Annotated in this window: 122 protein-coding genes and 3 pseudogenes (2 of these 125 cut by a window edge); 64 read left to right on the forward strand and 61 right to left on the reverse strand. The window is 63.5% G+C overall.

The window, feature by feature from the left end; genetic code table 11:
* The 5 genes and pseudogenes from SG26_RS09435 to SG26_RS09455 all read left to right on the forward strand — a co-directional run.
* A pseudogene (locus tag SG26_RS09435) lies at positions 1-341 on the forward strand (transglutaminaseTgpA domain-containing protein); it begins 2,445 nt to the left of the window's first position.
* Positions 341-940 (forward strand): hypothetical protein, encoded by a 600-nt coding sequence (locus SG26_RS09440; RefSeq protein ID WP_050037449.1) that lies wholly within the window; start codon positions 341-343, stop codon positions 938-940. The pseudogene SG26_RS09435 and the gene SG26_RS09440 overlap by 1 nt, the downstream one beginning before the upstream one ends.
* Positions 941-942: 2 nt before the next feature.
* Positions 943-2,331 (forward strand): DUF58 domain-containing protein, encoded by a 1,389-nt coding sequence (locus SG26_RS09445; RefSeq protein ID WP_050037450.1) that lies wholly within the window; start codon positions 943-945, stop codon positions 2,329-2,331.
* A gap of 2 nt (positions 2,332-2,333) precedes the next feature.
* Positions 2,334-3,947: a hypothetical protein gene (locus SG26_RS09450; protein ID WP_050037451.1), complete on the forward strand. Its 1,614-nt coding sequence runs from the start codon at positions 2,334-2,336 to the stop codon at positions 3,945-3,947.
* Between the two features lie 44 nt (positions 3,948-3,991).
* Entirely contained in the window at positions 3,992-4,387 is a 396-nt protein-coding gene (locus SG26_RS09455) for a hypothetical protein (protein ID WP_014039314.1), read from the forward strand.
* Positions 4,388-4,483: 96 nt separating this feature from the next.
* On the opposite strand, the gene SG26_RS09460 is transcribed toward SG26_RS09455, so the two are convergent.
* Positions 4,484-4,816: a multidrug efflux SMR transporter gene (locus SG26_RS09460; RefSeq protein WP_050037452.1), complete on the reverse strand. Its 333-nt coding sequence runs from the start codon at positions 4,814-4,816 to the stop codon at positions 4,484-4,486.
* 196 nt (positions 4,817-5,012) lie between these two features.
* Between SG26_RS09460 and SG26_RS09465 the strand changes: the two genes are divergently transcribed.
* On the forward strand, positions 5,013-5,798 hold the full coding sequence (locus SG26_RS09465; RefSeq protein ID WP_050037453.1) for a TrmB family transcriptional regulator: 786 nt from the start codon (positions 5,013-5,015) through the stop codon (positions 5,796-5,798).
* A gap of 27 nt (positions 5,799-5,825) precedes the next feature.
* Here SG26_RS09465 and SG26_RS09470 read toward each other — a convergent pair whose 3' ends face one another.
* A complete protein-coding gene (locus tag SG26_RS09470; RefSeq protein ID WP_050037454.1) occupies positions 5,826-6,785 on the reverse strand; it encodes a MoxR family ATPase in 960 nt (319 codons plus the stop codon).
* Between the two features lie 143 nt (positions 6,786-6,928).
* On the opposite strand from SG26_RS09470, the gene SG26_RS09475 reads away from it, so the two are divergent.
* The 3 genes from SG26_RS09475 to SG26_RS09485 all read left to right on the forward strand — a co-directional run bounded on the left by SG26_RS09475 (position 6,929) and on the right by SG26_RS09485 (position 9,839).
* Positions 6,929-8,215 carry an O-acetylhomoserine aminocarboxypropyltransferase/cysteine synthase family protein gene (locus SG26_RS09475; protein ID WP_050037455.1) on the forward strand — a complete coding sequence of 429 codons (1,287 nt, stop codon included), beginning with the start codon at positions 6,929-6,931 and terminating at the stop codon, positions 8,213-8,215.
* Positions 8,212-9,420: a homoserine O-acetyltransferase gene (metX, locus tag SG26_RS09480; protein ID WP_050037456.1), complete on the forward strand. Its 1,209-nt coding sequence runs from the start codon at positions 8,212-8,214 to the stop codon at positions 9,418-9,420. Before SG26_RS09475 ends, metX begins: the two co-directional genes overlap by 4 nt.
* A gap of 116 nt (positions 9,421-9,536) precedes the next feature.
* On the forward strand, positions 9,537-9,839 hold the full coding sequence (locus SG26_RS09485) for a rubredoxin-like domain-containing protein (RefSeq protein ID WP_008311270.1): 303 nt from the start codon (positions 9,537-9,539) through the stop codon (positions 9,837-9,839).
* Between the two features lie 26 nt (positions 9,840-9,865).
* Here SG26_RS09485 and SG26_RS09490 read toward each other — a convergent pair whose 3' ends face one another.
* A complete protein-coding gene (locus SG26_RS09490; protein WP_014039320.1) occupies positions 9,866-10,423 on the reverse strand; it encodes a hypothetical protein in 558 nt (185 codons plus the stop codon).
* A gap of 88 nt (positions 10,424-10,511) precedes the next feature.
* Between SG26_RS09490 and SG26_RS09495 the strand changes: the two genes are divergently transcribed.
* From SG26_RS09495 to SG26_RS09505, 3 genes are all read left to right on the forward strand, one after another.
* A complete protein-coding gene (locus SG26_RS09495) occupies positions 10,512-11,396 on the forward strand; it encodes a ketopantoate reductase family protein (protein ID WP_050037457.1) in 885 nt (294 codons plus the stop codon).
* Between the two features lie 142 nt (positions 11,397-11,538).
* Positions 11,539-12,714 carry a galactonate dehydratase gene (dgoD, locus tag SG26_RS09500; protein WP_050037458.1) on the forward strand — a complete coding sequence of 392 codons (1,176 nt, stop codon included), beginning with the start codon at positions 11,539-11,541 and terminating at the stop codon, positions 12,712-12,714.
* A gap of 124 nt (positions 12,715-12,838) precedes the next feature.
* The gene (locus tag SG26_RS09505) at positions 12,839-13,498 is read left to right on the forward strand and encodes a DUF502 domain-containing protein (protein WP_014039323.1); all 660 of its coding nucleotides are present in this window, start codon (positions 12,839-12,841) and stop codon (positions 13,496-13,498) included.
* Between the two features lie 20 nt (positions 13,499-13,518).
* On the opposite strand, the gene SG26_RS09510 is transcribed toward SG26_RS09505, so the two are convergent.
* Positions 13,519-14,451, reverse strand: coding sequence for a branched-chain amino acid transaminase (locus SG26_RS09510; RefSeq protein WP_175055153.1), 933 nt, complete (start codon positions 14,449-14,451; stop codon positions 13,519-13,521).
* Positions 14,452-14,665: 214 nt separating this feature from the next.
* Here SG26_RS09510 and SG26_RS09515 point away from each other — a divergent pair, with 214 nt between their 5' ends.
* On the forward strand, positions 14,666-14,896 hold the full coding sequence (locus tag SG26_RS09515) for a hypothetical protein (protein ID WP_008311264.1): 231 nt from the start codon (positions 14,666-14,668) through the stop codon (positions 14,894-14,896).
* 136 nt (positions 14,897-15,032) lie between these two features.
* Here the strand turns inward: SG26_RS09515 and ribB are convergent.
* From ribB to SG26_RS21595, 5 genes and pseudogenes are all read right to left on the reverse strand, one after another.
* Positions 15,033-15,706 (reverse strand): annotated as a pseudogene (gene ribB / locus SG26_RS09520) (3,4-dihydroxy-2-butanone-4-phosphate synthase).
* The gene (locus SG26_RS09525; protein WP_008311261.1) at positions 15,693-16,391 is read right to left on the reverse strand and encodes a DUF120 domain-containing protein; all 699 of its coding nucleotides are present in this window, start codon (positions 16,389-16,391) and stop codon (positions 15,693-15,695) included. The pseudogene ribB and the gene SG26_RS09525 overlap by 14 nt, the downstream one beginning before the upstream one ends.
* 265 nt (positions 16,392-16,656) lie before the next feature.
* Entirely contained in the window at positions 16,657-17,061 is a 405-nt protein-coding gene (locus tag SG26_RS09530) for a hypothetical protein (protein ID WP_023843095.1), read from the reverse strand.
* 314 nt (positions 17,062-17,375) lie between these two features.
* Complete coding sequence (gene twy1, locus SG26_RS09535; protein ID WP_044951627.1) at positions 17,376-18,356, reverse strand: 4-demethylwyosine synthase TYW1; 981 nt, start codon at positions 18,354-18,356, stop codon at positions 17,376-17,378.
* Between the two features lie 82 nt (positions 18,357-18,438).
* Positions 18,439-18,576 carry a hypothetical protein gene (locus tag SG26_RS21595; RefSeq protein ID WP_004964745.1) on the reverse strand — a complete coding sequence of 46 codons (138 nt, stop codon included), beginning with the start codon at positions 18,574-18,576 and terminating at the stop codon, positions 18,439-18,441.
* A gap of 144 nt (positions 18,577-18,720) precedes the next feature.
* Between SG26_RS21595 and SG26_RS09540 the strand changes: the two genes are divergently transcribed.
* Positions 18,721-18,888 (forward strand): zinc ribbon domain-containing protein, encoded by a 168-nt coding sequence (locus SG26_RS09540; protein ID WP_014039328.1) that lies wholly within the window; start codon positions 18,721-18,723, stop codon positions 18,886-18,888.
* A gap of 25 nt (positions 18,889-18,913) precedes the next feature.
* Here SG26_RS09540 and SG26_RS09545 read toward each other — a convergent pair whose 3' ends face one another.
* Entirely contained in the window at positions 18,914-19,486 is a 573-nt protein-coding gene (locus SG26_RS09545) for a peroxidase-related enzyme (protein WP_014039329.1), read from the reverse strand.
* A 148-nt stretch (positions 19,487-19,634) separates the two neighbouring features.
* Here SG26_RS09545 and SG26_RS09550 point away from each other — a divergent pair, with 148 nt between their 5' ends.
* Positions 19,635-20,108, forward strand: a complete 474-nt coding sequence (locus SG26_RS09550) for a DUF6789 family protein (protein WP_050037459.1) — start codon at positions 19,635-19,637, stop codon at positions 20,106-20,108.
* Positions 20,109-20,140: 32 nt separating this feature from the next.
* On the opposite strand, the gene SG26_RS09555 is transcribed toward SG26_RS09550, so the two are convergent.
* Positions 20,141-20,665, reverse strand: coding sequence for a helix-turn-helix domain-containing protein (locus SG26_RS09555; RefSeq protein ID WP_014039331.1), 525 nt, complete (start codon positions 20,663-20,665; stop codon positions 20,141-20,143).
* 145 nt (positions 20,666-20,810) lie between these two features.
* Between SG26_RS09555 and SG26_RS09560 the strand changes: the two genes are divergently transcribed.
* From SG26_RS09560 to SG26_RS09585, 6 genes are all read left to right on the forward strand, one after another.
* Positions 20,811-21,185, forward strand: coding sequence for a NifU family protein (locus SG26_RS09560; protein ID WP_014039332.1), 375 nt, complete (start codon positions 20,811-20,813; stop codon positions 21,183-21,185).
* A gap of 160 nt (positions 21,186-21,345) precedes the next feature.
* The gene (locus SG26_RS09565; protein WP_050037460.1) at positions 21,346-21,891 is read left to right on the forward strand and encodes a CDP-2,3-bis-(O-geranylgeranyl)-sn-glycerol synthase; all 546 of its coding nucleotides are present in this window, start codon (positions 21,346-21,348) and stop codon (positions 21,889-21,891) included.
* A gap of 52 nt (positions 21,892-21,943) precedes the next feature.
* On the forward strand, positions 21,944-22,216 hold the full coding sequence (locus tag SG26_RS09570) for a hypothetical protein (RefSeq protein WP_050037461.1): 273 nt from the start codon (positions 21,944-21,946) through the stop codon (positions 22,214-22,216).
* A gap of 75 nt (positions 22,217-22,291) precedes the next feature.
* A complete protein-coding gene (gene hemC, locus SG26_RS09575; RefSeq protein ID WP_050037462.1) occupies positions 22,292-23,446 on the forward strand; it encodes a hydroxymethylbilane synthase in 1,155 nt (384 codons plus the stop codon).
* Complete coding sequence (gene cobA, locus SG26_RS09580) at positions 23,443-24,204, forward strand: uroporphyrinogen-III C-methyltransferase (protein ID WP_014039336.1); 762 nt, start codon at positions 23,443-23,445, stop codon at positions 24,202-24,204. Before hemC ends, cobA begins: the two co-directional genes overlap by 4 nt.
* A complete protein-coding gene (locus SG26_RS09585) occupies positions 24,204-24,992 on the forward strand; it encodes a uroporphyrinogen-III synthase (protein WP_014039337.1) in 789 nt (262 codons plus the stop codon). Before cobA ends, SG26_RS09585 begins: the two co-directional genes overlap by 1 nt.
* A 36-nt stretch (positions 24,993-25,028) precedes the next feature.
* Here the strand turns inward: SG26_RS09585 and SG26_RS09590 are convergent, their stop codons facing one another.
* Positions 25,029-25,754 (reverse strand): PspA/IM30 family protein, encoded by a 726-nt coding sequence (locus SG26_RS09590; protein ID WP_050037463.1) that lies wholly within the window; start codon positions 25,752-25,754, stop codon positions 25,029-25,031.
* A gap of 216 nt (positions 25,755-25,970) precedes the next feature.
* On the opposite strand from SG26_RS09590, the gene SG26_RS09595 reads away from it, so the two are divergent.
* The 5 genes from SG26_RS09595 (at position 25,971) to SG26_RS09615 (ending at position 29,084) form a co-directional block, all read left to right on the forward strand.
* Positions 25,971-26,225 (forward strand): hypothetical protein, encoded by a 255-nt coding sequence (locus SG26_RS09595; protein WP_050037464.1) that lies wholly within the window; start codon positions 25,971-25,973, stop codon positions 26,223-26,225.
* A 4-nt stretch (positions 26,226-26,229) separates the two neighbouring features.
* Positions 26,230-26,775, forward strand: a complete 546-nt coding sequence (locus SG26_RS09600; protein WP_014039340.1) for a hypothetical protein — start codon at positions 26,230-26,232, stop codon at positions 26,773-26,775.
* 75 nt (positions 26,776-26,850) lie between these two features.
* A complete protein-coding gene (locus SG26_RS09605) occupies positions 26,851-28,314 on the forward strand; it encodes a DHH family phosphoesterase (protein ID WP_014039341.1) in 1,464 nt (487 codons plus the stop codon).
* A 95-nt stretch (positions 28,315-28,409) separates the two neighbouring features.
* Entirely contained in the window at positions 28,410-28,643 is a 234-nt protein-coding gene (locus SG26_RS09610; RefSeq protein ID WP_014039342.1) for a hypothetical protein, read from the forward strand.
* A 123-nt stretch (positions 28,644-28,766) separates the two neighbouring features.
* Entirely contained in the window at positions 28,767-29,084 is a 318-nt protein-coding gene (locus tag SG26_RS09615) for a DUF5783 family protein (RefSeq protein ID WP_014039343.1), read from the forward strand.
* A 78-nt stretch (positions 29,085-29,162) separates the two neighbouring features.
* Here the strand turns inward: SG26_RS09615 and SG26_RS09620 are convergent, their stop codons facing one another.
* Together SG26_RS09620 and SG26_RS09625 are read right to left on the reverse strand one after the other, a co-directional pair.
* A complete protein-coding gene (locus SG26_RS09620; protein ID WP_050037465.1) occupies positions 29,163-30,239 on the reverse strand; it encodes a DUF4350 domain-containing protein in 1,077 nt (358 codons plus the stop codon).
* A 1-nt stretch (position 30,240) separates the two neighbouring features.
* Positions 30,241-31,167, reverse strand: coding sequence for a S49 family peptidase (locus tag SG26_RS09625; RefSeq protein WP_014039345.1), 927 nt, complete (start codon positions 31,165-31,167; stop codon positions 30,241-30,243).
* A gap of 123 nt (positions 31,168-31,290) precedes the next feature.
* On the opposite strand from SG26_RS09625, the gene SG26_RS09630 reads away from it, so the two are divergent.
* A complete protein-coding gene (locus SG26_RS09630; RefSeq protein WP_050037466.1) occupies positions 31,291-33,300 on the forward strand; it encodes a heme-binding protein in 2,010 nt (669 codons plus the stop codon).
* Positions 33,301-33,319: 19 nt separating this feature from the next.
* Here the strand turns inward: SG26_RS09630 and SG26_RS09635 are convergent, their stop codons facing one another.
* Both SG26_RS09635 and SG26_RS09640 read right to left on the reverse strand, forming a co-directional pair.
* Positions 33,320-34,081 carry a trans-aconitate 2-methyltransferase gene (locus tag SG26_RS09635; RefSeq protein WP_050037467.1) on the reverse strand — a complete coding sequence of 254 codons (762 nt, stop codon included), beginning with the start codon at positions 34,079-34,081 and terminating at the stop codon, positions 33,320-33,322.
* A 57-nt stretch (positions 34,082-34,138) separates the two neighbouring features.
* A complete protein-coding gene (locus tag SG26_RS09640) occupies positions 34,139-34,567 on the reverse strand; it encodes an iron-sulfur cluster assembly scaffold protein (RefSeq protein ID WP_014039348.1) in 429 nt (142 codons plus the stop codon).
* A gap of 159 nt (positions 34,568-34,726) precedes the next feature.
* On the opposite strand from SG26_RS09640, the gene SG26_RS09645 reads away from it, so the two are divergent.
* A complete protein-coding gene (locus SG26_RS09645; RefSeq protein ID WP_023843100.1) occupies positions 34,727-35,203 on the forward strand; it encodes a dual specificity protein phosphatase family protein in 477 nt (158 codons plus the stop codon).
* A 24-nt stretch (positions 35,204-35,227) separates the two neighbouring features.
* Here the strand turns inward: SG26_RS09645 and SG26_RS09650 are convergent, their stop codons facing one another.
* The 14 genes and pseudogenes from SG26_RS09650 to SG26_RS09710 form a co-directional block, all read right to left on the reverse strand.
* Positions 35,228-35,767 (reverse strand): cupin domain-containing protein, encoded by a 540-nt coding sequence (locus SG26_RS09650; RefSeq protein WP_050037468.1) that lies wholly within the window; start codon positions 35,765-35,767, stop codon positions 35,228-35,230.
* A 110-nt stretch (positions 35,768-35,877) separates the two neighbouring features.
* Positions 35,878-37,125, reverse strand: a complete 1,248-nt coding sequence (locus SG26_RS09655; RefSeq protein WP_050037469.1) for an aminotransferase class V-fold PLP-dependent enzyme — start codon at positions 37,123-37,125, stop codon at positions 35,878-35,880.
* A gap of 216 nt (positions 37,126-37,341) precedes the next feature.
* A complete protein-coding gene (locus SG26_RS09660) occupies positions 37,342-38,721 on the reverse strand; it encodes a nucleotide sugar dehydrogenase (RefSeq protein WP_050037470.1) in 1,380 nt (459 codons plus the stop codon).
* Positions 38,705-39,697, reverse strand: coding sequence for a Gfo/Idh/MocA family protein (locus SG26_RS09665; RefSeq protein ID WP_014039353.1), 993 nt, complete (start codon positions 39,695-39,697; stop codon positions 38,705-38,707). The genes SG26_RS09660 and SG26_RS09665 overlap by 17 nt, the downstream gene beginning before the upstream one ends.
* Positions 39,690-40,763, reverse strand: a complete 1,074-nt coding sequence (locus tag SG26_RS09670; RefSeq protein WP_014039354.1) for a DegT/DnrJ/EryC1/StrS aminotransferase family protein — start codon at positions 40,761-40,763, stop codon at positions 39,690-39,692. Before SG26_RS09670 ends, SG26_RS09665 begins: the two co-directional genes overlap by 8 nt.
* Entirely contained in the window at positions 40,760-41,344 is a 585-nt protein-coding gene (locus SG26_RS09675) for an acyltransferase (RefSeq protein ID WP_014039355.1), read from the reverse strand. The genes SG26_RS09670 and SG26_RS09675 overlap by 4 nt, the downstream gene beginning before the upstream one ends.
* Before the next feature lie 246 nt (positions 41,345-41,590).
* Complete coding sequence (locus SG26_RS09680; protein WP_014039356.1) at positions 41,591-42,616, reverse strand: GNAT family N-acetyltransferase; 1,026 nt, start codon at positions 42,614-42,616, stop codon at positions 41,591-41,593.
* Positions 42,617-42,643: 27 nt separating this feature from the next.
* Positions 42,644-43,723: a GNAT family N-acetyltransferase gene (locus SG26_RS09685; protein WP_014039357.1), complete on the reverse strand. Its 1,080-nt coding sequence runs from the start codon at positions 43,721-43,723 to the stop codon at positions 42,644-42,646.
* Positions 43,720-44,643 carry a glycosyltransferase gene (locus tag SG26_RS09690; protein WP_050037471.1) on the reverse strand — a complete coding sequence of 308 codons (924 nt, stop codon included), beginning with the start codon at positions 44,641-44,643 and terminating at the stop codon, positions 43,720-43,722. The genes SG26_RS09685 and SG26_RS09690 overlap by 4 nt, the downstream gene beginning before the upstream one ends.
* Positions 44,644-44,698: 55 nt before the next feature.
* Positions 44,699-45,691: a glycosyltransferase family 2 protein gene (locus SG26_RS09695; RefSeq protein ID WP_044951633.1), complete on the reverse strand. Its 993-nt coding sequence runs from the start codon at positions 45,689-45,691 to the stop codon at positions 44,699-44,701.
* Between the two features lie 161 nt (positions 45,692-45,852).
* Positions 45,853-46,242 carry a hypothetical protein gene (locus SG26_RS21945; RefSeq protein WP_014039360.1) on the reverse strand — a complete coding sequence of 130 codons (390 nt, stop codon included), beginning with the start codon at positions 46,240-46,242 and terminating at the stop codon, positions 45,853-45,855.
* Between the two features lie 102 nt (positions 46,243-46,344).
* A pseudogene (locus SG26_RS22200) lies at positions 46,345-46,860 on the reverse strand (polysaccharide deacetylase family protein); the annotation flags it as partial.
* Positions 46,838-48,340: a right-handed parallel beta-helix repeat-containing protein gene (locus SG26_RS09705; protein ID WP_228841582.1), complete on the reverse strand. Its 1,503-nt coding sequence runs from the start codon at positions 48,338-48,340 to the stop codon at positions 46,838-46,840. The pseudogene SG26_RS22200 and the gene SG26_RS09705, both read right to left, overlap by 23 nt.
* Positions 48,341-48,663: 323 nt before the next feature.
* Positions 48,664-49,986, reverse strand: coding sequence for a twin-arginine translocation signal domain-containing protein (locus SG26_RS09710; protein WP_050037473.1), 1,323 nt, complete (start codon positions 49,984-49,986; stop codon positions 48,664-48,666).
* A gap of 609 nt (positions 49,987-50,595) precedes the next feature.
* Between SG26_RS09710 and SG26_RS09715 the strand changes: the two genes are divergently transcribed.
* Complete coding sequence (locus tag SG26_RS09715; RefSeq protein ID WP_369802616.1) at positions 50,596-51,408, forward strand: glycosyltransferase family 4 protein; 813 nt, start codon at positions 50,596-50,598, stop codon at positions 51,406-51,408.
* Here SG26_RS09715 and SG26_RS09720 read toward each other — a convergent pair.
* From SG26_RS09720 to SG26_RS09750, 7 genes are all read right to left on the reverse strand, one after another.
* Complete coding sequence (locus SG26_RS09720; RefSeq protein ID WP_023843105.1) at positions 51,383-52,801, reverse strand: oligosaccharide flippase family protein; 1,419 nt, start codon at positions 52,799-52,801, stop codon at positions 51,383-51,385. The genes SG26_RS09715 and SG26_RS09720 overlap by 26 nt on opposite strands.
* A 128-nt stretch (positions 52,802-52,929) precedes the next feature.
* The gene (locus SG26_RS09725; protein ID WP_014039365.1) at positions 52,930-53,985 is read right to left on the reverse strand and encodes a DUF354 domain-containing protein; all 1,056 of its coding nucleotides are present in this window, start codon (positions 53,983-53,985) and stop codon (positions 52,930-52,932) included.
* Positions 53,986-54,136: 151 nt separating this feature from the next.
* Positions 54,137-55,117 (reverse strand): DUF1616 domain-containing protein, encoded by a 981-nt coding sequence (locus SG26_RS09730; RefSeq protein WP_225308064.1) that lies wholly within the window; start codon positions 55,115-55,117, stop codon positions 54,137-54,139.
* A gap of 6 nt (positions 55,118-55,123) precedes the next feature.
* Entirely contained in the window at positions 55,124-56,860 is a 1,737-nt protein-coding gene (locus SG26_RS09735) for a hypothetical protein (protein WP_228841583.1), read from the reverse strand.
* 546 nt (positions 56,861-57,406) lie between these two features.
* Positions 57,407-57,853: a hypothetical protein gene (locus SG26_RS09740; RefSeq protein ID WP_014039368.1), complete on the reverse strand. Its 447-nt coding sequence runs from the start codon at positions 57,851-57,853 to the stop codon at positions 57,407-57,409.
* Positions 57,854-57,917: 64 nt separating this feature from the next.
* A complete protein-coding gene (locus SG26_RS09745) occupies positions 57,918-58,208 on the reverse strand; it encodes a DUF424 domain-containing protein (protein WP_004594041.1) in 291 nt (96 codons plus the stop codon).
* A complete protein-coding gene (locus SG26_RS09750) occupies positions 58,205-58,933 on the reverse strand; it encodes a tetratricopeptide repeat protein (RefSeq protein ID WP_014039369.1) in 729 nt (242 codons plus the stop codon). The genes SG26_RS09745 and SG26_RS09750 overlap by 4 nt, the downstream gene beginning before the upstream one ends.
* Positions 58,934-59,017: 84 nt before the next feature.
* Here SG26_RS09750 and SG26_RS09755 point away from each other — a divergent pair, with 84 nt between their 5' ends.
* From SG26_RS09755 to SG26_RS09765, 3 genes are all read left to right on the forward strand, one after another.
* Positions 59,018-59,416 (forward strand): hypothetical protein, encoded by a 399-nt coding sequence (locus SG26_RS09755; protein WP_023843107.1) that lies wholly within the window; start codon positions 59,018-59,020, stop codon positions 59,414-59,416.
* 43 nt (positions 59,417-59,459) lie between these two features.
* A complete protein-coding gene (thpR, locus tag SG26_RS09760) occupies positions 59,460-60,023 on the forward strand; it encodes an RNA 2',3'-cyclic phosphodiesterase (RefSeq protein WP_050037475.1) in 564 nt (187 codons plus the stop codon).
* Between the two features lie 258 nt (positions 60,024-60,281).
* On the forward strand, positions 60,282-61,094 hold the full coding sequence (locus tag SG26_RS09765) for a ZIP family metal transporter (RefSeq protein ID WP_014039371.1): 813 nt from the start codon (positions 60,282-60,284) through the stop codon (positions 61,092-61,094).
* Here the strand turns inward: SG26_RS09765 and SG26_RS09770 are convergent.
* Positions 61,091-61,543 (reverse strand): hypothetical protein, encoded by a 453-nt coding sequence (locus tag SG26_RS09770; protein WP_050037476.1) that lies wholly within the window; start codon positions 61,541-61,543, stop codon positions 61,091-61,093. The genes SG26_RS09765 and SG26_RS09770 overlap by 4 nt on opposite strands.
* A gap of 186 nt (positions 61,544-61,729) precedes the next feature.
* Between SG26_RS09770 and SG26_RS09775 the strand changes: the two genes are divergently transcribed.
* Genes SG26_RS09775 through SG26_RS09785 form a run of 3 tightly spaced genes read left to right on the forward strand, consistent with a single transcriptional unit; the run spans position 61,730 to position 62,828 of the window.
* Positions 61,730-61,882 carry a 50S ribosomal protein L39e gene (locus SG26_RS09775; RefSeq protein WP_004518346.1) on the forward strand — a complete coding sequence of 51 codons (153 nt, stop codon included), beginning with the start codon at positions 61,730-61,732 and terminating at the stop codon, positions 61,880-61,882.
* Complete coding sequence (locus tag SG26_RS09780) at positions 61,882-62,160, forward strand: 50S ribosomal protein L31e (RefSeq protein ID WP_004518347.1); 279 nt, start codon at positions 61,882-61,884, stop codon at positions 62,158-62,160. Before SG26_RS09775 ends, SG26_RS09780 begins: the two co-directional genes overlap by 1 nt.
* A 2-nt stretch (positions 62,161-62,162) precedes the next feature.
* Positions 62,163-62,828, forward strand: coding sequence for a translation initiation factor IF-6 (locus SG26_RS09785; protein WP_050037477.1), 666 nt, complete (start codon positions 62,163-62,165; stop codon positions 62,826-62,828).
* A gap of 24 nt (positions 62,829-62,852) precedes the next feature.
* On the opposite strand, the gene SG26_RS21600 is transcribed toward SG26_RS09785, so the two are convergent.
* A complete protein-coding gene (locus SG26_RS21600) occupies positions 62,853-63,017 on the reverse strand; it encodes a hypothetical protein (RefSeq protein WP_023843110.1) in 165 nt (54 codons plus the stop codon).
* 96 nt (positions 63,018-63,113) lie between these two features.
* On the opposite strand from SG26_RS21600, the gene SG26_RS21605 reads away from it, so the two are divergent.
* The 6 genes from SG26_RS21605 to SG26_RS09805 all read left to right on the forward strand — a co-directional run bounded on the left by SG26_RS21605 (position 63,114) and on the right by SG26_RS09805 (position 66,744).
* Complete coding sequence (locus SG26_RS21605) at positions 63,114-63,251, forward strand: hypothetical protein (RefSeq protein WP_014039374.1); 138 nt, start codon at positions 63,114-63,116, stop codon at positions 63,249-63,251.
* A 122-nt stretch (positions 63,252-63,373) separates the two neighbouring features.
* Positions 63,374-63,547, forward strand: coding sequence for a 50S ribosomal protein L18Ae (gene rpl18a, locus SG26_RS09790; protein ID WP_004594032.1), 174 nt, complete (start codon positions 63,374-63,376; stop codon positions 63,545-63,547).
* Positions 63,544-64,005, forward strand: a complete 462-nt coding sequence (pfdA, locus tag SG26_RS09795; protein WP_014039375.1) for a prefoldin subunit alpha — start codon at positions 63,544-63,546, stop codon at positions 64,003-64,005. The genes rpl18a and pfdA overlap by 4 nt, the downstream gene beginning before the upstream one ends.
* A 7-nt stretch (positions 64,006-64,012) precedes the next feature.
* On the forward strand, positions 64,013-65,299 hold the full coding sequence (gene ftsY, locus SG26_RS09800; protein WP_014039376.1) for a signal recognition particle-docking protein FtsY: 1,287 nt from the start codon (positions 64,013-64,015) through the stop codon (positions 65,297-65,299).
* Positions 65,300-65,608: 309 nt separating this feature from the next.
* Entirely contained in the window at positions 65,609-65,848 is a 240-nt protein-coding gene (locus SG26_RS20745; RefSeq protein WP_079980820.1) for a hypothetical protein, read from the forward strand.
* A 350-nt stretch (positions 65,849-66,198) separates the two neighbouring features.
* On the forward strand, positions 66,199-66,744 hold the full coding sequence (locus tag SG26_RS09805) for a hypothetical protein (protein WP_044951645.1): 546 nt from the start codon (positions 66,199-66,201) through the stop codon (positions 66,742-66,744).
* Positions 66,745-66,795: 51 nt separating this feature from the next.
* Here SG26_RS09805 and SG26_RS09810 read toward each other — a convergent pair whose 3' ends face one another.
* Genes SG26_RS09810 through SG26_RS09820 form a run of 3 tightly spaced genes read right to left on the reverse strand, consistent with a single transcriptional unit; the run spans position 66,796 to position 68,834 of the window.
* Positions 66,796-67,446, reverse strand: coding sequence for a bifunctional 4-hydroxy-2-oxoglutarate aldolase/2-dehydro-3-deoxy-phosphogluconate aldolase (locus SG26_RS09810; protein ID WP_004964639.1), 651 nt, complete (start codon positions 67,444-67,446; stop codon positions 66,796-66,798).
* 56 nt (positions 67,447-67,502) lie between these two features.
* Positions 67,503-67,877: a cupin domain-containing protein gene (locus SG26_RS09815; RefSeq protein WP_050037478.1), complete on the reverse strand. Its 375-nt coding sequence runs from the start codon at positions 67,875-67,877 to the stop codon at positions 67,503-67,505.
* A 48-nt stretch (positions 67,878-67,925) separates the two neighbouring features.
* Positions 67,926-68,834 (reverse strand): AEC family transporter, encoded by a 909-nt coding sequence (locus SG26_RS09820; protein WP_050038267.1) that lies wholly within the window; start codon positions 68,832-68,834, stop codon positions 67,926-67,928.
* A gap of 262 nt (positions 68,835-69,096) precedes the next feature.
* Between SG26_RS09820 and SG26_RS09825 the strand changes: the two genes are divergently transcribed.
* Positions 69,097-70,500, forward strand: coding sequence for a signal recognition particle protein Srp54 (locus SG26_RS09825; protein WP_050037479.1), 1,404 nt, complete (start codon positions 69,097-69,099; stop codon positions 70,498-70,500).
* A gap of 109 nt (positions 70,501-70,609) precedes the next feature.
* Positions 70,610-71,008 (forward strand): universal stress protein, encoded by a 399-nt coding sequence (locus tag SG26_RS09830; protein WP_014039383.1) that lies wholly within the window; start codon positions 70,610-70,612, stop codon positions 71,006-71,008.
* Positions 71,009-71,016: 8 nt separating this feature from the next.
* Here SG26_RS09830 and SG26_RS09835 read toward each other — a convergent pair whose 3' ends face one another.
* The 6 genes from SG26_RS09835 to SG26_RS09860 all read right to left on the reverse strand — a co-directional run bounded on the left by SG26_RS09835 (position 71,017) and on the right by SG26_RS09860 (position 76,746).
* A complete protein-coding gene (locus SG26_RS09835; RefSeq protein ID WP_050037480.1) occupies positions 71,017-71,700 on the reverse strand; it encodes a co-chaperone YbbN in 684 nt (227 codons plus the stop codon).
* Positions 71,701-72,444 (reverse strand): ABC transporter ATP-binding protein, encoded by a 744-nt coding sequence (locus SG26_RS09840; protein WP_014039385.1) that lies wholly within the window; start codon positions 72,442-72,444, stop codon positions 71,701-71,703.
* Positions 72,441-73,199, reverse strand: coding sequence for an ABC transporter ATP-binding protein (locus tag SG26_RS09845; protein ID WP_014039386.1), 759 nt, complete (start codon positions 73,197-73,199; stop codon positions 72,441-72,443). Before SG26_RS09845 ends, SG26_RS09840 begins: the two co-directional genes overlap by 4 nt.
* Complete coding sequence (locus SG26_RS09850; RefSeq protein WP_014039387.1) at positions 73,196-74,287, reverse strand: branched-chain amino acid ABC transporter permease; 1,092 nt, start codon at positions 74,285-74,287, stop codon at positions 73,196-73,198. Before SG26_RS09850 ends, SG26_RS09845 begins: the two co-directional genes overlap by 4 nt.
* A complete protein-coding gene (locus SG26_RS09855) occupies positions 74,284-75,222 on the reverse strand; it encodes a branched-chain amino acid ABC transporter permease (RefSeq protein ID WP_014039388.1) in 939 nt (312 codons plus the stop codon). Before SG26_RS09855 ends, SG26_RS09850 begins: the two co-directional genes overlap by 4 nt.
* A gap of 132 nt (positions 75,223-75,354) precedes the next feature.
* The gene (locus SG26_RS09860) at positions 75,355-76,746 is read right to left on the reverse strand and encodes a substrate-binding protein (protein ID WP_014039389.1); all 1,392 of its coding nucleotides are present in this window, start codon (positions 76,744-76,746) and stop codon (positions 75,355-75,357) included.
* A 131-nt stretch (positions 76,747-76,877) separates the two neighbouring features.
* Between SG26_RS09860 and SG26_RS09865 the strand changes: the two genes are divergently transcribed.
* From SG26_RS09865 to SG26_RS09880, 4 genes are all read left to right on the forward strand, one after another.
* On the forward strand, positions 76,878-77,726 hold the full coding sequence (locus SG26_RS09865) for a hypothetical protein (protein ID WP_050037481.1): 849 nt from the start codon (positions 76,878-76,880) through the stop codon (positions 77,724-77,726).
* 55 nt (positions 77,727-77,781) lie between these two features.
* On the forward strand, positions 77,782-78,360 hold the full coding sequence (locus tag SG26_RS09870; RefSeq protein WP_050037482.1) for a magnesium transporter: 579 nt from the start codon (positions 77,782-77,784) through the stop codon (positions 78,358-78,360).
* The gene (locus tag SG26_RS09875; protein ID WP_008311141.1) at positions 78,361-78,927 is read left to right on the forward strand and encodes a magnesium transporter; all 567 of its coding nucleotides are present in this window, start codon (positions 78,361-78,363) and stop codon (positions 78,925-78,927) included.
* A 100-nt stretch (positions 78,928-79,027) separates the two neighbouring features.
* Positions 79,028-80,074 (forward strand): nucleoside recognition protein, encoded by a 1,047-nt coding sequence (locus SG26_RS09880; protein ID WP_050037483.1) that lies wholly within the window; start codon positions 79,028-79,030, stop codon positions 80,072-80,074.
* A 21-nt stretch (positions 80,075-80,095) separates the two neighbouring features.
* Here the strand turns inward: SG26_RS09880 and SG26_RS09885 are convergent, their stop codons facing one another.
* On the reverse strand, positions 80,096-80,830 hold the full coding sequence (locus SG26_RS09885) for a GNAT family N-acetyltransferase (RefSeq protein WP_050037484.1): 735 nt from the start codon (positions 80,828-80,830) through the stop codon (positions 80,096-80,098).
* A 123-nt stretch (positions 80,831-80,953) separates the two neighbouring features.
* Positions 80,954-81,847 carry a CBS domain-containing protein gene (locus SG26_RS09890; protein ID WP_014039395.1) on the reverse strand — a complete coding sequence of 298 codons (894 nt, stop codon included), beginning with the start codon at positions 81,845-81,847 and terminating at the stop codon, positions 80,954-80,956.
* 87 nt (positions 81,848-81,934) lie between these two features.
* Here SG26_RS09890 and SG26_RS09895 point away from each other — a divergent pair, with 87 nt between their 5' ends.
* The 3 genes from SG26_RS09895 to SG26_RS09905 all read left to right on the forward strand — a co-directional run bounded on the left by SG26_RS09895 (position 81,935) and on the right by SG26_RS09905 (position 84,585).
* Positions 81,935-82,891: a lamin tail domain-containing protein gene (locus SG26_RS09895; RefSeq protein WP_050038268.1), complete on the forward strand. Its 957-nt coding sequence runs from the start codon at positions 81,935-81,937 to the stop codon at positions 82,889-82,891.
* A gap of 51 nt (positions 82,892-82,942) precedes the next feature.
* Entirely contained in the window at positions 82,943-83,998 is a 1,056-nt protein-coding gene (locus SG26_RS09900; RefSeq protein WP_050037485.1) for a molybdopterin-dependent oxidoreductase, read from the forward strand.
* Between the two features lie 242 nt (positions 83,999-84,240).
* A complete protein-coding gene (locus SG26_RS09905) occupies positions 84,241-84,585 on the forward strand; it encodes a hypothetical protein (RefSeq protein ID WP_014039398.1) in 345 nt (114 codons plus the stop codon).
* A gap of 57 nt (positions 84,586-84,642) precedes the next feature.
* On the opposite strand, the gene SG26_RS09910 is transcribed toward SG26_RS09905, so the two are convergent.
* The 7 genes from SG26_RS09910 to SG26_RS09940 all read right to left on the reverse strand — a co-directional run bounded on the left by SG26_RS09910 (position 84,643) and on the right by SG26_RS09940 (position 90,125).
* The gene (locus tag SG26_RS09910; RefSeq protein ID WP_014039399.1) at positions 84,643-85,266 is read right to left on the reverse strand and encodes an HAD family hydrolase; all 624 of its coding nucleotides are present in this window, start codon (positions 85,264-85,266) and stop codon (positions 84,643-84,645) included.
* Positions 85,263-85,685, reverse strand: a complete 423-nt coding sequence (locus SG26_RS09915) for an RNA-binding domain-containing protein (protein ID WP_014039400.1) — start codon at positions 85,683-85,685, stop codon at positions 85,263-85,265. Before SG26_RS09915 ends, SG26_RS09910 begins: the two co-directional genes overlap by 4 nt.
* Positions 85,682-86,245 (reverse strand): AAA family ATPase, encoded by a 564-nt coding sequence (locus tag SG26_RS09920; protein ID WP_050037486.1) that lies wholly within the window; start codon positions 86,243-86,245, stop codon positions 85,682-85,684. Before SG26_RS09920 ends, SG26_RS09915 begins: the two co-directional genes overlap by 4 nt.
* A 51-nt stretch (positions 86,246-86,296) precedes the next feature.
* Positions 86,297-87,139 (reverse strand): polyprenyl synthetase family protein, encoded by an 843-nt coding sequence (locus SG26_RS09925; protein ID WP_004594002.1) that lies wholly within the window; start codon positions 87,137-87,139, stop codon positions 86,297-86,299.
* Positions 87,140-87,200: 61 nt separating this feature from the next.
* Positions 87,201-88,151, reverse strand: coding sequence for an electron transfer flavoprotein subunit alpha/FixB family protein (locus SG26_RS09930; protein WP_050037487.1), 951 nt, complete (start codon positions 88,149-88,151; stop codon positions 87,201-87,203).
* Complete coding sequence (locus SG26_RS09935; RefSeq protein ID WP_008311121.1) at positions 88,151-88,942, reverse strand: electron transfer flavoprotein subunit beta/FixA family protein; 792 nt, start codon at positions 88,940-88,942, stop codon at positions 88,151-88,153. Before SG26_RS09935 ends, SG26_RS09930 begins: the two co-directional genes overlap by 1 nt.
* 85 nt (positions 88,943-89,027) lie before the next feature.
* Positions 89,028-90,125 (reverse strand): hypothetical protein, encoded by a 1,098-nt coding sequence (locus SG26_RS09940; protein WP_014039403.1) that lies wholly within the window; start codon positions 90,123-90,125, stop codon positions 89,028-89,030.
* A 154-nt stretch (positions 90,126-90,279) separates the two neighbouring features.
* Between SG26_RS09940 and SG26_RS09945 the strand changes: the two genes are divergently transcribed.
* The gene (locus tag SG26_RS09945; RefSeq protein WP_050037488.1) at positions 90,280-91,512 is read left to right on the forward strand and encodes a hypothetical protein; all 1,233 of its coding nucleotides are present in this window, start codon (positions 90,280-90,282) and stop codon (positions 91,510-91,512) included.
* Between the two features lie 185 nt (positions 91,513-91,697).
* Here the strand turns inward: SG26_RS09945 and SG26_RS09950 are convergent, their stop codons facing one another.
* Positions 91,698-92,318 carry a methyltransferase domain-containing protein gene (locus SG26_RS09950; RefSeq protein ID WP_008311118.1) on the reverse strand — a complete coding sequence of 207 codons (621 nt, stop codon included), beginning with the start codon at positions 92,316-92,318 and terminating at the stop codon, positions 91,698-91,700.
* A gap of 115 nt (positions 92,319-92,433) precedes the next feature.
* Between SG26_RS09950 and ahaH the strand changes: the two genes are divergently transcribed.
* The 11 genes from ahaH (at position 92,434) to SG26_RS10005 (ending at position 102,764) form a co-directional block, all read left to right on the forward strand.
* Positions 92,434-92,766, forward strand: a complete 333-nt coding sequence (ahaH, locus tag SG26_RS09955; RefSeq protein ID WP_014039405.1) for an ATP synthase archaeal subunit H — start codon at positions 92,434-92,436, stop codon at positions 92,764-92,766.
* Positions 92,753-95,005, forward strand: coding sequence for a V-type ATP synthase subunit I (locus SG26_RS09960; RefSeq protein WP_050037489.1), 2,253 nt, complete (start codon positions 92,753-92,755; stop codon positions 95,003-95,005). Before ahaH ends, SG26_RS09960 begins: the two co-directional genes overlap by 14 nt.
* Before the next feature lie 218 nt (positions 95,006-95,223).
* Entirely contained in the window at positions 95,224-95,487 is a 264-nt protein-coding gene (locus tag SG26_RS09965; RefSeq protein WP_008311113.1) for a F0F1 ATP synthase subunit C, read from the forward strand.
* Between the two features lie 22 nt (positions 95,488-95,509).
* A complete protein-coding gene (locus SG26_RS09970; RefSeq protein ID WP_008311110.1) occupies positions 95,510-96,094 on the forward strand; it encodes a V-type ATP synthase subunit E in 585 nt (194 codons plus the stop codon).
* Positions 96,091-97,164, forward strand: a complete 1,074-nt coding sequence (locus SG26_RS09975) for a V-type ATP synthase subunit C (protein ID WP_050037490.1) — start codon at positions 96,091-96,093, stop codon at positions 97,162-97,164. The genes SG26_RS09970 and SG26_RS09975 overlap by 4 nt, the downstream gene beginning before the upstream one ends.
* Positions 97,161-97,484, forward strand: a complete 324-nt coding sequence (locus SG26_RS09980) for a V-type ATP synthase subunit F (RefSeq protein ID WP_014039408.1) — start codon at positions 97,161-97,163, stop codon at positions 97,482-97,484. Before SG26_RS09975 ends, SG26_RS09980 begins: the two co-directional genes overlap by 4 nt.
* A gap of 2 nt (positions 97,485-97,486) precedes the next feature.
* Positions 97,487-99,247, forward strand: coding sequence for an ATP synthase subunit A (locus tag SG26_RS09985; protein WP_050037491.1), 1,761 nt, complete (start codon positions 97,487-97,489; stop codon positions 99,245-99,247).
* Positions 99,248-99,249: 2 nt separating this feature from the next.
* Positions 99,250-100,668 carry an ATP synthase subunit B gene (locus SG26_RS09990; protein ID WP_014039410.1) on the forward strand — a complete coding sequence of 473 codons (1,419 nt, stop codon included), beginning with the start codon at positions 99,250-99,252 and terminating at the stop codon, positions 100,666-100,668.
* 93 nt (positions 100,669-100,761) lie between these two features.
* Positions 100,762-101,514, forward strand: coding sequence for a bacteriorhodopsin (locus SG26_RS09995; RefSeq protein WP_023843114.1), 753 nt, complete (start codon positions 100,762-100,764; stop codon positions 101,512-101,514).
* 108 nt (positions 101,515-101,622) lie between these two features.
* On the forward strand, positions 101,623-102,315 hold the full coding sequence (locus tag SG26_RS10000) for a V-type ATP synthase subunit D (protein ID WP_004593983.1): 693 nt from the start codon (positions 101,623-101,625) through the stop codon (positions 102,313-102,315).
* A gap of 56 nt (positions 102,316-102,371) precedes the next feature.
* Entirely contained in the window at positions 102,372-102,764 is a 393-nt protein-coding gene (locus SG26_RS10005) for a DUF6276 family protein (protein WP_014039412.1), read from the forward strand.
* Between the two features lie 27 nt (positions 102,765-102,791).
* Here the strand turns inward: SG26_RS10005 and prf1 are convergent, their stop codons facing one another.
* The gene (gene prf1 / locus SG26_RS10010) at positions 102,792-104,048 is read right to left on the reverse strand and encodes a peptide chain release factor aRF-1 (RefSeq protein ID WP_050037492.1); all 1,257 of its coding nucleotides are present in this window, start codon (positions 104,046-104,048) and stop codon (positions 102,792-102,794) included.
* 416 nt (positions 104,049-104,464) lie between these two features.
* Here prf1 and SG26_RS10015 point away from each other — a divergent pair, with 416 nt between their 5' ends.
* Complete coding sequence (locus tag SG26_RS10015; RefSeq protein WP_050037493.1) at positions 104,465-105,283, forward strand: AAA family ATPase; 819 nt, start codon at positions 104,465-104,467, stop codon at positions 105,281-105,283.
* Between the two features lie 67 nt (positions 105,284-105,350).
* Here SG26_RS10015 and SG26_RS10020 read toward each other — a convergent pair whose 3' ends face one another.
* Entirely contained in the window at positions 105,351-106,037 is a 687-nt protein-coding gene (locus SG26_RS10020; protein ID WP_050037494.1) for a helix-turn-helix domain-containing protein, read from the reverse strand.
* 143 nt (positions 106,038-106,180) lie between these two features.
* Between SG26_RS10020 and SG26_RS10025 the strand changes: the two genes are divergently transcribed.
* Complete coding sequence (locus SG26_RS10025) at positions 106,181-106,972, forward strand: alpha/beta fold hydrolase (protein ID WP_050037495.1); 792 nt, start codon at positions 106,181-106,183, stop codon at positions 106,970-106,972.
* Positions 106,973-107,036: 64 nt separating this feature from the next.
* Here the strand turns inward: SG26_RS10025 and argS are convergent, their stop codons facing one another.
* Positions 107,037-108,501, reverse strand: the 3' portion of a protein-coding gene (gene argS, locus SG26_RS10030; RefSeq protein WP_014039416.1) for an arginine--tRNA ligase. 275 nt of this gene lie beyond the right edge of the window; only the last 1,465 of its 1,740 coding nucleotides appear in the window; its start codon lies off the right edge, out of view; its stop codon occupies positions 107,037-107,039.

The raw sequence follows: 108,501 nt of genomic DNA on the forward strand, positions 1-108,501 counted from the left end.
CGGCTGTCTCTACGACTGAATCAAACGGGGACAACGGAACGCCCGCCGCCCGCGTCACCATCCGCGAGGCGTGGACGCGCTTCCTGACCCACGTTTCCCTCCGGCGGTACTGGACGCGGACACCCGGCGAAATCGCGACCCATGCCATCGAACGGGACGGCCTCCCGCCGGCCGCGGTTCGGACGGTCCGGGACGCGTTCCGGGCGGTCGAGTACGGTCAGCGGGACCCACAGGAGCACGTCGCGGCCGTCGAGGACGCGATTCGGACTATCGAGGCGGCCGCCGGACAGCAGTCCAGTGCGACCGACGGCACTGACGACGGGACGGAGGGGCGGCCCTGATGCGCCTGCGAACGGTCGTCTTCGGGACTGTGGGGCTGCTGGCGACCGCCGTCGCGGCCGCCCTCATCTTTGCGCCGACGGCCGCCGGCGAGTCGCTGGTCGCCGTGTTCGGCAGTGTTGCCCCGACAACCATCCTCCTCGCTGGGAGTCTGACTGTCGGACTCTGTGCGGTCTTTGCCGGCTGGCTCGGTGGGCTCCTCGGCGGTGGCTCGGCGACCGCCTTCGACGTGGCTATCGACACCCCACCGGAGGACGTGACAGCGACGGAGAGTCGGCTGTTCGCCGCCGACATCGACGCGGCCATCGACGACGCGGTTGCGGGCGACGACGAGGCGATGGACACGGTCACCGAGCGACTCGCCGCGGCGGCGACGACGGCCTACGCTGTCGGCAGCAGTGTCTCGCAGGCGTCCGCCCACCAGGCAGTACGCGCAGGGACGTGGACCGACGACGCCGTCGCGGCGGCACTCCTTTCCCCGACAGAGCCGCAGTCGCTGCTGGCCCGACTCCGGCTGTGGCTTGACCCGGAGAGCGAGCGCCGCCGCCGCATCCGCCGGACGGTCGACGCTATCGAGCGGGTGTCGGGGGGTGAGCGCTGACGATGCATCGCCGCGTGCGGCGCTGGAGCGGCGGCCTCGCGGCCGCGCTGTTTCTCGTCAGCGTCTCGCTTTTGACAGCCGAGCCGCTGTTGCTCGCGGCGACCGCAATCCCCCTCATCTACGTCGCCTACGGCGCGTTGTCGCGGATGCCGGCGGGAACCGACTTGCGGGCGGCACGGTCCGTCTCCGACGCCCAGCCGACGCCCGGCGAACCGGTCGAGGTCGAACTCACTGTGACCAATACGGGCAGCAGTTCGCTGACCGACGTACGGGTCATCGACGGCGTGCCCGAGGAACTGGCTGTCGTCGAGGGGTCGCCGCGGCTCTGTACGTCACTGCGGCCAAACGAGAGCGCCACACTGTCATACGCGGTGATGGCCAAGCGCGGGACCTACACGTTCGACGCCGCCGCGGTGCGGGTACGGACGCTGTCGGCCAGCGATGAAGTGACCGTCGACTTGCCCGTGGCCGGCGACGGGTCGCTGACGTGCTCGAACACCGTCTCAGAGGTGCCGATGGCCGACGCCACGCTCCCACGGGCGGGAACGCTTCCCACCGATACTGGCGGGAGCGGCCTTGAGTTCCACTCGACCCGAAGCTACCAGTCCGGGGACCCGGTCAACCGCATCGACTGGCGGCGCTACGCCAAGACCGACGAGCTGACGACCATCGACTACCGGGAAGAACAGGCTGTCAGGACGGTGCTGGTCGTCGACGCGCGGCCGCCGGCCCGCGTGACACCGGAGCCCGGGTTCCCGACCGGAGCCGAACTGTCGGCCTACGCCGCCGAGCGCCTGTTCGATGCCCTCTCCCGGACCAGCGTCGTCGCGAGCGTCTGTGCCGTCGGACTGGCCCCGGAGGATGTCCCCGGCGGGCTCGGTCCCGATGGACTGGCGTGGGTCGACGCCTCGGGCGGCCACGCGGCCGCCCACGCGAGACAGATATTCGATAGCGTTGGCCGCGCTGCGGCCCGGCAGTCGGATACCGACGCGGCCGATGTCGCTGATGTGTCCGAGGACGAGTCCTCAGAGCAGTCCCAGGGCGGAGATGTGAAGGTGACGACAGCTGATGGCGGCACAATCGAGGACTCGGACCTGCTCGCCGTGCTCGCTCGGCTCCCGCCGACCGCGCAGGTGGTCGTGTTCTCGCCGGCCGCCGACGACTGGCCCGTCTCGCTGGTATCGTCACTTGCGGTCCGTGACTACCCGACGACCCTGGTCAGTCCGTCGCTGGCCCGCGGGGACTCGCTCGGTGCAGCCGTCGCTGGCACCGAACGCACCGCCCGCCTACAGCGGGCCGAACTGTCCGGCGCGACCGTCATCGACTGGGACCTCGACAGCCCCATCGACGTAGCGCTCCGTGCCTCGCTCGCGGACCTGTTCAGCGTGTAACTATGGACGACACGATCTCACTCCCGACCCGGATGCCCTGGACCAGCCTCGCAACCGTCGTCGGCGTGACGGCGCTGCTGGTCGCGGGACTGCTGGGGACCGTCTCCGCCGACCGGGCCGCGCTCGTCGGCGTGGCCACCGGCGTCTTGCTGGCGCTGTCGCTGTGGCTGAGCGGCTGGGATCACTGGCAGGCGGTCGGGACGGTTCTGGCCAGCGCCCTCGCGCTGCCGGTCGCCGTCGGGCTCATGGTCGCCACCGGCGGCACGGTCGCCTCGCTCGGTGCCGAACTGTTTCCCGTCTCCTCGCAGACTGGCGTCCGCCCGGCGGTCGTTACACTGCTGTCGCAGGTGGTCGTCGTCCTCGGCTGCCTGACCGCCGTCTTCGGTGCGACCGCGGCCACCCGCGGCGTCGTCGACACTGAGCGGGTTGGGGCCTACGGCGGCCTCGTCGTGCGGACGACCGCCGTTCCGTTCGCTGTTGCCCTCGTGCTGTTCACGCGAGGGGCCGTCGACTTCCTGCAGTCCAACACCGGGACGCCGGGCGTCCAGCAACTGACCGGCGAACTCCTCACTCGGGTGCTGGGACCGATTTTCGACCCGGTTCCGGGGCGAACGCATATCGCCATTTTCAGTCTGTTGCTCGCCCTCGCCGCGGCGGCGCTGGCTCACGGGCTCGACGCCTTGCCGCTGGCCGAACTCGTCCCGGAAACGAGCGACGCACCCGATATCGACAGGGCCGTCGCCGCCGCCGAGCGAACGCTCCGGTGGACGGGCCGACTCGCCTTGCTGGTCGCTCCGGTTGCCGGCCTGTTCGAACTGGGCCTCGGCCAGGAATCCATGGCCGAACTACTCCCTGTCGGACTGTACGACCTGCTCGTCACAGTCACGGCCGCGCCGGGCCTCCGCGGCCTCCTCTGGTGGCTGTTCCTCAGTGGGACGGTCGTCTCGGTGGCTGTCTGGTTCCTCCGGCGGACGGTCCAGAGTTCGGCCGACCGCGTCGGGACCGTTCTCGCACCGTACGTCGGCGGGGGCGTCATCACGCTCGCCGCGGTGGTGGTCGCGGGGCCGGCAGTCGATGCCATCGAAACGGCGCTCCGGGCGACGCCGGCCGCGGCGGCCGTCGAACAGTTCTTCGTTCCGATACTGGACGTGTACGGCCCCGAGACCGTCACGCTGTCACTGGCCGTCGTGGCGCTGTTTACCGTCGTCGGCGCAATTGGACAGCTGTGGCTGGCGCTGGCGACGAATTATCTGCGTGAGCGGACGGCCGGTGTCACGCTCGCCGCGGCCGGCCTGTTCGGTGCGAGCGCGTTCGCCGCGACGCTTGACACCTCGACGTGGCTGGTGCTTGCGGGGCTGGTCGGTGCGGTCGTCGTCTGGGATGCCGGTTCCTTCGGGACGACGCTGGGACACGAGGTCGGCACCGGGGCCGCGACGCGCCGCACCGAACTCGTCCACACCGGCGGAACTGTCGCGGTCGGCGGCGTCGGCGCGGCGGCGACGCTGGGTCTGGCCGGCGTCGCCCGGGGTTCCGTCGCTGTCGAGCCGTCGGTCGCCGTGGCTGGTCTCGTGGTCTGTCTCGTCGCCGTGCTGGCACTCGTGGCTGCGATACGGTAGGGCGCACCGAACAATCCATTGTGGTGTGGTGACAAGCAAGCAGTATGACCGACCGGTCCCCGCTGGAGCGAGCCAGAGACAACGTGACGGAACTCGCCTCTCTGGCGGTCACCGGGTTCTGGCTCGTTGCTCTCCTCACCGGGCAGGAGTGGTGGCTCGTGGCGCTGCTCGTCGGTTACGTCGTGGTCGTTCCGCTGACCGAACTGCTGTACGGCGATGCGGACGAGGAGGTGGAAGATATCGAGGAAGCGGACCCAGCACCGTCGAGCGATACTGGCGACGAAACACCGCTGGAGCGTCTGCGCTGCCGGTACGCCGAGGGGAAGCTGACCGACGAGCAGTTCGAGCGGAAACTGGAGCGGCTGCTGGAGACGGAGACGCTGGAGGACGTCGAGGACGCGACTCGGGACGAGCGGGAACGGGAGTTCGAGCGGAGCTGAGTGTGAGTAGCGTCGCCGGTCGGTGTCGTTCTCACGCCGAGCGGGTGCCGGGCATCGACTTCCTCGGCGAAAGCTATGGGTTCCGCCGCCTATGAGTCAGTGGGCGGCCATCGAGGACAGGACGTTGAGGCAGTACACGCCGGCGACGATGAGCGCGATTCCGACGACGCCGACGGGGTCGACTGGTTCGTCGAACACGACGGTTCCGATGGCCGCGACACCGACGATACCCAGGGCGGCCCACGTCCCGTAGACGACGCCGATGGGGAGCTCCTCCAGGGTCAGCGAGACGAGGTAGAACGCCACACCGTAGCCAAGGACGACGCCGAGGCTGGGAACGGGCTTCGAGAACCCCTCCGAGAGCTTGAGCGCGGTCGTTCCGAGCAGTTCCGAGGCGATTGCGGCCCCGAGTAACACGTACGGATTCATAGTGAGAACGCCGGCCGGCGGTGGGATGAACGTACTGAAACGCCCCGCCACTTTCGGTGTGTTTCGGCCGCTCGGCGGCCCTGGCGGCGCTTCCGGTGGCAGGGAACCCACACGTCGGGGGCGCTCCTCGCGCCGGCCGCACCCGCGTCGAGTCCGGTCCTGTGGACCTTTGTACCGGCCGCTCGACCACCCGACGATGACCGAACTGGCCGAACTCGGGCTCTCGAACTACGAGGAGACGGCGTATCGGACGCTGCTAGTGACCGGTGCGGTGTCCGCGAGCGACCTCTCCGACGCGAGCGGCGTCCCCCGGGGGCGGATCTACGACGTGCTCAACGGCCTCGAAGCCCGCGGGATAGTCCGGACCCAGTCGACTGACCCGACGCGGTACACCCCCGTCGACCCGGAGACGGTCGTCGACAGGCTGCTCTCGGAGCGGACCCGCGAACTGGCATCGGAGTTCGATCGGTACCGGTCCGTCGCCGCGTCCGTCAGGGCGGACCTCCTGCCCGCGCCGCCCGTCGACAGCAGTTTCTGGCTCGGATCGCTCGGAAGCGAGGAGATGCGGGCGGCGATGAGCCGGCACGTCAGGACCGCCCGAGAGCACGTCCGGGCGACCGTCGGTCCGCCGTACGAGCGCGCGTCGTGGGAGACGCTCCAGACCGAGGTCGACGCGTTCCTCGACGGTGTGGGCGAGGACGTGCGGGTCGACCTGCTCTGTAGCGAGGCGGTACTCGACGTGCTTCCCGAGTCGCTCCCCGACCTGCTCGCCGACCGCAACGCGGCGGTCCGGGCGGTGCCGACGGTCGGGGTCTCCTTCGACGTGATCGACGCCGCGGCGGTGACGGTCGACGTTCCGGACCCGCTCTCGCCCGCCGACAGGCTCGGCGTGGTCGGGATCACCGATTCGGAGGTCGCGGCGGCGTTCGAGGCCCGCTTCGACCGACTGTGGGTCGAGGCGGAGCCGTTGCTGGGGCGGTAATCCGGAACCGACTGACGGCCCCCCGTCTCAGCGGCCGGGGCTGACTGCGGGCACCTCGACGCGGTCCAGCACATCATCGACGACCGTCGCCGGGTCGACGCCGCGGACGCCCGCGTCGGCGGTCAGGACGAGTCGGTGGGCGAACGCCTCCCCGACGACGCTTTTCACGTCGTCCGGAACGGCGTAGTCGCGGCCGTCGAGGACCGCGGCGGCGCGAGTCGCCTCGAACAGTCGCTGAATACCACGCGGGGAGACGCCGACGTCCACGCGGTCGTCCTCGCGGGTGGCCCGGCCGAGTTCGACGACGTAGTCCCGGAGCGTGCCGTCGACGGTGACTGATTCGACAGTCCGCTGGAGCGCCGGCAGGCGCTCGCCGTCGATGACGCTGGTGACGCTCGGGGCCTGTGCCGTCCGGTCGGCCCGCCGGTCGATGAGTTCCCGCTCGCCGCCGAAGTCGGGATAGCCCATCGACGTCTTGACGATGAAGCGGTCCCGCTGGGCCTCGGGCAGGCCGAAGGTCCCCTCCTGTTCGACGGGGTTCTGCGTGGCGATGACGAAGAACGGCTCGGGGAGGTCGTGGGTCACGCCGTCGACGGTCACCTGCTTCTCGCCCATCGCTTCGAGCAGCGCGGCCTGCGTCTTGGGCGGTGCGCGGTTGATTTCGTCGGCCAGCACGACGTTGGCGAAGACGGGGCCAGGCTGGAAGTCGAACTCGCCGGTGGCCTCGTTGAACACGTTCGAGCCGGTGATGTCGGACGGCAGCAGGTCCGGCGTGAACTGCACCCGCTTGAAGGAGAGATCGAGCGCCGTCGCGAACGACTGGGCGGTGAGCGTCTTCCCCGTGCCCGGCACGTCTTCCAGCAGGACGTGGCCCCGGGCGAGAACCCCGGTCATGACGGTTTCGAGGAAGTGGTCGTCAGCGATAACGGCACTGCCGACGGCGTCGAGAATCTGTCGGCTGGTTCGTCCGGCAGTGTCGTGGTCCATACCGGCGTGTAGACAGCCACCGACAAATACCCTCTCCCTCGGGTCCACCGGTCGGCGTACCGATACCATGCCATCCTATCACAATAAGAGAGTATTGCCGTAACTCTGAGTTATAGATAGCTAGAGATATATGCATACTGCACATGACCAACGACTACGGATTCGGGACGCGCTGTGTCCACGCCGGCCAGGAGGAGCCGGACCCGGCGACTGGGGCTCGCGCGCCGCCCATCTATCAGACCTCGTCGTACGTCTTCGAGGACGCCGACACCGCGGCCGACCGGTACGCCCTGGAGGACGACGGCAACGTTTACTCGCGGTTCGACAACCCTACTGTCCGGATGCTCGAAAACCGCATCGCCTCCCTCGAAAACGCCGTCGACGCCGTCGCGACGGGGTCGGGGATGGCCGCGCTCGACGCCGGGACGTTCGTCCTCGCGGCCAACGGCGACAACATCGTGACGGCCTCCTCTATCTATGGCGGCACGCATTCGTACTTCTCGAAGGCCGCCAGCCGGCGGGGCATCGAGACGCGGTTCGTCGACACGCTCGACCCGGACGCCTACGCCGCGGCCATCGACGAGGACACGGCCTACGTCCACTTCGAGACCATCGGGAACCCCTCGCTCGTGGTCCCGCCGATGGAAGACATCGCTGAGGTGGCTCACGACCACGGCGTGCCCGTCTTCGTCGACAACACGTTCGGGACGCCGGCGCTCTGTAACCCGCTTGACCACGGCGTGGACCTCCTCTGGGAGTCGACGACGAAGTGGATTCACGGCTCCGGGACGACCGTCGGCGGCGTCCTCGTCGACGGCGGCTCGTTCCCCTGGGACGAGTACCCCGAGAAGTTCCCGGAACTGGGCGGCGAGAACAAGGCCTTCGGGAAGAACTTCACCGAGGCATTCGGCGACCGCGCCTTCTCCGTCGCCGCCCGCCAGCGCGCCCTCCGGTCGCTGGGCGACGGCCAGAAACCGTTCGACGCCTGGGCGACGCTTCAGGGGGTCGAGACGCTCTCCCTGCGGATGGAGCGCCACTGCGAGAACGCGATGACCGTCGCACAGCACCTCGACGACCACCCCGATGTCGCCTGGGTCACCTATCCCGGACTGGAGAGTCACGAGACCCACGACCTGGCACAGCAGTACCTCTCCGGCGGGTTCGGCGGCATCGTCACCTTCGGACTGGAGGGCGGCTACGATGCCGGCCGACGGTTCTGCGAGGAGACCGAACTCGCGCAGTTCCTCGCCAACATCGGCGACGCGAAGACGCTGGTCATTCACCCGGCCTCGACCACCCACGCCCAGCTCAGTGAGGAAGAGCAACGCGCCAGCGGCGTGACGCCGGACCTCCTCCGGTTCAGCGTCGGCATCGAAGACCCCGAAGACATCATCGCGGACATCGACGACACAATCGAGCGAATCACATGAACGTCGAACACAACACAGTCTCGCTGGGCGAGTTCGAGTTCGACTGCGGCGAGACGATTCCGGATCTCGAAATCACCTACGAGGCCTACGGGGAGTTCGACGGCGACAACGCGGTGCTGGTCTGTCACGCCCTGACCGGCAGCGCCCACGTCGCCGGCCGCGACCGGGTCGACAGCGCCGACCAGGCCCGCGCCTGGTGGGACGACATCGTCGGCCCGGGCAAGGCCATCGATACCACGGAGTACTACGTCGTCTGTGCGAACGTGCCCGGCTCGTGCTACGGGTCGACGGGGCCAAAAAGCGAGAACCCGGAGACGGGCGAGCCCTACGGCACCGACTTCCCGCCGGTCACTGTCACGGACTGGACTGAGGCCCAGCGCGCGCTGCTCGACGAACTCGGGATTCCCCACCTCCACGCGGTCGTCGGCGGCAGCGTCGGCGGCATGAACGTCATCGAGTGGGCCAAGCGCCACCCGGACCACGTCGACCGCATCGTTCCCATCGCCGCGGCCGCGCGACTGGACACACAGTGCCTCTCGCTCGACGCCATCGCCCGACGGGCCATCACGACCGACCCGAACTGGAACCAGGGCCACTACTACGGCGAGGACCAGGACCCGCCCAGCGACGGGCTGGCGCTGGCCCGCCAACTGGGCCATGTGATGTACCTCTCGAAGGCGTCGATGGAGCGCCGCTTCGGCCGCCGCGCCGCCGGCCGGGACGCCGTCCGCACGTTCCCCACCGACGCCGCGGGCGCGTTCTTCCCGTACCGCGACGTGGAGTCGTACCTCGATTACAACGCCGAGAAGTTCACCGAGCGCTTCGACGCCAACAGCTACCTCTATCTGACACGGGCGATGGACAACTACGACCTCGCCGCCGGGTTCGAGTCCGATGCGGACGCGCTGGCGGCCTTCGACGGCGACGCGCTGGTGATGTCTTTCACCGCCGACTGGCACTTCACCACCCAGCAGGCGGAGGCGCTGGCCGACTCGCTCCGGGCGGCCGACGCGAACGTCGCCCACCACGTCATCGACTCCGACCACGGCCACGACGCGTTCCTCGTCGAACCGGACAACGTCGGGCCGCCGCTCGGGGACTTCCTCGACGACGGCGTCGCGGGCAAGGCCGTCACCGACTCGGTGGTCGAGGACAGCCAGGAGAGTGACTTCGCACCCGTCCACAACAGCCTGTTCTCGCAGTAGCGACGCGAGTGCCGTTCGCCGACAGGCGGGTTCGCTGGCCCCGATTCGGCTCGTCAATCATGCATATTCTGTCTTACGGTAGCATTTAACATATTTCGGAACGACTAGCTCTATGTATGGCTGACATGACCACGAACATCGAAAGCGAGGAGTATTCGTTCGGCCAGACGGTGTACGACGAGGACGGGGACGCACTCGGGACCATCCGCGGGTTCGACGAACACGGCTTCTACGTCACGGTCGAGGACGGCATCGAGTCGCTGTCGAGCGAGCATCTCAGCGCCGGGGCCGCGGGCGAGGCCGAACTGATGTGGCGCTGCTGGGAATGCGGCGAGATGGGCCAGATAGAGGACATCCCCGACGAATGCCCGTCCTGTAACGCGCCCAAGGAAGACATCTACTACTGGCAGGAGGACTGAGGCGACGCCCGCGTGACAGGCCGGGCTTACGCCCGCTCGAATCGCTCGGCGACGGCCGGTCCGACTGACTCCCGCACGGTCTCGACGGCCGACGGCGGGAGCGAGAACCGAAGTGTCGTCCAGTCGAGTTCGAGAACCGCGTGCCCGTCCGCATCACCGATGACTACGTACACCAGCGTCCCCCCGTAGACGCGCGCCAGCGCGTCGAACGTTTCTGCCGTCATCGGCACCGTTCCGGTCGTGTGGGTGTCGGTAGCCGACACGTCGGTGTGGCCCGCGAGCGTCTCGACAGCGAACCGTTCGTGTTGGGGGGTGTCTCGCCGGCCGACACCGAGGTGGACAAACGCCTTTTCCGAGGACCGCGGTGACGCGTCCAGCACCGCCGCAAGTACGTCTAGCCCGACCGCTTCGTCCGGGTCGGACAGTTCGAACCGACGCCTGGTTTCGTCTTCCGGCCAGGTCGGTCCCGGTTCGACGCCGCCGCCGATGCCCTCCCACGCCGTGACGATTGTCTCGGTCAGCCGGTCGATGCCGATTTCGTCGATCGCCCGAACTACCGCCTCGGCGTCGTCGGAGTCGCCCATGGCCGCTCGTTCGTCGCTCGCGGCAAAGTGCGTGCTGATTCCGACCGCCGGTGATGGGTTTTTGTTCGGGCCGTCCCTGCTCGTCGGTATGGATATCGTCGTCGTCGGGGCCGGAAGCCTCGGCAGCCTCGTCGGTGGCTTGCTCGCCCGCGAACACGACGTGACGCTCGTGGGCCGCGAGCCACACGCCGGCAGCGTTAGCGAGAACGGTCTGTCGGTGGTGGGAACCGAGGAGTTCCGGGTCCGTCCGGGCGCACAGACGACGATTCCACAGCGTGCCGACCTCGCGCTGGTGACGGTCAAGGCCTACGACACCGCCGCCGTTGCAGCGGACCTCGTGGACTGCACGCTCGACGCTTGCCTCTCGCTCCAGAACGGGATGGGCAACGAGGAGCGGTTAGCCGCCGAACTCGACTGTCCGGTGCTGGCGGGGACGTGTTCCTACGGCGCGCGGCTCAGGGAACCGGGCACCGTGGCGTTCACCGGCCGCGGCGACATCGTACTCGGGGACCGCAACGGCGGCCGGTCCGCAACCGCCGACGACGTCGGGGCGGCGTTCCGTGCGGCCGGTATCGAGACAACCGTCGCAGCGGATATGCCGACCCGCCTCTGGGAGAAACTCGCGGTCAACGCCGGTATCAACGCTGTGACCGCGCTCGCCCGCGTGGCGAACGGCACGCTGTCCGACTCGCCGGCCGACAACATCGCGGCGGACGCTGCACGGGAAACGGCCGCCGTCGCCCGCGAGCAGGGGATCGACCTCTCGGACGAGCGTGCGGTATCGCTCGTCGAACGTGTCGTCGACGACACCGCCGCCAACCACTCGTCGATGTACCAGGACATCTCGGACGGCCGCCAAACGGAAATCGACGCCATCAACGGCTACGTCGCGGCGACTGCGACGGCACCAGTCCCGGTCAACGAGACGCTTGCCGGGCTCGTCCGTACGTGGGAGCGACACCGCGAGCGGTAGGTTCTGGAATCACACAACGACTATATACACGTCTCCTATGTGTCTCTCACATGACTCCACAGACCGACGGAGCGCGGCTCGACGCGCCGCGTAGTGCTCCCAGCGGGACTGCTTCGTGTACTACAGCGAGGGGACCACTGGCATGACAGCGGACGACGCGGCCGGGAACCGCATCGTCGACTACGAACTGTTCGAGGTCCCGCCGCGCTGGCTCTTCCTTCGGCTGGAGACGGCCGATGGAACCGTCGGCTGGGGCGAACCAGTCGTCGAGGGCCGAGCACACACCGTGCGTGCGGCCGTCGAGGAACTGCTCGACAGCTATCTCATCGGAGAGAACCCGGAGAACATCCAGGACCACTGGCAGGCGATGTACCGCGGCGGCTTCTACCGCGGCGGCCCGGTCTTGATGTCCGCCATCGCCGGCATCGACCAGGCGCTGTGGGACATCAAGGGCAAGCAACTCGGCGCGCCGGTCCACCAGCTACTGGGCGGGCAGGCCCGAGACCGGATTCGGGTGTACCAGTGGATCGGCGGCGACGAGCCCTCGGACGTGGCCAGCGCCGCCCGGGCGCAGGTCGATGCCGGGTTCACGGCGCTGAAGATGAACGCGACGCCGGAAATCGAGCGCGTCGACAACCCGGCCGCGGTCGAGGCCGCCGCGACCCGCCTCCGGGAGGTCAGAGAGGCCGTCGGCCCCGAGGTGGACATCGGCGTCGACTTCCACGGCCGCGTGACGAAACCGATGGTCAAACGGCTCGCGTCCGCGCTGGAGCCCTACGAGCCGATGTTCATCGAGGAGCCGGTGTTGCCCGAACACAACGACGCGCTGCCGGCGCTTGCGGCCCACACCGAGATTCCGATTGCGACCGGCGAACGGATGTACTCGCGCTGGGACTACAAGGAGGTGTTCGAGGACGGGGCTGTCGACGTGATTCAGCCGGACCTCTCCCACGCCGGCGGCATCACCGAGGTGTACAAGATCGCGTCGATGGCCGAGGCCTACGACGTGGCGATGGCCCCCCACTGCCCGCTCGGCCCGGTCGCCTTGGCGTCGTGTGTTCAGGTCGACGCCTGCTCGCCCAACGCGCTCATTCAGGAACAGAGCATCGACATCCACTACAACGAGACGACCGACGTGCTGGACTACCTCGCCGACCCGTCCGTGTTCGACTACGAGGACGGGTTCGTCACCGTGCCCACGGACCCCGGCCTCGGAATCGAGATTGACGAGGCGTTCCTCCGGGAGCAGTCCCAGCAGGACGTCGACTGGCACAACCCCGTCTGGCGACACGACGACGGCAGCGTCGCCGAGTGGTAGCTCGGCGGCTCCTCATCGGTAACTGGCTATCCTCTCGCACTCTCTCACCGGACAACTGTGAGACCGGCAGCACGGACACGCACCAAAGGAAAGGGCTCATATTCCGCGCCCGATACGTACCTGTATGGCCTCCTCAACGTCGTGGAAGCGCGATTTCGCGAGCGGCCTTATTATCCTGTTGCCGCTGCTGGTGACGGTTTACGTTATCATCTATCTCTACTCTATCCTCGCGTCCGCGGCGGTCATCCCGGCGATTGACGGCGAACTGCTAGCGGCGCTCGGACTCCCCTCGGGAACGTCGTCTGTCGAACTCGCACGGGTGTTCACGACGCTGATTATCTTCATCCTCATCGTGTTCTCTATCGGCTATCTGATGCGGACGGCCTTCGGCGACATCGTCGAACGGGCCATCGACGACGCGATGAACCACGTCCCCGGGCTCCGGGTGGTGTACAACGCCTCGAAGATGGCGGTCGAGACGGCTGTCGGGGGAACCGAAGAACTCCAGGCGCCGGTGAAACTCGAAGTGTGGGACGGGATGCGGATGACCGCGTTCAAAACGGGCCAGACGACCGAGGACGGCCGCGAGGTGCTCTTCTTGCCGACAGCGCCGAACATCACGACCGGCTACGTCGTCGAGGTCGAACCGCACCGCTACGAGGAAATCGACGAGCGCGTCGAAGAGGCGCTGACACGGATTCTCAGCGCCGGGTTCGGCGATACGGACCGTAGTACCGCCACGCCGATTCCGGTCGCCGACGAGGAAGACCTCGCGGACGATTAGCCGCGCGGTTCAGTACCCGCTCAGACGTAGTGGAACCACTCTTCGCGGTCGCCGCTCTCGATGACGTCGAAGAAGGCTGACTGGAGTTCGTCGGTGACCGGTCCCTTGGTCCCTTCGCCGATCTCGTTGTCGTCGACGCTTCGGATGGGCGTGACCTCCGCCGCCGTGCCGGTAAAGAACAGTTCGTCGGCGGTGTACAGCTCACCGCGAGAGATAGTCGCTTCCTCGTGGACGGTGTAGCCCATCTCTTCGGCGAGCGTGATCGCGGTGTTGCGGGTGATCCCTTCGAGGATACTCTCGGCTAGCCCGGGCGTGTAGATTTCGCCGTCCCGGACCATGAAGATGTTCTCGCCCGGCCCCTCGGCGACGTTGCCCTCCTTGTTCAGGACGATGGCCTCGGTGTAGCCGTTCCGGCGGGCCTCCTCGCCGGCGAGCATACTGTTGACGTACAGCCCCGTGGTCTTGATGTTGGTCGGAATCTGACTGGAGGCGTGCTTGCGCCAGGACGACACCATCACATCGACGCCCTCTTCCAGCGCTTCCTCGCCCAGATACGCGCCCCACGGCCACGCGGCGATGGTGGTCTTCGTCGGGCAGTCCTTCGGGCTCACGCCCAGCGAATCGAAGCCGTAGTAGACGATGGGGCGGATGTAACACGACGCGAACCCTTCCGTTTCGATGAGTTCCGTCGTCGCCTCGGTGAGTTCGTCCTTGCTGAACTCGATGTCGAGGTCGTAGGGCTTCGCGGACTTGTACAGGCGGTCGAGGTGTTCTTCCCAGCGGAAGATGGCCGGCCCCTGTTCGGTGTCGTAACAGCGAACGCCCTCGAAAACGCCGGTCCCGTAGTGCAGCGCGTGCGTGAGGACGTGGGTCTGAGCGTCCTCGAAGTCGACGAACTCGCCGTCCATCCAGATGCGGTCGGTTCCCTCGAACATCTCTGGACGGTCGCTCATCGCACGACCCCTCCGGTGAGTTGACAGTCGCGATGCCCGCGGGTGATGCCTCCTGCTGTCTCGTCGTGTGTCATATCTACCCCATTGATTCCCTTGGTTAAGAGTGTTGACGATACCCCCGCGGGTCAGGGTCGTGTTGTCTCGTACGGCCAGTACGGAGCACTGCCCCGGCGAGCACAAACGCTTTAGTGGAATCTGGCCGTCCGCACCGCACATGTCCTCCCTGAAGCGGTCGCTCCACCGCAGCGTCGCTGTCCTGTTGCTTCCGCTGGGCCTGCTCCTGATTCAGGCCGAGGTCATCACGCGAAATCTCTCCGGCGTCGTCGAATCACCGGTGCCCGGGCTCTCTCGGGCCGTGGGTATCGCTTTGTTCACTGGAGCGACGCTGTACCTCGTCGCCAGCGGTCTCAGACAACTTGCAGCGGCGGCGGATACTCCATTCTGACTCGCAAACCGGTCCAGTCCCGTGATTGCTGGAAATAAACACTGGCTGTCTGCTTCCCACACTGTCGGACGTTGCTCTCTCAATAATTCTGCGGCACGGAGTGGTGACTACTCTGTCTCAGCTACAGCCACCAGTATCAGTCGAATCGCTCTAGCAGGCTGGCACCTTCGACGTACACAAGCCCTTCGCGGTCGGCGTAGGCCCGCGCTGCTGCCGGGGGCAGCGCTGCGCCCGTCTCATCGTCCAGCATCTCACAGACGACGGCGGCCGCTGGCAGGTCGGCCGCGTCGGCGAGTTCGAGCGCGAGTTCGGTGTGGCCCTCGCGGTCGGCCAGGCCGTCCGGGGCTGCCCGGAGGAGGTGGACGTGGCCCGGCGACCGGAACGCCTCGCTGAACGCCTCTGGGTCGGGGTCCGTCGCGGCGGCAGCCAACTCTCGGATCGTCAGTGAGCGGTCGTCGTCGGTGATCCCGGTGAACGTGTCGCGGTGGTTCACCGTCAGCGAGAACGAGGAGCGCTCGTCGTAGGCGAGGTCGTGGTCGGCCGCCGTCGGATGGTCGAGGACCTCCTGCATGAACGGCAGTTCCAGCGCCTCGGCGACGCGGTCCGAGAGCGCGACGCAGACGAGGCCCCGGCGTCGTTGCGCATCCGGGCGACGGCGTCGGGGCTGACGGCCCCGGCCGGGTAGACGAGGTCGGTCTCACCTTCGCGGTCGGCGGCGTCGTGGATCAGCACCGGCTCGCCGCGGGCGAAGGCGGCGACGGCGTCGGCCACGCTGTCGGCGTCAACGGCGGTTTCCTCACTCCGAGACATGCACGATCACCTCGTCACCGTCGGCCAGTTCCAGCACCTCGCGGAGCTTCTCGGGCGCGATTACTTCGAGTTGCTCCTCGCCGTGGTGGGTCCGCTCGGGGGCGATGACGTGGGCCGGCTCGTACTCGCCATCGCTCCCTTCTATCGAGGCGGGGTAGCAGTACGCGGGACCGTACGTCCGCTCGTCGTCTTCCCACCCCTCGATGGTGACCGGTTCGATGGCGCTCATCCGCGCTCGCTTGCGGACGCTCTCGGCCGTGAGTTCGAGGTTGAGCGTGCCCGCGAACGGCTCGTACCCCAGTCGCTCGATGAACTGCTCCATGTAGCCCGGCAGCGTGATGTAGTGTCGTCCCTCTCCCATCCCCGAGGTGACGACGCCGGTCAGGTCGACGCTGGCGTCGGACTCGAAGATCCGCCGGTAGTCGGCGTACTCCGACTGGAGGCGGCGTTCACCGTCCCCGGTCAGTTCGACCTCTTGCCCGTCGCTGACGATGTCCCGGGCCAGTAGCCCGGCGTCTTCGAGCCGCTGGAGCCGCCGCGAGGCGGTCTGGTTCGAGGCGTCCAGCCGTTCCGCGAGATCGGCACAGGACACCTTTGCCGACTCATCGAGCGCACCGTCGAGGGCGAGCAGTTTCAGCGTCGCCAGTTCGTCCCGACCGACGCCCTGTCCCGTTGATTCAGCCATGCATTGCAGTAGGGATTCCCGCCGGATAAGCATACCGAAGGTGGAATGCATTCCACTTTTGGAACGGAGAAAAACTGGTACGGGGTTGGTAGCAGAAGCGCGTCTTACCGTTTCTACTGGATACAATTCAAGCCGCTGCCTAACACGTTCGGCCCTATCACACTGCTGTGATAGATGATAAGACGCGGCTGGGAGACACTGGTCGAAAATGCATCATGAGACCGCGAAACCGGGTATCGGCCCCGATTCGTTTCGATTGGGCTATTCAGAGGCTGCCTTCGAGCAACGAGACAATGGACTCTGTCCGTTTGTCGACTTTGTCCATGTTGGTGCATGGCTCTTTATCAACCGTGAGGACTCCATCGCTGTAGTTGATCTCACCAGTCATCCCTGCGACGTTCTTGAACACGACCGACTCCAGCTCTGCTTCAAGCGCTTCCCGCCCCAATTTGTCGCTACAGATTGCCTCGAAGGCACTGATTGTCGGTAGAAAATAGACTTTCGTCCACCCTTCGAACCAGAGCTCTTCGTTGACTCTCTCGTCGATAAGTGATTCCCACTGGATATCGAGATCGACCTCAAAACCCGCTGCGTCGTCAATTGAATCCTTTAGCGACGGCATTTCTTCTTCCTGAAACTCCTTTACTTTTCGCTTACTTTTTAGATCCATTAATATTCACGCGATTGAAAATACGCCCCCTTATGTATTTAATACTATTCTTTCGGACTACGATCTTTCACTACGAGTGGCACTCCTGAGTGGTGTCTGGCCAGTTCTTTCCACTCCTACGCAAACTCGAAAAGAGCGCTCTCGATAGGACAGAATCAAACCCACCGGTTCCATTCCTCTGGATCTGTAAGAACAAGCGGATTAACCGCTATTCAACGGAGCAGGCGAAAAAGCGACTGCCTTCGCTCACGGTTTCGCTGTTCGCATTGTGGTCCCACTCCGCTCGACTTGCGTCCCGATGTCGTACATGGCACTCAGTACTCGACGAGCGAATCCTGCTCCCAGAACTCGCTCGACTTCTCCAGTTTCGGAACCCATGTGTTCTCGTCCTCGGCGAGCATCGCCACGCGGGAGTCTTCGACCTCCTTCAGCACGTCGTGGTCGGGGAGGTACTCGCCCATCTCTCGTGTGAACTCCCGGACCTCGCTGTGGTCGGGCATCGAGTCGCGGTCGAGACGGCCCCGCGAGTGGCCGACGTGCATGTACGCCTTCATCTCGACGAAGTCCGCATCGGCCCGGTCACACATCGCCGCGTACCACTCGGGGTGGTGCATGTTGTGGCCTTTGACCAGCGTCGTCCGGATGACGGTGCGGGTGTCGTCTTTCTCGGCCAGTACGTCCAGCGTGTCGATGAGCGAGTCCCAGGCGTCGTCCTCCATCGCCTGCACCGTCGAGTCGAACGTCTGGCGGTCGGCGGCGTCGACGGAGACGTACAGTTGCGTGGGGTCACACCGCTCCAGCATCTCCGTGTTGGTCCCGTTGGAGACGAGGAAGGTGGTGATGTCGCGGTCGTGGAACTCCTCGATGAGTTCCGGCAGGTGCGGGTAGAGCGTGGGTTCGCCGTCCAGCGAGATGGCGACGTGGCGCGGTTCCATCGCCTGGTCGAACACCTCGCGCGGGACTTCATCGTTGCCCCCGAAGCCCGACAACAGTTTCCGCTGGAGTTCCACGGAGGCGTCGGCGACCGCCGCGGGGTCGTCCCACTCCACGTCGCCGAGTTCGTAGGCGTGGCCGGCGTGGTCCCGCCAGCAGAACACGCACCGCTCGTTGCATTTCACGACCGGCGTCATCTGGATGCAGCGGTGGGACTCGATACCGTAGAAGATGTACTTGTAACACTTCCCTTCGCCGCGAAGGGCGTTTTTCGTCCAGCCGCAGGTCTGGGCGGCCGTGTGGTTCTCGCTGTGGTAGGCCGGGTCCGAGACCTGCTTCGGACCGCCGTCGGCGTCACTCATTGCTGTCGGCTTCAACAGCCAGCGGCAAAAACTCCCGGATGTTGCGCGTCAGTCACGATACGCTCGGACCGCGTGTGGCAACTTACGTCAGCTTGACGATGGGGTTGCTCATGTGGTGGCCGACGACGTTGCCGTTCTCCATGATCCGGTCGTAGCCATCGTCGTCAACTTCGATTCGGGTTTCGCTGTCCTTCTGCATCAGATAGAGTGTTTTGTTCATACACCTGTGGATGCCCCTGATAGGCAAGACCAGAACTACTAGGTGTATAGATACGCGCTGTGATGTATGCTATATGTATCAAATCCCGGCGGAGATGTATCTCAGCCGGAAGATTTTGGGGGCTCCGGATAGTGAGTACATAGTATGGGTGTGCTTGACACGGTCTCCGAGCTGTTCGGCTCCGGGGACCAGCACTACCGGTTCCGCTGTGACGACTGCGGGACCGAGTTCGCACAGCGCGTGGCGACAGTCGAGGACCTGACCTGTCCGGAGTGTGGCGCTGGGGCGGTGCGGCCGGCCGAAGCGGCGTGAGGTTGGGGTGCCACTAAGCCCCGAGTCAGCGGCCCAGATCGTAGAACTCGTCGTTCGGACGGATGTCGGCGAGCTGTGCCAGCCGGTTCGAGAGGTTGAAGAAGGCGGCGACGCTGCCGATGTCCCAGATCGCGCGGCGGCTGTAGCCGTGGTCCTCCAGCCGTTCGAGGTCTGCGTCCTCGATACGGGCGGGCGATTCTGTCAGCTTCACCGCGAAATCCAGCATCGCCTTGTGCGTCTCGTTGATGTCCGCAGTTCGGTGGTTCGCGGCGACCTGCTCGGCGAGCTTGGGTGCGTCGGCGTAAATACGCAGCAGCGCACCGTGGGCGACGATACAGTAGAGGCAGTCGTTGACGCCGCTGACGGCGACGATTATCATCTCGACTTCCTCGCGTTCCAGCGCCGTCTGCTCGACCAGCGCGTCGTGGTACGCGAAAAAGGCCCGGAAGTGCGAGGGACGATAGGCCATCGCCGGGAAGATGTTCGGCGTGAAGCCGGCGCGTTCGGTCTCCTCTTCGATGCGTTCCTGCAGGTCTTCGGGGAGGTCGTCGATGTCGGGGGTTTCGAACCGAGCCATCACTGTGTCGGAGTCTGCCATACCACACGTCCGTCCGGCCGCGGCTTGAAAGTTAGCTGCCTGTCTGGCCATGGCTGGCGAGAGCTGCTGTATAGTTCTTCCGGGGACGTGGCACGAGGTCGAACAGCCACGCCGGCTCTTTTGCTAGGCGGCGCGACCGTTCGTATGCATGTCAACGACGACAGAGACGACACAGACGTACGACGTCAGTACCGGCAACTGGAAAGCCGGCGTGCTCGGCGGTATCGCCGGGAGCGCCGTGATGGGTGCCTTGATTCTCGTGATGAACACCGCGACGCTCGCCGTCGCAATCCCGTCCCTGTACGGGCTCGCGCCGCCGCCGAGCCCAGCGGCTGGCCTCGTCGTCCACCTCTCCCATGGGGCCGTGATGGGTGTGATGTTCGCCGGGCTAGCGCGGGTCCTCAATCTGGAATCGTCCGGCAAACTGCTTGGGCTCGGCGTCGGCTGGGGCGTCGCCACCTGGGTGCTCTTTGCCGCGCTTCTGATGCCAGTCTGGCTCGGTGCGGTCGGCTCGCCGGCCTCCCCGCCGTTCCCGAACTTCGCGCCGCCGTCGCTGCTGTGGCACGTCGTCTACGGGGGCGTCCTCGCGGTCGTTTACGCCGTGACCGCGGACCGCATCTGAGATCGGCCGTACCTGAGCCGTCGCGGTCGCCGCTACTGCTCCTGAAACACGGTCCACTGTCGCTCGTCGGTTCTGGCGTCGGCTATCGCCTCGACCTTCTCGCGCTGCAGGTCGTCCAACTGCGCAGTCGCCAGCCGAATCCACGACAGGAACTCCCCGCGGAGCCGCTCACGCACTACTTCAGGCGGCTGTGGCGTGTAGACGTACACATGCCCGCCCTCCGGCCTGATTCGCCGGCGCTTCTCGACGACGCCGAACTCCGCGAGATGGTTGAGATGGCGCGCGACGACGCTCCGGTCGTAACCGATCTGTTCGGCCAGTGCTGCCACGGTCAACTCACCGCCCTCCATCACGCAGAGACAGACGTCCAGCTCGGTACCGGACATCTCGAAGACGGTCTGCAGCAGGGTTTCGAGCGACGGCTCGCTGACCGCCGCGTCCGTCGCCTCGGTCGCCGCCATCGGCTGGCCACAGCACTCCGGCCGGTTCTCGCCGATACCGATGCCGCCGCAGGTCGCACACTCGAACAGTCGCGGTTCGTCGGCGGAGGGTGTCATACGACGGGCTACTCACCCCGCCGGTAGAAGCTTCAGGTATGGTCGGAGTAACTACGGGCGGGTGCCGGCGGGTCGCGGTTTCTCGCCCGTCATATAGATGTTAGTCCAAAGGTCTAAGCCCTCCCGGGACGGAATACAATTCACTATGAGCACTGACACAGAGGACGCCAACGACCTGCGCGAGCGAATCACGAACTTCCTGCGTCGCAACTTCCCCCAGATCCAGATGCACGGCGGGAGCGCGGCCATCGAGGAGATCGACCGCGAGGAAGGCAGCGTCACGATCCGCCTCGGCGGCGCCTGTTCCGGCTGTGGCATCTCACCGATGACCATCCAGGCCATCAAGACGCGCATGACCAAGGAGATCCCGGAGATCAACGAGGTCACCGCGCGCACCGGGATGGAACAGCAGGAAGGGATGTCCGGCGGCAGCGGCGGCATGAGCCCCTCGTTCCCCGGCGAGTCCCGCGGCGGCGACGTCGGCGGCGACGAAGACGAAGGCCCCGAAGCGCCGTTCTGAGGCCAGCTCTCGATCTTTTTTAGATTCGTGGCTAGCCGCAGGTGTGGAAGCGTCTCTGTGAGTCGCCGTCTCTGGCTCGTCGCATCCGAACCAGCGCAAGCAACCATCACTGCAGCAGCGAGTCACACAGATTAAGACGACGGGGCCAGACGGCGGGGATATGGAGACGGTCGATACGGTCGTTTGGGCGCTGTGGGCGATGTTGCCGGCGTACATCCCGAACAACGCCGCGGTACTCGCTGGCGGTGGCAGACCGATAGACGGCGGTCGGACCTGGGGCGGGCGGCGGGTGCTCGGCGACGGCAAGACCTGGCGCGGGACACTGATCGGAACCGCCGCCGGGACACTGCTCGCGCTCGGACTGACACAGGCCGCGCCCAGCGTGAGCGCCGCCCTGGGAACCGACCTCCCGACGTTTCCGCTCCGTGCGGGGCTTGGACTCGCCTTCGGCGCGATGCTCGGGGACATCGGCGCGTCATTCCTCAAACGCCGGACGGGCCGCGAGCGCGGCGCCGCGTTCCCCGGACTGGATCAACTGGATTTCGTCGTCGGGGCGTTGCTCTGTGCGCTTGTGGCCGCGCCGTCGTGGTTCACCGAGACGTTCACGCTCCCGGCGCTGGTCGTCGTTGTCGTCGCGACGCCGGTGTTACACGTCGTCACCAACGGCATCGCCTACCTGCTCGGCCTGAAAAACGAGCCCTGGTAACTCGCAACCGTCTCCCCCAGAGCTACATATCCGGCGCACCGATCCGCTCCCGATGGCCCTGACTAATCCCCTCCCGACCGTCGAACGCGGCCCTTCGGTCCTGAAACGCGCGACGGTCACCGGCGTGGTCTGTACGGCGCTATTCCTGCCGACCATGTACGTGCTCTTGCACGCGTACGTGGTCCTCACGGTAAGCGTCGGTCCCGTCCACACGCTCAACAGACTGATCGACTTCGCCCTCGTCGCCGGCGGTTTGACGACGTTCGTCGCGGGGTTCGTTTCGCAGGTCGTGTTCCAGGCTGTCCTCGCCGAGTCGACTCGCTAACGACTTCGACTCGATCCCGGTCCAGTGAACCGACGAAGAAGTGTGTTTTTACGCGCTGACCGAGGAGTGTCGGGTATGACAACACGCGGGGAGACACTGCAACTGGCGACGCGGGGCTCGGACCTCGCGTTGCGCCAGGCGGCGACGGTCCGGGATTCGCTGAGCAGTCGCCGGCTGTCGGTCGAACTCGTCGAGGTGGAGACGACGGGCGACCAGATACGGGATGAACTCATCCACCGACTGGGCAAGACCGGCGCGTTCGTTCGCAGCCTCGACGAGAAGGTGCTCGACGGCGAACTGGACGCGGCGGTCCACTCGATGAAGGACATGCCGACCGAACGGCCCGAGCGCCTCGTCGTCGCGGCGGTCCCCGAGCGGGCCGCTGCCGAGGACGTGCTGGTGACGCCGGATGGCCGCTCGCTCGATGAACTGCCGGAGGGGGCAATCGTCGGCACGTCGAGCCTGCGACGCAAGGCGCAGTTGCTCGCCGAGCGCGACGACCTCACTGTGGAACCGCTCCGGGGCAACGTCGACACGCGCATCGCGAAACTGCTGGCTCCGTCGCTCCAGCAGGAACATCAAGAGCGCCACGAGGCCGAACAGGAGCGGAAGGGCAACGCTGGCGACCCCGACACTGACGAAGAAGAAGAACACCCCTACGACCGCACGGTCGAGGAGTGGTTCGACGACCTCACCGAGTTCGAACGGCGGGCGATGGAGCGGGACCCGGACGTCGAGTACGACGCCATCGTGCTGGCGAAGGCCGGCCTCCACCGGGCCGGCCTCACGCGTTACGTCGGCATGTCCGACCTCGACCCAGACCGGTTCGTGCCGGCCCCGGGGCAGGGCGCGCTGGCGGTGACCGCCGTCGACGGCGACCTCGCGCTGGACATCAAAGACCGGCTGGACGACCCCCAGACGCGCGTCGAGACGACCGTCGAACGGACGATTCTCGAAGAGCTCGGCGGCGGCTGTGTCGCGCCCATCGGCGTCCACGCCCACCTGGAAGGCGGTGTCGTCCACACGCGGGTGCGCGTACTCTCACAGGACGGCACCGAGGAGGTCTCGGTCGGCCGCGACATCCCGGCCGAGTACCACATTGACGCGGCACAGGACCTCGCAGCGGAACTCGCCGAACAGGGCGCTGACGACCTCATCGCCGAGGCCAAGCGGGACTCGACGGAGGCAGACGACGACGCTTCGACGGCGCGGGAGGAAGACGAGGAATGACGGACGCTGCACCCGGCAAGGTGTATCTGGTCGGCTCCGGTCCCGGCGACCCGGACCTGCTGACAGTCAAGGCAAAGCGCCTGCTGGAGGAGGCCGACGTGGTGTTGCACGACAAGCTCCCCGGCCCCGAAATCATCGGGATGATTCCCGAGGAGAAACGCGAAGACGTGGGCAAACGCGCCGGCGGCGAGTGGACGCCCCAGGAGTACACTAACGCCCGACTGGTCGAACTCGCCGAGGAGGGTAACACCGTTGTCCGACTGAAAGGCGGCGACTCGATGGTGTTTGGCCGCGGCGGCGAAGAACTGGCCCATCTCGCGGAGAACGGAATTCCCGTCGAGATCGTTCCGGGAATTACGAGCGCTATCGCCGGCCCCGAAGCCGCCGGGATTCCGGTCACGCACCGTGATTACACGTCTTCAGTCTCCTTTGTCACCGGCCACGAGGACCCGACGAAGGACGAATCGGCCGTCGACTGGGAGGCCCTGGCCGCGACCGGCGGCACGCTCGTCGTCCTGATGGGCGTCGGCAAACTGCCGCAGTACACCGAGGCCCTGCGCGAGACGGGGATGGACCCCGATACGCCGGTCGCCCTCGTCGAACGTGCCACTTGGCCGGACCAGCAAGTCGCTACCGGGACGCTCGACAGTATCGTCTCGGTCCGCGATGAGGCCGATATCGAACCCCCCGCGATCACCGTCATCGGCGAGGTGGCCGGCGAGCGCGAGCGGGTGGTGGAGTTCCTGGAGGGGTACTGATGCGCGAGGAACCGCGCCTCCGCGTGGCTGCCTTCAGGCCTGCCGACGACCGCCTCGATAGCGCGGTCGAACTGCTGGAATCGCTCGGCGCCGACCCGGTCCCGGACCCGATGCTGGCGGTCGAACCAGCGGCGGCCGGCGACACCGACGGTGACGGCGACGACGGCCCGGTCACGCCGCGCACCGACGCCGACTACGTCGTCCTGACCAGCAAGACCGGCGTCGAACTCGCCGCCGAAGCCGGCTGGGACCCCGGCGAGGCGACGGTGTGTGCCATCGGCCAGTCGACCGCCGAGGCGCTTCACGAGGCCGGCTACGGCGTCGACATCATCCCCGCGGAGTACTCTTCGACGGGACTCGTCGAAACGCTGTCCGGGGCGGTGGCCGGCACAAGAGTCGAAGTCGCCCGGTCGGACCACGGCTCTGCGGTGCTGACTGACGGGCTGGAGGCTGCCGGCGCGTACGTCCACGAAACCGTGCTGTACCGGCTGGTCCGGCCAGCGGGATCGGGCGAGTCCGCGGACTTGGCGGCCACCGGGGACCTCGACGCGGCGCTGTTTACCTCCTCGCTCACGGTCGAGCACTTCCTCGATGCGGCCGCGGAGCGCGGCGTCCGCGAGGCCGCCATCGACGGGCTGAACGAGGCTACCGTCGGCGCGATCGGCGAGCCGACGCGGGAGACGGCCGAAAACGCCGGCATCTCGGTCGACGTCGTCCCCGACCAGGCCGACTTCGAGGCGCTGGCCTGCGAGGCCGTCGAGGCGGCGGCCCCGACACACTACGAGTAACGAGACTCGGACGGCGGTTTCGGCGTTTCTTCGGAGCTATTCTGCGGCCTCTTCGACGGCCTCGCGCTCGTCCATCTCGGCCCGCAGCGTCGCCAGTTCGTTCTCGACGGCCCGCTCGCTGGAGAGCCGGTCGAGTTCCTGGTCGATGGAGTCACCGTCGTCGAGTACCGATTCGAGCTGGCCGCTTTCTTCGAGTTCTTCGAGCGCGGCCGCGCGCGCCTCCATCTGCTCCGTGCGCTCAGTCGCCCGCTCGATGGAGCGGTGCACGTCGGCCATCGTGTCGCCAGCGCCGGTAAACGCCTCCGAAACCCGCGCCGACGCCTCGGCGGCCTGATAGCGGGCTTTCATCGTCTCTTTTTTCGTCCGGAACTGCTCTATCTGGCTGCTCAGTTCGGCCCGCTTGCCGACCAGTCGGTCCTGTGTCTCCTGTAAATCGTCTATCTGACCCGTCAGCTCCGTTATCTGGCTGACGTTCACCTGCTTCTTCTCAAGCGCCCGGCGCGCGAGGTCGTCGCGCCCCTCCTGCAGGGCGGCCCGGGCCTGTGTGTCGTGTTTCTCGACGTTCGACCGCAACCGGGTTCGGTGTATCTCCAGCCGTTTCTTCTGGGTCGTCACGTCGGCGATACCGCGGGTCACGTCCTGCAGTTCGTCCCGCATCTGTTCGTATGAGTAGTCAAGTTCCGCCGCCGGGTCCGAAGTCCGACTGAGCAGGGCGTTGAGCTTGGCGCGGATGGCGAACGCGAACCGTTGGAGCAGACTCATCGGGATTGCTCCGGTCGGACAGGAACTCGAAGCGATACCGACTGCGGCTCGGTCGTGACAACACTCATGTCACCTCGTATGACTGTAGCCATTATAATAACAGGGTATTACTCGATTTAATACGGGGTTAATCGGCTAAAACGACGGAAATCCGCGGTTATTCGAGCTTACCGTCTGACTACTTGATGGGGTGCCGGAATCAATCGATGGACGACGATGACACGAACCCTACTGCGCACGGTCGGCACGCTGGTGCTCGCGCTGACACTCTTCACAGCGGCGGCCGCGGCTGCGCCCGCGGTGGACGGTGACGACGGGACGAACGCCGTCGGCCCGCCCGGCGGTCTCCCGGATCAGGTCCCTGACTTTGTGACAACGATCATCGAAGCGATTCAGGAGTTCCTCGCCGGTGGGAGCGACGACAGCCCCGGCTCGGGCGTGAGTGGGGCGGCGACAGGGGCCGGGACGTAGACCGATGAACGGAAAGCTGCTCGCCGTCGGCGGCGCTGTCGTGCTCCTGCTCGCGGGTGTCGGCGGCGCGTTCGTCGCCGGCCTCGGCCCGTTCCAGGCGGAAAGCAGCGGGCAGGACCTCTCGGAGTTCCCGACGGAGACGCCTGATAGCGATACCGCCAGCACCGAGGACGGAACCAATGCTGACGGCGGCGCGGCCAGTACCCCGCCGTTTGCGTTCACCGTCGATTCCATCGAGGAGTGTGGCCAGACCTGTCGTGACGTGACTTCCACGCTGACGAATCAGCAGAACAGTACGGCGGCGGAAATCACCGTCTACACGCGGATTTACGCCGGGAACTCCACCGACGACGGTGACGTGGTCTGGGAGGGCTCCGAGGACGTGGGGACGCTCGAAGCTGACGAGTCCTACACCACGACCCGGCGCGTCGACCTGTCGTTCCGCGACGCCTACGCTATCGAACAGGCGGACGGCTGGATAACCATCCGGACGACTGTCGAGACGGCCGACCGGACCGTCACGCTCAGCGACCAGCGGAAGGTCGCCTGACGGGGCAGGCCGCTCCGGGACGACTGACTGCGCGTCTGAACGTTTTTATGCCGGAGCGCACCTATCCTCGGTACGATGACTACGACCGGCCCCGTTCCAGCGCTCGCCGACCGCGCGGCCGCCTGCGCCGACCGACTCCGGGCGGCCGACCGCGTGTTGCTGGCCTCCCACATCGACGCCGACGGGCTGACCAGCGCCGCCATCGCCACCGCGGCGCTGTCGCGGGCCGGCATCCCCGTCGAGACCGTGTTCAAGAAGCAACTCGACGCCGCTGAGATCGAGAGCATCGCGGCTCGGGAGTACGACACCGTGCTGTTCACGGACTTCGGGTCCGGCCAGCTCGACGTGATCTCCGAACACGTCGCCGCGGGCAACTTTGAGGCGATCATTGCCGACCATCACCAGCCGTCGGCCCCGGACGACTGCCACTCCGACGCGGTCGTCGACACCGACGGCTACGCCGACTTCGAGACGCATCTCAATCCGCTACTCGAAGGTATCAACGGCGCGTCGGAGCTCTCGGGTGCAGGCGCAGCGTACGTCCTTGCCCGCGCGCTCTCGACCGGGGAGACTGACAACCGCGACCTCGCCGCGCTGGCGGTCGTCGGCGCAGTCGGGGACATGCAGGCCGTCGGCGGGGAACTCGTCGGAGCCAACGCCGGTCTCGTCGAGGAGGGCATCGCCGCCGACGTGCTGGAGGAGGGCACCGACCTCTCGCTGTATGGCAAACAGACCCGACCGCTGCCGAAGCTACTTGAGTACGCCACGGAAGTTCCGATTCCAGGGATTTCGAACGATCAGGCCGGCGCGACGCGGTTCCTCGAAGGCCTCGGTCTGGACCTGAAAGCCGATGGAGACTGGCGGACGTGGGCGGACCTCTCCGACGACGAGCGCCAGACCGTCGCCAGCGGGCTGGTCCAGCGTGCCGTCGAGCGCGGCGTCCCGGCGGACAAGATCGAGACGCTCATCGGCACGACCTACACGCTGACTGCGGAACCGCGCGGCACGGAACTCCGGGATGCGAGCGAGTTCTCGACGCTCCTGAACGCCACGGCCCGCTACGAACGAGCGGACGTGGGACTGGCGGTCTGTCTCGGCGAGCGCGACGCACCGCTGGAGCGGGCGCGGACACTGCTGTCGAACCACCGCCGGAACCTCTCGGAGGGACTCACGCTCGTCAAGGAGCGCGGCGTCACCCAGGCCGGGACCGTCCAGTGGTTCGACGCCGGTGACGCCATCCGCGAGACCATCGTCGGCATCGTCGCCGGGATGGCGCTGGGGACCGACGGCGTCGATTCGGACAAGCCAATCATCGCCTTTGCCAGCACCGACGAGGACGAGACGAAAGTGTCCTCGCGGGCGACCGGCCCGCTGGTCGGCCGAGGCGTGGACCTCTCGGTCGTGATGCGCGACGCCGCCCAGGCCGTCGGCGGCGATGGCGGCGGGCACGACATCGCGGCGGGCGCGACTATCCCGACCGGCGAGGAATCGGCGTTCATCGAGGCGGCCGACGAGATTATCAGCGAGCAAGTCTCGTAACCAAGCCGTCACAAACAGCGCGGTAGGGTGACTGACGACGCTGCCACCAGTATCAGCAATAAAAGCTATACGTCCGCTTCTCCGAACACCCCACGATGGACTCTCGGGGCCTGTTCGATATCGCGCTCGTCGTCGTCGCCGGCCTGTTAGCCTACACTGAGACGTTCGGCTTCGCGAATCCGCGGACGACGCTGCAAGAGATTATCGCAGCTATCGCCAGGCTGGACATCCGTGTCTTTCTCGTCCTGGGTGGCATCTTCGGCATCTGCTTCGTCGCGTATCTCACGATGTATCTCCCCCAGAAGGACGCACGCACGATACAACGGTGATACTGTCGGCCGTAACTATGTCTGGATAGTCGCCACCCCTGGGAGGCGAAATTCGTCACAGACGTACAGCCGACAGTATGAACATCGGGCCATCTTTATCCCCAGCCCTGTACCGTTCTGACAATGACAGAGTTCGACCCCGAGAAGTTCGAGGACAAGTACGCGAACTACTTCCCGGAGCTCCAGAAGGCCTACAAGAACGCCTTCGAGCGGATGAACGACGCGTACGACTCAGAACTGGTCCACGCGATCGACCAGCAGGTCCTCAACGAGTCGGAGCCGTTCTACGAGGACGGCGAGTTCAGTGTCGAACTGCCGGAGAACCCGACCGAGCGGCTCTCGGCGATCATCGTCGACGACGAGAAACTCGACGCCGTGCTCTCCGAATACGTCGACGAGATCGAGCGCGAACTGCGCCGCGTCTTCGACATCGACGACTGACTGCACTCGCCGCGGTTCGGCAATTGCTGCGTTATTCCTGTTCTGCCGGTATCTCCGACGAGAGCGGGCGGTGACGCCCTACTGGTCGGCCCTCATGGTCTCGTTCGGTTCGGGCGCTGGGGTTGAATCCGGCTCGGACGGTAGTGCGCCGCCACCGCCCGTTCCGGCACCGGGGAGCGAGCCGCCAGGTCCGGACTCGCCGGAGTCTGCGGGCTGTGGTGCGTCTGCGGGTGATTTCTCGCCTGTAACGAGGAAGTCAAGCAGATTCCCGACTAACTGTTCGTTATCGGCCCGGTAGAGGAACTCCTGTGTGAATACGTTCGTGTCACCGACGGTGACGACGTTCCCCGAGCGGGCAACGACGCCGTACGTGTCCTGTCGCCGGGTCTTCGAGAGCGTTGTCTGTTCCGTCGTAGTGACCACGGTGTCGCCACCCTGAACGGGGAGTGCGGCGTAGAAGACCGTTCGGTCGACGCCCTCTGTGAGTTCCGTATCGCCCGTCGGCGTCGCGTAGACGTTCTGGTAGTTGGTGTCGTACTCGTGCATGTTGTACAGGTAGCCGTTCCCGTACGAGAGGCCGTACTGACTCGCCAGTGGGGCCATCGGCATGGTCACGCTATCGGAGCGAACCGGGCCGAACAGCCCCAGGCCGGCGGGACTCGCCTGTGACGGCTCGTTCAGCAAGAGCACGCGACCGCCTGCGTCGCTGAACGCGGTCAGACCGTTCATCTCACTCTCGGTGTAGCGCTGTTCCGCGCCGAGAACGACGAAGGCGTCAGCCGAACGCAGTGACTCGTTGAGCGGGCTTCCGCTCTGTCGCTCACCGACGTGGTAGCGTACCGTCGCTCCGTTCTCGGTCAGGGTCGATACGAGCGGTGTGAGCGCTTCGCGGTCGATGTCGCCGGCGTGAGCGACGTCGATAACGACGACCTTCCCGGACGCGTCAGCCGACATCGAGAGGTCACCGCTCTCGGCTGCCGGCGTCGCGACGGACTCGTCGCTGTTGAACGACGGGGCGTTCACCTGGGTTACATCGGGGGCCGCCTGACTGCCACCACCACCGCCGATTGCTACGGTGCCGACGACCGCCGAGAGGATGAGGATACCGACGAAGAATCCTGCTCGAACGACCGTACTTGAGCTATTGGCTGCCATTTCAGGCACCTCCCTGTGCGCTGCTGTTGTAGACGACTTGCTGATTTTCCGGCGTGCCGTATATCATGAGGAAGTGGACTGTGTCGACGCCCTGGAACGTGTACGGTGCGCCTTCGGCGGCGACGGTAGCGTTCCCACCGGCTTCACTCCCGCCACTGAGCAGGAACAGCCCCCGTGGGTCCGCGGGGTTGCGGTACACGACCTGATACTCCGAGAGGTCGGCGGCTTCGGCCGCGCCGGCTATCGCGGCTTCGAGTCCACCGACTTCGTCCGCATAGCCGGTCTGGACCGCGCGACCGCCCTGATAGGCTGACGCTTCAGCGACAGTCTCGCGGGACACGTTGAGCCTGTCACCGCGTTCGGTCATGACTGCCCCGACGAAGGCCCGCTTCATTGATTCGAGACTGGCGTAGTATTGGTCGCGCGTCATACCTCGATGGGCTTTGTCGGGTCCAGTGGTGGCGGCGGAGCTCAGACCGTCGCTCGGCGCGGTTCCGATGACGCCGACGTGGCCGACGAGACTGGCCGGCGTCACGTAGATGCGGTCGCTCGGGACCGCGGTGTAGTACGCGCCGGAAGCGGCGTACTGGTTCACACTCGTATACACCGGTTTTTCGGCCGAGAGCCGCTTGACCGCCAGATACATCGATTCACTGGCGGCGGCGCTTCCCCCTGGACTCGATACCCGGAGGACGACCGCTTCGACCGACTCGTTGCTGCGGAGTTCGCGGAGCTCCTGTATCGTGTCCTGTGAACTAGAGCCGGAGATTGTTTCGTCGATGTTCACTACAGCGACGTACTGTTCGTCACCCTCGGCGACCGACGCCGCATACGGCACGACGGCGGCACCAATGAGAATGGCGATAACCGCAAGTACCGTATATGATTGGAGGGCAGTTGCGACCCGTCTATCGATTGGGTTGTTCATGCGACAACATAGATTCGCTGTCACGTTAGCCTAATAAAAGCATAGCCTGAACTGCTGGGTCAGAAGTCGCCGGACCGGAACGACATGAGAAGTTTCCTTACTGTCGACCTGCAACTGATATCTATGGATCAACGAAAGCCGCCAGCCACGGAAGAGGGCTGGTACGCGCTGCACGATTGCCGGAGTATCGACTGGGACGCCTGGCGCGAGGCCCCCCAGCGAGTCCGCGACCGTGCGCTCTCGGAGGGGATCGGCTTCCTCGACGCGTACGAAGCCGTCGAAGACGCCGAGGAGGGACAGACGGCAGTGTACACCGTCATGGGTCACAAGGCGGACATCATGATCCTCCACCTGCGGCCGACGATGGGCGACCTCGACGCGGCCGAACGGCACTTCGAGCAGACGGAGTTCGCCGCCTTCACCGAACAGGAGTTCTCGTACGTCTCCGTGACGGAGGCCTCAGGCTACACCGAGAAGTCCCGTGAGTACTTCGAGGGCGAGGTCGACGACGACTCCGGGCTGGCCCAGTACATCCAGGCCCGGCTCCACCCCGATGTGCCCGACGACGAGTTCGTCTGCTTCTACCCGATGAGCAAGCGCCGCCAGCCCGACCAGAACTGGTACGACACGTCCTTCGAGGAGCGGGCGGCCCACATCAAACGCCACGGCGATATCGGCCGCACCTACGGCGGCGACGTGAACCAGATGATCGCCGGCTCCATCGGCTTCGACGACTGGGAGTGGGGCATCACGCTCTGGAGCGACGACATGCGCCACATCAAGGAGCTGCTGACCGAGATGCGCTTTGACCCCTCGACCTCGCAGTTCGCCGAGTTCGGCCCCTTCTACGTCGGCCGGCGGTTCGATCCCTCGGAGTTGCCGGCCGTGCTGGCCGGCCAGCGGGTGCCGACCGACGACGAGTCGGTTCCGGAGACGCCGGCGGACGTTGCGGAACACGAGCACGCTCCGACTGATGCCGGCGCGAGCCACAGCCACGCAGAAGAGCCGACGGCGAGCGACGCACAGGCCGGAGCACATGCCGGCGGGGACACCGATAGTCACGGCGGTGCCCACCCCGGCAGCGCCAGCGAGGGTGACCATCCGCATTCGGAGGAATCGTCCGACGGGGATGACTCGGGGTCGTCGGGTAGCTCGGGCGGCCGGCCGGACGTCTCGGCCGACTTCGAGGAGGTCGACGACGCCCCACAGCGGCTCGGTCGGCTGGGGCTTCACGAGGGCGACGCGTACGACGCCGGGGACTACGCGCTGGTGTTTCACTCCTCGGCGGATGCGGAGGACATCGTCGACGACGTGTCCGACCTCGAGAGCAGTTTCGACCACTACGACCGCCACGTCCGGACGGCCGTGCGCGCCGACAGCGGCCAGACCTACGTCGTCAGCATCTGGACGGCGAAAGACGCCGCCGAGACGGCGGCCGGGTTCCTGTCCGATATCGACGGCGTCGAGGAGCAACTCGGCGGCCCGCTCGGCGAGGGTGCCGAGAGTAGCGAGACCGAGGCCAACAGCGACGCCCAGACCGCCGAGTCGTCGCAGTCCATCCGCGAGTCGCTCGAGTCGGCGGGCGTCTACGCCGGGCAACCGCACGGTGAGGACGTGTACGCACTGGTCGTATACTCCGAAGCTGACGCCGAAACGCTCGACGAGGAAGTCGCAGACCTCCGGAGCGCGTTCGACCGCTACGACACCCACGTCCAGACGACGGTGTACGGCGACACCGACGGCGATGTCGCGGCTGTCGCGTCGCTGTGGGACACCGAAGACGCCGCCCAGACCGCCAGCGACTACCTCACCGACCTGCCCGGTGTCGTCGGCCGCCACGGCGAGGGCGACGGGTTCGGGACGATGGGGATGTTCTACACGGTCAAGCCTGAGTACCACGACGACTTCGTCGAGAAGTTCGACACTGTCGGCGGCCTGCTCGAAGAGATGGACGGCCACCGCGAGACCTCGCTGCTGTTCAACCACGACGACGCGAACGACATGTTCATCGCGAGCCAGTGGGACTCACAGGAGGATGCGATGGCGTTCTTCCGCTCGGACGACTTCTCGGAGACGGTCGACTGGGGTCGCGACGTACTGGCTGACCGACCGCGGCACGTCTTCCTGGCCTGAATCAGAGGCCAACTGTTCGTTAGTGACTGGCGACGAACCGCAGCCGCCGGTAGTCGACGGTCCACGTCTCAGTCTCGGTGTCGTATAACGTCGGTCGCAGCCGGTCCTCGATACTGTCCAGAACGGCTCCGTGGTCGCGTTCGGGGACCGGAGCCAGCACCGAATCGCCGAACATTTCGAGCCATTCTCTCAAGCCCGCGCTACCGCCTTCAAGCGGTGTCGGACGGTCAAACAGCCACGCTGCGGTGACCTCCAGTCCGTGCGCTTCGAGACGCGACGTGTACTCGCCGAGGCTCGGGAAATACCACGGGTTCCCGGTCTCGTAGCCCCGTTCGGCGAGTACCGAACGGACCGCTGTTTCGACCTGTGAGACGTTCCCCTGGCCGCCAAGTTCCGCGACGAAGCGACCGCCTTCGTCCAAGGCCTCGGCGACCATCGACAACACGGCGTCGTGGTCGTCGCTGGGTATCCAGTGCAGTGCGGCGTTCGAGAAGACAGCGTCGAACGTGCCGGGGTCGTAGTCCCGGGCGTCGGCGACCTCGAACGTCAGGTCGGGGTACTGCTCGCGAGCCTGAGCGACCATCTCTTCGGCGGCGTCGATGCCGACCACAGCCGCACCCCGGTCGGCGATTTCGGCCGTCAGGTGGCCCGTGCCACAGCCGATATCGAGGACGCGCTCGCTCGGCTGCGCGTCCAGCAACTCGACCACGTCCGCTCCGTACTCGGCGACAAAGCTGTGTCCCCCGTCGTAGTCGTCGGGGTCCCACTCGTTTTCCGGCATTGACTGGGCTATCGCCCGAGTGGAATGAAAAGCGTACTGTCGGTGTGTGATTCCGTCTCAGTCGTCGTCTTCGGTCGTCGTCCGGTCGATGTCCTTCTCGCCGAAGTAGATCTCCGCTCCGTCCTGGGCCACCTTCTCGGCGAGGACGGCACATTTCACCCGCATCGGCGAGATGTCGACGCCGAGCATCTCTGTGATGTCGTCACGGTCCATCGCTTCCAGGTCCTCGACCGCCATCCCAGCTAGCTCCTGTGAAAGCATCGACGCCGAAGCCTGAGAGATGGCACAGCCGTCGCCCTGGAAGGCGACCCGCTCGATGGTCTCCTCGCTCTCGTCGAGGACGACATCCATCCGTATCTCGTCGCCGCACATCGGGTTCTCGCCGATGTGGGTAAACGTCGGGTCCTCGATCTCCCCGTAGTTCCGCGGGTTCTTGTAGTGATCGAGGATCTGCTGCCGGTACATGTCCGAGCCACCGATACCCATAATTGAACTATGATACGGCTGTCAGTCGGAAAAGCGTTCCGAGGTATCGGTTCGCATGTATTTTCCTTCGCCAGGGACCGCCCCGACGGTCTGTGAGCACTGACCGACGCTCTCCCGTCAGTAGGCAGTATTTACTATCGCAGCTCGTTCTGTCAACACATGGGGCAGAACGACGCTTCGGCTTCTACCGACTGTGCTGTCCGACCCGTGGGGTTCGTCAGCGATGCGCCGGTAATCCGACAGATTGGCGACCGGTCGCTGTATCTCGGAAACAAACACGCGGCACGACCCGAGACACACGACCAGTCCTTCGATTACGTGCTTTCAGCGACGAGCGAGGCGTACCCGCTCACGACCGCCCACCATCCGCTCACTGACGGCCCGGGGAACGAGTGGGCGGCGTTCGAGGCGGCCGTCGATACCGCCCGGCGCTTCGTCCGAGCGGACGGTCCGGCACTGATTCACTGCAAGGCTGGCGTCTCCCGGAGTTCGACGCTGCTTGCGACGGCCATCGCCGCCGAGGAGGACCGCCCGCTCTCGAACGCGCTGGCGGCTGTACAGGAGGCCCGGCCGATTGCGACGCCGAACCCCGCTCTCTATGAGCTAGCTGTCATTTACCTCGCTGCGGACCCGTGATTTCCCGATACGTACCTATTGGACCTACTCCGTGACGGCGTTCTCGTCTTTCGTGACGACTTCGTCGCGGACTTGGTCGACCCACAGCGCAACCGGCCAGTCCTCTGTCTGGTACGGCTCATTCCCTTCGAGCAATTCGAGGCGTCCGACCGAGTCCGACGGCATTGCGACCAGTCCCTCGTGACTGGTTTCTCCCACAGATTCTATCTTGTGTCGTGCCCCACCGGGTAGATAGACGAACTCGCGTCGTTCAGCCCGGATTACTTGCTCGCTTCCGTCTTCGCGTTTCAGCGTGTATCTGGCGGCACCATCGAGGCACAGACACACCTCGTCGAAACTGGGTGCGTGCGTGTGCCAGTCAATGACCGCGCCAGGGTCCATCTCGAAGTACAGCAACTTGAATTCGTTCGTGATACACACCGGGTACGTCCGGATGTCGTCCCCACCCTGCTCGAAGTGGCTGGCGTCGTCGAGCGACACCTTGTACATCGTTTGATCGGGAAGGTGCGTGTAATCGAGGGCTTCCGGCGTCAGCGGCCGCTCCGCTTCATCGGTATCAGTCATTGTTCCGCCGAAAGTTATCGGCGGTGTGTCATATAGGTGGCGTGCGCCGCGGTAATGTAAAAAATTGCCAATAAATCACTCCGCAACTCCGACGGAGACTGCGAGTGGGATTACGCGAACAGCTGGCGGGCGTCGTCGATAGCTGAAACGAGCTTGTCCACTTCTTCACGCGTGTTATAGATGTAGAACGAGGCTCGTGCGGAGGCGGGGACGCCCATCTTGTCGTGGAGGGGCTGGGTGCAGTGGTCGCCGGCGCGGATGGCGACGGCGGAGTCGTTGAGAATCGAGGAGAGGTCGTGGGCGTGGACCGAATCGAGGTTGAACGCGACCAGACCGCCTCGTTCCGTTCCCGCGGACGGGCCGTACGTCTCGACGTCGCCCTCGTCCCGGAGCTGTTCCAGCGCGTACTGTGCGAGCTGCTCCTCGTGACGCTGGATTCGTTCCATGCCGATATCGTCGAGGTAGTCACAGGCCTCCGCCAGCGCGATGCCCTGGCAGATGACGGGCGTGCCGGCCTCGAACTTCCAAGGGAGGTCGTTCCAGGTAGCGTCCTCGAAGGTGACCTTCTTGATCATCTCGCCGCCGTAGAGGTACGGCTCCATCTCCTCAAGCAGGTGCTTCTTGCCGTAGAGGACGCCGATACCGGTCGGACCGGCCATCTTGTGGCCCGAGAAGGCCAGGAAGTCAGCGTCGATGGCTTCCACGTCGACTGGGCGGTTCGGGACCGACTGCGCGCCGTCGACGAAGATGTACGACCCGTGGTCGTGGGCGATGTCCGCCAGCTCCGAGACCGGATTGACCGTGCCGAGCGTGTTCGAGACGTGGACGACGCTGACCATCGCCGTGTCGTCGGTGATGATTTCACGGGCGTGGTCCATGTCGAGCGTGCCGTCCTCCTTGACGCTGATGTACCGACACGTCGCGCCGGTCTTCTTGGCGATCTGCTGCCAGGTGACCAGCGAGGCGTGGTGTTCCATCTCCGTGAGGACGACCTCGTCTTCTGGCCCGAGTTCGTTCAGGCCCCAGGCGTAGGCGACGAGGTTCTCACTCTCCGTCGTGTTCTTCGTAAAGACGATTTCCTCGCGCTCGCCCGACGCGCCGATGAACTCGGCGACGCGGTCGTGGGCGTCCTCGTAGGCGACGCTGGCCTCCTGGCTGAGTTGGTGGAGGCCGCGGTGGACGTTGGCGTTCGTCGTCCGGTAGTAGTCAGCGATGGTCTCGACGACCGGCTCGGGCGTCTGCGTTGTGGCCGCGTTGTCGAGGTACACCACCTGCTCGCCGTCGAATTCGCGCTGGAGGATGGGGAAGTCCTCGCGGATACGCTCTACGTCCAAGAGCTCGGATTCAGAATGTCCCATTACCTCTATACAGGGACTCGACAGGCAACATTCCTTCGGTCGCAGGTATTACGGAACGGTTCGACGAGAGTGCGGCCAGTCAATGTGACAGCCTGCAGACGGGCCAGTAAACGAGCGCTCAGCACCACCGCAGCCGCGTTGACGATTAGTGGCGTTCCGGAGCGCGAACCGGCGGGGTTTCCTGACAGGCGGGACAACTGACTGGCGTATCTCCGTCTACTCTACGGGTCCGCGCCCGACGGTGTAGACGCGATGACTGGTGTCAGACAGGGTCAGTGTGTCCCGTCCGTCGATGACGACTGAGCCCGCTGGTCGGCCTATCGAGTCCCAGTCTAGCGCCCCGAACTCGTCGTGCGGTGTGACCATGACGATAGCGTCGTAGTCCCGCTCTGACGCCCGAGAAAGTGGTAGCTGCTCCAGGTCGAACTCGGCGGTATCGTCGAGAAGCGGGTCGATCCCGTCGACGTCGGCCCCGGCCGCTGACAGCCTCTCTGCGATTGGACGGGCCGGCGATGTCTGCGTTTCCTCCACACCGGGTCGATAGGTCAGCCCGAGCACAAGGACGCTGGCCGCGGCCAGTTCCACGCCGTCGGCGGCCAGTTCCTCGCGGAGTGTCTCGACTGTAAACACCGGCATCGAATCGTTGACCTCGCGTGCGGTTTCGAGCAACGGCGCCTCGGTGTCAAACGGTTCGATGAGGAAGTGGGGGTAGACCGGGATACAGTGGCCACCAACTCCGGGTCCAGGATCGTGGATGTCACAGAACGGTTGCGTGTTGGCAGCCTCGATTGCTGCCCGAACGTCGACGTCAAGCTCGTCGGTGAACGTCGCTAGCTCGTTTGCCAGCGCGATGTTGACATCACGGTACAACCCTTCAAACAGCTTGACACATTCGGCAGTGGTTGCGTCGGCGACAGCGATAACACCGCTGTCGTTGATACTGGCGTAGATGCACTCTGCCAGTCGGGTGCTCTCATCGTCGACACCGCCAACGACCTTCGGGTACGCGCCGCGGATGTCCTGAATAGCGCGTCCACTCGCGGTCCGCTCGGGACAGAATGCGACACCGAACGCATCGGTCTCTAAGCCGGCTGCCGCAGCGATGCCGGGCCGGACGCGGTCAGCAGTCGTCCGTGGTGGAACGGTGCACTCAACGAGGACGAGGTCGCCGGGCGCGACGCCCTCCGCAATCCCGTCGATAGCAGCGTCAAGCATGGAGAGATCGGGCTCAGACGTGTCCGTAAGTGGTGTTGGTACGATGACGACGTGAACGGTCGCTGCAGCCGCCGCAGCGGCCGGGTCAGACGTCGCGCGAAGTTCCCCGGCGGCGACACAGTCTGCCACTAAATCGGGCAGTCCCGGTTCGCGCTGGACGTGGCAGTTGCCAGCATTGACACTTTCAACGACTGCCGGATCGATGTCGACACCGATGACAGCGCCACAGACGTCGGCAAACACAGCAGCCAGAGGGAGCCCCATCTTGCCGAGTCCGTACACTGCCACCGGGAGGGTTCCGTTTTCAAACGCGGTTTGAACCTGCTCGGCAGTGGCGTCGTTCCCGTAAACGCCACCTACTGACTCAGTCTGTCTGTGCATTGGTGGTGAACTCCCTTTCCGAAGACCCCGCGTCGAACGCTTTTCGGTCAATTGTCTGTGCTAACTCGACGGCTCGGATCCCGTCCTCACCTGTGACACGCGGTTGGCTGTTCGTCTGTACAGCATCGAGGAAGGACTCGAGTTCGCGTTTGAGTGGTTCCCCGGTGCGTACTGCCGGCTTCTCGACGATACTCTCATGGCGGTACCGGACCTCGTTGTCCGTCGCAACGTACTCCGGAACTGACTGGCGATGGACTTCTAGTGACTGATCAATGAAGTCAGCAGTCACGTAACAGGAATCCGCGGTGATTTTGAACTGGCGGATCTTCTTTTCTGTGACCCTGCTCGCCGTCAGTGAGCCGATGACTCCGGAGGAGAACTCTAACGTTGCTGTCGCGTATCGGCCCTGTGCAGCGCCGCTGACCTGAATATCTGATACTGCGGACGGCAGGAGATGACAGATCAGATCGATGTCGTGTATCATGAGGTCGGTGACTGCCGAGTCCTCAACGGTGCGATCGACTGACGGCCCTAGCCGTTTGGCCGACACAGAAATAACATCGATATCTGCGAGGATCTCCTCTAAGACCTCTGTCACAGGGTTGAACCGCTCTATATGGCCTACCTGAAGGGTCACGTCCACGGCATCCGCAGCGTCGATGAGGTCGCGTCCGGTCGCAGTCTTCACGACCAACGGCTTTTCGATCAACATCCCAGTCCCAGCGTCAATACACTGTCGAGCAACCTCGGCGTGGTACCGCGTCGGGACGGCGATTGAGACCGCATCGGCTTGCTTGCACAGGTCCGCGCTGTCACAGGCCCGGACCTCATTTTTGTCAGCGATCTGCTTTGCTCGGTCCGCGTTGGCGTCGGCCACACCGATCAGCGTCGCACCGGACAGTTCGTTGTAGACACGGGCGTGGTGTCGACCCATTGCTCCGACGCCAACAACTCCGACATCGAGCGTCTCACCCATACGTCTGGACCACCTCCCCAACTCGCTCGATCTCACGCTGCTCCAGCGCCGGATGTACCGGAAGTGAGCATACTTCCGCAGCTGCGCGCTTCGCTTCGGGCGTGTCGGCAGTAACACCGCTGTACGCCTCTTGTTCGTTGATCGGGGTCGGGTAATAAACACCGCATCCGATATCGTGTGCGGTGAGATGGTCGATCAATCCATCTCGGTCCCGACAGCGAACAGTGTACTGATTGTAGGCGTGCCGGCGGTCGGACGGTTCGACAGGAGTCGTTAGGTCAGTTGCCGAGAGTGCGTCAGTTAGTATCGTCGCGTACTCTCGCCGGGTCGCGACGTACTCTGGAAGGCATTCTAGTTGTGCCAGGCCGATAGCGGCGGCGATACTCGTCATCCGGAAATTATGCCCTACGTCGGTGTATCCCTCGTCGCCACGACCGTGGTTGACGAACCGCTCGGTCCGACCCGCGACCACAGGATCGTCGGTGACAACCATCCCACCCTCGCCAGTAGTCATGTTCTTTGTTGGATAAAAGGAGAAACAGGCCACATCGCCGAGACTACCGACCGGCTCGCCGCTGACGGCCGCTCCATGGGCCTGTGCCGCGTCCTCCACCAGCGGGATGTCATGCTCGTCAGCGATCCTTCGCAATCTGGTCATGTCGGCAGGTAATCCGTAGAGATGAACAGCGATGATAGCGTCGACGGCCCCATCGTGGGCCGCAATAGTCCGTTCAACGCTGTCGGGGTCTAAGGTGTACGTTGCCGGAGCGATGTCGGCAAATATCGGCTCCGCCCCGGCGAGGCGAACTGCGTTCGCGCTCGCGATGAACGAGAACGTCGTCGTCAGGACACGGTCGCCACTTCCGATGCCAAGTCCTTTCAGCGCGGCGTGGAGGGCTGTGGTCCCGTTAGCGGTAGCAACGGCGTGGGACACCCCACAGTGCGTGGCGAACTCGGTTTCGAACTTTCGCACCTGCGGGCCATCCGCCAGCTGTCCGCTATCGAGCACTGCTTGCACCCGCTCGCGCTCCGCATCCCCGATGTCGGGTGTGGCAAGGTTGATCATTGCTCTAGCCTGTTTCGTGTATCTAGTTCAGGCGGTAGTGGTTCGTGGCTGGCCGGGACGCCGACTGCCAAGCTATTCGGCGGAACATCCGTCGTGACGACTGCCCCTGCAGCAACAAAGCTGTGCTCGCCGATGGTCACATCGGGTAACACCGTGGCGTTCGCCCCGACAGTGACTCCGTCCTCAATAGTTGGCCCCGCCAGTCCACCGTCGCTACGCACTGGATATCTGTCGTTTGTCAGGACTGCATGTGGGCCGAGGAAGACGTTGTCCCCGATGGTTGTCTGAGACGGGACGTACACCCCTGTCTGAAGGCTAACATGAGAGCCAATGTCCGTCTTCCCATCGATAACAGCGTTCGTTCCGAGTACGACATCGTCACTGATGGTTGTATGCTCCCGCACCAGTGCGTTGTGTCCCGTGACAAACGATGCTCCAACGGCGACGTCACAGTAGATTACTGTCCCGGCACGTACTGTTGCCGCTGTGCCGAGGACTGTCGGTGAGACATCGTCATTGTACTCGTAGCCCACCGTCGCCTGTGGCGAAATAGTTGCGCTCTCACCCACCTCAGCTTGCATAGAATTCGATACCTCCGCTCACCCTGTTGCTCGTAAATACGTTGTTCAGCAGGAAAGGAACCAGCGTGTTACTGGCCGAGTACTGCTCTCCATACCACCAACAAGCCCTATGGTTAGAAGGCATGTCCAAGCGGCTATTTTTACTATACAGGTTTTATTATAAAGTATATATTCTATATAATACTACCATACCTATCAGTAAGTTATTCTTTTCAACGAATAATTATATGCACAGTACCTGTAAAATCAGGAGTACTGTACAAACCACCGATACAGTTGCAGTAGTGAATCGATACCGGCTCCGCTCCGCTCCATAGAGTAGAACCCGGTTAGCTCGGGCCCGAAATGGAGTTTATACCTGTTTAGACGGGGGTCACCTGCACCCACCAGTTCATAGGCTGTTCGCCCCCGCTCGATCGCATCAGTAATCCCTCGCCAGATGAGCAACTCATTGACCGGGAGGTCCACATGATCGGGGGGCTTGACGTTCCCGAGCCAGCCCGAAATTGTGTCTCCGTCGTCGTAATAAATGTGCCCGCCGACGACATCGCCATCCACTCGGAGAACGTAGGGGCGGATTTGCCCCGGTTGAAGCGCTTCGTAGAGCCGCCCGGGGAACCCAGTGGGAACGGGGAACGGCTCGCCCTGCTCGTTGTACCGGCTTTCAACGTGGTGCATCACCGTCTCAGTCGCGTCGAGTCCTTCCTCAGAGATCGTGTACTCGGACTCCGACTCCTGCCCGATACGGAGCCGCCGACGCGCCTCGCTGGTAAACCGGTCTCGAACGGCGTCTTTTCCACCAGAGAGGTCGGTGACATACGTATACTCCGGCCGAACTGTACAGTCATTCCACTTGAATTGCCGGACGTCATCGAGCCCGGTTGGCGACCGCACTCGGAGGTACTTCGGATCAATCGTGTCTTCGATATACTCGAATGCCGCATCGATGAATCCCTGCCGACGTCGCTCCCGCTTGCGTTGTTTGGGGTCCCCTCGAACGACGAACGCCGGACCAAGTCGGGGAATCCAGAGGTTCGGTGGCGGGGAAAAAACAGCACTGAACGGCCCCTTGCGAAGCTCGAAGATCGGCAAGACACCGATCGGTTCCTGTCCCTTGAACCCCATCAGCCGGTGGAGTTCCGTCCCTGACTCGGCTGCCAGTTGCTCTAGAGCCGCACACCGGTGAAAGACAGTAGCGTGTGGCGAATGTTCAAGAGCGCTATCCCACTCTTCATGTCGGTCTGTCCCGACGCACTCAATCTCGATACTCATTGTCGTGGTTTGGTTCCAATTGTCATCTCAGTAGTTCTGTCCGCGATAGAGCCGGCGCCCGAATTTGAACGCACGCCAGGCGACCGCCGAAAGCCCTCTGTCCCACTGGACGATCGGGCGGACCGCTGGTCCGTACTGTGACTTGTACGAAAACAATCCGTCTCTGAAGTCCGCACCTGTCGTGCCGAAGTCGTAGCTCTCGAAGCCAGCGTCAATGGCCCACTGAATGGCCGCGCCATGGAGCTGTTCCGATGTCCCGTATTCGTAGGCTGACGTCTCCGGAACTGCCGAAAAGTAGTATCTGAGGGCTGACTGCTCCTCATCTACGATGCAGATGTGTCGGCCGAGGGTATCGCCCTCGCGGCGAGCAGTAAACACCTCGACTCGTTCGTCCATGTGTTCGGCAAGCGCCTCAAAGAAGGCCATTGGAAAGCTATCCGCTCCGATTCGCTCCATGTTCTGGACGTAGTCAGCATGGATCGAGGCCAGCATCGAGCCATCGAAGTCAGTCCGTTCGACGGTGACTGCGTCGTTGCGTAGTTCCGTCCGTCGTGTCCGGTCCATTCCGGACTCGATACGGTCCCACCCGGGCGTGAGGTCAAGTACGAGTCGGCAGGAAGTGACCGTCGATTCATACCCCTGACCGATGAGATACTTACTGTATCTGTTCTGTGCCTGGCTCCCCGTCCGGATTTTGTGCGAAAGCGCCTGCCGTGGCGCTGCTGTTATGAGTGCCGACAGCATCGCATCGAGACACGCCTCGTGGTCTGTGGCGATTACTGGACCGCCAGTGCCGGGATGGAGCGACACTAGACGCTCAGTTGGCAGGTGGCAAGCCGTCGCTTCCACAACCCGATCGGGGCCCGGTAGATCCGCTGGGTCGGGGGTTGCAACCGGTACCAGGACGGTCGGAAGCACGGCAACCGGGTTCGATCCTTTCGTCACGACCGCATGATAGGCCGGCCGATCCAGACCTGCTTCGACTGCCCGGAGCCATTCGTACCGGTGGAACACCGTTCCGAGGTCCGACTGTGTGACGAGATTGTTCCACTGGTTCGCGTTGACGGCTCTAACTGTACTGTGGATCGTCGTCTCGTGAGCAGTCATGCACACCTCCGGTCGATAGCTGATCGGTATACTGCGGTCAGACGCTCTGCCATCCGATTCAGACGTAGCGGCTCGACAGCAACCCGTCCGTGGACAGCCTCTGACGACTGGAGGGTCGCTGTAAGTGCCGTCGTGAGTTCTTCGTCGTCCGCGCAGACGGCAGACCGAGCGGCCCCATCGATCAGACTCGCGACGTCACCGACATCTACCGAGACCACTGGTGTATTACACGCCAGCGCCTCTTTGACCGCGTTCGGTGACCCCTCGTGGGTCGAGGTCAGTATGAGCGCATCTGCGGCGTTCATGTATGTCGGGACCCGGTCGTGGGTGACCCCATGGACGACCTCAAGCGAGACCGGCGTGTCGAGACGCTCGTTGACCGCATCTATGACACGGACGGCTCGGGGATGGTCCTTTTCGGCACGGTCGGGGTCGTAAGGAAACAGCACATGATACCTGCTGTCATCCCAGCCCAACGTCTCTTTGGCAGTTTCGGTCGGGACTGGCTCGAACTGCTCGAAATCGACGGCATGAGGGATCACATGACACGCTTCTCCAAGCGCATCAGCCATGGCCGAAGACATTACGACGACTTCGTCAGCGAGCGTGGCACACTGGCGACTCAGCCGGTCGTACTGGCCGAAAATGTCCGATCCCCATAACGACAGGACGACCGGACGGGTCGGCTGTGCCAGTGCCATCGGCGCAGTCAATCCATAGTTAGCGTGGACGAGGTCGTATTGCCACGGGGCGGCACTGAGCGATTCCGTGTAGAACCGGAGATACGCCATCGGTGACCGAGTAGCTTCGTCGCCACCGGGCACCTCCAGAACCGTACAGTTGATGCCGTGACGCTCCAGCGCTTCGACTTGCTTGTGAAAAAACGGCCGCCGGGTTGTCACAAGCTGAAGAACGTCCATCGGGATTTACTCCCTCTTTGTGGCAGGAGTGGTCGCTGGGTCCTGCCAGAGACACTCAGTCACGCACATCCACCTCTGTCCCAGAACTCTTCCGGTGGTCGAGGACCACTCCGAGCGAAAAGACGAGGACGCCAAACAGGTTTGCGAGCGCCGCCGCTGTAAGTCCAGTGTCTTGTGCCAGCCCCAGTACGCCGGCGACCAGTCCGACGCAGATCGCACTGAAACCAGCGACGTAACACAGTACGAGCGGGTAGACTCCCTCTCGGACGTATGCTCGATCCAGTCGTGAACAGAAGTTCCGCACCAACAGCCACGAGACCTTTGGAATGTACTCCCGGTAGCGAATACTCGACTCGGCTTCATCGTACTTCGCTGGCATCGGAACATCTGCAACCCGCATCTCACTGACGCTGAGTTCCACAAGCAGATCGTTGCAGTACCCGTAGTACTCGTACATCTCGTCAAGGTCGATCGCCAACAGCGCCTGCCGTGATATGGCTGTATACCCGTTCTGGGGGTCTGTTATCCTCCAATAGCCCGACGCGACCCTTGTCAACGCTGTGAGGATCGCATTGCCGACAAGCCGGGCACGGGGCATCGATTCACGATACGCCGGTCTGTGGAGACGGTTACCCTTCGTGTAGTCCGCCTCGCCGTCGATGATGGGATCGAGGAATGAGTCGAGAATACTCGGGTCCATCTGCCCATCACCGCCCATCACGGCAGTTACGTCAATGTGGTCCCGCAACGCATGGCGGTAGCCTGTTTTGATCGCGCCACCGACGCCGCGATTGGTTTCGTGGCGTATCGGGCAGACTCGCTGTTCAAACCCACCATCTGTTTGCACGGATTGCTCCGGATTGGATGGGGCATCCGCCTGGTCCAGTCTTGCGTGTGCCTGAATTTCTGTCCATGTGTCGTCCATCGAGCAGTCGTCGATAGCGTAAATCCGGTCGACGTATTCCGGAATTGTATCGATGACAGTACCGACAAGTCCTGCTTCGTTGTACGCTGGGACAACCACACCAACAGTGTGCCCTCTATACATCCTCACCCATCAGGCTGAGACAGTCAACTGGCCCCACCAAGGCCTCGCTCGATCGCCTAGCACATATGTATAGTATCATATCTCTCTGCTAACTCCACAGATAGTGTGGCGATGGCTGACTCTCAGTTAATTATAAGTTCATTATCGGTAGAAGGATATCCTTACCAGGTCTGCTGCGGGGCCGAGCCGACAGTCCGCTGTGCGACTGTCTCCATGGTCCGGACCGCGAGACCCGGCCCACGCTTTTGATCGATATATGATAATACCGACTCCATCCGCTTGATCCCCGCGTCGTTGATGAGATTGTTTGGATGAAGCCAGAGGTGGAAGATTCCATCACCACCGTCGACCTGATCGACCCCTCGCTGGACCATTTTGACAACGGGGTCAGCCCACAGTGTCTCTGTTATCTGGCGAGCCCATCCTTCGAAGCAAAACAGTAACAGCGACGCCGGGATCTCAACGAGTCCATGCTCGTCGACACGAGGATGGACAATGGGCGGCGTAATTCCTAGCGGCGAGCCACTGACGGCCCGAACCAGTGGCGTCAATCGATTGTCGGTGTGCCAGCACGGTGGTTGCCGCCCACGGTAACAACGAAAACCCGATCTCGCAAGGACATCGCGATGTGCAACACGGTTACGTGGGAACACGAAACTGGACAACTCAATTCCGCAACGGTCGGCGAGCTTGTGACACCGCCCCAATTCGGCCGCCGCAACAGACTTCGAGGCCCTGCTAGACTGGAAATTAACGTGCGAAAAGGAATGACAAGCGATTTCGTGGTCGACTGTCGCGTCGGCAACTGTGTCAATGAGATCCGGCGCGCACCACAGTTCCTCATGCTCTGAGGGCCGTTCTCTGTCAAACCACGCCGCATTGAGCGGGTGGTTCGGGTGTCGACCATCACAGTCTTCAAGGAACAAGTGGCCAACGACCGCCCAAGTGGCGGGAAGATCATACTTTTCAAACAGGTCCAACAACTCTAGCCACATCTCTCGGGCGCGCGCGAGTCGTCGCTCTGGTAAGACCGGGAAATCGACAAACCCCCATGCGAGTTCGGCGTCCAGCGAAATGACGACGGTCCCCATCGATTGGGTGTCTTCAGGATCTAGGGTGTTAGTAACGTTCTCCTTAGAGTACTTTTTAGCGCCGTGGACACCCCACATCGCCGTCAGGAATGTTCTGTCCGTAGTGGTTGTTCCCGAAATGAAGGTTTGTTAATGATTCGACATGTGGCTGGATGACTGCTTCGTTACCCCGACCCGCCGATGGCTGCTTTGGGTTGTAAAACCAGTTGTGGTGGATCTCACCACGGTCTTCGGGGACGCCACGGATGCTGACGTGCGTTCCCGGTTCCTCAGGATGTTGACCAACGTGTCGGAGGGGCGTGAAGGTGTTATGATGGATCAGCAGCGTCGTTCCACCCGGCTGATGTGTTCCGACCTGGTAGGATGGTGTTTCGGTGCCGCCAAAGTGATTGTATCGGACCTCGTATCCGGCCTCCCCGGTCCCACTCGCAACAGAATGGCGATTAAAGTTGAATCTGTTGTACTCTATAAGCGTATTGTCCCCGTCTAAACATTGGATACCGTAGCCCAGTCCGCCCATGGGGTTGTCGTGGATATGGCAGTGATGGATATGTGTCGACGTTCGGAGTTTGAGTGCTGCGTGGTTGAAACCCCATAGCTCGGTGTTGTCGATTTCACAGCCTGCTCCCTCAACGGTGACGCCACTGGATACCGGGGTACCGTACTCGCGATATCCGGTTTCGGGTCCACTGATCCGGAGTCCGGTCAATCGGACATCCTCGCTCAGGCCCATGAGGTGTTCATAATCGATGACGCCAGTGGAGATCTGGCCACCCGACGCGCCGTCGATACCACGGTTAGAAGCGAGGGTTACTCCGGTAGGCACAGTTAGCCGGTCACTTCCGGTAACTGGTGAGGCATCAATGGTAGCGTCGCCAGCAACGTAGACAGTATCGCCGCGGCCGGCAGCATCCAGTGCAGTAAGCAACTCGGAGAGTGTCTCGACTACGTAGTTGGCATCTGACTCAGGAACCGTGTTGGCATACCCGCTGCCACCGCCGATCTCTGTAGCCGGATCTGGAGACCGCTCAAACGGCGAGAGGTCGATCTGCTTCCCATCAACGTATACCGCAGCGAACGGCTCAACGGGCCCGAAGTCGACAATCTCGCCGGAAAAGTAGTACTGGTCGCCGTAGCCGTTACCAGTATATCCGTCGATCGTCCAGGTGTCGTCGTCGTTACGGACGATGCTGTCATTGTCGTCAGCGGCGTTTTCCGTATCACCAGTACACGGAATCGGCTCACCTGTCGTCGTCAGTTCGTAATCGAGTTCAGTGGGGTCTTCGGTGGTCTGTATCTCAACGACGTGGTCAGCAGGCGCAACTACCTCCGAGACTGTAACCACCGCTCCGTCCAGCCGGATTTCGTAGTTCCCACTGGCATTGAAATCGGTAACGATACCCTTGATTTCGTAGCCGTCGCCGAATCCATTGCCCGTCCGCCCAATCGCAGTCCACGTCCCGTCGTCGTTTTTCGCCACGCTATCGTTGGCCTCTGCTGCGTTCTCGCCGTCATTTACCGGGACGATCTCGCCTGTTGTAGTGAACTCGTAGCGCACGTCAAGGGAGCCAGTCTCGCTTTGCTGATCCGTTGAAATTATTTCGAGAGTACGAGAAGATGGCATTCCAAGTCCATTCGGAATCATCGGTACTGTACTTGCAGCCAGTATGCCTCCCAGTAGCTGCCTTCGTGTCAGTAGTGACCGTCCCTCTTTGGTGGAGTCCGCACTAGAACTGGCCCCATCATAACTGTGGGGTAGTATGTAATCCTTTTCGACCATTCAGGAGTACATTACTAATGATGGAATAAAGCGTAATTACGACTACCGCATCTTTCGAGGCCAAGTAACTACCAGTTACGCTTCAGTTGGCAGGAACAGATTCAGACAGTAAGCCGAACCTTCCGCACGGATGAGTCGATAAGAGACAGCGGCTCGCCGGGAACCTGAATGGTTGAGTCGGTTATTAGGCACTCGTCTGCACTGGTGAACCTAACTCCATCGCGCCCCGCTCCCGACTGCTTGATTACGCAGTCCCGCAGTACTGTTCTGTCTCGATCAGCGATAACAACGGCAGCACCGCCGGCTGCGTCGCCAGTCACACTAACGTTCTGGAGAGTAAGTGGTGCCCCGGTACCGCCACTGTCCCCACTGATGGCCCTGACCGCATTGTACTCGTCTTTGTCGACGTGGATCGTCGTGTTGCGAAGGGTTGCAGAGTCGTGGTCGGGGTGATAGACGATAGCACCGAATCCGGGGCCTGCGTCACTAGTGATAGTGATATCACAGTCGCTGATGAACTGCCCGGACTGGGCACGTAGCCTGATGCCGCGGACGTTTAGCTTCTCCAGTGACGGGTACGGTGGTACCGAATCGACGCGAACCGTGACTCCGTAAGCCGTCGATCCGGTCGATCCCAGCCGAACGTTAGCGATGTTGTTATTTGCGTACAGACCCCCTCTGACGTGTACAACGCCGTCCCGACCCGTATAGTTCCGACTGCTTCGGCCCGGTGCGGAGGCGTAGAGTCCGTTATTGGGGAAGTTAGCGACAGTGCAGTTCTCGAACCGAAGTGTCCCGGCGTGGTTTTTACCGACGAAGACACCAACACCGTTCCCCCCTTGATGTCCACCGTCGGGGGCAGAGACATCTCTCACAACCCCTGTCGAATCCGGGTCGCGCACGTCAAACCGGAACCCGACATGTGGTGTCGTCCGGTCCTGATCCGGCAATTGACCACGGATTCTGAGGTCCTGTGCCAGAAAGTCACCATTAGCAATCACCCTCAGGGTGTTTCCGAATCCCGGCCGTGAAAAGTCAAATGTCAGTCCTTTTAAAAGAAGGTCTTCGATACCCTCGAACGTAATGAGTGAGCGCTGATCGCTGGCTGGTGTCGCGGGCTCAAACAAGACCTGCGCCTCGGGCTTCGCTCGTAGACCCAAGTTACGAACAGGGCCGACGTCGAGGGAGCCAAGACGGTACCTTCCCGCGGGGAACTCGATGAGTGTATCATCATCGATGTACCCCTCGAGGACGTTGTCGATCCGTTCCGACCCATCGGGGTCTGCACCCGCTGCAATGGCGTTGACGACAGTGTCGAATCGCGACTGGGTCGTGACAGTCCCGGGGTAGCTAATACCGACTGTCAAGGCCGTAGCGGCGATCCCCTTAATAAATCTCCGCCGCGTCCGCTGACCTCCATTCATTGCTGCCTGTAGCCGTCTGAGGTATTATATAATACACCCCTTACCATCGATAGGTCGGGTGGCTCTCGCTGCCTTCCCGTGCGGTCTCCGGGTTGTGTGCGCATAACTCCCCTTTACTTATGACCGTAACCGTAGACTTTCGGTGCAAATGATAGCAGGAACAATCACACGAGGCACTCGACCCGTACCGGTGGGTCTGTAACCCCTGAGCCGATGGCACAGCGTCGCTCTCTCCTATTGATTCATCACCGCGATGTTAGGTCACCGTTCAGCGCGACTGTCCCACACTACATCTCGACAAAGCTTGCAGCTACACACACTGTTCATGTCATCTGTAGCGCCGACAAAGACCACGATGCAGGCGGTACTGGTAACACGTCAGTCGTTTACCATCCGATCCGAACCGGCAATACCCGCCTCGTTTCGACGATAGCGTTCTTCATCATCGCCACACTGTACGCGACCGTACTCGGGGCTCGGCATCGGTTCGATGCCACCTATGGCTTCCAGAGAACCCTCGTTCAGGCATGGGTTGGCGCTATTGCTGGTGACTCGCGCTTTGTCGCTGGTCTTCAGGTGGTTCCGGTCCGACAGAAGCGTGACTTTGTCATGTCTAGACAGGCAGATATGTCGCCCGCGGAGCGCCTCTCCGTCATGATCTGGGCAGGGTACGCCGCCGCAGTCAAAGTGGCTTTGCAGCGGTGTGATCAGGTCACCTGTTTGACTGAGGGGATCCGTCAAGTCACCGAACAGGAGTACGGGCTGGACCTCTCGTCGGCGACAGTCATCGGAATGGGCGTTGATACTGAGACGTTCGAGCCCGCTGACGGACGACAGACTGGTGACTCCTTCTCTAGACCACTGACCGTGACATACGTTGGATCGCTCGGCGCAGCCAGGGGGCTCCCACACGTTATTGAAGCGCTCGCAGAGTGTGGCGAGACGTTTGAGTTCCATATCGCGGGTGATGGCCAATCCGGTTACATCGATGCAATGCAGGCAAAGGCTGCGAAGTTGGGAGTGGCTGACCAGATCGTCTGGTACGGACGAGTGCCCCACAGTGACGTCCCAGGGCTGTTGACCCGGACTGACGTGGCCATTTCTCCGCTAGAGGATATCGAGTCGTATCGAATCAGTTACCCGGCGAAACTGCTCGAATACATGGCAGCCGGCGCAGTCGTCATGGCAACAGATATTCCGCCACACCAGCGCCTGATTACGGACGGAGACAATGGGCTCCTGTACGATGGAACAGCAACGGGGCTTTGCTCGGCGATCGAGCAGTGTCTCGATGACCCGGCTCTTGCCGGTCAAATCGAGCGCACGGCCAGAGAAACTGCTGAGGCGCATGACTGGGACACTGTTGTCGACAAACACGCCGTAGCGCTGTTCCCAACTACGCCCAACCAAGCGACCCCATAGCCTGCCGCAACTGGATTCGGATACCGGAGTTAGCCAACAACAGCCCGGCGTAACTCAACACGCCGACTCCGAGGCCAACGCTGAGACGAAGCCAGCCGGGATCGAAGGGACGAATCACCAGCGCAACCGTACCAGCCATCAGTGTCGCCGCGATAGCGCTCCAAACGATTCGTTTACGGGGGAGTGGAATGCGGACGAACTGCCGCACGTAATAGATTGACACCACGGCGGCCGCCGCCGCGCTCAGAGTCGTTGCGACCGCTGCTCCACGGATACCGAAAGACGGAATGAGCGCGAGATTAAGAACAACGTTCGCACTGATAGCGACGACACTGCCCCGGTAGCCCAGTTGCGGCGCATCCATTGCGTACAGTGCCGGACCGATAACAAGCTGTACTGACCGGAGGATCTTCTCTAGCATAAACACAACCAGCACAGGATAGCCCGCGGCAGCCGCGCTTCCGAAGATAGTAGTCAAAAGATCGGGGCCAAGGACGACTGCACCGGCGAACGCTGGAATAGTCGCGTACAGCGACAGCTGAACCCAGGTTCGGAAGGCGTCTTCAATGCGTTCAAACCGGTCCCGGTCGTGCCATCTTGAGATCTGTGGGAACAACGATGTGCGGATAGCGTTGGTCAACAGCAGCGCGACAGCGGCAACCCGCCAGGCGATTTCGTACACACCGACCAGTGATACCGGGACGAACAGACGGAGGATCGCCACGTCGATCCACTCGTAGACGATTCCGCTGACACTCCCGACGAACAGGTACCGCCCGAATCCAACGAGTGCGTGCGCCCGGTCCAGTCGAGGCCAGCCCACTCTGATATCGAGCCGTGCCATGGCTCCGAGCGCGGCCGCGAGGTCGCCCAGCACGAACCCGAGAACGAGGCCACTTGCACCCATTCCATTTACCACGAAAACGGCACCCGTTCCAACCCAGGTCAGCTTCCCGAATACTTTCACCGCTGCGTTACGCTCAACCTGGAATTCCCCCGCGAGCAGGCGCAGCGAAAGCTCTCGGACCTGTCTGATGACGAGGCCGGTGACCAGAATGGGTACAACGCCCGGAATGCCGATATACTGCTCAACATAGGAGGCAAATGCCACTAGACCGGCCAGCCACGGCAGCACCAGCAGTGTCTTGACGACGAGTGCCGTCCCGAGAACCTCGCCCATCGGGGCAGCAGCCGAAAGCTGTTTTTCAACCGCCTTCGAGATGCCCAGATCAGCGGGGATATTGAGCATCCCAATGACTGCCTGAAAAAGAAAGAACGACCCGATAGCCCCAGTGCCCATGGCTCGAGTGAACCCGGCAACCGCTGCAAACTCGATGATCGCGAGTGCGATATTTCCGGAGAATAACTTCAGGACGGCCGTTCTAACTTCCATATAGCAACACCAGTACCTCGTGGACTGCGCTGGTATCCATTTGTTAGCAGGGGATTATCTAGCTATAGCAAGGCGTACCGCGATTGAAACCGATGCATACCGACGGGATAGACGGTGCCTGTATCGGTTCAATCGTTACCACCAGTTCGGATAAGCTCGACCATGTGCTCCGTTACGTCACGCTGCTGTGCCAGGAGCCGCTTACGTTCGCGCTCCCAGCGCTCCGCGTCGTCGTCAGACAGCAGAGAGTCGGCCCGGTCGATGGCCGCTGTCCCATCTGTATACGAGTACAACAGCTCCCGCTCCTCCAGTTCGAGGAAATTGTGCATATCGTTGTCTCCGACGACGGAATTTATTCGGATAGCTGGTGTCCCCAGCAGGGCAGCCTCAGTTGGCATCGTCTGTGAATCACCGATATAGAGGTCGGCAAAGTAGAGGAGGTCATGGACCAGATGCGGCGGGACAGCGAGCTGATGCCGGTCGTACTCTGTCGGCAAGTCCCCCTCACAGGTAATATACACCTCGCCCCGATCACATAGCTGCTCAACGAGCTGTGACCTGGCGTCCGTGTCGAGTCCCTTTTCACCGATATCGTGGTACGCATCCCAGCCCGCCAGTCTGACCACGGTGTAGGTCGCATCTGGGTTGACACCGTGGGCTCGTAGACGCTCTGGGTCCGGCTTGAACCGGTCGGGGTGGAGGTACGCTAGCTCCTGGAACCCGACCGTGTGTGACTGTCCAAAGGGAACGTGAAAGTCCATCCCCGGTGGCGAACAGATATCGTCGACGAATGGGAGCGTGAGTCCGTGATACAGCAGCCGAACCGTCCGCGGGCGAAGGACTGTGTCCATGTACACAAGGTTCCGACAGCCAAGCGCAGTGGCGACGTGGACCGCTGGCGGGGCCAACCGCGCGACGATTACGGAGGGATCAAACTCACGGGCCAAGTTGTAGAGCCGCCGCTCTCGCTTCGCAAGCTCGGCTGTCAGCTCCACTAGCCCGTCGCTTTCGGTGGTAAGTGTGACGTAGTCCAGTCCCTCGGCCGAGAGCAGGTCAACCGTCATCTCCTTCTCGCGAGCAGCCACGAGCGTCTCGAAGCCCTCTGCTTCGAGCTCCCGGGCGGCATATTTGAAAAGATGGACCTGTGCGGGATGATTGACGCTGAACAGGACTCGTTCACTCATCGGCTGTCTCTCGTCGACGTTGCAGTTTCAGAACTGGGTCCCTCGTGGGCCAGTATCCATCGGTGCATAAGATCTAGTATTCCTGCAAGCGATGGCCAGTAATTTATACTCGAATTAGCTGTCGAGAGTCCGAGGCTATACGCGGATGGGGTCATGGTAATCGTACCTCGACAGGGACAGACACCACTCTGAGTGCATTGTCCCGCGTGGGTGTTTCCGGGGCTTGTCCCTCATACAGGAGCACGACGACGGTGCCGTTGCCCGACGGTCCATCGAGTTGCACGCTCACGTCGTCCGTTACCGGGATCGACGGTCGAGCGGTAACAGACGTCCGCTGCCTGACTGACCAGGAACCGGAGCCGTTCCCCGACTGGCGCTCAAATCCGACAACGTACGTGTACTCTTGGGACGTATCGCCGTGGTGTTCGATTTGGACTGTGTAGTTACCCGTATCACCCGGGAAATAGACGCCCTGGTAGCCTTCGATGGTCACATTTCCTGCAGCGTTCTCAGTTCCGATTGCGAGTTCGGCGTTCGCCGTTGCTCCGTTTCCATCGAGAACCACTACGCCAGCGACGGTGACCAGTACCACTGCAACGACGGCGGCCAAAACCGGTAACACGTCGATACGTGACTCGATGCCGAGCACTTCGCGTCCAATCCCGCCGTCCACCGGCGGCTCCCAGCCTGTAACAGTCCGCCGGCCCACAGCGACGGCACAGCACCCAACTGTCACGGTAGCGGCGACAGCACAGATCAGTGAGAGGCGAATCCGAGTCACCATCGAGAGGCCGTACAACACCATCGGGAGTCCCGATGCGCTTGCGACAACTGCGAGTGTCACACGTTCGACCGGGACAAGCCCGTTTAGTCGGTTACGAGGTCGCGTAGGCGGGGCTCGGCTATCGCTTGTGACTGATTCGACAGTCAAGCTCGGGAAGATCGCAGTGACCAGAGCATATCCCGGCGCGAACAGCAACACTGGCAGGGCAACGGGGATCCGTGCCGTCGGTCCCAGCCATCCCGGAGACTGCAACACCGAAGCCACCACGGTCGTATAGCTGGCGACGAGTAGCAAATCGGCGTACGGCCCCGTCCGGTGTAGCAGCCGGTTACACAGTGAGTGAATCATCGGTAGCTACCCTGACACCTCGAAAGTACGGCAGTACTGGACCGCCCCATTGTTATAAACTACGGCCGAATCGGACGGACAGACGAGTTCCCTGTCAAGCTGTACTTTTTTGAACCGACCGTTAGCAGTGATGATTGGCGACCCAGTGGACTGATAGCGCCGGTACACCCGGTCTCTGCTCTCAAAGCCACCGCTATCGGTGTCGTACTCTAACGGCCGCGACGACTGGTTTTGCCAGAGTGGAAACACCATCCGGTAAGGGTGATCGGTCACGACTGTACTCCGATCCTGTGGCCGGAGCGCTGAGATCGATTCCACCGCGGCCAGCTCAGATTCCGTGTGTGAGTACCGCGGGTATGCTTCCTCAAAGGCAGGGTTCTCGAGCGTCGCCTTACGTGAGACGAAGACTGACCCGGGGAACACAAGCGCGAGAATCAGCATACAGGCGACGACAGTACGGGTCCCAAACTGTTGTGTGACGTATCGCAGGCCAAATACGCCAACGATTGCCATCAGGACATAGAGGAACGCGAACCATCGATCCGGAATGAAGACGTTGATGCCAAACAATGGGAGCCCCAGTGTGAATACAAGCATAATCCCCGCGCCGACAACAAATATCGCGGAGAGTTGGGTGAGGCGGTGTCGCTGAAGCAACACCAGTAGTCCCAGCACTAGCAGACACAGCAGGATCGAGAACCCCATTGCGTCAACGAGAGTCACTGCAGTGGGGACATCTTGCACGATTGAGGCGGGCAGTTTTTCACTGGCGGCGTTACTGCTGCGCAGGTTGAGGAAGCCGGCACCTGAGAGGTCGCTGCTGAGCAGTACAATCATCCGGCCGATGAATGACTGGTCTCCATAGGGCGTAACCGACCAGAACCCCATTGCCAGTACCGTCGTCGTACCGAACAGTCCAATCGTGTTTACCGTTGGAATCTCCGAGGGGACGCGGTCCGCGACGCCACTGAGATAGTCCGTATGGTCTGTGACGAACTTGGCGACGACACCGGCACCAAGCAGTGTAAGCACGATGAACGTCGACACCTGATGGACCAGCACGACCGACAGACAGCAGTACAGCGTAAGCGCATACAGTGGGCGTCGGGTGTCGGTGTAGAACAGCTTCGTTAGTCCGAACAGGACGGCGGCGAAATAAACGAGCCCAAGACTGTTCGGGATAACGTCGATACTCCAGCGCAACATATAATCGCTCATCGTGAACAACGCTGCAGCGAGAAGCGAGCCCCGTACTGCCAGCATATACCGGGCTGTACTGTATACTAGTAGTGGCGTCATCGGAATGACGAGTGCGACGCTCGCAAACATGGCTGTCCGGAGACTGGATCCGAACAGCGCCGCACCGCTGACGACGAGTATGTGATACACCGGCGCCACCGAGTACTTCGACTCGGAGATAGCAGCGGTTGTTCCGGCGGACTGTATGTCCGCGATGAACTGGGTTACGTGAACCCATGTGTCGACGCCAATGAATCCTGGAGTGGTCAGCAGGGCAGTGTACTGGATCACGAGCAGGAGCCCGAGCAGTTCTGCGAGCACGACCCGGGGGCGCAATGCCGATGTCTCAGCGAAAACGATCTGCGCAATGATTGCCGTGCCAATGACGCCGCTCACGAGATGGAACTGAATCGTCCGGCCGTTCTGGAGAGCCCCAAGCAACGCCAGGGATCCAATTCCAACGATGACAGCCGTCTCTACGACCCGTACCGCGTTCTTTCCCACGAACGCTGTCGTGTGCGTGCGTGCTTCGTCGGTTCGTAGCCACCCCGCCAGATATGTCAGGCCAGCAACCCCACCACATAACGGGACTATGAGAACAAATATCTCTGTTGTGAACAGCACCAGTGGCGCGAGCAGTACTGTGGCAACTATTCCGACACAGGCGATAACAACGTCTCTCGGAACGGACTTGCGACTGATTTTCGGGACCGACGGCAGATTCATGTTTGGCCGTCAGCTGTCCTCCACCAGATCATGGTCCCCCCTTGCGTGATACGATACTTTGTTAACCAGATCTTTCGGCGTAACCAGCCTGAAAACGGCTACTTTCCGCGAATGAATGTGTAATAATACCACGGCACACAGGCGTGGTGAGCAAAGTCCGCAATCTCTCGCTAGTCAGACATTTCGGGATATGTTGTGTACCGCCTAAGAGGTGCTCTACTCTCTAAAAAACCGGTAATGAGGCGTTATTAGACTGATGAGGCTTCTTTCGGGGCACCCTGTACACTGGCTGTCGTCCGCTATCGATAGCGGGAACATATGGACCTACTCGGAGTCAGACTCAGCAGCCATCATGTGCTGTTCCCGGTAGGTATCAAGCAGGTAGTTGTCCCAGACGAGGTCTCCGAGGACGTGGGCGTACAGGACGAGGGCGGTAAACAGCGATAGCGGCTCGGAGACGAGCCAGAGGCCGACCACGACCACGCCGCCGATGAGGTGATGGCTGAGGAGCCGCTGGAGCGGCCAGAGGTCCTGCGGGCCGAATATTACGTCCTGGTCGAACACCACTATCTCGGGGTTCCGGAGACAACGGCGGAGGGCGGCCCAGTCGCCGGTCTCCAGTCTGGCCACGGCGAAGTGGTCAAAGTCGATGGCGACGCCGACGACGACCGCGTAGCCGACGGCGGCCCACCACGGAAGGGGGACCGGCAGGACGGCAACGCCGACGGCCCCGACGGCCGCGGAGACGATGGCGTGATCTCGGGAATACATACGTGTCCCTCTCGATGGGCGTTCGCAAAGACTGTCGGGGTCGGGCTTGCGGTAGCGACCGCAGTTACATCCAGAGCAGTTGTGCGTGGCGCGTCTCGCCCAGATCGAGGACGTTCTCCTCGTCGACGAAGCCGTGTTCGACAGCAACATTGACGGCGTCGTCGCCGACGATGTTGGCGACCGAACAGCGTGCGAGACTGTCGACGATTTCGTCTTCGGTAGCCGTTTCGCCGCCGTAGAACTCCTCGTTGACCGTGAGCGATACGGGGCCGTTCTCGAACGTTTCGCCCATGATGTCAGGGTCACAGACGGAGACGAGCAACCCCTCGTCGGTGTCGCGTTCGTTGAGTATCATTCAAGCAGTTGCTGTTCGGCCTCCTCGCGCATCTCGTCGACTTCCTCGGCCAGCTCCTCGGCGCGGTCGAACTCGCCGACCTCTTCGAGGGCGCGGGCCTTCTCTTCGAGCACGTCGGCGTTGCGGAAGCCGAGGCGGACTGCGTTGTCGAACGCGTCGATGGCCTCGTCGGCCAGGCCGCGTTCCAGCAGGAAGAAGCCGCGGTTGTACCAGCCCTCGCCGAAGCGCGGGTCGATTTCGACGGCGCGCTCGGCGTGTTCGAGTGCCTGCTCGGAGCGGCCGGACTTCCAGAGCGCGTACGCGAGGTTCGTCTCCGCTGTGGCGGCGTGGTCGGACTCCTCGTCGAAGTTGAGCGCTTCCTTGTACGCGCCGATGGCGGCGTCCCACTCTTCGAGTTCCGCGTGGGCCGCGCCCTTGTTCGTCCAGGCCTCCTGTTTGAGCCGGTCGTCGTCCGTGTACTGGGCGACGCGCTCGAACGTCTCGGCGGCCTGTTCGTGGCGGTTGATGTGCATGTACTCCAGGCCGACATCGAGCAGTTGCTCTGGGTCGACGGCGTCAGAGGAGACGTTCCGCTGGTCCAGCAGGTCGGTGACGACACGCGAGTCGACGGGGTCGACCTTGTCCGGGTCCACCTCAAACTCCGGCGGTTCGAGATCGAACCCTTCGTAGGGGTCGTCGAACCCCTGGCCCTCGGAGAAGGCGTGGTCGTCGTCGTGGTCTGTCATGCCTCCTGATTGACGGCCAATCCGGTTAAGGGCTACGTCCACGGCTCGTGAAGATTTAGGTGTCCTGCGGTCGGATTCCCGGATATGCGGGACCCACTGGCAGTAGACGCGTTGCTCGTCTTCTTCGGGGGTGTGTTCGCAGTCGTTAGCTGGGCTGCTCTCACCTCAAACCAGACCTCGCTGTCGCTGTCCGCCGCTGGAGCGGGCGTTGCAGGAACGGTCGTTCTGGCGGTTCTCGTCGGACGCTACTACGCGCAGCTACCGGCGTTCGGGCGCTGGGTATCCAGTCCGGCAGAGACGCCCCGGGCACGAGCGCGTGTAGCCCTCCTGATTGTGGCGGCCATTCTCGTCCGGCTATCTCTCGGTCTCCTTCCCGACACCGCCATCCCCGCTCTCTTCGGCGTCGCGGTCGCAATGGTCGCTCTGGGACTCGGACATAGTCTCTGGCGGTGGCATACAGCCCCAGATCACAGCAGTCACTGACCCCGTCGTAGCTTTCTTGCGGACACGACCGGAACCGCTAGCTATGGCCAACCGCCTGTTCGTCAGCGTCGATCTGGACGGGCTCGAAGACGCTATCGAGAGCGTACAGGAACGCTTCGACGGCGTCTCTGGGCTTCGGCTGACCGACCCCGCACAGGCCCACATCACGCTGAAGTTCCTCGGCGACACCGACCCGGACCGCGTTGACGACATCGTCACTGCTCTCGAAGGGGCGGTCGAAGACAGCGGCGTCGAGCCGTTCGAAGCCGAGTTCGGCGGTCTCGGCGTGTTCCCGGCGCTGTCCTACATCAGTGTCGTCTGGGTCGGTGTCCGCGACGGACAGGGTGGCGCGGAACTGACCGCGTTGCACGAAGCCGTCGAGGCCCGGACCGTCGCGATGGGGTTCGACCCGGAGGACCACGAGTTCACGCCGCACGCAACCATCGCCAGGATGGACCACGCCGGCGGCAAAGAGACGGTACAGGACACCGTCAAGAACGAGGACCCGGATGTCGGTCGCCTGCGTGTCGAGGAAATCCGGCTGAAAGAGAGTGAGCTGGGACCTGACGGCCCGACGTACCGGACCGTCGAGTCAGTGTCATTATGAGTGTGTGCCGTCTCGGCCAGCGGGGTTGCTGTCGGTGCGTGTTCTACACGGACACTGTTGGCGTGCATTTGTTGTCATATATCTGTTAGAATGCGTGTTGTGGCGTCGGGACTATCGTAGCACTGGCCTATAACCGAGTGAGGGGCGTCAATTAGCCGCTTGAGAACCTATTTACAGCGTGCCAGCAGACTGTTTAGGCCGACCAAAACAAATCAGGTTAGTGACAATTTTTATCGGTCCGAGCGGCGTAGGACCGATATGGTCGCCGTTGAGAACGTTGCTTTCGTGTTCGTTGCGGGGTTGCTTACGGCGCTTGCCACCGGCCTCGGTGCGATCCCGTTCTTTCTCGTTGATGAGTTCTCCGACAGATGGAACGTCCTGCTGTGGGGGCTGGCCTCGGGAATCATGGTCGCCGCATCGCTCTTCGGACTCGTCCGGGAGGGGCTGGCATACGGGTCGCCGCTGCTGATGATTCCCGGCATTCTCGCTGGCGTCCTGCTCGTCGTCGTTGCCCACGAACTTCTGGATGACTTCGACCAGTCACCCGAGCAGTTCGAGCGGGCCGACTTCAAGAAGCTTCTGCTGATTCTGGGCATTCTGACTGTCCATAGCTTCCCAGAGGGCGTCGCCGTCGGCGTCTCCTTCGCGGAACTCGGGCTGGAGTCGGCCACGCCCGAATCCGCTGTGGGTATCCTCGGCGTCTCTGTCCCGCTGCTGGCTGTGTTCATGACTGTCGCCATCTCCATCCACAACGTCCCTGAGGGGACTGCTATCGCCATCCCGCTCCGTTCGCTGGGTGTCAGCGAGTGGAAGATGGTCTGGTGGGCGGTGTTCTCCTCGCTGCCACAGCCGGTCGGGGCCGTTATCGCGTACTACTTCGTCACGCTGGCGAAGGCATTTCTCCCGTTCGGCTTCGGCTTCGCCGCTGGGGCGATGGTGTATCTCGTGCTCACGGAGTTCGTCCCCGAAGCGCTGGAGTACGGCGACGGCTTGCCGGGTGGCGGTAAACGCGAACTAACTGCCGGCGTCGCCGTCGGGGTGCTGGCGATGGTACCGCTGGCGTTCGTTTAGAAGGGCAGTTTGCTTCGGATGACGGTGAGGTCGACGAAGGCCTTCAACGGATCGTCGTAGTCATCGACGCGTGTTTCCATCCGGTAGTTCGAGTGGTCGACGGCGAAGAAGTACGGCCCGGGTTCGTCCAGTGACTCCCGTGCGCCGCCGTCGTCCGTGGACGCCCGGTAAATATCCGACCCCTCCGGCTGGACCGCTGTCTGGCTGAACTCGGGGTTCCCCGGCGGTGTCTCGTCGGGCTCCCGACCCTTGATGAACGTGTCGTACTGCTCGAACTGCTCGCGGTCAGTAAAAAAGTACACGTTGAACGGGATGTCCGCTTTGACGATATACCGTAGCTCACCGCCGGGGTCGGATACGTCCGGAATTTCCTCCTTGATCCACGCTTCGTGCGGGTCAACTCTGACGTCCTGTTGCACGCTGACGACGACCTCACCGCCCCCACCCATGCAACCAGAGCTGACGGCTGTCGCACTGACACCCATTGTCTGGAGGAATCTCCGGCGCTTCATCCATTGATAATCAGGGTCACGGACTACTTAGTTCTACGTCCGCAGTTATAGCCGCTGATAACGGGCCGCGACCGGCTCGAAAAGGAAGGAATTTAAACCACGGCGCGGAACAAGCACCATACCATGGGTAAGAAATCGAAGGCTACGAAGAAGCGACTGGCCAAACTCGACAACCAGAACAGTCGAGTCCCGGCCTGGGTCATGCTCAAGACGGACCGCGAGGTCCAGCGCAACCACAAACGACGCCACTGGCGGCGCAACGACACTGACGAATAATGAGCGCCAGTGACTTCGAGGAGCGTGTCGTCACCGTCCCGCTCCGAGACGCGCGAGCCGAACCGAACCACAAGCGCGCAGACAAGGCGATGATCCTCATCCGCGAGCACCTCGCCAAGCACTTCTCTGTCGACGAGGACGCCGTCCGCCTCGACCCCTCGATCAACGAGGCGGCCTGGGCCCGCGGTCGCGCCAACACGCCGAGCAAGATCCGTGTTCGCGCCGCCCGCTTCGAGGAAGAGGGCGAAGCCATCGTCGAAGCAGAGACCGCAGAGTAACGTTGCTCCGCGCGGCTTTCTCCGGGTCGTCGTACGTGGGTGTGTTCGCCCGTGCGACCGACGACTGCGTGCTGGTTCGCCCAGACTTAGACGAATCGCTGCTTGAGGACCTGAGCGACGAACTCGGCGTTCCGGCCGTGCCGACCACCGTCGGCCGCTCCGGGACCGTCGGTGCGCTCGCGACCGGCAACGAGAACGGGCTGGTCGTCTCCGAACGCGTCCGCGAGACCGAAATCGAACGGATTCAGGATGTCGTCGACGTGCCCATCACCAGAATGCCCGGCCGGATCAACGCCGCCGGAAACGTCGTCTGCTGTAACGACTACGGCGCGTACGTCCACCCCGACCTCTCTCGGGATGCCGTGCAAGCGGTCAAGGATGGGCTGGACGTGCCCGTCGAACGCGGCGTCATCGCCGGTGTCACCACCGTCGGGACCGCCGCCGTCGCCACCAACAAGGGCGTGCTCTGTCATCCGAAGGCCACGGACGGCGAACTCGACGCCCTCGAGGACATCCTCGACGTGCCGGCCGACATCGGGACCATCAACTACGGCGGTCCGCTCGTCGGCTCCGGGCTGCTCGCCAACGACCACGGCTACGTCTGTGGCTCGGACACCTCCGGGCCGGAACTGGGCCGTATCGACGCGGCGCTCGGCTACATCGACTGACGCGGTTTTCATTCTGCCGCCCGCTCAGGACGGATGCTGGTGGCTGAGTTTCTCCGCCACCACGCTCGGAACGGGCAGTCCGCAGTCCCCACACGCCCAGGCCCGACTGGTCCCGCCGCGCTCCAGCGTCAGGTCCTGCCTGAATCGCAGGGCCGCACCGCACTCGCACTGGTAAGTCGTCTCGCTCATAGCTGGCTGTACGTATTGCCCCGGGAAATCCATCGGGGCCGGCAACCATGACAGCTCGTGTCAAAGAATAATATAGTGCGTCCCCAAACGTCACGTATGGTCCAGCGAACACCGCCCGCGGAAGACCAGAACCGCCTCGTCTGCCGGAAGTGTGACTACTCGACAGGTGTACTCCGCCCGTCCTGTCCCGAGTGTGGCGGCGATATGGTGTACGCCCCGGCGTCCGAGGAGTAGGCCCGTCGCTCGTTTTCCAGCCGTGTGGCCGTCGCAGTCGCTGGGTAGCGGCGGCTACTCTTGTGGATGGTGGGACGGACGGAAGGGGAAGATACTTCCCTGCCCTGCCCGCACCTGCGTGTATGAGCACGTACACTGTTCGCGGTAGTTTCCCGGCCCGAGACGGCCCACAGCAGTTCGAGAAGGAGGTCGACGCGCCAAACGAGAACGTCGCTGAGGAGCGCGTTTACAGCGACTTCGGCTCCCAGCACAACCTCAAGCGCACGCAGATCACAATCGAGGAGGTGGCAGCATGATGGGCGGTGGCGGCGGTGGCGGCGGCGGTCAGATGCAGCAGGTCGCACAGGAGATCGAGCAGATGGAGCAGGAAGTCGACGCTATCGACGAGGAAATCGAGCGCCTCCGCGACAAGCAGACTGACATCGACGAGGCAATCGAGGCCATCGAGACGCTTGACTCCGGCTCCACGGTGCAGGTCCCGCTCGGCGGCGACGCCTACATCCGCGCGACTATCGAGGACATCGACGAGGTCGTCGTCTCCCTCGGTGGCGGCTACTCCGCGGAGCGCGAGCAGGACGGCGCTGTCAGCACGCTGGAAACGAAGAAGGAAACGCTGGACGACCACATCAGCGACCTGCAGGAAGAGAAGGCCGAAGTCGAGACCGAGATGGAAGAGCTCGAACAGCAGGCCCAGCAGATGCAACAGCAGCAGATGCAGCAGATGATGCAACAGCAAGAGCAGGAAGACGAGTAAGGCCGCCATGTTCGACGGACTGAAGGACAAACTCAGCGGGTTCACGAGTGACGTCGAGGAGGACGTCGACGACGACGCACTCGAAGCGGAGGACGAACCGGACGCCGACGGGGCTGACGGGGAAGCAACTGCCGACCAGGCGGCCGACGCTGAGCCCGCAACGGACTCGCAGCCGTCCGAAGACGACACGCAGGCGGCTGCGGTCGAGAGCGACCAGCCACAGACTGGTTCTGAACCGCCGGCCGCTGACTCCGACGCGATAGACGAGCCAGCCACAGCGTCGTCTACGGCAGTCGAAGACACAGACGCGATCCAGGATGAAGTTTCCCAGTCTGACGACGCCACAGAGGTAGAGGACGACTCGGCATCCGACACCGATTCGGAGTCCGAAGAAGACGACGACGGCGGCCGCGGTCTCGCCGCGAAGGCGAAGCTCATGGCGACCGGGAAGACGGTTATCGAGGAGGAGGACTTACAGAGCCACCTCGACGACCTCGAACTGGCGCTGCTGTCGAGCGACGTGGAGATGAGCGTCGCCAACGAGATTCTCGACGGCGTCAAGGAGAACCTCACGGGCCAGACCCGCCGACGGCTCTCCAGCACCGGGAACCTCGTTCGAGACGCGCTCCGGGAGTCGCTGTACGATGTCATCAACGTCGGCCAGTTCGACTTCGACGAGCGCGTCCAGCAGGCAGACAAGCCGGTAACCATCGTGTTCACCGGGGTCAACGGCGTCGGCAAGACGACCTCGATAGCGAAACTCGCCCAGTACTTCGAGGAGCGCGGACTCTCGACGGTGCTCGCCAACGGCGACACCTACCGCGCCGGAGCGAACGAGCAACTGGAGAAACACGCCGAGAACCTCGACAAGAAGATCATCACCCACGAACAGGGGTCGGACCCGACGGCGGTCGTCTACGACGCCGTCGAGTACGCCAAGGCCAACGACATCGACGTGGTGCTGGGCGATACGGCCGGCCGACTCCACACCTCGGACGACCTGATGGCCCAGTTGGAGAAGATCGACCGCAACATCGACCCGGACATGACGCTGTTCGTGGACGAGGCGGTCGCGGGTCAGGACGCCGTCAACCGGGCGCGCGAGTTCAACGATGCGGCCGAGATCGACGGGGCGATTCTGACGAAAGCCGACGCCGACCCGCAGGGCGGCGCGGCCATCTCCGTCGCGCACGTCACCGGCAAGCCGATCCTCTTCCTGGGGACCGGCCAGGACTACGGCGACCTCGAACCGTTCGACCCCGAGGAAATCGTCGACAGCCTCATCGGCGAGTAGGCCTCGGACTTCGCGGTTACTTTTGCTGCTACCTGCGGCACATGAGCGGCCATTGTCGACCCTGTTTGTGTAGAACCCGGCGAGTTCGCGCTCTTCCGACGGGAACGCACCGCGTGCGATGCGGCAAATACTGCCACTCCATCGCAGGTGTGGTCGTTTTCGCCGACAGGGGCGCGTTGAAGTCGTTTGCTGTTCATGACTGGTCCACACAGTATCGTAGCGTGATACCAATGCAGACGATCGAACGACGCGACGTTTCCGGCGATGTGAGGAATAGGGCTGACAGTGGTCCCGCGGAGGGGACCACCGATGTCTGATGGACGCTACTGCCGGCAGGTCGCGCCGGCTGATGTCGCACCCGAACTCATCGTGCTGTCGTCGGGTGACCGTGGTCTCCCTGTTGACGAGACACGGCTCGTAACTGACGGAGGCGGACCGATACCCGGTGTTCCAGACGACGGCGGCGACAATTACGGCTACGGGAGTTCCCGCGGGCATGGGGATGCTGCCCACTGCGTCCAGGTTATGACGTTGCTAAACGGCGACTGAGCGATTTTGACAGCTAAAACGGCTGTCTGACTCACAACGCAGGGCCTGATATCGTGACCCGGGGACGAAGATACCTATGCGCTCGATAACCGCTCGGGAACAGTACGGATAGTTGTAACTCGGGTCTCGAACCACACCGCAACAGGCCGATGTTCGGCTATCGAGGTGTAGAACCACCCGTGAACTGGCCGAAATACCGGACTCGAACCATTCATGATCTGAAACAGATCGTTTATGTTTGCTTTGCGAACCGGCCCACCTTCGGGTGTTGCTAAGCCGTTCTGTCGGCTCTCCGTCAGACGCTTAGCAGGTCATTCATAAACTGTCCGGCTTCTCTTCGGGCAAACGCTATGGGACGACCCACATCTCGACGGAACGTTATCAAAATCGCAGGCGGCGCACTCGTGGCGCTGGCTGGCTGTAGTGACACTGGCGGCAGCGGTACGGAGACTGGCGGTGGCGGCGGTGCCGAAGCTCCGGGCACATCTACGGCAGCAGAGACTGACGCGATGACGGAAGCCGGTACGGAATCGCAGACGGAAACTGAAGCCCAGACCGAAGAAGGAACCGGGATGGATACCGAGACGGAACTGGGCGAGAACGAAACCGATGCTCTCGGAAACGAGACGGAGATGTCGGATACTGAAACAGATCTGCCCGGCAATGAGACCGGAGTACCGGGGAACGAAACTGAAATGCCTGGCAACGGGACCGAGGCTCCAGGCAACCAAACAGGCGTGCCCGGTAACGAAACGGAAAGACCAGAGAACGAAACTGGGACGGCCGGAAACGAGACTGCGGTTCCGGGCAACGAAACTGACCTGCCCGGTAATGAGACTGGAACGGCTGGGAACGAGACAGGCAACGAGACGACCGAGAACGACACCGGAACGTAAGCCGCTGCCGCCGTGCCGGGCCTCGTTCTGCTCGGCCGGGTGAGATTGTTGCTACTCTCGGGCGGCCTCGACGGCGTCGACGAACGCCGCGGCCTGTTCGCGGACGCCGTCCATGTCGTCATTCTCGATTGCCTCGTAGTTGACCAGCGCCGAGCCCGCGCCGACAGCGACCGCGCCGGCATCAAAGAACTCGTCGACGTTGTCGGTCGAGACGCCGCCGGTCGGCATAATCGGGACGTCGCCGAGCGGACCCTGCAGCGCGCCGATGTGTGCCGGGCCGACCGTTTTCGCCGGGAACATCTTCAGGATGTCCGCACCCGCCTCCATCGCGTCGGCGGCCTCCGTCGGCGTCATGACGCCGGGGATGGCGAGGACGCCCTCACGATTGCACACGTCGATGACGTCCTCGTTGAGGTTCGGTGCGAGGACGAACTCCGCGCCGGCCTCGATGACGTTGCGGGCGGCGGCGGCGTCCATGACTGTGCCGGCCCCGATGATGGCGTCGGTGTCGTCCAGAGCCTTGTCGACCGCGGCAATCATGTCCGAGCAGCGCTTCGCGTCGGCCGTCAGTTCCAGCGCCGTGACGCCGCCTTCGTGGACGGCTGTCGCCACGTCGACCATCTTTTCCTCGGGAATCCCGCGCAGGACTGCCGTGACGCCGCTGTCGACCAGTTCCTGTTGTACCGCCTGTTTGCTCGTCATGGGCGCAACTGTGATGGGGGGGCTGAAAAGCGTGTCTGAACCGCCGAGCCCGCTCGCTACGCGTCGGGGTCGTACGGGCGCGCGATGTCGGTCGGCGGTGCGCCGACGCCGAGGACCGTGACTGGCTTGTCGGCGTCGGCGGGGTTGTGCGCGCGGTGTGGGCTCTCCGGCTCGGCGACGAACACCTCGTCGGCGGCGACCACGAACTCCCCGTCGGGCGTTTCGACGTGAAGCGTGCCCTTGAGCACGTAGAATAGTTCCTCGCGCGTCTCGTGGTAGTGGTAGGCCCGCGAGAGGTCTTCGCCGGGTGCCATCTCGTAGGTGGCCGCGTGGAGCGCGTGGAGTTCGGCGGCGTCGGAGACGCCGCGCCGGTCACAGGGGTAGTCCGCAGTTTCCGACAGGTCCTCGGGGTTGATCTGGTGATAGCCCATATCGTCGGTGGGGGCGTCGGCGGGCAAAAGCGTGACCACGGCAGGGCGTCAGGCGAACAGCCAGATCAGCACGGAGAGCGTTCCGATTGAGACCACTGTCGAGGTGAAGACGTTCAGCGAGGCGAACGCGGCGTCGCCGCCGAGTTCCGTCGTGTAGACGTACGTCGACACCGCTGTCGGGGTGCCGAGCATCACGACCGCTGCGCCCAGCGCCGTCGCGTCCATCGCTAGCGAGGAGTACACCAGCCACGCCAGCGCCGGCATCCACAGCACCTTCAGCCCGACGACGCTGACGGTCTTCTGCAGGTCCGCCACCGGGAGGTCCGTGTCGAGCGTCGCACCGATACACAGCAGGGCGACCGGGAGCGCCAGTTTGGCCGGCGGACCGAGCGCACCGACGAGTGGCTCCGGAACGGACAGCGACAGGACCGAGGCCGTGATGCCGGCCGCCAGCGCGATGAGCACCGGGTTCGTCACGAGTTTCCTGCACTCGCCCAGCAGCGAGGCGTCGCTGCCGTTGATGCGGACCAGCAGGAACACCGTCACCGGGACGTGGGTCACCGCGCCGATACCGAGGATGACGCTGGCGACGGCCGTCGCTTCGCTGCCCATCGTCGCTGCCACGAGCGGCAGCCCGAGAAACCCCATGTTGCTGTGATACGACTGGACGACGGAGACGCTGCGGCGGTCGGGGGATTCCAGCCGCCGGTGGACGAGCCAGCCCAGCGTTATCGTCAGCGCGATGACGGCCCAGAAGCCCCCGAGTAACGCCGGCGAGATAATCTCCCGCAGCGGGCGGTTGTACGTGGACCGGAATATGAGCGCCGGCAGGGCGACAGTAAAGACGAGTGTGGTGAGGATATCCGTCCGCCGGTCGGTCAACAGCCCGAAGTGGCCGGCGGCGACGCCGGCCGAAAGAAAGGCGACCATGAATCCGAGCTGCCCGAGAACGCCCATATTGTCGACCAGTCGGTTCGACCTCTTCACCCTTTCGCCACCGGTAGACGTGGAATTAATCATGCAGATGCTGTCGCACACAGATAACACGTCTCGCCCGAAGATGGCCGGAAACGTGAGATGGACCTGCCGGTCGGCCCCGCTCCGATAGCAATGAGCGAATCAGCCTCAGCCGAACGGATACGGCAGTCATCCCAGCGGTTAGCGGGCGACAGCATGACAACAAGCCTTTACCCGCGCCGTCGCGTATCTCGCGCTAACAATGGTACTCGACGATCTTGGGAGTTCGCTCCGGGGGACACTTGATGACCTCCGGGGGAAGTCCCGGCTCTCCGAGGAGGACATCGAGGACATCGTCAAGGAGATTCAGCGGTCGCTGTTGCAGGCCGACGTGGACGTCGGGCTCGTACAGGACCTCTCTGACAGCATCGAGACGCGCGCGCTGGAGGAGGAACCGCCGGCGGGGACGACCCCACGCGATTGGGTCCTTCGGATCGTCTACGAGGAACTGGTCGACCTCGTTGGCGAGTCGACCGAACTACCGCTAGAAGAGCAGACCATCATGCTCGCCGGCCTGTACGGGTCGGGGAAGACGACCACGGCCGCGAAGATGGCGTGGTGGTTCTCGACGAAAGGGCTCCGGCCGGCTATCATCCAGACCGACACGGACCGGCCCGGCGCGTACGACCAGTCCAAGGAGATGGCCGAGCGCGCCGAGGTCGACTTCTACGGCGACCCCGACGAGGACGACCCCGTGAAGATCGCCCGGGACGGGCTGGAAGCGACGGCGAACGCGGACGTTCGCATCGTGGACACGGCGGGCCGTGACGGCCTGAACGAGGAACTCATCGAACAGATCGAACGCATCGAACAGGAGGTCCAGCCCGACCGGGACCTGCTCGTGCTGGACGCGGCGATGGGCCAGAGCGCCAAGAGCCAGGCCGCCGACTTCGAGGCGGCGATTGGCATCGACGGCGTCGTCATAACGAAACTCGACGGGACGGCGAAAGGTGGCGGCGCGCTCGCCGCCGTCAACGAGACTGACTCCACCATCGCCTTCCTCGGCTCTGGGGAGACGGTCAAGGACATCGAGCGGTTCGAGCCCTCCGGGTTCATCTCGCGCCTGCTCGGGATGGGCGACCTCAAACAGCTCACCGAGCGCGTCGAGCGCGCGATGGAGGAAACCCAGGAAGGCGACGAGGAGGACTGGGACCCCGAGGACATGCTGGAGGGGCAGTTCACCCTCAAGGACATGCGCAAGCAGATGCAGACGATGAACAACATGGGGCCGCTGGACCAGGTGATGGACATGATTCCCGGGCTGGGCGGCGGGCTGATGGACCAGCTCCCCGACGACGCGATGGACGTGACCCAGGAGCGGATGCGGGACTTCGACGTCATCATGGACTCGATGACCGAGGAGGAACTGGAGAACCCCCGCGTCGTCGGCCAGTCCCGGACCAGGCGCATCTGTCGGGGCTCGGGCAAGCCCGAGGAGCGGGTGCGTGAACTCCTCCAGCAGCACAAGCAGATGGAGCAGATGCTCAAGCAGTTCCAGGGCATGGGCGACGGCGACATGGAGCGGATGATGAAACAGATGCAACAGGGCGGCGGAGGCGGCGGTGGCGGCATGGGTGGCGGCGGTATGGGGCCGTTCGGCGACTGACGCCACTTTCTCGGTCCGCGCGACGTGAGACGCGACGGTATTTTTGATGATCTATGCTCGAAATCCGGGCCAGAACTAAGGGTTGGCCCGTCCTACGGATGAAGCGAGCATGTACGAAATTGTCGCTGGGATAGACAAAAGTGAGGCTCGTGGGACCGCCATCGCGGAAGCGATAACCGAAGTTCCGATGGACACCAGCCAGGTCCGTGTTACGCTGCTACACGACTTCGAGGAGAACCCCGAAGGCGCGTCCGTCGATCAGGTGGCCTCCGTGCGCCGGGCCCGGGAAGTCCTCGAGGAGGCAGGCGTCGAGGTGGCGCTGGAAGAGTCAAGCGGCGAACCGGCCGACGCGATCCTCCGCCTGGCTGACGAGCAGGACGCCGACATGATTGTCGTCGCCGGACGCAAGCGGACGCCGACGGGCAAGGTGCTGTTCGGCAGTGTCACGCAGAGCGTGATTCTCGGCACGGATCGCTCCGTGCTGGTCTGCAGCGGCGAAGAGGAGTAACGCCGCAGTCAGACGCCGTACACTTCCTCGACCCGTTCAGCGAGCGGCGACGGGTCCGTCCGGCCAGTGATCCGCTCGACGGGCTCGCCGTCCTCGAACAGCACGACGGCGGGTGCCGCGTTGACACCGACCGACCGACAGAACTCCGGGGACCGCTCGCCGGCGACGCCGCCGACCGGGACGCCGTCCGGGAACGCGGCCAGCACGTCGTCTAACTGTTCTTTCATGGCTTCACAGGGGTCACAGAACAGTTTCCACACTGTAACGACACACCGGTCGTGGGCGTCGACGAAGGCCGCGTAGCTGTCGTCGTCGAGGTGTTCGACCGCGTCGGGGACCGGCGTCTCCGGACCTAGCTCGGTCGCCATCTGTGCCATCGTCGTCAGTTCCACGGTGGTGTACGAGTCGTCGACGTTCGACCGCAGGGTCAGGAACGTGGCGAACTCCTCGCGCGACACGTCGAGTTCGTCGACCCGCTCGGCCGCTTCGGCGGCCGAATCGAGGCCGAACACGTCGGCGACGGACTCGTGGAACTCCGTGTCGCCCATCGTCACGTAGGTGTCGTAGTACACCTCGCGGTCGGCCTCGAACGCTTCCGTCGTGCTGACTTCGTCCGTTTCCTCGTCGATGACGACGACACCTTCCGATTGCAGTGCGTCGAGTAACGCTTCGGGGGACTGTGTTTGGGACATTTAGACACCTAGGTACTTGTCGCGGGTCTCTTGGTCGTTCTGCAGTTCCTCGGCCGGTCCCTCGAAGACCACTTGCCCGCGGTCCAGCACGTAACACCGGTCGGCGATTTTCATCGCCGCCACGGCGTTTTGTTCGACCAGCAGTATCGTCGTACCGTCTTCGCTGATGCGTTCGATGGCATTCTCGACGGACTGGATGATCTGCGGAGCAAGCCCCTCATATGGCTCATCGAGCATCAACAGGTCGGTGCTCTGATGGAGCGCGCGGGCGATTGCGAGCATCTGCTGTTCGCCGCCCGAGAGTGTTCCGGCTTTCTGGGAGCGTCGTTCGTCGAGTCTCGGGAAGTACTCGTAGATTTCCGCCGTCGACATCCCTTCGTCGCGGAAATCGAGCTTCCGCCGCCAGGTGTTCGTCTTGTTGCGGACGGTGTCCGCGAGGTGCAGGTTCTCCGCGACAGTGAGATCGGTGAACACGCGCCGTTCTTCCGGGACCAGCGAGATGCCGCGGACGGCGATGTCCTCCGGCGGGTCGTTGGTGATGTTCGTTCCGTCGAACTGGATCGTGCCGCTCCGGACGTCGGGCGGCGTCGCCCCGGAGATACACCGGAGCGTCGAGGTCTTCCCCGCTCCGTTGCGGCCCAGCAGGGCCGTGATCTCGCCGTCGTCGACGTTCATCGATACGTCCTGAATGATGTGGCTCTCGCCGTAGTAGCCGTTGATGTTGTCCACGTCGAGCAGCGTCATTCTTCGACACCTCCGAGGTACGCTTCCTGCACAGCGGGGTCGTCCTGCACTTGGTCGGGGGTCCCCTTCGCGATGACTGACCCGCGGTTGAGGACGATGATACGGTCGGAGATGTCGAAGACGATCTCCATGTCGTGTTCGACCAGCAGGAAGGTCAGGTCGAGTTCATCCTTGACTCGCTTGATCAGGTCGACGGTCGATTTCGTCTCCTCGGGGCTCATCCCGGCGGTCGGCTCGTCCATCAGCAGCATATCCGGTTCGGCGGCCAGCGCAATGCCGAGTTCGAGCCGGCGCTTGTTCCCGTAGTCGAGGCTATCAGCCTGGTTCTCGCGCTCGTCGTACAGCCCGACTGATTCGAGGACCTCGTTCGCCAGTTCGTCGACCGCCGGATAGCTGTTCTGGTTCCGGAAGAAGTTGAACCGGAACGAGCCGTGCTCGGCCGCCAGCGCCGCGATAGTCGCGTTCTCCTTGACGGTCAGTTCGGGGAAGATAGAGGCCGTCTGGAAGGACTTGCTCATCCCCCGCTGGACGACCTCGTGTGGGTCCATTCCGATGATGGAATCCCCTTGGAACGCGATCTCGCCGTAGCTCGGTTCGAGCCGTCTGGTGACGAGGTTGATGAACGTCGATTTCCCCGCGCCGTTGGGTCCGATGAGGCTCACGCCTTCACCCTGTTCTATTTCCAGGTCCACTTCGTCGACGGCCGTGAGGCCGCCGAACTGCTTGGTGAGCCGCTCCGTTTTGAGGACTGTCATTCGTCCTCACCTCCGACGACCATGTCACGAACGTAGTCGATACCGCCCCAGATTCCGTTCGGGAAGAGGACGACGGCGACGACGAACACGATGCCGAGAATGAGGTGCCAGAACGGGCCGAGCGTCTCGAACCCGCTGACGATATTCTCGATGTACAGGTACAGGCCGGCACCGAACAGCGGCCCGAACAGCGAGCCGACACCGCCGAGCACGGTCATGATGACGATGCGCCCGGACTCGGTCCAGTACAGCGACTGCAGGGGCACGTAGTTCCCCTCGATGGTGAACAGGCTCCCGGCGATGCCGGCGAAGGCCGCCGAGATGATGAACGCCATGAGCTTGTACCGCCAGACGTCCAGCCCGACGAACTCCGCTCGGCGCTCGTTCTCCCGAATCGCGCGGAACACGGTCCCGTACGGCGAGTGCAGGATGCGGTTTGCCATCGCGACCGACAGCACAGTCATGACGGCGACGAACACGTACAGCATGTTGTCGACCAGCATCGACAGCGGGAACGGCACCCCGCCGTGGATGTCGATGACGCCCAGCAGGTGGCCGATATCCACGGAGGTGAACCCGTTCTCACCGTTCGTGAGGAACGCCAGCGGCGACGCCGCCAGATAGAAGGACATTTGGCCGAACGTCAGCGTCAGGATGGCGAAGTAAATCCCGCCGCGGCGCAGCGACAGGAAACCGACGATCCACGCCATCAACACTGCAAACACCGTGCCGGCGAGCAACACTAGCAGCGGCGAGCTGCTCACGCTCGCGCTGAAGATACCGGCGGCGTAGGCCGCGCCGCCGAAGAAGACGGCGTGGCCGAACGACAGCAGGCCGGTGTACCCCAGCAGGATGTCGAATCCGACGGCGAAGATGCCGTAGATGAGTATTAGCGTCGCCAGCTGCGTGTAGCCGTTGAGGAAGTTGTTGAACAGGAACGGGAAGACGGCCACACCCACGACCGTGAGCAGCACCGTCGATATCTCCCGGTCGCGGAAGCTGGCCCAGCGGTCACCGAGACCGCCGGTGACCTCCGCCTCGGCGTCGGCCGCCGCCGTGGCAGTCGCGTCGCGCGGTTCGTCGCTCACGAGACATCAACCTCCGAGCCCAGCAGCCCCTGTGGACGCACCAGCAGGATTATCGCCGCGAGCGCGTAGATGCCGACCTGGCTCCAGGCGGCGTAGCCGGTCTGGATTAAGAGTACCTGCAGCGTCCCGAGCATCAGCCCGGCCACGACGGCCCCTTCTATCTTCCCGACGCCGCCGATGACGACGGTCAGGAACGCCGGCACCAACTGTTCAGTGCCGATGTTGGGGTTGACGTTGGCGAGCGGGCCGCCGACGACGCCGGCCACGCCGGCGAGGGCGGCACCGATGCCGAAGACGACGAGGTACGGCCGGCTCAGTTTAATTCCCAGGAGGCGAACCATCTCGTCGTCGAGGGTACCGGCCTGAACGATGAGGCCGAAGTCAGTGTACTCGACGAGGGCGTACACGCCCAGAACGAGGACTGCCGTAATCGCGATGACGCCGAGTCGCCAGCGCGGGAAGTTCCCGACGACAGGCAGCGCGATGGGACCGGATGCCCACGAGGGCTGTGGGAACGGCTGGCTGTTCCCGCCGAGCATCGCTCTGAGCAGTTCCTGGACGATGATTGCGAGTCCGAACGTGACGAGAATCTGGTCGGTGTCGGGGCGGTCGTAGAACGCCTGTGCAAGGAAGCGCTCCATCAGGAGGCCGATAACGAACACGACAATCGGCACGATGACCAGTGCAGCAATGAATCCCAGTCCGATGCCGTATGACTGGATGCCCCATTCTACCAGTTGGCCGTCATTCAATGGAACACTTCCAGTTATGAACAGCCCCAGATACGCACCGACGAGGTACAGTGCCCCGTGCGCGAAGTTAACGAATTTTAGCGTCCCGAGGATAATCGACAGTCCGACCGCGAGCAGGACGTAAATCGCGCCCTGTTGCAACCCATTCAATAAGATGGTGAGGATGTCCGCGAGTAGCGTCACGCCGGATCCCCCCCACCGCACTCTTCTCGTACTCTCTGCGTATTCCTAATCATGCTAGTTTTTGTGTATCAAGTAAGGCAACCTCATGCACTATAAATCATGAGGGGTACGGTCCCCTGCCCGGATTCTGCCCTATTCGTCGCCGTACTCGCCGAGTTCACACTCCGCGGCCGGTCCGGAATCGCACCCGTATCCGACGTCGTCTCGGGACGTGATCTCGACAATCTCGATGAAGTTCCCGTCGCCTTGCTCGCTCTCCGGCAGCCCTTGTGCGACCGGAATGTCACGCTGGGCCTGGTGGTCGCAGGCACGCATCGTCTCCTGACCCATGCCGATGTTGCTGTACTCGTAGTCCTCCAGTTGGCGGATGACCTCCGGCGGGTAGAACGTGCCCGCTCGTTCGGCGGCGGCCGCGTACTGGAGCGTCTGGGCGTAGGCGAGCTGGGCCGGACCGGACGGGACGCGGTCGTACTCGTCCTGGAAGGCCTGCGTGAACGCGTTCGACGCCTCGTTGTCGATCTGGGAGTCCCAGGCGATCGTTCCGTAGATGCCTTCGATGGAGCCACCGGCGGCCTGTGCCATCGGGCGGTTGTACAACGGGACGACGAGCTCCATGTCCTCGTCGATACCGGCATCGACGGCCTGCGAGACGGAGTTCGCGCCGTCCAGCCCGTAGTGGTTCAGGACGAGCACGTCCGCGCCGCTGTTTGCGGCCTCCGAGAGATACGAGGAGAAGTCGCTGGTCCCGAGCGGCGTCGGCACGCTGTCGACCTCTTCCCAGCCGATCTCCGAGAGGAACTGGTTCATCGAGTCCTGTTGGGTCTGGCCCCAGGAGTAGTCGGCGTACAGCTGGTAGAACTCGTTGTCCGAGCCGTACTCGCTTTCAAGCACCGGCGCGAGTGCCTGTCCGGTCATGTACGCGTTGAACATCTCCCGGAACCCGTACCGGGCGCAGTCTTTGCCGGTCGTGTCGTTCGAGTGGGTCAGACAGGCCATGAACATGACGTTCTGCGACTGACAGAGGCCCTGCACGGCGATGGCCACTGCGCTGGAAGAGCCGCCCGAGATCATCACCACGTCGTCCCGGTTTATCATCCGCGAGGCGGCCTGTCGAGCGGTATCGGCGTCGGTCGCCGTGTCGCCGTTCACCGAATCGACCGTGTACCCGAGGACGCCGTCGCCGCTGAGGTCCTCGAAGCTGTCCACCCAGCCACCCCCGTTGTTGAGGTGCTTCTGGGCGAGTTCGTACGCCCGTAGTTCGTCCTGGCCCTCTGAGGAGTAGGGCCCGGACTGTGGAACGTTGAACCCGAACGTGACCGTGTCGCCCTCGACCGGGAAGTTCCCGAGCGACGGGTAGTCGTCGCCACCGTCGCCGCCACCGTCGCCACCATCGCCGCCATCGCCGCCACCATCGCCACCGTCGCCACCGGAACAACCGGCCAGTCCCGTCAGCCCTGCCACACCTGCAACGCCCGTACTCTTCAGCAACTGTCGTCGGTTGACCGTACTGCCATTAGTTGGCATGTTCCATACGGTGGTTCAATCTATCATAATAGTTTCGGTAGGTTAACCAACGGTTTCACATCCATGCACTGACAGATATCGGATAAATGGCGATCCGTAGACTTATTCCGATCTGGTTGGTTTGCTAGAGCATGGCGAGGAATCTGCGTCGGCAGTTACTCGTCTTCATCGTCGTCGTTACCGCGGGCTGTGGGGGGTTCGGGTTCAGCGGCGGCGACGACTCGGCGACGCCGGTGACGCCCGCCCCGGTGCCGACCGACTCCGCGACCACGTATCCGGCCGGCGTCGGGGCGACGGGCGTCACCAGCCCATCTCTGCTCGGTTCCGCACACGGTGACCGTCTCAACGGAACCGGGTACACGCTGACGATGAACCGGACCGTCAGATATGCAAACGGGTCGTTGCGGTCCAACCTCCGAGTCCAGGTCGTGCTGGACGCGAACCGGACACACCTCGCCAACGTCACTGTCCGCGGCCCTGCCGCCCCGGTGCTCCTCGGTCGGCCGCCGGCGACCGCGTCGTTCTGGTCCGACGGCGATACGTATCTCCGCCGACTCGTGCGCGACAACCAGACGATCTACAACGAGTACGACCCGCCGGACAGCTACGCCGGAACGTGGCGGTACTGGGTTCACGCCGCCGCGTTGAACGGCCGTCCGGCCGCCGACGTCACTCGGACCGTTGCCCCGTTCCACACCCGGACCTTGCAGCCCCAGCAGTCAGACGGCACCGTCTACGTCATCAGGGGCGACCGGCTACGGGAAAACATCTCGTCGGCAGCGTGGACGAGCCGGGAGAACGCGACGCTCGTCGCCCACGTCACGCAGTCGGGCCTTGTCCGGCACTACCGGACCGAGTATACGACGCTCACGGACGGCGACGAACCGGTCACTGTAACCAGAACTGTCAGGTTTACCGCGGTCGGCAACACGACGGTCGGACCGCCGCCGTGGCGTGACAGGGCGCAGTCGACCGGTTGAGGGCGCGCCAGCGCTATCAGGGGGCTTTTTTTCGCTCGCCGCCCTTCGCCCTGCAATGACTGTCCGCGAGGTGGCACTCGAAGCCTACCGGGAATCGCTCCCGGTGCTGGCGCTCAGTGCGGTCGGTGGCCTCTTCGCGGGCGTCGTCCTCGGCGGTATGGACGCGGAGCTACAGGACGTCGCCGGGCTGCTCGTGCTCGTGCCGGCGCTGCTCGCCACTCGGGGGAACGTCTACGGCTCGCTCGGCGCACGCCTGGGGTCGGCACTCCATCAGGGGCTTATCGACCCTCGGTTTTCCTTCGACGACGACCGCATCAACGCCGCCGTCGCGGCGGCACTGGCAAACGGCGTGCTCATCAGCGGCGTCGCTGCGGTGATGGCTGTCGCCCTGCTCGCGCTGGTCGGTCGACCGTCGGCCCCGCTCACGACCCTCGTCGCCATCGCGCTCATCGCGGGCTTCGTCTCCGGACTGCTGTTGACCATCGCCGTCGTCTCGGTCGTGTTCGTCGGTTACCGCCGCGGACTCAATCCCGACACGCTGGCCGGCCCGGTCGTGACGACGACGGGCGATGTGGTCGGTATCGCGACGCTGCTGGGCGCGACCCGCCTCGTCCTCGCACTGGGGGGTGGCTGAGTGGCGGAGTTCGCGTCCCAGTGGTCGGTTTCAGGTATCGTCCGGACGATGTTCCCCATCCTTGTCGTGCTCACTGCTATCGAACTCGGGAGCGGCCTCGTGCTCGATACCTTCGAGGGAACGCTGCTGCAGTACCCGTCGTTGCTCGTGCTCGTCCCGGTGACCATCGGGATGGCGGGCAACCTCGGCAGCATCCTCGCGGCGCGGTTTTCGACGGCGTTTCACCTCGGCCTCCTGTCGTTCGCGGCGACTGACGACCGGCTCGCCGGCAACGCAATCGCCACCGTTGCCCTCGCGGTGACGCTGTTCCCGCTCGTCGGTGCCGGTGCGTGGCTCCTCCAGGCCGTCATCGGCGGCACTGCGCTCCCGCTCCGGACGGTCGTTTTGGTCGCGCTCGTCAGCGGGAGTCTGCTGGCGGTGCTTGCTATCGTCGTGACGACGGTGACGACCTACGCCGCCTACCGGTTCGAACTGGACCCCGACGACGTGGTCATCCCCGTCGTCACGAACGTCTGTGACGTGCTGGGCGTGGTGGTGCTGTTCGGCGCTGTGCGGGTGTTCGTGTGATCTGGTGAAGTGGCTGTGCTAGCCACAGACGCGATTGCTCGCTCAGCGCGATTCTGTCGCTACCGATGGGCATTTGCCAGCTAGACCACTACTTTCAGACGTGCAGTCGCTCGTCGCCGCCGTGCTTGGCCACCCCATAGTCGCTGTCCTCGGAGAGGTCGCTATCAGGGTCCTCCGTATCACGTTCTTTCTCTCGTTTGGCGTGTTCCTCGCGGAACTGGCGGTCGCGTTCGGACTGGTCGAGAAAATCGCCGTTGTCTCGCGCTATCTCACGTCGCCGGCGAACCTCCCGGACGAGGTTGGCACCGCTATCCTGACGACGACGGCGTCGACAACCGCCGGCTACGGGATGCTCGCCGACTTCCGCGAGTCGGGCGTGCTGTCCGACCGTGCGACGATAATCGCCGTCACCATCAACACGTTCTTCGGCTTCGCCCAGCACATCATCACGTTCTACGCCCCGATACTCATCCCGATTCTTGGCTTTCGGGTCGGGGTGCTGTACGTCGCCACGCGGGGGCTCATCGCGCTGGCGATTACGCTGACCGGCATCGCCGCCGGCGCGGTCCTGCTGGACGCGTCCAACGTCGGCCGGTCGGCCGCCGGTGCCGGCCCAGCCCCCGACGGCGGGACGGCCGACGACGCGGGCGACGTGTTCGACGAGCGTCCGGAGAGCCGCCGGGCGGCCGTCAGGACGGCGTTCGACGCGACAGCCGAGAAGGTCCGCGATATCCTGCCGCGGCTGGCGGCCATCTACGCTGTCGTCTCACTGCTCGTCACCTACGGCGACGAACTACTGGCGCTGGCTGGCAGCGACGGGGCCTCCGTCACCGCCGCTGCCGACGGGTTCGCTGGGCTGCTCGGCTTGCCCGGCGCGGCCATCCCCGTCATCGCCGCCTACGCCCTCGATACGACCTCGGGGGCGACGGTCATCGCGCCGCTCATCCGGAACGGAACCTTCACTGCCCGGACCGCCGTGGCGACGATGCTCGTCGGCGGCATCATCTCCTTTGCCGTCTCGACGTTCAAGCGCTCGATTCCCTTCCAGTTCGGCATCTGGGGCCGGGAGTTCGGCTCGAAAGTCATCGTCGTCAACACGGGGCTGAAAATCGTCTGGATCGCGCTGGCGCTGGCCGTCCTGCTGTAGTGAGAAACCGGTGGTCCGCCGTCAGTCGAACGTGTAGGCCATCATCACCTCGTCGACCTGCTCGCCGTCGATGCTGTAGTGGTTCCGGCGGATACCCTCGGTGTTCCAGCCGTGGTCTTCGAGGAACACCATCGCGTTCTCCGTGATCGCCGGCACGCTGTTGTACAGCTTCCGGTAGCCGTTGGCCTTCGCCCAGTCCAGCCCGCGTTGCATGAGCTGGCTGCCGATGCCCTGGCCACGCTGCTCTTCCCTGACGCCGACAGTGAGCTGGGCCGTCTCGCGAAGCTTGTCCAGTTGCGGGATATCGAGGTGACACCAGCCGACGACCTCCCCGTCGACTGTGGCGACGAAGAACACCCGCGATTCGACCGTGTTGTGTCGCGTGACGGCGTCCTCGTACAGCAACTGCTCGGCGACGCTCTCGGCGACGACGTACGTGCCGTCGCTGGACACGTTCCGAATGGTCTGGACGAGTCCCTCGAAATCGTCGTTGTGGGCCGGCCGAATCGTGTACGTCAGCCCGTTCGTGGTGTGTTGCTCGACCGAGCCGACATCGAGCGCCAGCGTCAGGGTCCCGCCGTCGTCCTCGATGTACCCCTTCGACAGGAGGTGTGTCAGTGCCTCCTCGAACGCCTCCGGCGAGAGGTCAACCATCTCACGGACTCTGTGCCGTGCCGCCGTCCCGTGTCGCTCGACGTGCTGATACACCTCCATCGCCGCGCTGGTCTCGAAAGTCGGCCGTTCGACAGCGTCCATAACAGACACATCTACTAGCAGATTATTAACAATTGTTATTTGGTAACACAAAACATGAAACGCGGTGGGAGTTCTGTCCGAGCAGCCCTGTTCGAACGTGACAGGATGCGCCCGACTGTCGGCTCAGGCTGTGTCCGGAATCGGGTCGGAGATGACGACGGCGTCGCCCTCGATGACGCAGTTCCCCTCTGAATCGTCAACGGCCGTGGCCAGGCGGAACCGGTTGTCCTTGATGCGCTCGACGACTTCGCAGTGGGCCGTGACTTCCTCGTCGATGTCGACGGGCCCCTGATAGCTCAGTTCCTGGGAGAGGTAGATTGTCAGCCCGGGGAGTCGCGCCAGGGCTGCACTGATAATTCCGGAAACGAGCGTTCCGTGGGCGATCCGGCGGCCGAAGCGCGTCCCCTCGGCGAACGCCGCGTCGAGGTGGAGTCTGTTCGTGTCGCCGCTCGCCTCGGCGAAGGCCTCCACATCGGCCTTGGATATCGTCTTGCTGAACTGGACGTGGTCACCCACGTCGATACCGTCGGCGGTCCCGTAGCTCTCGAACGTCCAGTCCTCGTTCTCGTACAGCGTGTCCGGCCGGGTGAACCGCTTTCGCTGGGTCTGGTCGTCGAACGCTCCCCTTGCCCGCGAGAGGTGCGGGATATAGTCCGAGAGGTCGGTCGTCGTGACGATGCCGACGAGAGACCCGTCCTCGACGACGGGCAGTTTCTTGATGTTGTTCGTCCGCAGCCGATCCACGGCCGTTTCGATGTCCGCGTCGGGCGTGACCGTCAACAGCGTCTCGGTCATTACGTCGCTGACCGACAGCGCTCTGGTATCTCCCTCGGCTGCGGTGACGGCGACGATGTCGCTCTCCGTGATGATGCCGACACAGCCGCCATCGTCCTCGACGACGAGTGAACCGATATCCTCGTCGCGGAGGCGTTGAGCCGCCTCGATGACCGGAGCGTCGGGGCTGATCGTTTTGACCGGCGTCCGCATGATATCTCTGACTGGTAGCGGGACGAGCATCCTACCGGAACCCAGACATGGCAGACGTATAACAGTCCGCCCGACGACACCGGCACCCTTGTGTCGCCGGCCACCGACATCTCGACAATGCGTCGGCTCGCGTTCGGTCTCGTCGTCGTCCTCGTGGTCGCTGCCGGCTGCAGCGGCTTCACTACTTCTCCGTCTCAGCCCGCGGGGACCGCCGTTGACAGCCAGTCAGCAGTCGACGTTCCGGAGCCCGCTGTCACCGTGACCGTCACAGCTGTCGTCGACGGCGATACGATACAGGTCGCCTACGAGAACGGGACTGGTGACACGGTCCGACTGGTCGGTGTCGACACGCCCGAAGTCCACACCGAGAACGACCCCGCGGAGTTCGAGGGCGTCCCCGAGACCGACGCCGGTGCGTCCTGCCTCCGCAGGGCCGGCACGAACGCGTCGTCGCTCGCCAAGCAACAACTGCTGGGCGAGACAGTCGGGCTCGCGTTCGACCAGAATCTGGACCGCCGCGGCTACTACGACCGACTGCTGGCCTACGTCGTCCTCGACGGGACGCTGTTCAACTACCGACTCGTCGAGACTGGTCATGCGAGGGTATACGACAGTGAATTCTCCCGCACCGACCGATTCTACGCGGCCGAGGACGCTGCCCGCTCCGATCGGCGCGGGCTCTGGCGCTGTACGGACCCGGACGCAGTGACCCACACGGCTATCGCCGACGGCGGGACCGAGAGTGCCAGCGGCGTCGAAATCGCGGAAATCCATCCCGATGCGACGGGCAACGACAACGAGAACCTGAACGACGAGTACGTCACGCTCACGAACACCGGTGACGCGGCTCTCGACCTTTCCGGGTGGACAGTCAGCGACGAAGCCGGCCACCAGTACGCGTTCACGGACCTGACCCTCGACCCGAACGCGTCGGTGACCCTCTACACCGGAAGCGGAACCGACACTGACACGGAACGGTACTGGGGCCGGAACGGGGCGGTCTGGAACAACGACGGCGACACTGTCGTCGTCCGGAACGCCAGCGGCGAGACGGTCCTGCGGCAGTCGTACTGACGCCGCCACGCTGCCACGGCAGTATAAGCCGCTCCAGTGCTAACCGCTGTCATGGCCATCCGCCGGCTGACGCCCACGCCACGGGCGGTCGACTGGGGGCTGTTCGCGGCGGTGGCGACGCTCCTTGTCTCCGGTGTCGCCACCATCTTCGCAGGCATCCCCAGCAGCGCGTGGATTATCGACATCCACGCACTCTCCGGCGTCGTGCTGATCCTCCTCCTGCCGGTGAAGCTCCACCGCGTTTCCACCCGCGTCGCTCCGTCGCGGCTGACCGGGACTCGCGTCCTCTCGGTCGTCCTGGCGGCAGTCGCGCTGGGCGCGCTCGGCACCGGCGTCTGGTGGATATTCGGCGGCACGCTCGACCTCGGGCCGTGGGGGCTGTTTCACCTGCACGTCGCGCTCGGCCTGCTGGTCCCGCCACTGCTACTGGTGCATCTCCGTGCTCGGTTCTACTCTCCAAGACAGGCCACCCGTGGCGGCCGCCGGGACATCCTCCGGTACGCCGGGCTGGTGACTGCCGGTGCGCTCCTCTGGCGAGTTCAGGGGCCAGTCAACGACGCGCTCGACTCGGCCGGCGCGGACCGCCGGTACACCGGTTCGCGGGAGGAAGGAACCGACGACGGCAACCGGTTCCCCGTCACCAGTTGGGTCGCCGACGATCCGGACCCGGTCGACGCCGCCGACTGGTCGCTGTCGGTCGCCGGTCGGGTCGCTCGGGAGCGCAGTTACGCCGCAGACGAGCTCTCTCCGGATGCGACCGAATCCGCGATTCTGGACTGCACGAGCGGCTGGTACTCCGGCCACGAGTGGCAGGGCGTTCGCGTCGGGGACCTGCTCGACGCCGTTGACCCCGACGACGCGGCGGCGTGGGTCCAGTTCCGCTCGGTGACCGGCTACCGGTGGAGCCTCCCGCTGTCGGAGGCCCGCGATGCCGTGCTGGCCACCCACGTCGACGGCGAGCGCCTGGCCCACGGGCACGGCTACCCGCTCCGACTCGTCGCACCGGGCCGCCGTGGCTTCCAGTGGGTGAAGTGGGTCGAGTCGGTCCGGGTCAGCAAGCGCCGCGAACTCGGTGAGTGGCTCGCGATATTCGTGAGCGGGCTCTGAATTTGTCCATGTGCTCCCAGCGGTAGCGCGGTCGCTGTTCCTTCAGGAAATCCCGTTTGGAAAGAGGAGATTACCCGCAGTATCTGCTCACTTCGGACGGGAACACCCCGACGCACTGTCTCTCTACGCTGACTCGGCGCTCAGCACAGTACGACAGGCCCAGCGGTCGAAAGAGCAGCTTACCACTGTAGTTGTCATTGAAGCTACCACTAACGAAGTGCTGTGGAGCAGTAGCGGGGGCTATGAACTGGCGGCAGCCCGCCCGACTCACCGGCCCGTCGAACACCGCCGTCGCCCTGTGGGTGGTTGCCGTCGCCTTCTTCGGCGTCGGCGACCTCGTCACGACGCTCGTCGGCTACAGCATTACCGGCGTGACAGAGCTCAGTCCGGTCGTCAAGCTACTGCTGGAACAGCACGCACTGCTGGTGCTGACTGGCCTGAAAGCCGCCGTGTTCGTGGGCTTTTTCGCCATCTGGAAGTACGTCTCCTGGCCGTACTCCATCGGTGTCCCGCTCGGACTGGCGCTGCTGGGCGTCGTGGTGACGGCGTGGAACACCGGCATCATCCTCACCGCCCTTCTGGCCTGAAACCGCCGGCTGACCGCCTCTGATACCCACGGCGTTCTGTGCCGGCAGTTGTATGTGCTACACCAGCGCGTCGATAGAATCCCAGAGGTCCGGTCCGCCGTCCTCACCCGACTCGTAGTGAATCGGCACGAAGCCGGCGTTGCGGGCCCCTTCCACGTCGGTTTCGTACTCGTTGCCGACCATCACGTACTCGTCGGCCGGCAGTTCCTCTCGGACCCGGTCGAACGGTGCGCTGTCCGGCTTGTGTGCGCCAACCTCGTAGGAGGCGACGAAGCGGTCGAACAGGTCGGTCAGCCCGTGGTGGTCGAGCTTGCCGAGCTGGCGCTCCCGGATGCCGTTGGTGACAATCGCGAGCTGGTTGTCGGCAGCGAGTGCGGTCAGGCTATCCCGGGCCGCCTCGGGCACGGTCGTCGATGCGTATTCGGTCTCTCTGAGCGTCTCGACCAGTGCATCGAGGTCCACGTCTGCCCCGGCCGCTTCGACGACGGCGGCCATCGACTGCCGGTACGGCTCCGGCTCCAGCGCCTCAAAGGCCGTGTAAAACACGTCCTTGCTAACGGCCCGTAGCTCGTCCGTGTACTCGATACCGTGGGCCTCGACCGTCCGGCGGATGATGTTCTTGTACGGCTCCGGGTAGTGGACGACCGTGTCGTCGAGGTCGAAACAGATGGTCGTCGTCATGTCTCCTCGTCGTAGACCGGCTGGCCGTCCTCGGTCGGCGGCGCGACGTAGTCGATGTACTCCTCGGCCGTCGGTTCGTGGACGGTCACGTTCACATGGATGTCGCCCAGTTCAGAGGGGTCACCGACCGCGAAGTTGATTCGGCCTTCGAACGCCGCTTGCTTCTTCACGTCGAACGCGAAGGTGTCGCCCTCTAGATTATCGAAGAAGACCGACCGGGCTGTATCCAGGATTTCCCGCCGGTGGAGCAGCTCGGAAAACCCGTCCATCGTGTGGACTTCGGCGACGAGTGCACCCTGCTGGTGAGTCGGGTCAGCCTCAGGGAAGAGATTCCGGACCGCGTCAGCGACCCGGTCGGTCACTTCAGTGTCGTTGACGGGGACTTCGATTCGGATGTCGACGGAGTAGACGGCGCTCATTGGTCGAGTGCCTCCGGACCGTCCCGAATCAGTGTACGAACAGTCCGCTGGAACGCGGCCAGCGTCTCCGTGTTCTCGATGGTCAGGTCGGCCATCTCCATGGCCTCGCCCATTCCGAAGCCGAGTTCGCGAGCGTCGCGGTCCTCGAGCGATTCGCCGCCGTCCTCCGCCGAGGTGTCCCGTCCACGGAGGTCGAGGCGGTCGGCCCGCAGTTCGAACGGAGCGTCTACCTCGACGAGTAGGAACGTGTCGCCGAACGCCGATTCGAACGCTTCGACCTCTACGTCCGACCGGATACCGTCGACGAGGACGGTGTCGTTCGATTCGAGTTCTGCCTCGATCATCGGTAGCGAGCGCTCGGCGATAGCGGCGGGGCCGTTCTCCTCTCGGAGCGCCTTCGCGACCGTCCCGTGGTCTGTCGCGGGGTCAAGCCCGCGGTCGCGGCACTCCTCGCGGATGACGTCGCCCATCGTCACGACCGGCACGCCCATCTCGGCGGCGACGTTCGCTGCCTCGCTTTTCCCGCTGCCCGGCAGCCCGACGATACCGATAACTGTCATTGCCGGGCGTAATCGAGCAGCGGGCAAAAGCCCTCCCGTTCGGATCGGTCCTCACCGCTCGCGGACAACGACGAACTCCGCGAGGTCCCGCAGGTACTCCATCGACTGGGACTCCGGGGCGTCGATGGTCGACAGCGACTCCAGCGCGGCGTCGGACTCGGCCCGCGCTCGCTCGTTTGCCTCCTCGGTCGTCAGTTCCGTCACTTCCACCAGCGACGGCCGCTCCATCTCCGCGTCGGTCCCGGCCGGCTTGCCCAGCGTTTCGGCGTCGGCCGTCGCATCGAGTACGTCGTCACGCATCTGGAAGGCGACGCCGACCCGTTCGGCGTACTGGCCGACCGCCTCGACCGTGTACGGATCCGAGTCGGCGGCGATAGCTCCAAGTTCCGCCGCAGCGCGGAACAGCGCCCCGGTTTTCCGGCGAGCCAGTTCCATGTACTCCTTCTCGTTGGAGGGCTCCGCGACCAGTTCCATCGCCTCGCCCTCGCCCAGTTCGACCATCGACTCGGAGACGGTCTGCATGGCGCGCTCGTCCGTCGAAAAGAGATTGAACGCTTCGCCGAGTAGGCCATCGGAGGCGATGATGGCCGGGCCGTGGCCGAAGGCTTCCCAGGCAGCCGGGGACCCCCGCCGGAGTTCTGACTCGTCGATGATGTCGTCGATGACCAGCGAGGCGTTGTGGACGAGCTCGATGCCGACCGCGAAATCGACGGCATCGGCCGGCTCCCCGCCCAGCGCCTCACACACCAGCACTGTCACCGTCGGCCGCACCCGCTTCCCCCCGGAAAGCGCCACATGACGCACTTCGTCTGCGAGTTCGTCCGGCTCCACGCTGTCGAGGACAGCCTCCAACCGCTCCTCGACCCGGTCCCGCCGGCGCTCGAGATACTCCATTACCGCTCCCTTAGGACTACCATAAAAAGTACCTTGTCACCCGCGATTCAGTGTATCGTGGCTACTGGAACTGCTCGATAAGTGCCGGGACGACCTCGAATAAGTCGTCCTGAATGCCGTAGTCGGCGATATCGAAGATCGGTGCGTTCGGGTCGGTGTTGATGGCGACAATCGTGTCCGAGCCCTTCATCCCGGCGACGTGCTGGACGGCTCCGGAGATGCCGATAGCGATGTACACGTCTGGTGTGACGACCTTCCCGCTCTGGCCGACCTGGCGGTCCTTCGCCAGCCAGCCGTTATCGATGAGCGGCCGCGAACCCGACACCGTCGCGTCCAGCGCCTCAGCGAGGTCGTGGATGATATCCAGGTTCTCTTCTTCTTCGATACCGCGGCCGACGGACACCAGCACGTCCGCGTCCGTGATGTCGATATCGCCACCGCCGACCTCCTCGAAGCCTTTCACGGTCGACCTGATGGCACTCTCGTCGATGGTCGCGTCGAACGCCTCGATGGCAGCATCCCCGTCCGCTTCGATGGTCGGCCACTCAGCCGGACGGATGGTCACGGCCGCCTGGTCGGCGTGGACGTCGATTGTCGTTTCGGCTTTCGAGCCGTACAGTTCTCTGGTTGCAGTGAGGCCGTCCTCGGCGTCGATGTCGACTACGTCGGTCACGAGCGGCCGGTCCAGCCGGTTGGCGACTGCCGGCGCGTAATCGAGGCCGTTGACGCTGTTGGGCATCAGGAGGACGGTCGGGTCCAGCTCCGTGGCCAGTTGGGTGACGACCTGCGTGTACACGTCGTGGTTGAACTCCTCGCCGATATCGACGGTGTGGACGGTGTCGACGCCCTCGCGGTTCAGCTCTGCCCCGAACGCCTCGACGTCACCGCCGATGACGGCGGTGTGTAGCTCGCCGCCGAGTTCGTCGGCGAGATCGCGACCGGCTGCTAACTGTTCTAAGCTCACCGGTCGGAGCTCCCCACGCCGGTGTTCGGCGATAGCGAGGACCGACATTAGCTGGTCACCCCCTTCTCCGCGAGCAGTTCAGCCAACTCGGTCGCCGTCTCTTCGGGACTCCCCTCGAACACCGTCGCCTCGCCCTCGGTTTCAGGCTCGTATAGCGAGGTCTGTTCCAGCGGGCTCTCGATCCCGGCCGCGTCGAGGCCGATATCCGCCAGGCTGTACTCCGCGAGCTCCTTGCTCTGGGCCTGCCGGATGCCCCGAAGGCTCGCGTAGCGTGGGTCGTTGATCCCGGTCTGTATCGTCAGGACGGCCGGAATCTCGATGTCGGTGAGTTCCTCGACGCCGCCTTCCAGTTCCCGGTGGACGCTCGCGACACCTGCCTCCAGATCGAGGTCGAGGTCGTTGACGACAGCGCCCCACTCCATGTCGAGTTTGTCGGCCAGCGTGACGCCGGTCGCCCCGAACCCGTCGTCGGCGGACTGGACGCCGGTCAGCACCAGATCGGGGTCTTCCTCGGCAGCGACGGCGGCCAGCACTTGGGCCTTCGTTTCGGGGTCCAGCAGGCCGGCGTCATCGAGTGCGTCGTCCCAGACACGGATCGCCCGGTCGGCCCCTTTCGCCAGCGCTTGCCGGATCGTTTCGTCCGTCTCGGACGGGCCGATAGTGGCGGTGACGACCTCGACGTCGTCGTGGGCCTCCTTTATCTGGACGGCCGCTTCGACAGCGTACTCGTCCCACTCGTTGAGGTCGGCTGTGACGTACCGGTCGTCGATAGCGAGTCCGTCGATCTCGAACTCGTCGTCGACGGCTGCCACCTCCTTCACCGTGACAAGGATTTTCATGCTGAGACGTCCGACCGGACAGCGAATAAACGTTTTCGAACCAGAAACCACGCCCGGCTCGTTTACAGTCAAATAGTCCGGACAGTTACTCGTCGAAGTCGGTGATCTCTTCGTCCGGGAACGAAATGAGGTTCTCCCGACCGATACGGAGTTTGTCGATGCGGCCCTCCTCGTCCATCGCTGAGAGCAACTGCGACACCTTCGCGTTCGACCACCCGGTCTCGGAGACGATGCGAGCCTGCTTCATCCGTCCGCCGTTTTCTTCCAGGAGCCGTTCGACGCGTTCCTCGTCGCTCAGCAGTTCGACGTCGACGTCGTCCGAGGCTGTGGTGTCGCTCACCGGGGCTGCCGTCCCGGTACTGTCGTCTCCGTCGTCGTCGGTCCCGGCAGCAACCGATGGCAGCGCGTCAGTGTATCCGGTCTTGAACATGTAACCGACGGCCCCGACGAGCAGCACCATCAGCACGACCCCGCCGATCCAGGTCGAGTCGACGCCGCCGAACATCGATCCAGGGGTTTCTGCCGGCGTCTGGGTATCCGGTTGTTCGCCAGTGTACACGACGGACAGGTACCCCGGCTCGAACGTCCGCCGTCCTTCGAAAACCAGCTTTCCGTCGTCGACGGCGCTCGGGGCGCTCTCCACCCCGTACTCAGGCGGTGGCGAGATAACGAGTCGCTGGTCCGCAGTTAGCGTCCCGAACCACGTACCGTCCGTTGAATTGAACGCGTCCCCGACGACGATGTTCTCGCCGGTGACGACTGCGAAGTTCGTCCACGTAAACTCGAGGATCAGTTGCCCCTTGCGGTCTGACACCTCGTACCGACGGTCGACGTCGGTAATCTCCATCTCGCGGCCGGTGACGGCACTGGCCTCGTCGCTCGCTTCCCGGAACGACGGCAGCCACACTGCCTCGGTGTCCTCGCTGGCGAACTGCTCACCGGTGTTCCTAAACCACTCAGTTTCGGATTCGTCGAGCGCGTAGGTGTCTGTTATCGTCCACTTGGCATCGCCGTTCGATTGGATCTGGAGAGCGAACGTCGTGTTCTCCGCGACCGGTGTCGGCGTCCCGGTCGTCTGCTGGGCGGGGACGGTATCTGTTGCCGCCGCTGTCGCAAGCGGCGGGGTCGCCAACAGGGCAAACAGGACAAGGAGGAGGAGGGCACCTGATACCCGCGGGGTCATTCTCGTTCACCGATGAACGTTCTGGGGGCAAAACCCTTTCCATCCGAGAATAAAACGTCAGCGGACGCTTTGAAAGGTCTCGTGGCTTCTCAGGTCATTATTGATACATGGAGAATGGGGAGATTTTTGTACGGTGGGCGAGTATTCGATGCTGATGCGTCCCCTCCCCGCAGTCGGTGTGATCCTCCTCATGGTCGTCTCCGTGGCTGCCCCAGTGACTGGGTTCGCCTCGCCGGCCCAGACCGCTGACGGCAGCGATCAGTTGCCACAGATCACGGTTGTCGACAACACGACGAACCATCTCACTATCCCGGCCAGCGACGTCAGGTCGACGACGTACAACCAATCGTCGATCGATGTCGGCGTCGCGGTTGCAGCCGGATCCAGTGACCTGCGGAGCGACTACGCGACGACGACGTTCGAACGGAAGTTCTTCCAGCAGGACAGCGAGGCCGCCCGCGACCGCCTCGTCGACGAGACATTGACCAATATCGAAAGCAAGCGAACGAGTCTGGAACAACGGAATCAGATCGCGATCCAGCAGTACGCAAACGGTGCGATAACCGCTAGGGAGTTCCTGCGACAGCGGGCGCTGCTCGACGCAGAGTCACGTCAACTGGCCACCCGACTCGACCGGATTCGGGCGACCGCTGGTACCGCACCGGACTACTCACTGTCACCGAACCAGCGCTTCCGGCTGGAAAACAACAGGGGCGTGCTCAAGACGTCCCGTGGCCCGATTAGTCAGCGTATCAGCGCTGAAACCGCCGGTAATACCGAGCCGAACACGGTATACGTCGAGGTTTCGTCCGAGGGGTACATGCTGTCGACGGTCGCAGGCGGTCGGTACACGCGTGAGACGTATCTCGGACAGGACCGCGAACAGACGGCAATCGACCAGTTCGCCCGGACCAACGACTCCCTCCGTGCGGTCAACACGCGGGCGGAGACTCTCTACCCGTGGCTCTACAGCGAGCAGTACCCGTCCGTCCAGACGTACGGCCGGAGTGCCATCTACCAGATTCAGGCCGATCACTCGAACGGACAGCTAACGGCCTATCTCGACGGCGGCACGACGAATGTCTTCTACGAAACCCAGCACCTCGAACTGACGACAGTCGACCGGTCGGAAGTAGCGACGAACGTGAACCAGTCAGTTCGCGTCCGAGTCGAGCAGTCCTTCGAGTCCGGACCGCTGCTCGTCACGGTCAGCGACAACAGTACGGGATCCACGGCGGATTCGACTGTCAGGATAAACGGTAAACGGATCGGGACGACCGGTACAGACGGCTCTCTCTGGACTGTCGAACCCCGTGGAGAGTACACGGTTACCGTCACCACACAGGACGGCGACCGAGTACGGGTTCCCGTCAGTGGATCGGCGTAGCACGGAAGAAAGCGGCTCTATGGTCGCTGTTACTCTGGTACTTCTGCAATCGTCGTAATCGCTCGCGGACTACCTGGTCGGGACTGCCGGACCACCTTTTTCCGGCTCGGGTAACCTCCGGTTACCGCTCACCGCAAAAACGTGGGCGAAAAAGCGGCTACTCGCTTTGCTCGTGGCTGAAGGGCTTACTCGGGTACTTCTGCAATCGTCGTAATCGCTCGCGGACTACCTGGTCGGGACTGCTGGATGTGGTGTTCGAACTCCTCGAATCCGGCCTCAGTGAACATCCGGTCGGCTTCCTCTTCGTCGTAAAACAGCATGATGGCGTCGGCCATCTTCTGGAAGACAGTCGAGTTCGGGTAGTCGGGGCCGACGATGAGGACCTTGCCACCGGGTTTGGTCAGTCGGCGACACTCCGCAAGCGCGTCGACGGGGTTGGGCCAGTACTCGATGGACCCCGAGGACCACACCGCATCGAAACTGTCGTCCTTGAACGGGAGTCGCTCGGCGTCACCGAGATGATAGCGCACGTCGCCGAACTTGCCGAACTTCTCGAACGCTTTCGAGAGCTGGTGGGGGCTCTGGTCGAGCCCGTACACCGTATCGACGTGTTCGAGCAGCCCCTCGGTGGCGAAGCCGGTGCCACAGCCGACATCGAGGACCTTGTCGTCGGGCGAAAGATCGAGCATCGCAATCGCCTCGTCGCGCATCCGCTCGTCCCAGATGAAGGGGTTGATCTGGTCGTACACCTTCGAGAGATACTTGTAGAACGTCCGCGCGCGGGCCTTGTTCTCGAGGACTCCCATTACTGCCAGCTTAGGACTTGGCGGTCATAATTCCCCGGATTTTGGCCGCTCTATCACACGGGGAAACTTCGCAACTACCAAATAGCCGCTCTGGCAACGCTCACATGATTAGAGAATGCCACGGCCAGAAGTTCTTGACAGGATACAGGAGGCCGAGCAGGAGGCCGACGAGATCGTCGCAGAGGCCGAACAAGACCGCGAAGACCGCATCTCGGAGGCCCGCGAGGAGGCCGAGGAGATCCGCGAATCCGCGCGGGAAGAGGCCGAGGCGGCCGCCGAAGACCGTCTCGAAGCGGCTCGCGAAGAGATCGAGGCCGAGCGCGAGCAGATCATCGAAGACGGTGAGAGCGCTCGCGACGACCTCGAACAGCAGGCCAGTGAACAGATCGACGAGGTAGTCGAATACGTCACAGACCTGTTCGAGGAGGCGGTGCATGCTCAGACCTGAGAAGATGTGCCGCGTCTCGGTGACGGGGTCGAAACGCGCGATGGAGCAGACTATTGAGGCCGTCCACGACCTCGATATGCTCCACGTCACCGAGTATGACGGCTCCTGGGACGGATTCGAACCCGGGAACTCGCTCGACGGAACCAACGAGGTCTCGGACAAGCTCGTCACGGTTCGCTCGCTGCAGTCCATTCTGGGTGTCAGCGAGGAGGACGCCGGTCCGACGCGGGTCGTCACAGACGACGCGATCGAGGACCAACTCGAAACAGTCCGAACCGAGGTCAACGAACTCGACGACCGACGCGACGAGGTCCGTGACGAACTCCGGGCCGTCGAGGACCGTATCAACACGATGGCGCCGTTCGTCACGCTCGGCATCGACCTCGACCTGCTCCGTGGCTACGACTCGCTGTCCGTCGTTGTCGGCGAGGGCGACAGCGACGAGATCGAGGCTGTCCTCGCAGACAGCGACGTCGGGACGTTCGAACTGTTCACCGAGGACGGCATCGTCGCCGTGTTCGCACAGGCCGAAGAAGACGCCCTGCAGGACGCGCTCGTCGGGGCGACGTTCTCCCGACTCGAAATCCCCGACGGCGACGGCGACCCGACGGCGTATCTCGAAGAGCTGGAACACGAGAAACAGCAGCTCGAATCGAAGCTCTCGACCGTCGAGGACGAACTCAACGAACTCCGACTCGACCACGCCGGGTTCCTGCTCGCGGCCGAGGAGAAACTGGCTATCGAGGCCCAGAAGGGCGAAGCGCCGCTCACCTTCGCAACGACGGAAAACGCCTTCATCGCCGAGGGCTGGATTCCGAACGAGCGCTACGAGGAGTTCGAGCGGGCCCTTTCGAGTACTGTCGGCGACGCTGTCGACATCGACAGGATCGAAATCGCCGAGTACGACAGCGAGGGGCACGCAGAGTCCCACGAAGAAGTCGAGCGGGAAGGCGGCAACGGCGGCGAACCCGTCGGAAGCTCCGTCGATGCTCCCGAACCGGAGAGCGAGCGCCAACCGCAGGAAACCGTCGCTGACGGTGGCGTCATCACGATGGGTGACGACGCGCCGCCAGTCATTCAGGACAACCCGAAAGGCGTCAAGCCGTTCGAGGACCTCGTCGAGGTCGTCAACCGGCCGAAGTACGGCGAGTTCGACCCGACGGTCGCCTTCTTCCTGACGTTCCCGGCCTTCTTCGGGTTCATGATCGGTGACGTCGGGTATGGACTGCTGTACCTCGCGCTCGGCTACGGGCTGTACTCAGCGGTTGACAGCGATGTGCTGAAAAGCCTCGGGGGTGTCGGAATGTGGGCCGGTGGATTCACGATGCTGTTTGGCCTGCTGTACGGCGAGATCTTCGGCCTGCACACAATCTCGAACGTCGTGTGGCCTGCCCTCGGGTTCGAAGGGGCGCCGTTCCACAAGGGACTGCAGCCGGCGTACGGTGAGTACGCGATCGGGTGGCTGACGCTGAGCCTGCTGGCCGGGATGCTCCACCTCGCTGTGGGGTGGACGTTCGACTTCATCGAGAACCTGAACCACGGCCTCTGGGACGCCGTCACCGAGAGCGGCTCCTGGCTCCTGATGCTGTTTGGCCTCTGGGCCTGGGTGTTCTCCGGCGCAGCGGGCTCGGCACCGGACTTCCTCTACACCGCTGAGGAAGGCATCTTTGCCGGGAACCCGTTCCCGCTCGGCTTCGCCGGGCTCCCGGCTATCGACCTGTTCAGTGTCGGTGGGTTCCCGATATCAGCGTGGTTGCTGGTGTTTTTCGCTGGCCTCGTGTTGCTGGCGCTCGCTGACCCCATCGAAGTCGTCGAGTTCCTCAACGTGTTCGTGAACGTGCTGTCGTACACGCGACTGGCAGCAGTACTCCTGGCGAAGGCCGGGATGGCCTTCGTGGTCAATCTGCTGTTCTTCGGTGTGTTCGTCACGGACGACGGAGCGTGGCACTTCGGTATCAGTCACGCACCGAGCTACTACCTCGAGGAAGGCGTCTACCACGGCCACGAAGTCACAGAGGTCATGTTCGGAGGCCTGATGCACTCGGGCATCGCTGGTCTCGTCGGTGGACTGCTCGTCCTTGTGCTGGGGCACCTCCTCGTCCTCGTACTGGGTATCACCAGTGCCGGACTACAGGGTGTGCGTCTCGAATACGTGGAGTTCTTCGGCAAGTTCTTCGAGGGCGGCGGCAAGCGGTACAACCCGTTCGGCTACGAGCGGACCTACACCACTGACGACTGACCGCTATCGACCTTACTTCCGATATTTGTCGGTACTCCGGTAGCTACTGCCCTACCGTCGCGTACTCGGGGGCTGGTACCAGATGACAACCGTGGTTGAGAGCGCGGCTAAACCCACGGAACAGCATCTTGACGAAGTGTTTTGGGAAGCTTTATGAAGTCCGTGGAGTCACATACGCCTGTTCGGACACGAGCAACCTCAGAGAGGATCTCAACAACATGATAGAAACTATCGCACTCGTTGTCAACGCTGTACTGCAAGAAGGTGGCGCCGCTGCTCCGGCTATCCCGGGAGAAGCTGCTGCAGCCCTCGCTGTCGGGCTGGCTGCGCTCGGTTCGGGATACGCGGAACGTGGGATCGGGGCCGCCGCCGTCGGCGCAATCGCAGAAGACGAGAGCATGTTCGGCCGTGGGCTCATCCTGACAGTCCTGCCGGAAACGCTCGTCATTCTCGCGCTGGTCGTCGTCTTCATCCTCGGTTAACCACTCTCTCCCTTTTCCAATAATGAGCCTTCAAACAGTCGTAGAGGACATCCGCGACGAGGCCCGCGCGCGTGCTCAGGAGATTAGCGACGCGGCCGACGAACGTGCCGAGGAGATTATCGCCGACGCCGAGGCCGACGCCGAGCAGATCCACGAGGAACGTGAGGCCGAGGTCGAGCGGACCATCGAGCAGGAGCGAGAGCAGCGACTCTCCTCCGCGAAGCTCGAGGCCAAACAGGCTCGACTCAACGCCCGGCGTGACATCCTCGAAGACGTTCACGGCGACGTAGAGGACGCGCTTGCGGCCCTCGAAGGGGACCGACGAGAGGAACTGACACGCGCACTGCTTGACGCCGCCGTCGATGAATTCGACGACAGCGACGAGCTGTCGGTGTACGGCCGTGCGTCGGACCAGTCGCTTCTCGAGGATGTACTCGATGACTACGACGGCGCGACGTACGCCGGTGAGCGGGACTGCCTCGGCGGCGTCGTCGTCGAGAGCGGTGAGTCGCGAGTCCGTGTGAACAACACGTTCGATTCCATCCTGGAGGACGTCTGGGAGGACAACCTGAAAGCAATCAGCGACCGCCTGTTCGAAGACCAATGAGTTCGCGAACGGGAACGAGCGGCCAGGGAAGCAACTACGAGTACGTCATCGCACGGGTTCGTGCCCGAAGCGCGTCCCTGTTCGACGATGACGACTACCGGAAACTGGTCCGCATGGGGACGGGCGAAATCGCCCGCTTCATGGAGGAAACGGAGTACGAGACCGAAATGAACGCGCTCGGCTCCCGGTACGACGGCGTCGACCTCGTCGAGTACGCGCTGAACCGCAACCTCGCGAAACACTTCGACGACCTGCTTCGCTGGTCCGAGGGGGCGCTGTACGACTACATCGCCCGCTACCTGCGGAAGTTCGACGTGTGGAACGCTAAGACCGTCATCCGTGGGCTCTACTCGGACGCGGAACGGACCGAGGTCGAGGACGACCTCATCCGGGCCGGCGAGTTCACCGACCGGCGTATCGAGGACCTGCTGAACGCCGGTTCTATCGAGGAGGTCGTCGAGCAGCTCGACGACACTATCTTCGGTGACACGATGGCCGAGGCGTTCGACGTCTACGAGGAAAGCGGCGTCCTCGTGCCTCTGGAGAACGCGCTCGACCGCGCCTTCTACGAAACACTGCTGTCCGGCTTGCCGGATAATCCGGAGATCGACAGCCCGACCGGGCTGTACGTCGAGTTCCTGGAGACGGAAGTCGACTTCCGCAACCTCCGGAACGCGCTCCGGCTGGCCCGCAGTGGCGCGGACCTCGACCCCTCGGAGTACTTCATCGAGGGCGGCCAGCTGTTCGACGCACAGGAAGTCGCACAGCTGTCGACGAATCTCGACCAACTGGTCAGTGCCGTTCGCGAGAGCAAGTACGGCGACGACCTCGATCAGGCGCTGTCGGCGCTTGAGGAGGCCGACAACCTCATCGACTTCGAGCGGGCGCTGGACGCGGCGCTGCTCGAATACGCCGACCGGCTCTCGAACCGCTATCCGCTGTCGGTCTGTCCGGTGTTGTCGTACATCCTCAAAAAGGAGCGCGAGGTCGACAACATCCGGGCCATCGCCCGCGGTCGCGAGGCCGGCCTCGGCCCCGACGAGATCGAACAGGAGCTGGTGATACTATGAGCCAGGAGATAGCTGTCATCGGAAGCCCGGAGTTCACGACGGGCTTTCGGCTGGCTGGCGTCCGCAAGTTCGCGGACGTGCCTGCTGACGAGAAAGACGAGCAGCTCGACGACGCCGTCGAGGAGATGCTCGACGACGACGACGTCGGTATCGTCGTGATGCACGACGACGACCTGTCGCATCTCTCACGCGGTGTCAGGCAGGACGCGGAGACCAGTGTCGAACCGGTGATGGTCACACTCGGCGGCGGCACTGGGAGCGGCGGACTGCGTGAACAGATCAAGCGAGCCATCGGTATCGACCTGATGGACGAGGACTAACCATGAGTCAAGCAACAGACACAGACGTCCGCGAGGACGGCATTATCGAAAGCGTCTCGGGACCGGTCGTAACGGCTCGGGACCTCGACGCCCGGATGAACGACGTCGTTTACGTCGGCTCGGAAGGGCTGATGGGCGAGGTCATCGAGATCGAAGGAAACATCACCACGATTCAGGTGTACGAGGAGACCTCCGGTGTCTCCCCCGGCGAACCCGTCGAAGGGACGGGCTCGCCCCTCTCCGTGGACCTCGGGCCGGGCATGCTCGACGCCATCTACGATGGTGTCCAGCGCCCGCTCGACGTGCTCGAAGAGAAGATGGGGTCGGCGTTCCTCGACCGCGGTGTCGACGCGCCGGGTATCGACCTGGAGAAGACCTGGGAGTTCACCCCTGAAGTCGAGGAAGGCGACGAGGTCGAGGCCGGCGACATCGTCGGCACCGTCCCCGAGACGCCGAGTATCGACCACAAGGTGATGGTCCCGCCCGACTCCGAGGGTGGCGAGGTCGTCGCCATCGAATCGGGCAACTTCAACGTCGAAGAGACGGTCGTCGAACTGGACAGCGGCGAGGAGATCCAGATGCACCAGGAGTGGCCGGTGCGCCAGCAGCGCCCGACCGTCGACAAGGAGACCCCGACGGAACCGCTCATCTCGGGCCAGCGCGTACTCGACGGCCTGTTCCCGATTGCGAAGGGCGGGACGGCCGCCATTCCCGGTCCGTTCGGGTCCGGGAAGACGGTCACCCAGCACCAGCTCGCCAAGTGGGCCGACGCGGACATCGTCGTCTACGTCGGCTGTGGTGAGCGTGGCAACGAGATGACTGAGGTCATTGAGGACTTCCCGGAACTCGAGGACCCGACCACTGGCAACGCGCTGATGGACCGGACCTGCCTCATCGCCAACACGTCGAATATGCCTGTCGCGGCACGCGAATCCTGCGTGTACACGGGGATCACCATCGCGGAGTACTTCCGCGACATGGGGTACGACGTGGCGCTGATGGCCGACTCCACCTCCCGGTGGGCAGAGGCCATGCGCGAAATCTCCTCCCGACTCGAGGAGATGCCGGGCGAGGAGGGGTACCCTGCGTACCTTTCCGCTCGCCTGAGCGAGTTCTACGAACGTGCCGGGTACTTCGAGAACATCAACGGGACCGAGGGCTCTGTCTCAGTCATCGGGGCCGTCTCGCCGCCTGGCGGGGACTTCTCCGAGCCGGTCACCCAGAACACGCTGCGTATCGTCAAGACGTTCTGGGCGCTGGACGCGGACCTGGCCGAACGCCGGCACTTCCCCTCTATCAACTGGAACGAGTCGTATTCGCTGTATCGCGACCAGCTCGATCCGTGGTTCGAGGACAACGTCCGGGCCGACTGGCCGGAGACGCGCCAGTGGGCCATCGACACGCTGGACGAGGAAGCGGAACTGCAGGAGATTGTCCAGCTCGTCGGGAAGGATGCGCTGCCGGAAGACCAGCAGCTGACGCTCGAGATCGCCCGCTACCTGCGCGAGGCGTGGCTCCAGCAGAACGCCTTCCACGACGTGGACACGTTCTGTGAGCCCGAGAAGACCTACCGCATCATGGACGCCGCCAAGACGTACAACGATGCGGCCTTCGAGGCGCTGGATGCCGGTGTCCCCGTCGAGGAGATCACCGACATCGACGCCGCGCCGCGGCTCAACCGTATCGGCGTGCAGGAAGACTACAACGAGTACATCGACGACCTCGAAGACGACATCGAGTCTCAACTGCGGGAGCTGTACTAACAATGAAAGAGTATCAGACAATCACGGAGATCAGCGGACCGCTGGTGTTCGTCGAAACCGACGAACCGGTCGGCTACGACGACATCGTCGAAATCGAGCTCAGCGACGGCGAGACCCGCCGTGGCCAGGTGCTCGAATCCGCGAGCGACTACGTTGCCATTCAGGTGTTCGAGGGGACCGAGGGTATCGACCGCGATGCCTCGGTTCGCTTCCTCGGCGAGACGATGAAGATGCCCGTCACCGAGGACCTCCTCGGGCGGGTCATGGACGGGACCGGTCAGCCGATCGACGGTGGGCCCGAGATCGTCCCCGACGAACGCCGCGACATCGTCGGCGAGGCGATCAACCCCTACTCCCGGGAGTACCCCGAAGAGTTCATTCAGACGGGTGTTTCGGCCATCGACGGCATGAACACGCTCGTCCGCGGCCAGAAACTGCCGATCTTCTCAGCCTCCGGCCTGCCGCACAACGACCTGGCGCTGCAGATCGCGCGACAGGCGACGGTGCCGGAAGAGGAGGACGGCGAAGACGACGAAGGGTCAGAGTTCGCTGTCATCTTCGGCGCGATGGGTATCACGGCCGAAGAGGCAAACGAGTTCATGGACGACTTCGAGCGCACCGGCGCGCTGGAACGCTCCGTCGTCTTCATGAACCTCGCGGACGACCCGGCCGTCGAGCGGACGATTACGCCGCGGCTGGCGCTGACCACCGCCGAGTACCTTGCCTTCGAGAAGGACTACCACGTCCTGGTCATCCTGACGGACATGACCAACTACTGCGAGGCACTGCGCGAGATCGGTGCCGCGCGTGAGGAGGTCCCGGGCCGGCGTGGCTACCCCGGATACATGTACACTGACCTGGCACAGCTCTACGAGCGTGCCGGTCGGATCGAGGGTCGCGAGGGGTCCGTGACTCAACTCCCGATCCTGACGATGCCGGGCGACGACGATACGCACCCGATTCCGGACCTGACCGGGTACATTACCGAAGGCCAGATCTACATCGACCGCGACCTCAACAGCCAGGGCATCCAGCCGCCGATCAACGTTCTGCCCAGCCTGTCGCGGCTGATGGACGACGGTATCGGCGAGGGGCTGACTCGCGCCGACCACGCCGACGTGAAAGACCAGATCTTCGCCGCGTACGCGGAAGGTGAGGACCTGCGCGACCTCGTGAACATCGTCGGTCGCGAGGCGCTGTCGGAACTGGACAACAAGTACCTGGACTTCGCCGACCGCTTCGAGGAGGAGTTCGTCGATCAGGGGACCGACACGGCCCGCAGTATCGACGAGACGCTCGAACTCGGCTGGGACCTGCTCTCGATGCTCCCGAAGGATGCGCTGAACCGCATCGACGAGGACCTCATCGAGGAGCACTACCGCGAGGACGAGACCGCCGAAACTGTCGAAGCCGAAGCCTGACAACGGCCCTATATCTCACGGCTCTTCGCAATTTTTACCATATATTTTGGGTACGCGACTGTTTAGCGTTGACCTCCTATACTAGAGTGCACTATGCCAGAACCAGGGAGTGAAGCGATATGGCTGTGGTTAGGTACAGCGGGCATGTTCCTCGGCATGCTATACTTCATCGCGCGTGGCTGGGGTGAAACCGACAGCAGGCGTCAGAAGTTCTACATCGCGACAATACTGATCACGGCAATCGCGTTCGTGAATTACCTCGCGATGGCACTCGGGTTCGGCCTGACGTTCATCGAGTTCGGCGGGTCGGAACACCCCATCTACTGGGCGCGATACACCGACTGGCTGTTCACGACGCCGTTACTGCTGTATGACCTCGGACTGCTTGCAGGGGCAGACCGCAACACCATCGCCTCGCTCGTCAGCCTCGACGTGCTGATGATCGGTACCGGTGTGGTCGCGACGCTAAGCGCAGGGAGCGGCGTGCTGTCGGCCGGCGCGGAACGGCTGGTCTGGTGGGGTATCAGCACCGCCTTCCTGCTGGTCCTGCTGTACTTCCTGTTCGCCTCGCTGTCCGGTCGGGTCGCAGACCTGCCCAGCGACACGCGGAGCACGTTCAAGACGCTGCGAAACCTCGTGACGGTCGTGTGGCTGGTCTACCCGGTCTGGTGGCTCGTCGGCAGTGAAGGACTCGGCCTCGTCGGTATCGGGATCGAGACGGCCGGCTTCATGGTCATCGACCTCGTCGCCAAGGTCGGCTTCGGTATCATCCTGCTCCGTAGCCACGGCGTGCTTGACGGTGCTGCGGAGTCGACCAGCACCGGCGCAACGCCTGCAGACGACTAACGACTGCCGTTCGCCGACTTCGTTTTTTGGGTGTCGATCCGGAAGCGGCGGCGCTCGAACCGAAATAACTGGAAACCGTTAACTGCCTACGTCGAAAAAAGACCCGTAATGGCTAAGGACGTCAAACCCACGCGCAAGAATCTGATGCAGATCGAGGACCGCATCGAGCTGTCCGAGCGTGGGCACGACACGCTGGAGAAGAAGCGTGACGGCCTCATCATGGAGTTCATGGACATTCTGGACCAGGCTCAGGACGTCCGTGAAGACCTCGACGGTTCCTACGAACGGGCCCAGCGCGCGATCAACATGGCCCGGGCGATGGAAGGCGACGTGGCCGTCCGCGGGGCCGCCGCAGCACTGAAAGAACACCCGGAACTGACGACCCAGTCGAAAAACATCATGGGCGTCGTCGTCCCGCAGATCGAGTCCAGCAAGGTCCGGAAGTCACTGGACGAACGCGGCTACGGCGTCATGGGAACCTCGGCCCGCATCGACGAGGCCGCCGAGGCCTACGAGGAACTGCTCGAGAACATCATCCTCGCCGCCGAAGTCGAGACGGCGATGAAGAAGATGCTCGAAGAGATCGAGACGACGAAACGGCGTGTCAACGCCCTCGAATTCAAACTCCTGCCCGATCTCTACGACAACCAGGAGTACATCGAGCAGAAACTCGAAGAGCAGGAGCGCGAAGAGATCTTCCGCATGAAGAAGATCAAAGCCAAGAAAGAAGAGGAAGAGGACGCGCTCGCGGCCGAAGAGGAAGCACAAGAAGAGCCCGAAGCGGTCACTGCTGACGACTGATCGGGGAGTCCGTCCTGACCGGTATCGTTTTTGCGCTTTCAGGTTCGTGCTTGAGTATGTCCTGTCCCGACTGCGGTGGCGACCTCGTTTCGTTCCCAGTCCCGGCCGATCTCCAGCAGTTTCTCCCCGGGAACGCACCGGGGGCCAGCGTCTGCCAGTCCTGTTTAACTCTCGAACCGGAGACGGAGCCACCCACTGCTGTCCCGGACTTTACTGGTCTCGATAGTTCCATCCCCGATAACGACGGCGCAGCGGTCCCGCTGGTGTTGCTCGTCGGGCTGCTCGATTCGCTGGCGATGCACCGGGCGGAGATCACTGCGTTGCTGGAACGAATCGAGCGTGAGGGCGTCGACCCGCTACTGGTACTGGACCGCCTCGACGCCAGCTACGGGGAGGCGGCCCACGTCGACCTCGGCCGTCGTCGTCGGCAACTGGAACAGTTGTTATAACAGAACTGAAAGTGCGAACGACGGTCGTTAGACGCCCGTCGAGTAGCGCAGCAGGCCGGCGACGCCGCCGAAAGCAGTCAGCAGCTGTTCGCCCTTCTCGAAGTCCGTCGAGATGAACACCGTCTCGGTGCCGCGCTGGTCGGCCAGTTCCATCAGGTGGTCGATGGCGTCGTCGCGCTCGCCGTCCTCGGCGTCGACGGTGGCGCCACAGCGGGAACAGTCGTGGTCGTCGGTGCTCGCGTTGCTGTTGATGAGTTCGTATTCGTCGTGGCCGTTCTCGCAGGTGTAGGCGACCACGTCCTTCCGGAGGTCCTCGGAGATGAGCAGCTGTTCGACCGCGCCCATGTTGAGGTTCTGGCGCGTCTGGTCGAAGCCGTAGGTGGCTTTGTCCCCGTTGTGGAGCTGCTTGAAGAAGTCCTCCATGAGCTCCTTGTCCCGGAGCATCTCGTGTTCGGCCAGCACCTCGTCGGCCGCGTCCACGAGGTCGTACAGCCCTGACTCGTCGGTGTAGGCCACGTCGAACTTCCCCAGTACCATGTCCTGGAGTTCGTGGTGGAGGTAGTCGCCGTCGAGGAACTCGTCTTTCGTCGGTGAGGGGCCGCCGACGAGGATGCCGTCCAGTTCGTGGCGGTCGGCGACGAACAGATCGTTGGCCATGCCGGCGACTTCCTGATAGAAGTTGTCGATGGCTTCCAGCCGGAGGCGGGCGAACCGCTGGGCGGACTGGCCACCTTTCCGCTGCTTGCCCGGCACCAGCGAAGAGGCTGACTTGACGGGCTCGACGCGCTTGCCCTTCAGCCAGCCGACGTTGGCCTCGCGTCGGTCGAGCACGATGAGGCCGAACAGCCCTTTGTCGGCCAGCATGTGCTCCAGGGGCTCGGTGAGGAACTCCGAGTCACAGTGATAACGGAACGACTCGATGGGGTCCGGCGGGGATTCGAGTACTTTCGTTACCATGTCGGTCCGACCGCCGCCGGTGTCGAATGCACCCGAGAACACGACCAGCCCGTTGTCAGGAGGTCGCACGTCGTAGTACCGGAGGCGGTCCTTGATTGAAGTGAGTGCGTCCTGCACCGCCGTCCGGGTGTCCTTCGATTTGATGTTCGAGGCTTCGGAGTGCTCCTGGGTGACGTGAGCGACGACATCGCTGATCAGCTTGTCCTCGGGCACGTAGATAGAGACGAGTTGGGTTCCCGAGCCCTGGTACCCTTTGAGTTCCTCTATGACCTTCCGGAACTCGTATTTCTGCTTGTCAGATTGTTCCTGTTCCTGCTGCTCGCTCATTACTCTATGTTGGCCGAGGTGGCGTAAGAACCTGTTGACAGCGAGGGGCGCGAACGAAGTGAGCGGCCCTCGTACCGAAGCGGCGACCGAAGAGAGCCGCGGAGGAAGCCAGTGCGATTCGAGCGAAGCGAGAATCGCAGGACGGGCGAGCGGGGAGGGACGACCCGCGAGCAGCGAGGGGCGCGAACGAAGTGAGCGGCCCTCGCACCGGAACGGCGACCAACGGGAGCCGTGGAGGGAGGGAGCGAAGGGCGCGTGAAGCGGCAAAGCCGTGAGGCCGATACGACAGACGTGACAACCGAGATACCTGACTGGCCGTGAAACCACCTATTCTGAACGTCGCCTGGCCCGTCACGATCCAACAAATGACAGTCGCATTTATATGACTGCCTGCATTGTACCCAAGCAATCAGACTATGGCGGGGTATGTGTGTACGATTGCGGGCGGCAAGGGCGGCGTCGGAAAGACGACGACCGCGGTAAATCTCGGGGCTGTGCTTCAGGAGATGAGCTACGATGTCGCCGTCGTCGACGCGGATCTGGGGATGGCGAACCTCGGCTCGATGCTCTCTGTAGAGCCCGAAAAGAGCCTCCACGAGATTCTGGCCGGTGAGGCTGCCGTGAGTGAGGCTTTGACTGATGCGCCGGGTGGACTCACGGTGATTCCGGGTGAACAGTCGCTGGAGGCGTTCGCGGACGCTGATCCCGCAAAGCTCAGGAAAGTCATCAAGACGCTCCGAAATGCCTACGACGTGGTGTTGATCGATACCGGGGCTGGACTGAGCCACGAAGTCGCCGTGCCGCTTGGGCTGGCCGACGGAATCGTCCTCGTCACGACCCCCGACGACGTTGCGGTGGGCGATACGGTCAAAACGGCCCAGCTAGCGAACCGAATCGACGGGACCGTTCTCGGTTCGATCATCAACCGCGCGACCCGACACACTGACGTCGCGGCCATCGCCGAGCAGATGGAGTTCCCGCTGCTTGCGGTCATTCCGGACGACCCGCAGGCGACGACAGAGGAACCGCTCGTGCTCAACGCCCCCGAGAGCACGGCTGCCGACGCCTATCAGCGGCTGACCGAGGCGCTGGAGGGTGTGTTCTTCCGCGGCGAGAGCCCCGAAACGGATATCGAGACGATACTCGACGACGAGTGGTTCCTCGACGACACTGAGGATCACTCCGATGTCGACGACGACGAGGACTCCGGCGGTGTGTTCGGCCTCTTCAACTGACGGCTCTGTACCCGCCAGCCGGTCCGGTCTCAGCCCGCCGCTCCGACCGCATCTCGCTGTCTCTGACTCATTCCGGAAGCGGCGGCCACAGCGTCGCGACCGTTTCCTGAATGAGTTGAGTCTGTGCCCGGCGCAGTCGCTCCGAGAGCGACGACGCAGAGATGTCCAGTTCCTGGGCCACGGCGTCCAGCGACGTGCGCCGCGGAATCTCGAAATACCCCATCTCGTACGCCGTCCGTAGCGCTTCCAGTTGTCGGTCAGTGAGCCCGTTGCCGGGCGACTTCGGCTCCGCATCTCGGGTCAGCCGCTCAAGTCCGAAGTCCGCGTTTCGCTGCCAGAACGAGGCGAACTCGGTGAACGCCGCTCGGTCGGCGAACCATCCCAGTTGCTCCCACCCGTCTGCGGTCACGGTTATCCGTTCGATGATGGCGTCTGCCGTGGCGAGTGCTTCGAGTCCGTCCAAGTCGTCGATTTGGCCACCGAGTTGCTCCTCGAAGCTCAGTGCCGGCACTGCCTGATACCGACGGGTGTCGCCGGCCGTCCCGATCCGCGTCCACTCCTGAACGTCGTAGGCATCAGTGAACGCCCGCTCGATGGCCTGCTCGGAGCCACCCGTCACGGTCCCAATAAACAGCGGGCGACGACCGTGGTTGTACTGCAGTGAGAGGGTGATCGTCGCTTCGGGTACCGCAGCCGCGACCGACACGAGCGGCAATGAGTCGCAATCGATCTGAAATTCTGCGATAAGCCCCATACGGCATCGCTCGCTGCCAGTGCTGAAGCGCCTGTCGAAACAGAGCATCGGTGTGGCTGTCGGTCCTGCTTTCGACACCCTACTTAAACGGCCCAACCACTGAGAGAACGGCTTAGCCCGACTGCGTTCGACCGTACTGTTGTATGCAGCCGACACAGTCCGTAGATGAGATTGAATTCGAGTTCGAGCGCTACGGCGACGGCCAGCCACTTCTCCTCCTGCACGGCGGGATGGCTCCCACGGAGTACTGGAACCCAGTCATCGCACGGTTCGAGGAATACGGCGCTGTCGTCCCGCAGCGTCCGGGGTTCGGGACCTGTCTCGACTCCCCGGCGGAAACAAACGCCGACGAGGTGCTGGATCGTGAGGTCCGATATGTCCGGGCGCTTGCCGACGCTGTCGACGGCGACCCAATCCTGTTCGGCCACTCGTACGGCGCACTCACCGCTATCGAGGCCGCGGCGGGTACGTCGGTCGAGGCAGTTATCGCGTACGAACCGGCGGTACTTCCCGCCGAGTACCGGGCCGACGCTGACCTCGCTGACCGAATGGCATCGCTCGTACAGGATGGAAAGCGAGAGGAAGCGGTGAAACGCTACATCGAACAGGTCCTTCACCCAGACGGTATCGAGGACCTCGACGCCTGGCTTGCGGAGTGGCCTGTCTGGCCCGACTGCGTGGCCCTCGCCGAGGAGGTCGTTCGGATGAACCGGTCCGTCGAGCAGTACCGGCTCCCCGACCACTTCGATGTCGACGCTCCAACGCTCGTTCTGTCCGGCACCGACGGGCCGGATTTCCTCCGGCAGAGTGCCCGGGCCGTTCACGACGCACTCCCGCACAGCCGATTCGTCGAGTTCGACGGGGTCAGCCACAGCGGCCCCGCCGAGGCACCTGCACTAATCGCGGCGGAAGTCGACGCGTTCCTGCAGAAATAGGCCGGCTCGACGGATTTTCCGCGGCAATCGCGTCCGTCACACCGGATACCCGACACAGACCGCCCTACATCGAGGTCGGTGCTTCGACGCCCAGCGCGTCGAGGGCGTTCGCAATCGTGGTCCGGGTCCCGTCGACGAGGGCCAGCCGTGCGGCACGGGTCTCGTCGTCGGCGTCGAGAACCGGACACTCCCGGTAGAAGGCGTTGAACGTTTCGGCGAGGTCGCGGGTGTAGGTGGCGACGGTGTGCGGCGTCAGGTCGTCCGCGGCCGCCTCGATGACGGCGGGGAACCGGGCCAGTTCGCGGAGCAGGTCCCGCTCTTCCGGTTCCGACAGTGGGTCGAGGTCGGGTTCGGCTGGGATGTCAGCCTCCACGTCGCCGAGGATCCCACAGCAGCGCGCGTGGACGTACTGGACGTACGGAGCGGACTGGGCCTCGAAGTCCAGCGCACGGTCCCACTCGAAGGTGATGCCCTTCGTCGGCTGTTTCGAGACGATGTCGTAGCGCACCGCGCCGATGCCGACCTGACGAGCGATACGATCTATGTCGTCCGCGTCGAGGTCGCCGCGGGTCCGGTCGTCCAGTCGGGACTCGACCTCTTCGCGCGCGCGGTCAATAGCTTCATCGAGCAGGTCGTCGAGGTCGATGCCGGTCCCCTCCCGCGTGCTCATCCCGCCTTCGGGAAGGTTTACCCAGGAGTAAAACACCTGCCGGAGCTGGTCGGTGTCGTTGTCCAGCAGTTCCAGGGCCGCCGAGAGCTGGTCGGCCTGGAGCTTGTGGTCCTCACCCAGCACCGTGACGGCGCGGTCGTAGGTATCGAACTTCCACTCGTGGTGGGCCAGGTCGCGGGTGGTGTACAACGATGTGCCGTCGGAACGCAGGAACACGAGGTTCTTTTCGAAGTCGGGCAGGTCGAGCTGCCAGGCGTCCTCCTCGTAGACGGCGCAGTCGAGGTCCTTCAGCCGGTCGACCAGGTCGTCCGTGTCGCCGTTGCGCATGAACCGCGTCTCTTTGACGAACTCGTCAAACTCCGCAGGGAGGCGACCGAGCGTGTTCTGCATTCCGCCCAGCACAGTGTCGACGACCTCGGCGACGCGTTCGTACGTCTCTTCGTCGCCGTCTTCGAGGCCCTGCAAAATCGACTGGACCTCGGCCTCCGCTGCCTCGACTTCGTCGGGGTCGCCCTCTTCGAGGACAGTATTGCCCTTGCGGTAGTACCGAACCATCTCGTACTCCGGGGACTCTCGCTCGGGTTCGGGCAGGTCGGACTCGTCGAACGTCTCGTAGGCCCAGGTGAACACGGCAATTTGGCGGCCGGCGTCGTTGACGTAGTAGTGGCGGTCGACGTCGTAGCCAGCGTAATCGAGCACGCGGGCGACGGCGTCACCGATGATAGGGTTTCGTGCTCGCCCGACGTGGACCGGGCCAGTCGGATTCGCGGAGGTGTGCTCGACGACGACGCTGGTGTCGCGGTCGGGAAGCCGCCCGAACTCGCTCTCCGTGACTGACTGCAGGGTCTCGGCGAAGTAC

Origin of the sequence: Haloarcula sp. CBA1115 (genome assembly GCF_000827835.1) — an archaeon.
Lineage (GTDB): Archaea > Halobacteriota > Halobacteria > Halobacteriales > Haloarculaceae > Haloarcula > Haloarcula hispanica.

Excerpts from the sequence above, each read along its gene's own strand:
- SG26_RS09440 (WP_050037449.1), top strand. The coding sequence starts at position 341 with ATGCGCCTGCGAACGGTCGTCTTCGGGACTGTGGGGCTGCTGGCGACC.
- SG26_RS09445 (WP_050037450.1), top strand. The coding sequence starts at position 943 with ATGCATCGCCGCGTGCGGCGCTGGAGCGGCGGCCTCGCGGCCGCGCTG.
- SG26_RS09450 (WP_050037451.1), top strand. The coding sequence starts at position 2,334 with ATGGACGACACGATCTCACTCCCGACCCGGATGCCCTGGACCAGCCTC.
- SG26_RS09455 (WP_014039314.1), top strand. The coding sequence starts at position 3,992 with ATGACCGACCGGTCCCCGCTGGAGCGAGCCAGAGACAACGTGACGGAA.
- SG26_RS09460 (WP_050037452.1), bottom strand. The coding sequence starts at position 4,816 with ATGAATCCGTACGTGTTACTCGGGGCCGCAATCGCCTCGGAACTGCTC.
- SG26_RS09465 (WP_050037453.1), top strand. The coding sequence starts at position 5,013 with ATGACCGAACTGGCCGAACTCGGGCTCTCGAACTACGAGGAGACGGCG.
- SG26_RS09470 (WP_050037454.1), bottom strand. The coding sequence starts at position 6,785 with ATGGACCACGACACTGCCGGACGAACCAGCCGACAGATTCTCGACGCC.
- SG26_RS09475 (WP_050037455.1), top strand. The coding sequence starts at position 6,929 with ATGACCAACGACTACGGATTCGGGACGCGCTGTGTCCACGCCGGCCAG.
- metX (WP_050037456.1), top strand. The coding sequence starts at position 8,212 with ATGAACGTCGAACACAACACAGTCTCGCTGGGCGAGTTCGAGTTCGAC.
- SG26_RS09485 (WP_008311270.1), top strand. The coding sequence starts at position 9,537 with ATGGCTGACATGACCACGAACATCGAAAGCGAGGAGTATTCGTTCGGC.
- SG26_RS09490 (WP_014039320.1), bottom strand. The coding sequence starts at position 10,423 with ATGGGCGACTCCGACGACGCCGAGGCGGTAGTTCGGGCGATCGACGAA.
- SG26_RS09495 (WP_050037457.1), top strand. The coding sequence starts at position 10,512 with ATGGATATCGTCGTCGTCGGGGCCGGAAGCCTCGGCAGCCTCGTCGGT.
- dgoD (WP_050037458.1), top strand. The coding sequence starts at position 11,539 with ATGACAGCGGACGACGCGGCCGGGAACCGCATCGTCGACTACGAACTG.
- SG26_RS09505 (WP_014039323.1), top strand. The coding sequence starts at position 12,839 with ATGGCCTCCTCAACGTCGTGGAAGCGCGATTTCGCGAGCGGCCTTATT.
- SG26_RS09510 (WP_175055153.1), bottom strand. The coding sequence starts at position 14,451 with ATGAGCGACCGTCCAGAGATGTTCGAGGGAACCGACCGCATCTGGATG.
- SG26_RS09515 (WP_008311264.1), top strand. The coding sequence starts at position 14,666 with ATGTCCTCCCTGAAGCGGTCGCTCCACCGCAGCGTCGCTGTCCTGTTG.
- SG26_RS09525 (WP_008311261.1), bottom strand. The coding sequence starts at position 16,391 with ATGGCTGAATCAACGGGACAGGGCGTCGGTCGGGACGAACTGGCGACG.
- SG26_RS09530 (WP_023843095.1), bottom strand. The coding sequence starts at position 17,061 with ATGGATCTAAAAAGTAAGCGAAAAGTAAAGGAGTTTCAGGAAGAAGAA.
- twy1 (WP_044951627.1), bottom strand. The coding sequence starts at position 18,356 with ATGAGTGACGCCGACGGCGGTCCGAAGCAGGTCTCGGACCCGGCCTAC.
- SG26_RS21595 (WP_004964745.1), bottom strand. The coding sequence starts at position 18,576 with ATGAACAAAACACTCTATCTGATGCAGAAGGACAGCGAAACCCGAATC.
- SG26_RS09540 (WP_014039328.1), top strand. The coding sequence starts at position 18,721 with ATGGGTGTGCTTGACACGGTCTCCGAGCTGTTCGGCTCCGGGGACCAG.
- SG26_RS09545 (WP_014039329.1), bottom strand. The coding sequence starts at position 19,486 with ATGGCAGACTCCGACACAGTGATGGCTCGGTTCGAAACCCCCGACATC.
- SG26_RS09550 (WP_050037459.1), top strand. The coding sequence starts at position 19,635 with ATGTCAACGACGACAGAGACGACACAGACGTACGACGTCAGTACCGGC.
- SG26_RS09555 (WP_014039331.1), bottom strand. The coding sequence starts at position 20,665 with ATGACACCCTCCGCCGACGAACCGCGACTGTTCGAGTGTGCGACCTGC.
- SG26_RS09560 (WP_014039332.1), top strand. The coding sequence starts at position 20,811 with ATGAGCACTGACACAGAGGACGCCAACGACCTGCGCGAGCGAATCACG.
- SG26_RS09565 (WP_050037460.1), top strand. The coding sequence starts at position 21,346 with ATGGAGACGGTCGATACGGTCGTTTGGGCGCTGTGGGCGATGTTGCCG.
- SG26_RS09570 (WP_050037461.1), top strand. The coding sequence starts at position 21,944 with ATGGCCCTGACTAATCCCCTCCCGACCGTCGAACGCGGCCCTTCGGTC.
- hemC (WP_050037462.1), top strand. The coding sequence starts at position 22,292 with ATGACAACACGCGGGGAGACACTGCAACTGGCGACGCGGGGCTCGGAC.
- cobA (WP_014039336.1), top strand. The coding sequence starts at position 23,443 with ATGACGGACGCTGCACCCGGCAAGGTGTATCTGGTCGGCTCCGGTCCC.
- SG26_RS09585 (WP_014039337.1), top strand. The coding sequence starts at position 24,204 with ATGCGCGAGGAACCGCGCCTCCGCGTGGCTGCCTTCAGGCCTGCCGAC.
- SG26_RS09590 (WP_050037463.1), bottom strand. The coding sequence starts at position 25,754 with ATGAGTCTGCTCCAACGGTTCGCGTTCGCCATCCGCGCCAAGCTCAAC.
- SG26_RS09595 (WP_050037464.1), top strand. The coding sequence starts at position 25,971 with ATGACACGAACCCTACTGCGCACGGTCGGCACGCTGGTGCTCGCGCTG.
- SG26_RS09600 (WP_014039340.1), top strand. The coding sequence starts at position 26,230 with ATGAACGGAAAGCTGCTCGCCGTCGGCGGCGCTGTCGTGCTCCTGCTC.
- SG26_RS09605 (WP_014039341.1), top strand. The coding sequence starts at position 26,851 with ATGACTACGACCGGCCCCGTTCCAGCGCTCGCCGACCGCGCGGCCGCC.
- SG26_RS09610 (WP_014039342.1), top strand. The coding sequence starts at position 28,410 with ATGGACTCTCGGGGCCTGTTCGATATCGCGCTCGTCGTCGTCGCCGGC.
- SG26_RS09615 (WP_014039343.1), top strand. The coding sequence starts at position 28,767 with ATGACAGAGTTCGACCCCGAGAAGTTCGAGGACAAGTACGCGAACTAC.
- SG26_RS09620 (WP_050037465.1), bottom strand. The coding sequence starts at position 30,239 with ATGGCAGCCAATAGCTCAAGTACGGTCGTTCGAGCAGGATTCTTCGTC.
- SG26_RS09625 (WP_014039345.1), bottom strand. The coding sequence starts at position 31,167 with ATGAACAACCCAATCGATAGACGGGTCGCAACTGCCCTCCAATCATAT.
- SG26_RS09630 (WP_050037466.1), top strand. The coding sequence starts at position 31,291 with ATGGATCAACGAAAGCCGCCAGCCACGGAAGAGGGCTGGTACGCGCTG.
- SG26_RS09635 (WP_050037467.1), bottom strand. The coding sequence starts at position 34,081 with ATGCCGGAAAACGAGTGGGACCCCGACGACTACGACGGGGGACACAGC.
- SG26_RS09640 (WP_014039348.1), bottom strand. The coding sequence starts at position 34,567 with ATGGGTATCGGTGGCTCGGACATGTACCGGCAGCAGATCCTCGATCAC.
- SG26_RS09645 (WP_023843100.1), top strand. The coding sequence starts at position 34,727 with ATGGGGCAGAACGACGCTTCGGCTTCTACCGACTGTGCTGTCCGACCC.
- SG26_RS09650 (WP_050037468.1), bottom strand. The coding sequence starts at position 35,767 with ATGACTGATACCGATGAAGCGGAGCGGCCGCTGACGCCGGAAGCCCTC.
- SG26_RS09655 (WP_050037469.1), bottom strand. The coding sequence starts at position 37,125 with ATGGGACATTCTGAATCCGAGCTCTTGGACGTAGAGCGTATCCGCGAG.
- SG26_RS09660 (WP_050037470.1), bottom strand. The coding sequence starts at position 38,721 with ATGCACAGACAGACTGAGTCAGTAGGTGGCGTTTACGGGAACGACGCC.
- SG26_RS09665 (WP_014039353.1), bottom strand. The coding sequence starts at position 39,697 with ATGGGTGAGACGCTCGATGTCGGAGTTGTTGGCGTCGGAGCAATGGGT.
- SG26_RS09670 (WP_014039354.1), bottom strand. The coding sequence starts at position 40,763 with ATGATCAACCTTGCCACACCCGACATCGGGGATGCGGAGCGCGAGCGG.
- SG26_RS09675 (WP_014039355.1), bottom strand. The coding sequence starts at position 41,344 with ATGCAAGCTGAGGTGGGTGAGAGCGCAACTATTTCGCCACAGGCGACG.
- SG26_RS09680 (WP_014039356.1), bottom strand. The coding sequence starts at position 42,616 with ATGAGTATCGAGATTGAGTGCGTCGGGACAGACCGACATGAAGAGTGG.
- SG26_RS09685 (WP_014039357.1), bottom strand. The coding sequence starts at position 43,723 with ATGACTGCTCACGAGACGACGATCCACAGTACAGTTAGAGCCGTCAAC.
- SG26_RS09690 (WP_050037471.1), bottom strand. The coding sequence starts at position 44,643 with ATGGACGTTCTTCAGCTTGTGACAACCCGGCGGCCGTTTTTTCACAAG.
- SG26_RS09695 (WP_044951633.1), bottom strand. The coding sequence starts at position 45,691 with ATGTATAGAGGGCACACTGTTGGTGTGGTTGTCCCAGCGTACAACGAA.
- SG26_RS09710 (WP_050037473.1), bottom strand. The coding sequence starts at position 49,986 with ATGAATGGAGGTCAGCGGACGCGGCGGAGATTTATTAAGGGGATCGCC.
- SG26_RS09715 (WP_369802616.1), top strand. The coding sequence starts at position 50,596 with ATGTCTAGACAGGCAGATATGTCGCCCGCGGAGCGCCTCTCCGTCATG.
- SG26_RS09720 (WP_023843105.1), bottom strand. The coding sequence starts at position 52,801 with ATGGAAGTTAGAACGGCCGTCCTGAAGTTATTCTCCGGAAATATCGCA.
- SG26_RS09725 (WP_014039365.1), bottom strand. The coding sequence starts at position 53,985 with ATGAGTGAACGAGTCCTGTTCAGCGTCAATCATCCCGCACAGGTCCAT.
- SG26_RS09730 (WP_225308064.1), bottom strand. The coding sequence starts at position 55,117 with ATGATTCACTCACTGTGTAACCGGCTGCTACACCGGACGGGGCCGTAC.
- SG26_RS09740 (WP_014039368.1), bottom strand. The coding sequence starts at position 57,853 with ATGTATTCCCGAGATCACGCCATCGTCTCCGCGGCCGTCGGGGCCGTC.
- SG26_RS09745 (WP_004594041.1), bottom strand. The coding sequence starts at position 58,208 with ATGATACTCAACGAACGCGACACCGACGAGGGGTTGCTCGTCTCCGTC.
- SG26_RS09750 (WP_014039369.1), bottom strand. The coding sequence starts at position 58,933 with ATGACAGACCACGACGACGACCACGCCTTCTCCGAGGGCCAGGGGTTC.
- SG26_RS09755 (WP_023843107.1), top strand. The coding sequence starts at position 59,018 with ATGCGGGACCCACTGGCAGTAGACGCGTTGCTCGTCTTCTTCGGGGGT.
- thpR (WP_050037475.1), top strand. The coding sequence starts at position 59,460 with ATGGCCAACCGCCTGTTCGTCAGCGTCGATCTGGACGGGCTCGAAGAC.
- SG26_RS09765 (WP_014039371.1), top strand. The coding sequence starts at position 60,282 with ATGGTCGCCGTTGAGAACGTTGCTTTCGTGTTCGTTGCGGGGTTGCTT.
- SG26_RS09770 (WP_050037476.1), bottom strand. The coding sequence starts at position 61,543 with ATGGGTGGGGGCGGTGAGGTCGTCGTCAGCGTGCAACAGGACGTCAGA.
- SG26_RS09775 (WP_004518346.1), top strand. The coding sequence starts at position 61,730 with ATGGGTAAGAAATCGAAGGCTACGAAGAAGCGACTGGCCAAACTCGAC.
- SG26_RS09780 (WP_004518347.1), top strand. The coding sequence starts at position 61,882 with ATGAGCGCCAGTGACTTCGAGGAGCGTGTCGTCACCGTCCCGCTCCGA.
- SG26_RS21600 (WP_023843110.1), bottom strand. The coding sequence starts at position 63,017 with ATGAGCGAGACGACTTACCAGTGCGAGTGCGGTGCGGCCCTGCGATTC.
- SG26_RS21605 (WP_014039374.1), top strand. The coding sequence starts at position 63,114 with ATGGTCCAGCGAACACCGCCCGCGGAAGACCAGAACCGCCTCGTCTGC.
- rpl18a (WP_004594032.1), top strand. The coding sequence starts at position 63,374 with ATGAGCACGTACACTGTTCGCGGTAGTTTCCCGGCCCGAGACGGCCCA.
- pfdA (WP_014039375.1), top strand. The coding sequence starts at position 63,544 with ATGATGGGCGGTGGCGGCGGTGGCGGCGGCGGTCAGATGCAGCAGGTC.
- ftsY (WP_014039376.1), top strand. The coding sequence starts at position 64,013 with ATGTTCGACGGACTGAAGGACAAACTCAGCGGGTTCACGAGTGACGTC.
- SG26_RS20745 (WP_079980820.1), top strand. The coding sequence starts at position 65,609 with ATGTCTGATGGACGCTACTGCCGGCAGGTCGCGCCGGCTGATGTCGCA.
- SG26_RS09805 (WP_044951645.1), top strand. The coding sequence starts at position 66,199 with ATGGGACGACCCACATCTCGACGGAACGTTATCAAAATCGCAGGCGGC.
- SG26_RS09810 (WP_004964639.1), bottom strand. The coding sequence starts at position 67,446 with ATGACGAGCAAACAGGCGGTACAACAGGAACTGGTCGACAGCGGCGTC.
- SG26_RS09815 (WP_050037478.1), bottom strand. The coding sequence starts at position 67,877 with ATGGGCTATCACCAGATCAACCCCGAGGACCTGTCGGAAACTGCGGAC.
- SG26_RS09820 (WP_050038267.1), bottom strand. The coding sequence starts at position 68,834 with ATGGGCGTTCTCGGGCAGCTCGGATTCATGGTCGCCTTTCTTTCGGCC.
- SG26_RS09825 (WP_050037479.1), top strand. The coding sequence starts at position 69,097 with ATGGTACTCGACGATCTTGGGAGTTCGCTCCGGGGGACACTTGATGAC.
- SG26_RS09830 (WP_014039383.1), top strand. The coding sequence starts at position 70,610 with ATGTACGAAATTGTCGCTGGGATAGACAAAAGTGAGGCTCGTGGGACC.
- SG26_RS09835 (WP_050037480.1), bottom strand. The coding sequence starts at position 71,700 with ATGTCCCAAACACAGTCCCCCGAAGCGTTACTCGACGCACTGCAATCG.
- SG26_RS09840 (WP_014039385.1), bottom strand. The coding sequence starts at position 72,444 with ATGACGCTGCTCGACGTGGACAACATCAACGGCTACTACGGCGAGAGC.
- SG26_RS09845 (WP_014039386.1), bottom strand. The coding sequence starts at position 73,199 with ATGACAGTCCTCAAAACGGAGCGGCTCACCAAGCAGTTCGGCGGCCTC.
- SG26_RS09860 (WP_014039389.1), bottom strand. The coding sequence starts at position 76,746 with ATGCCAACTAATGGCAGTACGGTCAACCGACGACAGTTGCTGAAGAGT.
- SG26_RS09865 (WP_050037481.1), top strand. The coding sequence starts at position 76,878 with ATGGCGAGGAATCTGCGTCGGCAGTTACTCGTCTTCATCGTCGTCGTT.
- SG26_RS09870 (WP_050037482.1), top strand. The coding sequence starts at position 77,782 with ATGACTGTCCGCGAGGTGGCACTCGAAGCCTACCGGGAATCGCTCCCG.
- SG26_RS09885 (WP_050037484.1), bottom strand. The coding sequence starts at position 80,830 with ATGGACGCTGTCGAACGGCCGACTTTCGAGACCAGCGCGGCGATGGAG.
- SG26_RS09890 (WP_014039395.1), bottom strand. The coding sequence starts at position 81,847 with ATGCTCGTCCCGCTACCAGTCAGAGATATCATGCGGACGCCGGTCAAA.
- SG26_RS09895 (WP_050038268.1), top strand. The coding sequence starts at position 81,935 with ATGCGTCGGCTCGCGTTCGGTCTCGTCGTCGTCCTCGTGGTCGCTGCC.
- SG26_RS09900 (WP_050037485.1), top strand. The coding sequence starts at position 82,943 with ATGGCCATCCGCCGGCTGACGCCCACGCCACGGGCGGTCGACTGGGGG.
- SG26_RS09905 (WP_014039398.1), top strand. The coding sequence starts at position 84,241 with ATGAACTGGCGGCAGCCCGCCCGACTCACCGGCCCGTCGAACACCGCC.
- SG26_RS09910 (WP_014039399.1), bottom strand. The coding sequence starts at position 85,266 with ATGACGACGACCATCTGTTTCGACCTCGACGACACGGTCGTCCACTAC.
- SG26_RS09915 (WP_014039400.1), bottom strand. The coding sequence starts at position 85,685 with ATGAGCGCCGTCTACTCCGTCGACATCCGAATCGAAGTCCCCGTCAAC.
- SG26_RS09920 (WP_050037486.1), bottom strand. The coding sequence starts at position 86,245 with ATGACAGTTATCGGTATCGTCGGGCTGCCGGGCAGCGGGAAAAGCGAG.
- SG26_RS09925 (WP_004594002.1), bottom strand. The coding sequence starts at position 87,139 with ATGGAGTATCTCGAGCGCCGGCGGGACCGGGTCGAGGAGCGGTTGGAG.
- SG26_RS09930 (WP_050037487.1), bottom strand. The coding sequence starts at position 88,151 with ATGTCGGTCCTCGCTATCGCCGAACACCGGCGTGGGGAGCTCCGACCG.
- SG26_RS09935 (WP_008311121.1), bottom strand. The coding sequence starts at position 88,942 with ATGAAAATCCTTGTCACGGTGAAGGAGGTGGCAGCCGTCGACGACGAG.
- SG26_RS09940 (WP_014039403.1), bottom strand. The coding sequence starts at position 90,125 with ATGACCCCGCGGGTATCAGGTGCCCTCCTCCTCCTTGTCCTGTTTGCC.
- SG26_RS09945 (WP_050037488.1), top strand. The coding sequence starts at position 90,280 with ATGCGTCCCCTCCCCGCAGTCGGTGTGATCCTCCTCATGGTCGTCTCC.
- SG26_RS09950 (WP_008311118.1), bottom strand. The coding sequence starts at position 92,318 with ATGGGAGTCCTCGAGAACAAGGCCCGCGCGCGGACGTTCTACAAGTAT.
- ahaH (WP_014039405.1), top strand. The coding sequence starts at position 92,434 with ATGCCACGGCCAGAAGTTCTTGACAGGATACAGGAGGCCGAGCAGGAG.
- SG26_RS09960 (WP_050037489.1), top strand. The coding sequence starts at position 92,753 with ATGCTCAGACCTGAGAAGATGTGCCGCGTCTCGGTGACGGGGTCGAAA.
- SG26_RS09965 (WP_008311113.1), top strand. The coding sequence starts at position 95,224 with ATGATAGAAACTATCGCACTCGTTGTCAACGCTGTACTGCAAGAAGGT.
- SG26_RS09970 (WP_008311110.1), top strand. The coding sequence starts at position 95,510 with ATGAGCCTTCAAACAGTCGTAGAGGACATCCGCGACGAGGCCCGCGCG.
- SG26_RS09975 (WP_050037490.1), top strand. The coding sequence starts at position 96,091 with ATGAGTTCGCGAACGGGAACGAGCGGCCAGGGAAGCAACTACGAGTAC.
- SG26_RS09980 (WP_014039408.1), top strand. The coding sequence starts at position 97,161 with ATGAGCCAGGAGATAGCTGTCATCGGAAGCCCGGAGTTCACGACGGGC.
- SG26_RS09985 (WP_050037491.1), top strand. The coding sequence starts at position 97,487 with ATGAGTCAAGCAACAGACACAGACGTCCGCGAGGACGGCATTATCGAA.
- SG26_RS09990 (WP_014039410.1), top strand. The coding sequence starts at position 99,250 with ATGAAAGAGTATCAGACAATCACGGAGATCAGCGGACCGCTGGTGTTC.
- SG26_RS09995 (WP_023843114.1), top strand. The coding sequence starts at position 100,762 with ATGCCAGAACCAGGGAGTGAAGCGATATGGCTGTGGTTAGGTACAGCG.
- SG26_RS10000 (WP_004593983.1), top strand. The coding sequence starts at position 101,623 with ATGGCTAAGGACGTCAAACCCACGCGCAAGAATCTGATGCAGATCGAG.
- SG26_RS10005 (WP_014039412.1), top strand. The coding sequence starts at position 102,372 with ATGTCCTGTCCCGACTGCGGTGGCGACCTCGTTTCGTTCCCAGTCCCG.
- prf1 (WP_050037492.1), bottom strand. The coding sequence starts at position 104,048 with ATGAGCGAGCAGCAGGAACAGGAACAATCTGACAAGCAGAAATACGAG.
- SG26_RS10015 (WP_050037493.1), top strand. The coding sequence starts at position 104,465 with ATGGCGGGGTATGTGTGTACGATTGCGGGCGGCAAGGGCGGCGTCGGA.
- SG26_RS10020 (WP_050037494.1), bottom strand. The coding sequence starts at position 106,037 with ATGGGGCTTATCGCAGAATTTCAGATCGATTGCGACTCATTGCCGCTC.
- SG26_RS10025 (WP_050037495.1), top strand. The coding sequence starts at position 106,181 with ATGCAGCCGACACAGTCCGTAGATGAGATTGAATTCGAGTTCGAGCGC.